Annotated in this window: 113 protein-coding genes (1 of these 113 only partly in view); 54 read left to right on the forward strand and 59 right to left on the reverse strand. The window is 69.6% G+C overall.

Annotated elements, in window-relative coordinates:
* The first annotated feature begins 280 nt into the window (after positions 1-280).
* Together ACQG07_RS15970 and ACQG07_RS15975 are read left to right on the forward strand one after the other, a co-directional pair.
* Positions 281-1729, forward strand: coding sequence for a GH1 family beta-glucosidase (locus ACQG07_RS15970; protein WP_426738786.1), 1449 nt, complete (start codon positions 281-283; stop codon positions 1727-1729).
* Between the two features lie 137 nt (positions 1730-1866).
* Positions 1867-2880, forward strand: coding sequence for a LacI family DNA-binding transcriptional regulator (locus ACQG07_RS15975; RefSeq protein WP_159876110.1), 1014 nt, complete (start codon positions 1867-1869; stop codon positions 2878-2880).
* 78 nt (positions 2881-2958) lie between these two features.
* Here the strand turns inward: ACQG07_RS15975 and ACQG07_RS15980 are convergent, their stop codons facing one another.
* A complete protein-coding gene (locus ACQG07_RS15980; RefSeq protein WP_079706442.1) occupies positions 2959-3825 on the reverse strand; it encodes a DNA-methyltransferase in 867 nt (288 codons plus the stop codon).
* A 70-nt stretch (positions 3826-3895) separates the two neighbouring features.
* Here ACQG07_RS15980 and ACQG07_RS15985 point away from each other — a divergent pair, with 70 nt between their 5' ends.
* The 3 genes from ACQG07_RS15985 (at position 3896) to ACQG07_RS15995 (ending at position 5805) form a co-directional block, all read left to right on the forward strand.
* Positions 3896-4189, forward strand: coding sequence for a GNAT family N-acetyltransferase (locus tag ACQG07_RS15985; protein ID WP_426738787.1), 294 nt, complete (start codon positions 3896-3898; stop codon positions 4187-4189).
* A 153-nt stretch (positions 4190-4342) separates the two neighbouring features.
* Positions 4343-5263, forward strand: coding sequence for a polyphosphate kinase 2 (gene ppk2 / locus ACQG07_RS15990; protein WP_124767589.1), 921 nt, complete (start codon positions 4343-4345; stop codon positions 5261-5263).
* Between the two features lie 41 nt (positions 5264-5304).
* Entirely contained in the window at positions 5305-5805 is a 501-nt protein-coding gene (locus tag ACQG07_RS15995) for a hypothetical protein (protein ID WP_079706439.1), read from the forward strand.
* A 72-nt stretch (positions 5806-5877) separates the two neighbouring features.
* Here the strand turns inward: ACQG07_RS15995 and ACQG07_RS16000 are convergent, their stop codons facing one another.
* The 4 genes from ACQG07_RS16000 to ACQG07_RS16015 all read right to left on the reverse strand — a co-directional run bounded on the left by ACQG07_RS16000 (position 5878) and on the right by ACQG07_RS16015 (position 10077).
* A complete protein-coding gene (locus ACQG07_RS16000) occupies positions 5878-6423 on the reverse strand; it encodes a HEAT repeat domain-containing protein (RefSeq protein ID WP_192006272.1) in 546 nt (181 codons plus the stop codon).
* Between the two features lie 91 nt (positions 6424-6514).
* Positions 6515-7564 carry a lipoate--protein ligase family protein gene (locus tag ACQG07_RS16005; RefSeq protein WP_079706437.1) on the reverse strand — a complete coding sequence of 350 codons (1050 nt, stop codon included), beginning with the start codon at positions 7562-7564 and terminating at the stop codon, positions 6515-6517.
* Positions 7565-7621: 57 nt separating this feature from the next.
* Positions 7622-9040 carry an NAD(P)/FAD-dependent oxidoreductase gene (locus ACQG07_RS16010; RefSeq protein WP_426738788.1) on the reverse strand — a complete coding sequence of 473 codons (1419 nt, stop codon included), beginning with the start codon at positions 9038-9040 and terminating at the stop codon, positions 7622-7624.
* 152 nt (positions 9041-9192) lie between these two features.
* The gene (locus tag ACQG07_RS16015) at positions 9193-10077 is read right to left on the reverse strand and encodes an alpha/beta hydrolase (RefSeq protein WP_161578678.1); all 885 of its coding nucleotides are present in this window, start codon (positions 10075-10077) and stop codon (positions 9193-9195) included.
* Between the two features lie 309 nt (positions 10078-10386).
* Between ACQG07_RS16015 and ACQG07_RS16020 the strand changes: the two genes are divergently transcribed.
* The 3 genes from ACQG07_RS16020 (at position 10387) to ACQG07_RS16030 (ending at position 13433) form a co-directional block, all read left to right on the forward strand.
* Positions 10387-11445, forward strand: a complete 1059-nt coding sequence (locus ACQG07_RS16020) for a magnesium and cobalt transport protein CorA (RefSeq protein WP_064295772.1) — start codon at positions 10387-10389, stop codon at positions 11443-11445.
* Between the two features lie 114 nt (positions 11446-11559).
* Complete coding sequence (locus ACQG07_RS16025) at positions 11560-12012, forward strand: MarR family winged helix-turn-helix transcriptional regulator (protein WP_229939713.1); 453 nt, start codon at positions 11560-11562, stop codon at positions 12010-12012.
* A gap of 5 nt (positions 12013-12017) precedes the next feature.
* Positions 12018-13433 carry an MFS transporter gene (locus tag ACQG07_RS16030; RefSeq protein WP_426738789.1) on the forward strand — a complete coding sequence of 472 codons (1416 nt, stop codon included), beginning with the start codon at positions 12018-12020 and terminating at the stop codon, positions 13431-13433.
* A gap of 115 nt (positions 13434-13548) precedes the next feature.
* On the opposite strand, the gene ACQG07_RS16035 is transcribed toward ACQG07_RS16030, so the two are convergent.
* Positions 13549-14478, reverse strand: coding sequence for a methyltransferase family protein (locus ACQG07_RS16035; RefSeq protein WP_426738790.1), 930 nt, complete (start codon positions 14476-14478; stop codon positions 13549-13551).
* A 28-nt stretch (positions 14479-14506) separates the two neighbouring features.
* Positions 14507-14887 carry a DUF3054 domain-containing protein gene (locus ACQG07_RS16040; protein WP_426738791.1) on the reverse strand — a complete coding sequence of 127 codons (381 nt, stop codon included), beginning with the start codon at positions 14885-14887 and terminating at the stop codon, positions 14507-14509.
* A 127-nt stretch (positions 14888-15014) separates the two neighbouring features.
* Here ACQG07_RS16040 and ACQG07_RS16045 point away from each other — a divergent pair, with 127 nt between their 5' ends.
* A complete protein-coding gene (locus ACQG07_RS16045; protein ID WP_192019139.1) occupies positions 15015-15308 on the forward strand; it encodes a DUF4287 domain-containing protein in 294 nt (97 codons plus the stop codon).
* 199 nt (positions 15309-15507) lie between these two features.
* Here ACQG07_RS16045 and ACQG07_RS16050 read toward each other — a convergent pair whose 3' ends face one another.
* From ACQG07_RS16050 to ACQG07_RS16070, 5 genes are all read right to left on the reverse strand, one after another.
* The gene (locus ACQG07_RS16050; protein WP_162852303.1) at positions 15508-16320 is read right to left on the reverse strand and encodes a CPBP family intramembrane glutamic endopeptidase; all 813 of its coding nucleotides are present in this window, start codon (positions 16318-16320) and stop codon (positions 15508-15510) included.
* Positions 16321-16540: 220 nt separating this feature from the next.
* Positions 16541-17386: a transglutaminase family protein gene (locus ACQG07_RS16055; protein ID WP_079706431.1), complete on the reverse strand. Its 846-nt coding sequence runs from the start codon at positions 17384-17386 to the stop codon at positions 16541-16543.
* Positions 17383-18312 carry an alpha-E domain-containing protein gene (locus ACQG07_RS16060; RefSeq protein ID WP_064295753.1) on the reverse strand — a complete coding sequence of 310 codons (930 nt, stop codon included), beginning with the start codon at positions 18310-18312 and terminating at the stop codon, positions 17383-17385. Before ACQG07_RS16060 ends, ACQG07_RS16055 begins: the two co-directional genes overlap by 4 nt.
* Entirely contained in the window at positions 18306-20015 is a 1710-nt protein-coding gene (locus ACQG07_RS16065) for a circularly permuted type 2 ATP-grasp protein (protein ID WP_124767596.1), read from the reverse strand. Before ACQG07_RS16065 ends, ACQG07_RS16060 begins: the two co-directional genes overlap by 7 nt.
* Positions 20016-20198: 183 nt before the next feature.
* A complete protein-coding gene (locus ACQG07_RS16070; protein ID WP_426738792.1) occupies positions 20199-21140 on the reverse strand; it encodes an aldo/keto reductase in 942 nt (313 codons plus the stop codon).
* A 158-nt stretch (positions 21141-21298) separates the two neighbouring features.
* Between ACQG07_RS16070 and ACQG07_RS16075 the strand changes: the two genes are divergently transcribed.
* The 3 genes from ACQG07_RS16075 to ACQG07_RS16085 all read left to right on the forward strand — a co-directional run bounded on the left by ACQG07_RS16075 (position 21299) and on the right by ACQG07_RS16085 (position 23214).
* Positions 21299-21739, forward strand: a complete 441-nt coding sequence (locus ACQG07_RS16075; protein ID WP_426738793.1) for a GNAT family N-acetyltransferase — start codon at positions 21299-21301, stop codon at positions 21737-21739.
* A gap of 90 nt (positions 21740-21829) precedes the next feature.
* Complete coding sequence (locus ACQG07_RS16080; protein WP_191941981.1) at positions 21830-22261, forward strand: hypothetical protein; 432 nt, start codon at positions 21830-21832, stop codon at positions 22259-22261.
* A gap of 29 nt (positions 22262-22290) precedes the next feature.
* Positions 22291-23214, forward strand: coding sequence for an SMP-30/gluconolactonase/LRE family protein (locus tag ACQG07_RS16085; RefSeq protein WP_426738794.1), 924 nt, complete (start codon positions 22291-22293; stop codon positions 23212-23214).
* Between the two features lie 44 nt (positions 23215-23258).
* Here the strand turns inward: ACQG07_RS16085 and ACQG07_RS16090 are convergent, their stop codons facing one another.
* Both ACQG07_RS16090 and ACQG07_RS16095 read right to left on the reverse strand, forming a co-directional pair.
* Positions 23259-24515, reverse strand: coding sequence for an NAD(P)/FAD-dependent oxidoreductase (locus tag ACQG07_RS16090; RefSeq protein ID WP_426738795.1), 1257 nt, complete (start codon positions 24513-24515; stop codon positions 23259-23261).
* A gap of 14 nt (positions 24516-24529) precedes the next feature.
* The gene (locus ACQG07_RS16095; RefSeq protein ID WP_426738796.1) at positions 24530-24835 is read right to left on the reverse strand and encodes a DUF3072 domain-containing protein; all 306 of its coding nucleotides are present in this window, start codon (positions 24833-24835) and stop codon (positions 24530-24532) included.
* A 136-nt stretch (positions 24836-24971) separates the two neighbouring features.
* Between ACQG07_RS16095 and ACQG07_RS16100 the strand changes: the two genes are divergently transcribed.
* Complete coding sequence (locus tag ACQG07_RS16100) at positions 24972-25688, forward strand: NADPH-dependent F420 reductase (protein WP_194602867.1); 717 nt, start codon at positions 24972-24974, stop codon at positions 25686-25688.
* Here the strand turns inward: ACQG07_RS16100 and ACQG07_RS16105 are convergent.
* Positions 25685-26470 (reverse strand): alpha/beta fold hydrolase, encoded by a 786-nt coding sequence (locus ACQG07_RS16105; RefSeq protein WP_426738797.1) that lies wholly within the window; start codon positions 26468-26470, stop codon positions 25685-25687. The two genes, ACQG07_RS16100 and ACQG07_RS16105, sit on opposite strands and share 4 nt — an antisense overlap.
* Before the next feature lie 73 nt (positions 26471-26543).
* Between ACQG07_RS16105 and ACQG07_RS16110 the strand changes: the two genes are divergently transcribed.
* The 5 genes from ACQG07_RS16110 (at position 26544) to ACQG07_RS16130 (ending at position 31227) form a co-directional block, all read left to right on the forward strand.
* Entirely contained in the window at positions 26544-27242 is a 699-nt protein-coding gene (locus tag ACQG07_RS16110) for a helix-turn-helix transcriptional regulator (protein ID WP_426738798.1), read from the forward strand.
* Positions 27243-27294: 52 nt separating this feature from the next.
* A complete protein-coding gene (locus ACQG07_RS16115; RefSeq protein ID WP_426738799.1) occupies positions 27295-28308 on the forward strand; it encodes an LLM class flavin-dependent oxidoreductase in 1014 nt (337 codons plus the stop codon).
* A 555-nt stretch (positions 28309-28863) separates the two neighbouring features.
* Entirely contained in the window at positions 28864-29628 is a 765-nt protein-coding gene (locus ACQG07_RS16120; protein WP_426738800.1) for a hypothetical protein, read from the forward strand.
* Complete coding sequence (locus ACQG07_RS16125) at positions 29625-30662, forward strand: hypothetical protein (RefSeq protein WP_426738801.1); 1038 nt, start codon at positions 29625-29627, stop codon at positions 30660-30662. Before ACQG07_RS16120 ends, ACQG07_RS16125 begins: the two co-directional genes overlap by 4 nt.
* Before the next feature lie 223 nt (positions 30663-30885).
* Complete coding sequence (locus ACQG07_RS16130) at positions 30886-31227, forward strand: flavin-dependent oxidoreductase (protein WP_426738802.1); 342 nt, start codon at positions 30886-30888, stop codon at positions 31225-31227.
* Positions 31228-31365: 138 nt separating this feature from the next.
* Here ACQG07_RS16130 and ACQG07_RS16135 read toward each other — a convergent pair whose 3' ends face one another.
* A complete protein-coding gene (locus ACQG07_RS16135) occupies positions 31366-33561 on the reverse strand; it encodes an AAA family ATPase (protein ID WP_426738803.1) in 2196 nt (731 codons plus the stop codon).
* Positions 33562-33987: 426 nt separating this feature from the next.
* Between ACQG07_RS16135 and ACQG07_RS16140 the strand changes: the two genes are divergently transcribed.
* Together ACQG07_RS16140 and ACQG07_RS16145 are read left to right on the forward strand one after the other, a co-directional pair.
* A complete protein-coding gene (locus ACQG07_RS16140; RefSeq protein WP_086475247.1) occupies positions 33988-34239 on the forward strand; it encodes a type II toxin-antitoxin system Phd/YefM family antitoxin in 252 nt (83 codons plus the stop codon).
* On the forward strand, positions 34236-34496 hold the full coding sequence (locus ACQG07_RS16145) for a Txe/YoeB family addiction module toxin (protein WP_426738804.1): 261 nt from the start codon (positions 34236-34238) through the stop codon (positions 34494-34496). The genes ACQG07_RS16140 and ACQG07_RS16145 overlap by 4 nt, the downstream gene beginning before the upstream one ends.
* Here the strand turns inward: ACQG07_RS16145 and ACQG07_RS16150 are convergent.
* Both ACQG07_RS16150 and ACQG07_RS16155 read right to left on the reverse strand, forming a co-directional pair.
* Complete coding sequence (locus ACQG07_RS16150; protein WP_426738805.1) at positions 34490-34723, reverse strand: hypothetical protein; 234 nt, start codon at positions 34721-34723, stop codon at positions 34490-34492. The two genes, ACQG07_RS16145 and ACQG07_RS16150, sit on opposite strands and share 7 nt — an antisense overlap.
* A complete protein-coding gene (locus ACQG07_RS16155; RefSeq protein WP_426738806.1) occupies positions 34723-35616 on the reverse strand; it encodes an SDR family oxidoreductase in 894 nt (297 codons plus the stop codon). Before ACQG07_RS16155 ends, ACQG07_RS16150 begins: the two co-directional genes overlap by 1 nt.
* A gap of 77 nt (positions 35617-35693) precedes the next feature.
* On the opposite strand from ACQG07_RS16155, the gene ACQG07_RS16160 reads away from it, so the two are divergent.
* Positions 35694-36254, forward strand: a complete 561-nt coding sequence (locus tag ACQG07_RS16160) for a TetR family transcriptional regulator (RefSeq protein WP_191941998.1) — start codon at positions 35694-35696, stop codon at positions 36252-36254.
* Positions 36255-36274: 20 nt separating this feature from the next.
* Here the strand turns inward: ACQG07_RS16160 and ACQG07_RS16165 are convergent, their stop codons facing one another.
* A complete protein-coding gene (locus ACQG07_RS16165; RefSeq protein WP_426738807.1) occupies positions 36275-36628 on the reverse strand; it encodes a DUF952 domain-containing protein in 354 nt (117 codons plus the stop codon).
* 44 nt (positions 36629-36672) lie between these two features.
* Between ACQG07_RS16165 and ACQG07_RS16170 the strand changes: the two genes are divergently transcribed.
* A complete protein-coding gene (locus ACQG07_RS16170; RefSeq protein ID WP_426738808.1) occupies positions 36673-37269 on the forward strand; it encodes a TetR/AcrR family transcriptional regulator in 597 nt (198 codons plus the stop codon).
* Here the strand turns inward: ACQG07_RS16170 and ACQG07_RS16175 are convergent.
* Positions 37253-38599 (reverse strand): carboxylesterase family protein, encoded by a 1347-nt coding sequence (locus ACQG07_RS16175; RefSeq protein WP_426738809.1) that lies wholly within the window; start codon positions 38597-38599, stop codon positions 37253-37255. The two genes, ACQG07_RS16170 and ACQG07_RS16175, sit on opposite strands and share 17 nt — an antisense overlap.
* A 92-nt stretch (positions 38600-38691) precedes the next feature.
* Positions 38692-39612, reverse strand: a complete 921-nt coding sequence (locus ACQG07_RS16180; RefSeq protein WP_137244178.1) for a C40 family peptidase — start codon at positions 39610-39612, stop codon at positions 38692-38694.
* A gap of 262 nt (positions 39613-39874) precedes the next feature.
* On the opposite strand from ACQG07_RS16180, the gene ACQG07_RS16185 reads away from it, so the two are divergent.
* Both ACQG07_RS16185 and ACQG07_RS16190 read left to right on the forward strand, forming a co-directional pair.
* A complete protein-coding gene (locus tag ACQG07_RS16185) occupies positions 39875-40201 on the forward strand; it encodes a FitA-like ribbon-helix-helix domain-containing protein (protein ID WP_426738810.1) in 327 nt (108 codons plus the stop codon).
* A complete protein-coding gene (locus tag ACQG07_RS16190; protein ID WP_426738811.1) occupies positions 40198-40629 on the forward strand; it encodes a type II toxin-antitoxin system VapC family toxin in 432 nt (143 codons plus the stop codon). Before ACQG07_RS16185 ends, ACQG07_RS16190 begins: the two co-directional genes overlap by 4 nt.
* Before the next feature lie 18 nt (positions 40630-40647).
* Here the strand turns inward: ACQG07_RS16190 and ACQG07_RS16195 are convergent, their stop codons facing one another.
* From ACQG07_RS16195 to ACQG07_RS16205, 3 genes are all read right to left on the reverse strand, one after another.
* Complete coding sequence (locus tag ACQG07_RS16195) at positions 40648-41679, reverse strand: substrate-binding domain-containing protein (RefSeq protein ID WP_192006500.1); 1032 nt, start codon at positions 41677-41679, stop codon at positions 40648-40650.
* A 369-nt stretch (positions 41680-42048) separates the two neighbouring features.
* The gene (locus ACQG07_RS16200) at positions 42049-43482 is read right to left on the reverse strand and encodes a sensor histidine kinase (protein WP_426738812.1); all 1434 of its coding nucleotides are present in this window, start codon (positions 43480-43482) and stop codon (positions 42049-42051) included.
* A 4-nt stretch (positions 43483-43486) separates the two neighbouring features.
* On the reverse strand, positions 43487-44191 hold the full coding sequence (locus tag ACQG07_RS16205) for a response regulator transcription factor (RefSeq protein WP_079706411.1): 705 nt from the start codon (positions 44189-44191) through the stop codon (positions 43487-43489).
* 197 nt (positions 44192-44388) lie between these two features.
* Here ACQG07_RS16205 and ACQG07_RS16210 point away from each other — a divergent pair, with 197 nt between their 5' ends.
* From ACQG07_RS16210 to rhaS, 4 genes are all read left to right on the forward strand, one after another.
* Entirely contained in the window at positions 44389-45942 is a 1554-nt protein-coding gene (locus ACQG07_RS16210) for a sugar ABC transporter ATP-binding protein (protein WP_426738813.1), read from the forward strand.
* Entirely contained in the window at positions 45939-46991 is a 1053-nt protein-coding gene (locus ACQG07_RS16215; RefSeq protein WP_426738814.1) for an ABC transporter permease, read from the forward strand. The genes ACQG07_RS16210 and ACQG07_RS16215 overlap by 4 nt, the downstream gene beginning before the upstream one ends.
* The gene (locus ACQG07_RS16220) at positions 46984-48084 is read left to right on the forward strand and encodes an ABC transporter permease (protein WP_426738815.1); all 1101 of its coding nucleotides are present in this window, start codon (positions 46984-46986) and stop codon (positions 48082-48084) included. The genes ACQG07_RS16215 and ACQG07_RS16220 overlap by 8 nt, the downstream gene beginning before the upstream one ends.
* A 70-nt stretch (positions 48085-48154) precedes the next feature.
* On the forward strand, positions 48155-49216 hold the full coding sequence (rhaS, locus tag ACQG07_RS16225; RefSeq protein ID WP_274500157.1) for a rhamnose ABC transporter substrate-binding protein: 1062 nt from the start codon (positions 48155-48157) through the stop codon (positions 49214-49216).
* A 90-nt stretch (positions 49217-49306) separates the two neighbouring features.
* Here the strand turns inward: rhaS and ACQG07_RS16230 are convergent, their stop codons facing one another.
* A complete protein-coding gene (locus ACQG07_RS16230) occupies positions 49307-49735 on the reverse strand; it encodes a PLD nuclease N-terminal domain-containing protein (protein ID WP_124767614.1) in 429 nt (142 codons plus the stop codon).
* 48 nt (positions 49736-49783) lie between these two features.
* Here ACQG07_RS16230 and ACQG07_RS16235 point away from each other — a divergent pair, with 48 nt between their 5' ends.
* The 3 genes from ACQG07_RS16235 (at position 49784) to ACQG07_RS16245 (ending at position 53420) form a co-directional block, all read left to right on the forward strand.
* Positions 49784-50713, forward strand: coding sequence for an aldo/keto reductase (locus ACQG07_RS16235; protein ID WP_426738816.1), 930 nt, complete (start codon positions 49784-49786; stop codon positions 50711-50713).
* A gap of 130 nt (positions 50714-50843) precedes the next feature.
* A complete protein-coding gene (locus ACQG07_RS16240; RefSeq protein ID WP_426738817.1) occupies positions 50844-51878 on the forward strand; it encodes a LacI family DNA-binding transcriptional regulator in 1035 nt (344 codons plus the stop codon).
* A 99-nt stretch (positions 51879-51977) separates the two neighbouring features.
* Complete coding sequence (locus ACQG07_RS16245; RefSeq protein WP_426738818.1) at positions 51978-53420, forward strand: arabinose isomerase; 1443 nt, start codon at positions 51978-51980, stop codon at positions 53418-53420.
* A 67-nt stretch (positions 53421-53487) separates the two neighbouring features.
* Here the strand turns inward: ACQG07_RS16245 and ACQG07_RS16250 are convergent, their stop codons facing one another.
* Positions 53488-54096, reverse strand: a complete 609-nt coding sequence (locus tag ACQG07_RS16250; RefSeq protein WP_426738819.1) for a DNA alkylation repair protein — start codon at positions 54094-54096, stop codon at positions 53488-53490.
* A 39-nt stretch (positions 54097-54135) separates the two neighbouring features.
* Here ACQG07_RS16250 and ACQG07_RS16255 point away from each other — a divergent pair, with 39 nt between their 5' ends.
* Positions 54136-55005 (forward strand): NAD-dependent epimerase/dehydratase family protein, encoded by an 870-nt coding sequence (locus ACQG07_RS16255; protein WP_426738820.1) that lies wholly within the window; start codon positions 54136-54138, stop codon positions 55003-55005.
* An 18-nt stretch (positions 55006-55023) separates the two neighbouring features.
* On the opposite strand, the gene ACQG07_RS16260 is transcribed toward ACQG07_RS16255, so the two are convergent.
* Positions 55024-56316 carry an MFS transporter gene (locus ACQG07_RS16260; RefSeq protein WP_426738821.1) on the reverse strand — a complete coding sequence of 431 codons (1293 nt, stop codon included), beginning with the start codon at positions 56314-56316 and terminating at the stop codon, positions 55024-55026.
* Positions 56317-56532: 216 nt separating this feature from the next.
* On the opposite strand from ACQG07_RS16260, the gene ACQG07_RS16265 reads away from it, so the two are divergent.
* Together ACQG07_RS16265 and rhaI are read left to right on the forward strand one after the other, a co-directional pair.
* A complete protein-coding gene (locus ACQG07_RS16265; RefSeq protein ID WP_426738822.1) occupies positions 56533-56892 on the forward strand; it encodes an L-rhamnose mutarotase in 360 nt (119 codons plus the stop codon).
* An 82-nt stretch (positions 56893-56974) separates the two neighbouring features.
* Positions 56975-58141, forward strand: a complete 1167-nt coding sequence (rhaI, locus tag ACQG07_RS16270) for an L-rhamnose isomerase (RefSeq protein ID WP_426738823.1) — start codon at positions 56975-56977, stop codon at positions 58139-58141.
* 163 nt (positions 58142-58304) lie between these two features.
* Here rhaI and ACQG07_RS16275 read toward each other — a convergent pair whose 3' ends face one another.
* Entirely contained in the window at positions 58305-59138 is an 834-nt protein-coding gene (locus tag ACQG07_RS16275; RefSeq protein ID WP_274500148.1) for an alpha/beta fold hydrolase, read from the reverse strand.
* Between the two features lie 148 nt (positions 59139-59286).
* On the opposite strand from ACQG07_RS16275, the gene ACQG07_RS16280 reads away from it, so the two are divergent.
* From ACQG07_RS16280 to ACQG07_RS16315, 8 genes are all read left to right on the forward strand, one after another.
* The gene (locus ACQG07_RS16280; protein ID WP_426738888.1) at positions 59287-59877 is read left to right on the forward strand and encodes a TetR/AcrR family transcriptional regulator; all 591 of its coding nucleotides are present in this window, start codon (positions 59287-59289) and stop codon (positions 59875-59877) included.
* A gap of 199 nt (positions 59878-60076) precedes the next feature.
* Complete coding sequence (locus ACQG07_RS16285; protein WP_426738824.1) at positions 60077-60835, forward strand: DeoR/GlpR family DNA-binding transcription regulator; 759 nt, start codon at positions 60077-60079, stop codon at positions 60833-60835.
* 178 nt (positions 60836-61013) lie between these two features.
* Positions 61014-63053, forward strand: coding sequence for a bifunctional aldolase/short-chain dehydrogenase (locus tag ACQG07_RS16290; RefSeq protein WP_426738825.1), 2040 nt, complete (start codon positions 61014-61016; stop codon positions 63051-63053).
* Complete coding sequence (locus ACQG07_RS16295; protein WP_426738826.1) at positions 63050-64513, forward strand: rhamnulokinase; 1464 nt, start codon at positions 63050-63052, stop codon at positions 64511-64513. Before ACQG07_RS16290 ends, ACQG07_RS16295 begins: the two co-directional genes overlap by 4 nt.
* 9 nt (positions 64514-64522) lie before the next feature.
* Positions 64523-65455: a 2-hydroxyacid dehydrogenase gene (locus ACQG07_RS16300; protein WP_124767626.1), complete on the forward strand. Its 933-nt coding sequence runs from the start codon at positions 64523-64525 to the stop codon at positions 65453-65455.
* Positions 65456-65576: 121 nt separating this feature from the next.
* Complete coding sequence (locus tag ACQG07_RS16305; RefSeq protein ID WP_192006351.1) at positions 65577-66413, forward strand: FadR/GntR family transcriptional regulator; 837 nt, start codon at positions 65577-65579, stop codon at positions 66411-66413.
* Positions 66406-67746 (forward strand): alpha-hydroxy acid oxidase, encoded by a 1341-nt coding sequence (locus ACQG07_RS16310; RefSeq protein WP_426738827.1) that lies wholly within the window; start codon positions 66406-66408, stop codon positions 67744-67746. The genes ACQG07_RS16305 and ACQG07_RS16310 overlap by 8 nt, the downstream gene beginning before the upstream one ends.
* Positions 67747-67887: 141 nt before the next feature.
* Positions 67888-68556 (forward strand): NAD(P)-dependent oxidoreductase, encoded by a 669-nt coding sequence (locus ACQG07_RS16315; RefSeq protein ID WP_426738828.1) that lies wholly within the window; start codon positions 67888-67890, stop codon positions 68554-68556.
* Positions 68557-68587: 31 nt separating this feature from the next.
* Here the strand turns inward: ACQG07_RS16315 and ACQG07_RS16320 are convergent, their stop codons facing one another.
* The 3 genes from ACQG07_RS16320 to ddaH form a co-directional block, all read right to left on the reverse strand.
* Positions 68588-69346 (reverse strand): polyprenol monophosphomannose synthase, encoded by a 759-nt coding sequence (locus ACQG07_RS16320; RefSeq protein WP_138945531.1) that lies wholly within the window; start codon positions 69344-69346, stop codon positions 68588-68590.
* 114 nt (positions 69347-69460) lie between these two features.
* Positions 69461-69694, reverse strand: coding sequence for a hypothetical protein (locus ACQG07_RS16325; protein WP_079706387.1), 234 nt, complete (start codon positions 69692-69694; stop codon positions 69461-69463).
* 131 nt (positions 69695-69825) lie between these two features.
* Positions 69826-70707: a dimethylargininase gene (gene ddaH, locus ACQG07_RS16330; protein WP_338000155.1), complete on the reverse strand. Its 882-nt coding sequence runs from the start codon at positions 70705-70707 to the stop codon at positions 69826-69828.
* 162 nt (positions 70708-70869) lie between these two features.
* Between ddaH and ACQG07_RS16335 the strand changes: the two genes are divergently transcribed.
* The gene (locus ACQG07_RS16335) at positions 70870-71307 is read left to right on the forward strand and encodes an Lrp/AsnC family transcriptional regulator (protein ID WP_079706386.1); all 438 of its coding nucleotides are present in this window, start codon (positions 70870-70872) and stop codon (positions 71305-71307) included.
* A 90-nt stretch (positions 71308-71397) separates the two neighbouring features.
* Positions 71398-71748: a GntR family transcriptional regulator gene (locus ACQG07_RS16340; RefSeq protein WP_426738829.1), complete on the forward strand. Its 351-nt coding sequence runs from the start codon at positions 71398-71400 to the stop codon at positions 71746-71748.
* Between the two features lie 10 nt (positions 71749-71758).
* Here the strand turns inward: ACQG07_RS16340 and ACQG07_RS16345 are convergent, their stop codons facing one another.
* Positions 71759-75520 carry a proline dehydrogenase family protein gene (locus ACQG07_RS16345; RefSeq protein ID WP_426738830.1) on the reverse strand — a complete coding sequence of 1254 codons (3762 nt, stop codon included), beginning with the start codon at positions 75518-75520 and terminating at the stop codon, positions 71759-71761.
* Between the two features lie 123 nt (positions 75521-75643).
* Between ACQG07_RS16345 and ACQG07_RS16350 the strand changes: the two genes are divergently transcribed.
* Positions 75644-77425 carry a phytoene desaturase family protein gene (locus ACQG07_RS16350; protein ID WP_426738831.1) on the forward strand — a complete coding sequence of 594 codons (1782 nt, stop codon included), beginning with the start codon at positions 75644-75646 and terminating at the stop codon, positions 77423-77425.
* A gap of 29 nt (positions 77426-77454) precedes the next feature.
* Here the strand turns inward: ACQG07_RS16350 and ACQG07_RS16355 are convergent, their stop codons facing one another.
* The 8 genes from ACQG07_RS16355 to ACQG07_RS16390 all read right to left on the reverse strand — a co-directional run bounded on the left by ACQG07_RS16355 (position 77455) and on the right by ACQG07_RS16390 (position 87431).
* Positions 77455-78450 (reverse strand): DNA-3-methyladenine glycosylase family protein, encoded by a 996-nt coding sequence (locus tag ACQG07_RS16355; RefSeq protein ID WP_426738832.1) that lies wholly within the window; start codon positions 78448-78450, stop codon positions 77455-77457.
* Between the two features lie 88 nt (positions 78451-78538).
* Positions 78539-80488 carry a hypothetical protein gene (locus tag ACQG07_RS16360; RefSeq protein WP_426738833.1) on the reverse strand — a complete coding sequence of 650 codons (1950 nt, stop codon included), beginning with the start codon at positions 80486-80488 and terminating at the stop codon, positions 78539-78541.
* A gap of 148 nt (positions 80489-80636) precedes the next feature.
* Positions 80637-81188 carry an acyl-CoA thioesterase gene (locus ACQG07_RS16365; protein WP_236555286.1) on the reverse strand — a complete coding sequence of 184 codons (552 nt, stop codon included), beginning with the start codon at positions 81186-81188 and terminating at the stop codon, positions 80637-80639.
* Positions 81189-81312: 124 nt separating this feature from the next.
* Entirely contained in the window at positions 81313-81747 is a 435-nt protein-coding gene (locus tag ACQG07_RS16370; protein ID WP_159876197.1) for a hypothetical protein, read from the reverse strand.
* Positions 81748-81832: 85 nt separating this feature from the next.
* Positions 81833-83659 carry a hypothetical protein gene (locus tag ACQG07_RS16375; protein ID WP_426738834.1) on the reverse strand — a complete coding sequence of 609 codons (1827 nt, stop codon included), beginning with the start codon at positions 83657-83659 and terminating at the stop codon, positions 81833-81835.
* Between the two features lie 68 nt (positions 83660-83727).
* Positions 83728-84852, reverse strand: coding sequence for a bifunctional 2-methylcitrate synthase/citrate synthase (locus ACQG07_RS16380; protein ID WP_426738835.1), 1125 nt, complete (start codon positions 84850-84852; stop codon positions 83728-83730).
* A gap of 124 nt (positions 84853-84976) precedes the next feature.
* On the reverse strand, positions 84977-85876 hold the full coding sequence (gene prpB, locus ACQG07_RS16385) for a methylisocitrate lyase (protein ID WP_426738836.1): 900 nt from the start codon (positions 85874-85876) through the stop codon (positions 84977-84979).
* Positions 85877-85907: 31 nt separating this feature from the next.
* The gene (locus ACQG07_RS16390) at positions 85908-87431 is read right to left on the reverse strand and encodes an MmgE/PrpD family protein (protein WP_426738837.1); all 1524 of its coding nucleotides are present in this window, start codon (positions 87429-87431) and stop codon (positions 85908-85910) included.
* Positions 87432-87701: 270 nt separating this feature from the next.
* Between ACQG07_RS16390 and ACQG07_RS16395 the strand changes: the two genes are divergently transcribed.
* Entirely contained in the window at positions 87702-88163 is a 462-nt protein-coding gene (locus ACQG07_RS16395) for a hypothetical protein (RefSeq protein ID WP_274500133.1), read from the forward strand.
* 85 nt (positions 88164-88248) lie between these two features.
* On the opposite strand, the gene ACQG07_RS16400 is transcribed toward ACQG07_RS16395, so the two are convergent.
* The 5 genes from ACQG07_RS16400 to ACQG07_RS16420 all read right to left on the reverse strand — a co-directional run bounded on the left by ACQG07_RS16400 (position 88249) and on the right by ACQG07_RS16420 (position 92398).
* Positions 88249-88581 (reverse strand): helix-turn-helix domain-containing protein, encoded by a 333-nt coding sequence (locus tag ACQG07_RS16400; protein ID WP_426738838.1) that lies wholly within the window; start codon positions 88579-88581, stop codon positions 88249-88251.
* Between the two features lie 118 nt (positions 88582-88699).
* Positions 88700-89524 carry an SDR family oxidoreductase gene (locus ACQG07_RS16405; protein WP_064294896.1) on the reverse strand — a complete coding sequence of 275 codons (825 nt, stop codon included), beginning with the start codon at positions 89522-89524 and terminating at the stop codon, positions 88700-88702.
* The gene (locus ACQG07_RS16410) at positions 89521-90354 is read right to left on the reverse strand and encodes an enoyl-CoA hydratase/isomerase family protein (protein ID WP_426738839.1); all 834 of its coding nucleotides are present in this window, start codon (positions 90352-90354) and stop codon (positions 89521-89523) included. Before ACQG07_RS16410 ends, ACQG07_RS16405 begins: the two co-directional genes overlap by 4 nt.
* 49 nt (positions 90355-90403) lie before the next feature.
* Positions 90404-91183 carry an SDR family NAD(P)-dependent oxidoreductase gene (locus tag ACQG07_RS16415; RefSeq protein ID WP_426738840.1) on the reverse strand — a complete coding sequence of 260 codons (780 nt, stop codon included), beginning with the start codon at positions 91181-91183 and terminating at the stop codon, positions 90404-90406.
* A gap of 33 nt (positions 91184-91216) precedes the next feature.
* Positions 91217-92398: a thiolase family protein gene (locus ACQG07_RS16420; protein ID WP_426738841.1), complete on the reverse strand. Its 1182-nt coding sequence runs from the start codon at positions 92396-92398 to the stop codon at positions 91217-91219.
* A gap of 150 nt (positions 92399-92548) precedes the next feature.
* Here ACQG07_RS16420 and ACQG07_RS16425 point away from each other — a divergent pair, with 150 nt between their 5' ends.
* The 6 genes from ACQG07_RS16425 (at position 92549) to ACQG07_RS16450 (ending at position 98176) form a co-directional block, all read left to right on the forward strand.
* The gene (locus ACQG07_RS16425) at positions 92549-93532 is read left to right on the forward strand and encodes a rhodanese-related sulfurtransferase (RefSeq protein WP_426738842.1); all 984 of its coding nucleotides are present in this window, start codon (positions 92549-92551) and stop codon (positions 93530-93532) included.
* A 12-nt stretch (positions 93533-93544) separates the two neighbouring features.
* Positions 93545-94018 carry an SRPBCC family protein gene (locus tag ACQG07_RS16430; RefSeq protein ID WP_426738843.1) on the forward strand — a complete coding sequence of 158 codons (474 nt, stop codon included), beginning with the start codon at positions 93545-93547 and terminating at the stop codon, positions 94016-94018.
* 144 nt (positions 94019-94162) lie between these two features.
* Positions 94163-95116, forward strand: coding sequence for an L-lactate dehydrogenase (locus ACQG07_RS16435; RefSeq protein ID WP_426738845.1), 954 nt, complete (start codon positions 94163-94165; stop codon positions 95114-95116).
* A gap of 214 nt (positions 95117-95330) precedes the next feature.
* Positions 95331-96236, forward strand: coding sequence for an ATP-binding cassette domain-containing protein (locus ACQG07_RS16440; protein WP_086475196.1), 906 nt, complete (start codon positions 95331-95333; stop codon positions 96234-96236).
* Positions 96233-97057: an ABC transporter permease gene (locus ACQG07_RS16445; RefSeq protein ID WP_426738846.1), complete on the forward strand. Its 825-nt coding sequence runs from the start codon at positions 96233-96235 to the stop codon at positions 97055-97057. Before ACQG07_RS16440 ends, ACQG07_RS16445 begins: the two co-directional genes overlap by 4 nt.
* A gap of 102 nt (positions 97058-97159) precedes the next feature.
* Positions 97160-98176, forward strand: a complete 1017-nt coding sequence (locus ACQG07_RS16450) for an MDR family oxidoreductase (protein WP_426738847.1) — start codon at positions 97160-97162, stop codon at positions 98174-98176.
* Between the two features lie 269 nt (positions 98177-98445).
* Here the strand turns inward: ACQG07_RS16450 and ACQG07_RS16455 are convergent, their stop codons facing one another.
* The 9 genes from ACQG07_RS16455 to hemQ all read right to left on the reverse strand — a co-directional run bounded on the left by ACQG07_RS16455 (position 98446) and on the right by hemQ (position 106126).
* Positions 98446-98736 (reverse strand): hypothetical protein, encoded by a 291-nt coding sequence (locus tag ACQG07_RS16455; RefSeq protein WP_064294905.1) that lies wholly within the window; start codon positions 98734-98736, stop codon positions 98446-98448.
* A gap of 111 nt (positions 98737-98847) precedes the next feature.
* On the reverse strand, positions 98848-99258 hold the full coding sequence (locus ACQG07_RS16460; RefSeq protein WP_138945552.1) for a DUF4190 domain-containing protein: 411 nt from the start codon (positions 99256-99258) through the stop codon (positions 98848-98850).
* A gap of 193 nt (positions 99259-99451) precedes the next feature.
* Positions 99452-99799, reverse strand: a complete 348-nt coding sequence (locus tag ACQG07_RS16465; RefSeq protein ID WP_064294907.1) for a hypothetical protein — start codon at positions 99797-99799, stop codon at positions 99452-99454.
* Positions 99800-99907: 108 nt separating this feature from the next.
* Positions 99908-101323, reverse strand: a complete 1416-nt coding sequence (gene hemL / locus ACQG07_RS16470) for a glutamate-1-semialdehyde 2,1-aminomutase (RefSeq protein ID WP_426738848.1) — start codon at positions 101321-101323, stop codon at positions 99908-99910.
* Entirely contained in the window at positions 101320-102327 is a 1008-nt protein-coding gene (gene hemB / locus ACQG07_RS16475; RefSeq protein WP_426738849.1) for a porphobilinogen synthase, read from the reverse strand. The genes hemL and hemB overlap by 4 nt, the downstream gene beginning before the upstream one ends.
* Before the next feature lie 61 nt (positions 102328-102388).
* Entirely contained in the window at positions 102389-103213 is an 825-nt protein-coding gene (locus ACQG07_RS16480; protein ID WP_426738850.1) for a uroporphyrinogen-III synthase, read from the reverse strand.
* Positions 103210-104157, reverse strand: a complete 948-nt coding sequence (gene hemC, locus ACQG07_RS16485; RefSeq protein ID WP_426738851.1) for a hydroxymethylbilane synthase — start codon at positions 104155-104157, stop codon at positions 103210-103212. The genes ACQG07_RS16480 and hemC overlap by 4 nt, the downstream gene beginning before the upstream one ends.
* Positions 104154-105404, reverse strand: coding sequence for a ferrochelatase (locus ACQG07_RS16490; RefSeq protein WP_124767651.1), 1251 nt, complete (start codon positions 105402-105404; stop codon positions 104154-104156). Before ACQG07_RS16490 ends, hemC begins: the two co-directional genes overlap by 4 nt.
* Positions 105404-106126, reverse strand: a complete 723-nt coding sequence (gene hemQ / locus ACQG07_RS16495) for a hydrogen peroxide-dependent heme synthase (protein ID WP_064294913.1) — start codon at positions 106124-106126, stop codon at positions 105404-105406. The genes ACQG07_RS16490 and hemQ overlap by 1 nt, the downstream gene beginning before the upstream one ends.
* Before the next feature lie 91 nt (positions 106127-106217).
* Between hemQ and ACQG07_RS16500 the strand changes: the two genes are divergently transcribed.
* A complete protein-coding gene (locus tag ACQG07_RS16500) occupies positions 106218-106679 on the forward strand; it encodes a GNAT family N-acetyltransferase (protein WP_426738852.1) in 462 nt (153 codons plus the stop codon).
* A 16-nt stretch (positions 106680-106695) separates the two neighbouring features.
* Here the strand turns inward: ACQG07_RS16500 and ACQG07_RS16505 are convergent, their stop codons facing one another.
* The 5 genes from ACQG07_RS16505 to hemE all read right to left on the reverse strand — a co-directional run bounded on the left by ACQG07_RS16505 (position 106696) and on the right by hemE (position 110588).
* Positions 106696-106947 carry a DUF3618 domain-containing protein gene (locus ACQG07_RS16505; RefSeq protein ID WP_079003603.1) on the reverse strand — a complete coding sequence of 84 codons (252 nt, stop codon included), beginning with the start codon at positions 106945-106947 and terminating at the stop codon, positions 106696-106698.
* The gene (locus tag ACQG07_RS16510) at positions 106937-107359 is read right to left on the reverse strand and encodes a phage holin family protein (RefSeq protein WP_064294953.1); all 423 of its coding nucleotides are present in this window, start codon (positions 107357-107359) and stop codon (positions 106937-106939) included. Before ACQG07_RS16510 ends, ACQG07_RS16505 begins: the two co-directional genes overlap by 11 nt.
* A gap of 17 nt (positions 107360-107376) precedes the next feature.
* On the reverse strand, positions 107377-107823 hold the full coding sequence (locus ACQG07_RS16515) for a hypothetical protein (protein WP_079706357.1): 447 nt from the start codon (positions 107821-107823) through the stop codon (positions 107377-107379).
* Positions 107824-107955: 132 nt separating this feature from the next.
* Positions 107956-109500, reverse strand: coding sequence for a protoporphyrinogen/coproporphyrinogen oxidase (locus ACQG07_RS16520; RefSeq protein WP_426738853.1), 1545 nt, complete (start codon positions 109498-109500; stop codon positions 107956-107958).
* Positions 109497-110588, reverse strand: coding sequence for a uroporphyrinogen decarboxylase (gene hemE / locus ACQG07_RS16525; RefSeq protein ID WP_426738854.1), 1092 nt, complete (start codon positions 110586-110588; stop codon positions 109497-109499). The genes ACQG07_RS16520 and hemE overlap by 4 nt, the downstream gene beginning before the upstream one ends.
* Positions 110589-110702: 114 nt before the next feature.
* Here hemE and ACQG07_RS16530 point away from each other — a divergent pair, with 114 nt between their 5' ends.
* On the forward strand, positions 110703-111564 hold the 5' portion of the coding sequence (locus ACQG07_RS16530) for a glutamyl-tRNA reductase (RefSeq protein ID WP_426738855.1). Its footprint extends 599 nt past the window's final position; the window shows 862 of its 1461 coding nt (coding positions 1-862); its start codon is at positions 110703-110705; its stop codon lies beyond the right edge, outside the window.

A 111564-nucleotide genomic window follows, 5' to 3' on the forward strand; every position in this document is an offset into this window, starting at 1 on the left:
CCCCCCCCCCCCCCCCCCCCCCCCCCCCCCCCCCCCCCCCCCCCCCCCCCCCCCCCCCCCCCCCCCCCCCCCCCCCCCCCCCCCCCCCCCCCCCCCCCCCCCCCCCCAATTTTCAAGCAGAAGACGGAATACGAGATCTTGTCTTAAGTCTCGTGGGCTCGGAGATGTGTATAAGAGACAGCACCGCGCTGGCGCCACACCCCACCCACACACCAGACCAGCATGAGAGCGCTCTCAGCAGGCGATAGCATGGGCGTGCACCCAGCCACGAGGAGCTTCGATGACGCACGCCCCCCAGCCCACCACCCGTCCGGCCCTGATCCTGCCGCCGTTCCTCTGGGGTTCCGCCACCGCGGCCGCCCAGGTCGAGGGAGCAGCGCACGAGGACGGCAAGGAGGACTCCATCTGGGACGCCTTCGCCCGGGTGCCCGGCGCGATCGCCAACGGTGACGACCTCGAGGTCGCCGTCGACCACTACCACCGCACCGCCGGCGACGTCGCGATCATGTCCGAGCTGGGCCTCGACGCCTACCGCTTCTCCACGAGCTGGGCGCGCATCAAGCCGGGCGACCGCGACGTCAACCCCGCCGGCCTCGACTTCTACAGCTGTCTCGTCGACCAACTCCTCGACGCCGGCATCCTCCCCTGGCTCACCCTGTACCACTGGGACCTCCCGCAGGCGCTCGAGGAGCAGGGCGGCTGGACGAACCGCGACACCGCCCTGCGCTTCGTCGACTACGCCGAGGCCACCTACGAGGCGCTCGGCGACCGCGTCCAGCACTGGACGACCTTCAACGAACCGTTCTGCTCCTCCCTGCTCGGCTACGCCGTCGGCGTGCACGCACCCGGCCGCCGCGACGAGGCCGCCGCGCTCGCCGCCATCCACCACCAGCACCTCGCTCACGGCCTCGCCGCCACGCGCCTCCGCGAGCTCGGTGCCGAGCAGATCGGCATCACCCTCAACCTCACGAACGCGATCCCAGCGGACCCCACCGACCCGGCCGACGTCGACGCCGCCCGCCGCGTCGACGGGATCATGAACCGCATCTTCCTCGAACCGATCGTCCTCGGTGCGTACCCGGCCGACGTCGCCCACGACCTCGAGGGCCTCGGCCTCGACACGCTCGTCCACGACGGCGACCTCGAGACCATCTCCGCCCCGATCGACTTCCTCGGCGTCAACCACTACCACGACGACCTCGTGTCGGGTCACCCCGACGACTCCGGCGCCGACGGCGGCCACTCGGGCGCGACCGAGCGCGAGGCCGGTTCGCCCTGGCTCGCCTCGCCCGACATCTCCTTCCCGAGCCGCGGACTCCCGCGCACCGCGATGGACTGGGAGGTGCACCCCGCCGGCCTCCGCACCCTGCTCGTCCGGCTCGGCCGCGAGTACCCGACGCTGCCGCCGCTGTACGTGACCGAGAACGGTGCGGCCTACGACGACGTCGTCGCAGAGGACGGCCGCATCCACGACGTCGACCGCGACGCCTTCATCCAGGACCACATCGACCAGGTGGAACTCGCGATCGCCGACGGTGCCGACGTGCGCGGCTACTTCGTCTGGTCGCTGCTCGACAACTTCGAATGGGCGTACGGCTACGACAAGCGGTTCGGCATCGTGCGGGTCGATTACGACACGCAGGAGCGCACGATCAAGGACAGCGGACTCGCCTACGCGCGCCGCATCGCCGCCTCGCGTGTGGTGCCCGCCGTGGCGGAGCTTCCCTGACGCAGGAACACTCCGGCGTGTCGCGATCGAGGGGACGCGACACGCCGGTCACCTCCTGAGGAGCGGCACCGGCCACGGATGTCCAGACGCCCGGCGATACACTGCACTCGACACGCTCACCCGCTCGGAAGGGGACGATGATGCAGTCCGGTCAAGGAGCCCCCACGCTCGAGATGGTCGCGGCCCGCGCGGGCGTCTCCCGCGCGACCGTGTCGCGGGTCGTGAACGGCTCACCGAAGGTCACGGCCGAGGTCGTCGCCGTCGTGAACGAGGCCATCGCCGCACTCGACTACGTCCCGAACCGCGCCGCCCGGTCCCTGGCCTCCCGCCGAACCCAGGTCATCGCGCTCGTCGTCCCGGAGTCGACCGCCCGGGTGTTCTCGGACCCGTTCTTCGCGTCGGTCGTGCAGGGCGTCGCGCTCGAACTGGCGGAGACCGACTACACGCTCAACCTCCTCATCGCGAGTGAGGCGAACTCCGAGAAGACCCGTCGCTACCTGCTCGGCGGCAACGTCGACGGCGCGCTCGTCGTGTCGCACCACAGTGGCGACCACTCGTACACCCGACTCGGCCGGGAGCTCCCGATCGTGTTCGGCGGTCGCCCCATGGGTGCCGACGTCGTCGACAGCACGTACGTCGACGTCGACAACGTCGAGGGCGCGAGGACCGCGGCCCGCCACCTCATCGAGGCCGGCCGGACGCGGATCGCGACGATCGCGGGCCGTCAGGACATGCCGGGTGGGGTCGACCGACTCGCGGGGTGGCGTGCGGAGCTCGAGCTCGCGGGTCTTCCACACGACCTCGTCGAGGTGGGCGACTTCTCCCCGGCCGACGGCGCTGCCGCGATGCGGCGTCTCCTCGCGCGCGGCGTACCCATCGACGGGCTCTTCGCCGCGAACGACCAGATGGCCGCCGGCGCGTACTCCGTCATCCGCGAGGCCGGCCTGACGATCCCCGGCGACATCGCCGTCGTGGGCTACGACGACGACCGCTACGGCGAGACCGCCGCGCCGCCGCTCACGACGATCGCGCAGTCGCCCGTCGACCTCGGCGCCGAGATGGCGAGGGTGCTGGTCCGTCGCCTCGCGGGCGAGCCGGTCGAGCGCGTCACGATGATGCCGACCCGCCTCGTTCCGCGCGCCTCCGTCTGACCCTCCCCGCCAGCCCGCGAACTGTCACCAGACGACAGTCCCGGGCGCAGCGACTGTGCTGAACTGACAGTTCGCGGGCTAGGAGAGGCGGGCGCGGATGATCTCGAGCGCCTGCGGGTTCTCGTCGACGAGGACGTAACGACGGCCGAGCGCCTTCGCGACCGCCCCCGTCGTGCCGCTGCCGGCGAAGAAGTCGAGCACCCAGTCGCCCTCGCGGGAGGACGCCTGGACGATACGACGCAGGATGCCCTCCGGCTTCTGGGTCGGGTACCCGGTCTTCTCGCGACCGGTCGGGGAGACGATCGTGTGCCACCAGACGTCGGTGGGCAGCTTGCCGCGCGCAGCCTTCTCCGCGGTGACGAGCCCGGGCGCCATGTAGGGCTCGCGATCGACGGTCGCGTTGTCGAAGTGGTACCCCTTCGGGTCCTTCACGTAGACGAGGATCGTGTCGTGCTTCGTCGGCCAGCGGCTCTGAGCCTTCGCGCCGTAGTCGTAGGCCCAGATGATCTCGTTGAGGAAGCACTCCCGGCCGAAGAGGGCGTCGAGGAGCACCTTCGCGTAGTGCGCCTCGCGGTAGTCGAGGTGGAGGTAGAGGGTGCCGTCGGCGGCCAGGACACGCCAGGCCTCGACGAGGCGCGGCTCGAGGAAGCCCCAGTAGTCGTCGAAGGCGTCGTCGAAGCGTCGGAGGTCGCCGCGGATGCGCTCGTACGCCTGCCCTTTGAAGCCGGCGAAACGGTTCACCCCCGTCTCGGCCGTCCGCACCGAGGTCGAGGAGTGGCGACGCTGCACGCGGCCGGTGTTGAACGGCGGGTCGAGATAGATGAGCGTGAACGACTCGTCGGGCAGCTGCGCCACGACGTCGAGGTTGTCGCCCTCGAGGACGAGGTCGGGGCCGTCCGGGGTCCATCGCAGCGGCACTTCATCGGCTGCTGCGGCGAGGGACATGTGCCTATTCTGGCAGCCAGCAGCCCGCACACCCGGGAAGGAACGATCGGCCCCGCGCGTTGTACCGCGTATGACCACGGAGTTCACCAACGAGACCGATGCCCAGCGCTACACCATGCACGTCGACGGCCAGCTGGTGAGCGTCGTCGACTACCGGATCTCGGGCGACTCGATCTCGTTCCCCCGCACCTTCACGACGCCGCCCTTCCGCGGCAAGGGGTACGCGGGTGACCTCGTCGCCTACGCGGTCGACGACGTCGAGCAGCACAGCAAGCGGCGCATCGTGCCGATGTGCTGGTACGTGGGCGAGTGGTTCGACGCGCACCCCGAGCGTCAGGACCTCCTCACCCGCTCAGCCGGCTAGCCACCGTTCACAACTCAGGGTCACCCCGGCGCGTCTCGATCGGAGGCCCGTCCTCGGCGCTGACACGCCGGACGCGTCCTGAGTTGTGAACCGCCACCAGCGCGTCACCCCCCGGCCACCTGACGGTTACGCGCGGGGACTAGCGTCCCGACCATGCAGCAGCTCGTCTCGCACTACGCCCCGCCGCCCGCGCTCGACCAGGTCGACGGCTACCAGGTGGTCGACGTCGACGACGACGACCCCATCCTGCTCGACGCCTCCGGCAGCCACATCGACACGTGGCGCGAGGGCTACCCGTACGCCGAGCGCATGTCGCGAGAGCAGTACGAGAGCGACAAGCGACTGCTCCAGATCGAGCTGCTGAAGCTGCAGAACTGGATCAAGGCGAACGACCGTCGGCTGGTCGTCGTGTTCGAGGGACGCGACGCGGCCGGCAAGGGCGGCACGATCAAGCGCTTCACCGAGCACCTCAACCCGCGCGGCGCCCGCGTCGTCGCGCTCGAGAAGCCCACCACCCGCGAGTCCACGCAGTGGTACTTCCAGCGCTACGTCCAGCACCTGCCGGCCGCCGGCGAGATCGTGCTGTTCGACCGGTCCTGGTACAACCGCGCGGGCGTCGAACGCGTGATGGGGTTCTGCACTCCGGCGCAGTACGACGAGTTCATGCGCCAGGCCCCGCTGTTCGAGCAGATGCTCGTCGGCGATGGCGTCGACCTCGTGAAGTTCTGGTTCTCCGTCTCCGCCGACGAGCAGCGCACGCGCTTCGCGATCCGCCAGGTCGATCCGGTCCGGCAGTGGAAGCTCTCCCCGATGGACCTCGCCTCACTCGACAAGTGGGGCGACTACACCCGCGCGAAGGAGGCGATGCTCGAGGCGACGGACACGGCCGACGCGCCGTGGACGATCGTCAAGAGCAACGACAAGAAGCGCGCCAGGGTCGAGGCGATGCGGCATGTGCTGCACCGCTTCGACTACGACAACAAGGACCACGAGGTCGTCGGCACGCCCGACACCAACATCGTCGGGCCAGCGGCCTCGGTCTACGAACGCGGCGAGCGCAACCTCGGCGACTGAACCGGGGACGCCGGGCCGCAGCGCCCGCTATCCTCTGGATCATGCAGCCGAAACCGTCACCGTTGCGACGCCTCACCTCGTCGAGCGCGATCTACGGCACCGTGGTCTACGCCGGCCTCGTCGGCGCGTCGAGCGTGTACGAGGAGGACGACGTCGAGCAGGTGCTCATCACGAGTGCGCTGACCCTCATCGTGTTCTGGCTCGCGCACGTCTACTCGGCCGCCCTCGCGCACCACGGTGACGACCGACACGAGGCGTTGGTGACGCTCGGCGCGTCGATCAGGCACGGGTTCCAGGAGTCGTCCGGGATGCTCCTGTCCGCCGTCCTTCCGACGATCCCGCTCGTGTTCGGCGTCGCCGGCGTGCTCAGCCATGAGCACGCCGTGATCCTGGCGTTGCAGGTGTCGACGCTGATGCTCTTCGTACTCGGGTGCGCGGCGTTCGTGGTGCGCGGGTCACGCTGGTGGTGGTGTCTCCTCGGCGGCGTCGCGACGGCCCTGTTCGGGATCGTGATCATCCTGCTCGAGGCCGGCACCCACTAGTCCGGTCCGCGACGGGTCCCGAATGGCTGGTGTCGAGCGTCCGGGACCCACCGTTCGAGCCCCTTCGCGAGCTCAGCGGCGGGCGGCGAGTGCTTTCGCGGACTGCTGCGCGGCGCGACGGACCTCGCGGTCGGGGTCGCGGAGGAGCGCCTCGAGGAGCGGCTTGGCGTCCTCACCACCGACGACGGCGAGCGCCCGGGCTCCGGCAGCGCGCACACGGGCGTGGTCGTCGCTCAGCAGTGGTGCGATCGCGGCGACGTCGCCGATGCGGCGTTCGGCGCAGACGCGCGCGGCCATCTCGCGGACGCGCCAGGCCTGGTTGCCGAGTGCTCCGATGACGGGCGCGGTCGCCGAGTCGTCCCACACGTGCAGCAGGGCGCGGGTGCCCCAGAGCTCGGGCCAGTACAGCGCGGGCGCTCCGCCGAGGATGCCCTCGGCGTGGTGTCCGCCGACGACGCGGAGGAAGTCCTCACCCTCGTAGCGACCGGCGAGGAGGGACACGCAGCGTTCGACGACCCGGGTCTCGCTCTCGGCGGCCACCGCGTCGGCGAGCCGCTGCTCGAGGGAGGCCTGCGTGGCGGGGGTCGACGGGTCGGGTGTCTCGTTCTGCGCTGTCATCGTCCCCCCACCCTAGCCCGCGAGCTGTCACCAACGGTGGGTGATGCAGCCGCACACCCGCCACTGGTGACAGTTCGCGGGCTGCGGCAGGCTACGGGACGCGGGTGAGCCAGGCGTCGGTGGCGAACTTGTCGGTGACGAGCTGCTCGGCGGCGGCGCGCTCGGCATCCGTGACGTGGCCGGGGGTCGCGCCGGTGATCTCGACGAAGGTGTCCTTCATGCGATCGATGATCTCGGCCCGCGAGAGCCCGGTCTGGCTGCGGAGCGGGTCGACGCGTTTGGCGGCCGAGGTGGTGCCCTTGTCGCTGAGCTTCTCGCGCCCGATGCGGAGCACCTGCGTCATGAGCTCGCCGTCCATGTCGTAGCTCATCGTGACGTGGTGCAGCACGGCGCCGTTCCCGAGCCGCTTCTGCGCGGCACCGCCGATCTTGCCCGACGGGCTCGTGATGTCGTTGAGCGGCTGGTACGTCGCCTCGATGCCGAGCGAGCGCAGGGCGACGAGCACCCAGTCGTCGAGGTAGGCGTAGGAGTCGGCGAACGTCATGCCGTTCACGAGCTCGGCCGGGACGTAGAGCGAGTAGGTGATGATGCCACCGCGCTGCATCATCATCGCGCCACCGCCGGAGACGCGGCGGACGACCTCGAAGCCGTTCGCCTTCGCGTTGTCGAGGTCGACCTCGTTCTTGAGCGACTGGAAGCTGCCGATGACGACCGCCGACTGGTCCCACTCCCAGATGCGGAGCGTCGGACCGCGGCGGCCCTCGCCGACCTCGTTCGTCAGGACCTCGTCGAGCGCGAGGTGGAGTTGCGGCGACACCGAGCCCTCGTGGATGAGCTGCCAGTCGTAGTCGCCCCAGCCCGTCGCCTTCGCGAGGGAGCGGCGAATGGCCGTCGCGACCGCCTCGGGCGTGAACCCGAGGAGCACGGCGTCCTCCGGCAGGGCGCCGCGGATGGCGGCGGCGAGACCTGCGGCGTCGGTCGTGGCCGGCAGGCCCGTGACCGCGCGGTCGATCAGCGCGAGCGCGTCGTCGGGTTCGAGGAAGAAGTCACCGGCGAGGCGGAAGTCCGCGATGCGGTCGTCGACCACCTCGAGATCGACGACGACGAGCTTGCCACCCGGGACCTTGTACTCACCATGCATGCCCCCAGCCTATTCCTGGACGGCGTCCGGATTCCCCGGAAGGGGCGTCGAACCAGGTCAGGAGTCGAAGCCGATACCGAAGCGGTCCATGACCTTCAGGAGGAGGCCGTCGCGGCCATCGTTCGCGTCGGAACGGGCGACCGCGCGGCGGACGGTCTGGATCGCGGGGTTCGCGATGGGCTCCGGCGGGATGGGGATCGGTTTGGACCGGACCATCTTCAGGCGGGTCAGCTCGGTCGACTCACCACTCAGGAGATCGAGCATGACCTTCGCCCCGAAGCGCGTCGCGCCGACCCCGAGCCCGGTGAACCCGGCGCTGTAGGCGACGCGCCCGCCGAGTGCCGTGCCCTGGAACGCCGAGAGCCGCGAACACATGTCGATCATGCCGCCCCACGCGTGGGTGAACCGGACGTCGAGTTGCGGGTAGGTCGTGAAGAAGTGGTCGGCGAGGGTCTCGAACGTCTCGCGGCGCTGATCGTGCTCCGGTCGGATCCTGCCACCCCGGTGGTAGACCGCGTCGAAGCCGCCGTAGAGGATGCGGTCGTCGGCTGACCGGCGGGAGTAGTGGAACTCACGACTCGAATCGGCGATGCCGAAGCGGTCGGTCCACCCGATGCTCTCGAGCTGCTCCGGGGAGAGCGGCTCGGTCATGAGCACGTAGTCGTACACGGGGATCGTCAGGAGCTCCGTGCGCTTGAGGAGCGACGGGAAGCCGTTGGTGGCGAGCGCGACCTGCCGAGCCTGTACCCCGCCCTGCTTCGTGGTCACCGCGACGCCGTCGCCCGAGCGCCGCAGCCGGGTCGCCGGGGTGTGCTCGAAGACCCGCACGCCGAGCTCGATGCACGCGCGCTTCAGACCCCAGGCGAGCTTCGCCGGGTGGACGAGCGCGGTGCTCTTCCACTCCCGCTGACCAGCCAGGTACACCGGCGAATGCACGAGTGCCTGGACAGCCTCGCGATCGAGGAACACACCGTCCCCCGACACCTCGCGCAGCGCGTCCACCTGGTGCGGCTCGGTCGCGACGGTGAGCACACCCGTGTGCTCGAACTCGGCGTCGATCCCGAGGCGGTCGAGCGTGGCGACGAACTCGTCGAAGTTCTCGTCCGCCAGGCGATCGAGCTCCGGCAGTTCGTCGGCGAAGTGGCGCTCGCCGTTGTCGACGCCGTGGGTGAGGCTCTCCTCGAAGAAGCCGCCGTTCCGGCCACTCGCCGCCCAGCCGACCTCCTTGCCCTCGATGAGCACGACGTCACGCGAGGGGTCGGCCTCCTTGGCGATGAGCGCCGTCCAGAGTCCGGAATAGCCGCCACCGACGACCAGGAGATCCGCCGTGACCTGGCCGACGAGTCGAGGCTCCGGCGACGGCCGATCAGGGCTGTCGAGCCAGTACGGGACCGTGCTCGCTCCCGCGAGCGACAGCGTGATGCGCTCCGCCGAGTTCCGTCTGCGGTGGCTGTAGGTGGGTCCGTCCGAGGTCACCGGGTCTCCTCTGCGTCGAGTGTGGGTGCCGCGACTGTACCCCGCGGCCTCTGAGCTTGTCACCGGGTGGTGGCGTTCGCTGCCCGTCGACAGGCTCAGGGACCGGAGCGGGCGCTCACGGACCGGGGCGGGCGCTGCCGGGCCGGGGCGGCTCAGGTGCGCTTGTCGAGCCACTCCACGACGTCGCGCTCGACGTCCTCGCGGTTCAGCTCGTTGAAGATTTCGTGCCGCGCCTCGGGGTAGATGACGAGCGTCACGTCCGTCAGCTTCGACCGCTTCACGTACGCGTCGCGGAGGAGGGTCAGGCCACGGACACCACCGAGGGAGTCGTCGGATCCGCCGAGGATGAGCACCGGAACCGCGCGCGGCAGACGCTTCGGCGGGCGACCGAGGAAGGCGAACGCCTGGATCGGGTTCCACACCGGGGTGACGCCGATGTCGAAGTTGCGCTCGTCGGCGGCGAATGCGGCCCAGGCGGCCGGGTCGCGGTTGAGCCACTCGAGACCGGTCTTCCCGGTCTTCCGCCAGCGCTTGTTGAGGTCACCGGCGTTGATGACGCCGGGCATCGCGAGCGAGGTGCCCGAGAGGATGAGGAGCTCGTACAGATCGTGTTCGGCGACGACCTTCTGCGCCATGAGCGAGCCCCAGCTGTGCCCGAGCAACGCGAGCCGCGACTCGGGGAAGCGGGTCCGCAGGTACCGGCCGACGGCGGCGACGGAGTCGATCGCACCCCGGGTCGTCCGAGGGCCGAGCTTGCCGAGGCCGAGGTGCTCGAGCCCCGTGCGACCGTGGCCGCGGTGGTCGTCGGCCGCGACCGTGTACCCCGCGTCGTTGAGCCGTGCGGCGAGGCGCCCGTAGCGGAGGGCGTGCTCCCCCGCTCCATGCGCGATGTGCACGACGGCCCGGGGGTTCGGCACCTCCCACAGGTAGACGTAGACCGTGACGCCGTCGTCGTCGACGATCGTCTCGGTCGCATACGGTCGCGGCTCGACGGGGCGGTTCGCGTCGTCGACGGGTGGCGGGGTCTGCTCGCTCATCCCGCCAGCGTAGGCCCTCGGCCCGGCGGCGTGGCGAGTCCGTTTGCAGTTCCCGGAGGGCAGGCGTACGGTGAACGAGGCCCGAACGGCGGGCCGGCAGGTTTCGACGGAAGCGAGGTGAGCGGCCATGGCTGGTGACAGTATCCGCGCCATCGCATCGACGAACCGCCTCGCCTCCCTCACCCGGTAGGCGCTGCCACCGCCGGTGCCGAGGCGCCCTCACTCACACCTCCCCGGGTGCGATCCACCGCGATCACCTGCACCCGCGCGGCCGCCGCACGTTCCCGTCGATCGATGGACGGAGACCTCATGGCACTCATCGACAACGGCATCTACGTGACCGGACGGCGCTCGGCGAGCCCGCGATCGCTCGACGCGACGTACGAGCTCCTCAACGAACAGCGGGGCATGGCCTGGATCGGTCTGTACCGCCCGGAACCGTCGGAGATCCGCTCCGTCGCTCAGGAGTTCGACCTGCATCCGCTCGCCGTCGAGGACGCCCTGAAGGGCCATCAGCGGGCGAAGCTCGAACGCTACGGCGACACGCTGTTCGTCGTCCTGCGTCCGGCACGCTACCTGGACGAGGAGGAGCGGGTCGAGTTCGGCGAGGTGCACCTGTTCGTCGGACCCGGGTTCGTCGTCACGGTCCGCCACGCGGAGAAGCCCGACCTCGGCCAGGTCCGGCGGCGACTCGAAGCCCGGCCCGACATCCTCGCGCTCGGCCCCGACGCCGTCCTGCACGCCGTGCTCGACCAGGTCGTCGACGGCTACGGTCCCGTCGTCGCGGGGCTCGAGAACGACATCGACGAGATCGAGGACGAGCTCTTCGGCGACGCTGCGGACGTCTCGCGTCGCATCTACGAGCTGCTGCGTCAGGTCATCGCGTTCCAGCGCGCGACCACGCCCCTGCGGGCCATGCTCCACGGCCTGCTGCAGGGCGCCGACAAGTACGGTCTCGACGAGGAGCTGCGCAACGGCTTCCGCGACGTGCTCGACCACACCCTCCGGATCGCGGAGCGCGTCGACTCCTTCCGTCACCTGCTCCGGAACGCGCTGACCGTGCACGCGACGCTCATGACGCAGCAGCAGAACGAGGAGATGCGACGCCTCTCGGAGGCGAGCCTCGCGCAGAACGAGGAGTCGCGTCGGATGAGCGAGACGGCGCTGGCGCAGAACGAGGAGATCAAGCGGATCTCCTCGTGGGCGGCGATCCTCTTCGCCCCGACACTCATCGGCACCGTCTACGGCATGAACTTCGACGACATGCCGGAGCTCCACTGGCAGTTCGGCTACCCGGTCGCGATCGGAGCGATGCTCGTCCTCTCCGGCACTCTCTACGCGATCTTCCGAGCGCGTCGCTGGCTCTGACCGCACCCCAGCCCGCGAACTGTCACCGACGGTCAGTCCTGCACCCCGTGCACTGTCGGTTGGTGACAGTTCGCGGGTTTACTTAGGGTGGCTAATTTGCTAGGCTAACGAATCGTGGCAAGCGGAGCAGCGACGAAGACCAGGGCCCTGACGATCGCCGAGCAGGCGTCCGAACTCCGGATGGGCACCTTCCGGCTCGCGAGACGACTGCGCGGGGAGAAGTCGGTCGACGACCTCAGTGATCCGCAGTTCTCCGTCCTCGGAGGGCTCTACAAAGAGGGCTCCGCAACCCTGCGGGCACTGGCCGAACGCGACCGCGTGTCCGCGCCATCCATGAATCGCACCGTCAACTGCCTCGAAGAGGCCGGGTACGTCACCCGAGAAACCGACGCGGCCGACCGCCGGAAGGTCACCATCGCCCTCACCGAAGCGGGCCACACCACCGTCACCGAGACCGTCCGGAAACGCGACGCGTGGATCACCCAGCAGCTGCGCGCGCTCACCCCGGACGAACGCGACACCCTCGCCCGCGCAGCCGAGATCATGAGGAGACTCGCCACCCAGTGAGTGCAATGTTCCGTTCCCTGTCCAGCGTCAACTACCGCATCTGGTTCATCGGCGCCCTTGTGTCGAACGTCGGCGCCTGGATGCAGGCCACCACCCAGAACTGGGTCGTGCTGACCGACCTCACCGACAACGACGCCGTGGCCGTCGGCGCCACCATGGCCCTGCAATTCGGACCGCAGCTCGTCCTCGTGCCGATCACCGGTCTCATCGCCGACCGCTTCGACAAGCGGAAGATCCTCATCCTCACCCAGTCGAGCCTCATGCTCCTGGCCGCAGCGCTCGGCGCCCTGCTCATCTTCGGTCACGCCGAGCTGTGGCACATGTACCTCTTCGCGCTGGCCCTCGGCATCATCAACGCCGTCGACGGCCCGGCCCGGCAGACCTTCGTCTCCGAGCTCGTCGACGAGCACAACATGTCGAACGCCGTCGCGCTCAACTCGGCGTCCTTCAACGCGGCGCGCATGGTCGGCCCCGCCATCGCCGGTCTCCTCATCGTCGCGATCGGCTCCGGGTGGGTGTTCGTCGTGAACGCCTTCACGTTCCTCGGCGTCATCGGCGCCCTGTTGGCACTCCGCACCGGCAAGCTCCGTCGCGCGCCGCGCCCACCTCGGGCTCGAGGACAGTTCGTCGAGGGCTTCCGCTACGTCCGCGGGCGGCCGGACCTCATGGTCATCTTCGTGATCGTGTTCATCATGGGCGCGTTCGGCATGAACTTCCCGATCTTCGCCTCGACCATGGCCGTCGAGTTCGGCAAGGGAGCTGGCGAGTACGGCATCCTCTCGTCGGTGCTCGCGATCGGTTCCCTGACCGGGGCACTCCTCGCGGCGCGGCGGGCGAAGGCCCAGATGCGGATGATCGTCGGCGCGGCCGGGCTCTTCGGGGTCGCTGCACTCACGGCCGCGTTCATGCCGAGCTACTGGTCGTTCGCCGCCGTGCTGATCCTCGTCGGCTTCTCGACGGTAACGCTCCTGACCACCGCGAACGGACTCGTGCAGACGAGCACCGAGGCGGCCGTCCGTGGCCGGGTGATGGCGCTGTACATGGCGATCCTCATGGGTGGCACCCCGATCGGCGCGCCCATCGTCGGGTGGGTGGCGAACACCTTCGGGCCGCGCTGGGCGCTCGGCCTGGGCGCACTCGCCGGCTTCGCCGCCTGCGCCACCGGCCTGGCCTACGGGGTGTTCCGTCATCACCTCCGCCTGCGCGTGGCGCCCGACTCCCGCTGGCGCCTGCAGTTCACCCACGACGGCGTCGTCTCCCCGGTCACGCCGGAGGACTTCTCGGAGCAGATCGCGCTCACCTCGCCGATCCCGCTGCCGAAGCCGAAGTCGCGCGCGAAGGCGCCCGAGCCGCGTTCGGAGTCGCGTCCCAAATCGTCGCCGGTCGACGAGTCGACGACCCTCACCGGCTCCCGCCGCTAGGCGGGCCTCCGCTCCGACCCGCTCGGCGTTCACAACTCCTGCATCCTGCGACCGCCGGGGCTCCCGGGCGGGCGGGGCGGCGGGTGACGCGGCCGGTCGTCGCAGGCAGCAGGAGTTACGAACGAGCCGCAACCGGACGGAGGCTCGGGACCCAGCACCGCAGGTCCTCGCGATAGCGGCGGTACGGCTCGCCGAAGCGCGCCTCGAGGTCGGCCTCTTCGACCGGCCGGACCAGGACGTTCCAGACGACGGCACCGAAGACTGCGTACACGACCACGATCCAGGACGACAGCAGGAGTCCGACGCCGACACCTTGGACGATACTGCCGACGGCCATCGGATTGCGGACGAAGCGATACGGCCCGGCGATGACGAGTCGGTTCGGCATCGCGGCGGGCAGCGGCGTCCCACCCCCGGTCGTCGCCATCGCGGCTGCGGACCAGAGCCCGACGACGCTCCCGAGCGCCAAGACGACGATGCCGGCGATGACGGCGAACTGCTCCGCACCCGGCGGCAGGGCGACCGCGACCCGCCATCGCAGCTCGAAGAACCGCAGGACGGCGGGGATCACCGCGAGGAAGACGCCCCAGAACGCGACGATCTCGACGGCGGTCCTCACGAGTTGCGAACCGGTCGACGCCGATGCATCGGCTGGGCGGAACGCGAACGGCCCGATGGCGATCCATGCTCTCGGGATCCCGCCGGTGAGGACGAGCGCGAGTGCCGTGACCGAGCCGACCGCGGCGCCGACCATCAGCAGGGCGCCGATCCCCGCCTCCTGGGTCACGGCCGCGAAGATCCCCAGTGACACGGTGACCAGCAGCGTCCATCCGGTCGCGAGGATCGCCGCCCATCGGATGGCGCATGCGGCGAGCGCCGAGGCGACGACGAAGAGCGGGACGTCGAGCACGGCCATGACGACGGGGTCGAGGCTGCCGAGCGTCGCCGCACGGACGGGCGGGACGAGGAACACCGACACCCACCATGCTGCGCCGGCGAGGGCCTGCACGACGAAGTACCAGCGCCCCCAGCGCTCGGCGCTCATGCGATCGTCGGTGGCGGTGTCGGCGGCGTCATCGACGTCGGCGGGCGATGAGCCACGCGACGAGGCGCCAACCCAGGAGGAGTGCGGCGAGGACCAGGACGGTCACGATGACGAAGCTGAGTTGGACGCCCTGGCCGGAGACCGCGCGCAGCACCATCCCGACGACGACGGTCGACACCCAGACGACGACGCCGGCCCAGCGGACGGAGCGGGCCTCGCGCTGACCGAGGACGAGCGCAAGGACGTGTCCGACGAGGAGCCCGACGGCGAACGGCCACAGGGTCACGAGGAGTCCGAGGATGCCTTCGCCGTGGCTGGCGCGGCCGATGAGGACGAACACGATGACGGCGAGGAGGTCGATGCCGACGGTCGCGGCGAATCCGGCGGGGGTCCTGCTGGGGCGATCCATCCCCTCACCCTATTGGCGTCGCCGCCGCCCACCCTGGAGGGAGGCCGCATGGCGCGCTGCGGGGCCTGTCGCTCGGTGCCCTCGCTGGCTACGATGGCGCTGACACCCGATCGACGAAGGAGCCGTCATGTCGTTCCAGGCCTATCTCGATGCCGCCGAGGCGAAGACCGGTAAGACCCCGCGCGAGCTCGTCGACGAGGCGCACGCCCGCGGCTTCGACGCGTCGACCAAGGCCGGCGAGATCCTCGAGTGGCTGAAGACGGACTACGAGCTCGGCCGGGGTCATGGGATGGCGCTCGTCCACGTCATCAAGAACGGTCCGACGATCAGCGAGAAGCACGTCGGCACCGACGGGGTGCACCGCGACGAGTCGACCGAACTCTGGCTCGACGGAGCGGCGACGAAGCCCGCCGCCCCCTGACTCCCGTCCGGGTTGCTGCCAGCGCGGTGTGCTCGTGTGAGCGCGGGTCTGTGGCGTGAGCGCGCCCCTCTGGAGACCCGCGGTCACCCGCCAGACCCGCGCTGAAGCCTGAACACCGCCGCTCGCGTCAGCGCTCCGCGCTGGGCCCGGGACACCGACATTCGCGTCAGCGCACCGCGCGGGCGGGCGGACACATCGCTCAGTACCAGAAGATCGGGATCCAGTCGCGATGGTGGGCGTGGACGATCGCGAGGAAGACGATCGCGTCGAAGAGCAGGTGCACCGCGAGGATGTAGCCGAGCGACCGCGTCTTCGAGAACAGGTACCCCTGGAGGAGCGCGAACGGGAACGTCAGGAGCGGACCCCACGAGCGGTAACCGAGTTCCCACAGGAACGAGACGAAGATGACGGCCTGCAGCAGGTTCGCCTGCCAGACCGGGAAGTGCCGTCGCAGCAGGGCGAAGCAGGTGCAGATGAAGAACAGTTCATCCCACGTGCCGACCGCGTTGACGCCGACGAAGAACCGGCCGAGTTCCCCGGCGTCGCTGATCACCGGCCAGTTCTCGTAGGCGCCGGATCGGATGAAGTAGAACGGCAGGATCGCCCAACCGAGGAGCGGGACGGCGAAGAGGTAGGCGATCTCGCCCTTCGTCTTCTTCTCGCGACTCCGCCAGGGGAACGTGATCGCCTTCCGCCGGTACACGAAGCGGTCGATGAGGAACGGGGCACCGACCGCCAGCAGCAGCACGGTGCCGATCCGGAAGAAGCTCGGCCAGGAGACGTCCGCCTCCACGGACGTGGTCGAGACGATCCCGATGCCGATCGCGATGAGGAACAGGTCCTTCGCGAGGTCGCGGTCGATGAGGATCGCGGTCACGAGCGCGGCGACGAGGAGCGGGTAGCCGGCGAGCGGCTGCATCAGGCCGAACAGACAGAACGCCGACGCCGCCAGCAATACCGCGGGGATCAGCTTCATCGGGCGGCGGGCCGGGACGATCATCTCGGTCTGCATGCCGATGATCCTACGGGTGTCGCCTCTACGGACTCGTGCCAACGCGGTGCGCTGACGTGAACCCGCTCGAATCTGCCCCAGCGCGGTGCGCTGACGTGAGAACGCCTGATCGGGCGTGACCGCGGGCCGCACGCGCGGGCGCGACCCTCCGGAGACCCGCGCTCACGCGCATGACCCGCGCTCGCGTCAGCGCACCGCGCTGGCAGCAGCACCAGTCGGGTCAGGCCTCTCGGGTGATCTCGACCTTCACGAAGAGCTTCGAGCGGTAGGGGCCCGCGTACACACCACGGAGTGGGGAGACGTCACCGTAGTCACGACCCCGCCCGATGAGGACGTGACGCTCGCCCACGTCGACCATGTTGGTCGGGTCGAATCCACGCCAGTCACCGCAGAACCACTCGACCCACGCGTGCGACTCCCCCGTCACCGTCTCGCCGATCGCCGCATGCGGCTTCGGGTGCAGGTACCCCGACACGTAGCGGGCCGGGATCCCCACCGAGCGCAGCGCTCCGAGGACGATGTGCGTGATGTCCTGACAGACGCCCTTGCGGTTCGCCCACGCCTCGGCAGCGGTCGAGTACACACTCGTGACGCCCTGCACGTAGTCCATCTGCTCGCCGATCTCCCGACTGATGGCCATCGCGGCCTCGCACGGGCTCTCGTAGCGGTCGGCGATGGTCCGGGCGAGCTCGACGAGATCGTCCGGCGGGGTCGTGCGGCGGGTCTGTTCCAGGTGCTCCACCCGCGTCACAGCGGCCTGGGTCGCGATGTCGAGCTGCTCCCAGCCGGTCGGGTGCGGCTCGTGCTTGCGCGGCCGGACCTCGACGAGGCTCGTCGCCGTGAGCGAGAGCTCCTCGTGCGGCGTCAGCACCTCGAACGCCGAGACCTTCATGCCCCAGTAGTCGGTGTACGTCGACTGCGACGCCCCCGGCTGGATGTCGATGTGCGAGTACAGGACGTACTGGTCCTCGGTCGTCACCGGCAGCATGCGCGCCTCGTTGTACGAGGCGTTGACCTTGCCGCCGTAGGAGAAGCCCGTGCTGTGCTTGATGTGGAGCCGGGTCATGAGTTCTCTCCGATCCATGCGGGCACCGCATGAGTGGGGAAGTAGCGTTCGCGGATCGCCTCCGACACCTGGCTGGTGACGTTCTGCACGGCGTCCATCCGACCGGGGAGGTCGACGAGCGTGTCCTGGATGGGCCGGTACTCGAGGTCGCTGCGGATCTGACCGAGCAGGCGCTGGGCGGAATCAACCGTCCCGACGCGGCCTCGGCGCGGTTCGAGGTCGCGCATGCACTCCTCGGCCCGGCTGATGGAGAACATGACCGACCGGGGGAAGAGCTGGTCGAGCAGGAGGAACTCGGCCGCGTTCTTCGCGCTCGGCATGCCGCGGTACGTGCGCAGGTAGGCCTCGTAGGCGCCGCAGGAGCGGAGGATCGTCGTCCAGGACGGACCGCTCGCCTCGGTGAGCGACCGCGTCGCCAGGAGTCGGGCCGTCATGTCGGCGCGTTCGAGGCTGCGACCGAGGGTGAAGAAGCGCCAGGCGTCGTCACGACTCGTGGCGGAGTCGACGATGCCGACGGCGAGGGCCGAACGCTCGCGCACCCACCCGAAGAACTCGTGCACCTTGTCGCTCGCGACGCGACGCGGCATCCGGGCACGGGTCGTGTTGAGGCACTCCCAGAGCTCGGTCGACACGATCTCGCGGGCGCGCCGGGCGTTCTCGCGGGCGGCGCCGAGCGAGTAGGCGATCGACGCCGGGTGCGTGCGGTCGACGGCGAGCTGCGCGAGGACGTCCTGGCGGGTGAGCTCCTGGTCGGCGGGCGCGTCGCTGCCCATGACGGACAGCAGCGACCGGCAGGCGGTGTCCTCGTCGATCCACGGGTCCTCGAGCAGCAGCTGCAGGTGGACGTCGAGGATGCGCGCGGTGCCGTCACTGCGTTCGATGTAGCGGCCGATCCAGAAGAGGCTCTCGGCGATGCGGCTCAGCATGATGCGTCCTCCTGCGTCGACCCGTCGGCAGCGGGCTCGGAGAGCGTCTGCTGCTGTTGCTCCTGCTGGTCCTGGTTGCCGGCCGGACGGTCCTGGGGCGAGTGCTCCGGGGTCGTGCCGTGGTCGTAGATGATCGGGATCGACGTCGTCTCGGTCGTGGCCTGCTCGGCGACGAGACCCTGGATGTCGTGCGAGGACGCCTCGGGCGCCGCGTTGGGGTCGAACGGACGTCCGACGACCCAGGTGTCCTTCGAGCCGCCGCCCTGGCTGGAGTTCACGACCAGCTGCCCCTCCGGGAGGGCGACGCGCGTCAGGCCGCCGGGCAGCACCCAGACGTCGTTGCCGTCGTTCACCGCGAACGGTCGCAGGTCGGCGTGACGGGGACGCATGCCGTCCTCGACGAGCGTCGGGATGGTGGAGAGCATGACGACCGGCTGCGCGATCCAGCCGCGCGGGTCCTCCTGCAGCTTCGTCTTGAGGGTCGCGAGCTCCTCCTTCGACGCGTCCGGACCCACGACGAGGCCCTTGCCGCCGGAGCCGTCGACGGGCTTGATGACGAGCTCGTCCAGGCGGTCGAGCACTTCCTCGAGGGCGAGCGGGTCCTCGAGACGCCAGGTGTCGACGTTCGGGAGGATCGCGTCCTCGGCGAGGTAGTACTTGATGAGGTCGGGCAGATACGTGTAGACGAGCTTGTCGTCGGCGACACCGTTCCCGACCGCGTTCGCGATGGTCACGTTGCCGAGGCGCGCGGCGAGCATGAGCCCGGGCGAACCGAGCATGGAGTCGGCGCGGAACGACAGCGGGTCGAGGAACTCGTCGTCGACACGGCGGTAGATGACGTCGACGCGCGTGGGCCCGGCGGTCGTGCGCATGAAGACCTTGCCGCCGGAGCAGAAGAGGTCGCGGCCCTCGACGAGCTCGACGCCCATGAGCCGCGCGAGCAGCGTGTGCTCGAAGTACGCGGAGTTGTACACGCCGGGGGTGAGCACGACGACGTTCGGGTCCTCGACGCCGGGCGGGGCCGACGCACGCAGCGCCTGCAGAAGCTTGTTGGGGTAGTCGCCGACCGGACGGACGCGCATCGAGACGAACAGCTCGGGGAGCGTCTGCGCCATCACACGACGGTTGGAGATGACGTAGCTGACGCCGGACGGGACCCGGACGTTGTCCTCGAGGACACGCATCTGACCGTGCTCGTCGCGGATGAGGTCGATACCGGAGACCTGGATGCGGACGCCGTTCGCCGCCTGGATCCCGTAGGCCTGCCGGTGGAAGTGCGACGACGAGGAGATGAGCTTCGCGGGGATGACGCCGTCGCGTACGGCGAGCTGCGGGCCGTAGACGTCGGCGAGGAAGGCCTCGAGCGCCTTGACACGCTGCTTGATGCCGGCCTCGACCTGCGTCCACTCCTGCTGCTCGATCACCCGCGGGACCGCGTCGAGCGGGAACGGACGCTCCTCGCCGGCGAAGTCGAAGGTCACGCCCTGCGCGAGGTAGGAGCTGGCGAGGGCGTCGGTGCGGCCTCGGAGCTCCTCCTGGGTCATCCGTGCGAGGGAGCTGTAGATCTCCTGATACGCCCGCCTGGCGGTCGCACCACCTGCGTGTTCCGCCGCCTCGCCGAACATCTCGTCGAAGGCGGGAACGCCGCCCGGAGTCTTGCGCGGGGCGAGCGTGCCGCCATAGCCGTTGAACAGGTCACCCATGGGCCGACTCTACCGGGACACATGTTGCCGGGGTGTTTCGGAGCGCGGAGAGGACGCCCCACCTGCCACCGCCCCCCGGCCACCGAGCTTGTCGAGGTGCGCCCTTCGACAAGCTCAGGGACCGAAGGAGGTCGCTCAGGGACCGAAGGAGGTCGCTCAGGGACCGGCGGGGTGAAGCGAGCCCTACGCGACCGAGGCGGCGGTGAGGGCGGCCAGCTCGTCGACGGAGAGCTCGAGCGTCGCGGAGGCGAGGAGGTCGGGCAGCTGCTCGACCGTGCGGGCACTCGCGATGGGAGCGGCGACGGTCGGCTGCGAGCGGAGCCACGCGAGCGAGACCGTCGCGACCGAGACGCCGTGGGCGGCGGCGACCTCGTCGAGGACCGGCAGGAGCGCGGCGTGGTCGGCCAGGTAGGCCTGGGCTCCCTCGGCGCGGACGCTGTCGACGCTCGACCCCTCGCGGTACTTGCCCGTCAGGAAGCCCTTAGCGAGCGAGAAGTACGGCAGCACCGCGAGCTGCTCGCGCTCGGCGATCGTGCGCAGCTCACCCTCGAAGTCGCGCTCGACGAGGTTGTAGTGGGGCTGGAGGGCGATCGGGCGGTGGAGCCCCTTGGCCTCGACGATCTCGAACCACTCGGCGATGCGCGCTGCGGAGTAGTTGGAGATGCCGAGGTGGCGGACCTTGCCGGCGTCGACGAGCGACGACAGCGCGGTCACCGTCTCCTCCAACGGCACGGACTCGTCGTCGAAGTGCGCGTAGTAGAGGTCGATGTGGTCGGTGCGGAGGCGCTCTAGTGAGGCGTCGGCGGCCTTCAGGATGTTGTCGGCCGCGAGCCCCTGGAAGTCGGGGTGCTGGCTGACCTTCGTCGCGATGACGAGCTCGTCGCGGTTGCCGCGGAGTTCCTGCCACTCGCCGATGAGTCGCTCGGAGTCACCGCCGGTGTTGCCGGGTACCCACGCGGAGTAACCGTCGGCGGTGTCGATGAAGTTACCGCCACCCGCGACGTAGGCGTCGAGGATGTCGAACGAGGTCTGCCGGTCGGCGGTCCAACCGAACACGTTGCCGCCGAGGTTCAGCGGGAAGACGGACAGGTCGGACGTTCCGAGGGTGGTGCGGGCGTGAGTCATCTGATGATCCTCCAGAGGTTCGGTGCATCGCTGGTACTTCTCCTCACGCTAAGCCCGCAGACGGCTCGACTATTCCGTCGTGTCGCCCGATGACGAGCGGGCCGCCGAGGCCGGACTGGCTCTCCACGGCCCGGCAACGACCGTCCTACAGTGGGCCGATGGGCTACCGCATCGACGACTCGAAGGACCGCATCGACCGCGACATGGTCTGGGGCGCGTTGCGAGCCGTCTACTGGGCCAAGTGGCGCAGCCGAACCGACGTCGAGGCGCAGATCGACGACGCCTGGCGGGTTGTTGGTGCCTATGACGACGAGACCGGTGAGCAGGTCGGCTTCGCACGAGCGGTGTCCGACGGCGTCGGCTTCGCCTACCTCGCCGACGTGGTGGTCCTCGAGGCCCACCGCGGCCACGGACTGGGCAAGCGGATCGTGCAGGCGATGATCGACGACGGTCCCGGCGCGCACTTCCGGTGGACACTCTTCACGAGCGACGCGCACGGCCTCTACGAGCAGTTCGGGTTCACCGATCCCGGCCCGACGGCGCTCGTCCGTCCAGCCGCGCAGCTGCCCGTCCACCCGAGCCAGGCGCCGACCGCCTGAGATGCGGAGACGCGTCGCGCGACGGTGACTCGAGGACGAATCGATGCACCTCACCGCAGGCCTCCAGCCGCGACGGGCTAGCGTTGACGTATGTGGATCTCCGACGACGGCCGGTACAACATCGTCGACGTGCCCGCGGAGGCGTATCCGGGGCGCGCCTATCTGCTCGAACTCGTCGCCGGTCTCGAACCCGACGAACTCCAGACGCTCGTGACCCGCATGCAGGCGTTCGACGACGCGATGATCGACCGACTCGAGGTCCTCGTCGACGACGACGCCCCCGAGGTCGCACCGGATCCGGAACGTGAGGCACCGTACGTCGACGAGATGATCCCGCGACGCGTCCTCGACTCGATCGACTGGGACGCGATCCTCACGCCACCGTTCCGGATCGAGGCGATCGACGTCGCCGGCGACCGCTGGCGAATGGACGCGTGGGCCTTCCTGGAGTCGATCGTCGAGCCGCCCGTCACCCGACCGAGCGCCCGCAACCTCGGCTCCTCCCCCATCGACCAGGCGTAGACCGGCTCCTGCCGAATAGGCTGGGCGTCATGACCGACGACGACGTCACCATGACCGATCCTTCACCGCTGCTCGCCGAAGGAGCCGTACTCGAGCACCTGTACACGGGCGCGATCTGGAGCGAAGGGCCCGCGTGGATCGCGGAGACCGGCCGCGTGCGCTGGAGCGACATCCCGAACGACCGCATCCTCGAGTTCGACACCGCGACCGGTGAGACGGCCGTGTTCCGCGACGGCGCCGAGTACACGAACGGCCGCACGATCGACCGCGAGGGACGGGTCGTGCAGTGCAGTCACGGGCGCCGCGCGGTCGAGATCGAGGGGCCCGACGGCCCGATCACGCTCGTCGACCACTGGTCCGGCGGCCGCTTCAACTCCCCGAACGACGTCGTCGTGCACTCCGACGGCTCGATCTGGTTCACCGACCCTCCGTACGGCATCGACGCCAGCGGACGTGAGGGGCACCCGGGTGAGCAGGAGTACGACGGCTGCTACGTCTTCCGGTTCGAGCCGGACACCGGAGCGATCGAGCAGGTGATCACCGCTCTCGTCCACCCGAACGGGCTCGCGTTCTCGCCTGACGAGTCGATCCTGTACGTGTCGGACACCGGTGACGGCGCACTCCGCATCGCGGCGTACGACGTCGCGGAGGACGGCGTCTCGGTCGTCTTCGGTGACACCCCGGGACGCACCTTCGCGAGCACCGCGGTTCCCGCGTCCGACGGCTTCCGGATCGACGTCGACGGCAACGTCTGGTCGTCGGCGGGTGACGGCGTCGAGGTGTTCGACCCGTTCGGCGCGACCATCCTGCGCATCCCGGTCCCGGAGCGCACCGCGAACGTCTGCTTCGGCGACCCCGACGGCCGCACCCTCTACATCACGGCCAGCACGTCCCTCTACCGAATCCGAACCGCCACCCGCCAAAGCCCGCGAACTGTCACTCCAGCACAGTGACGGGGCGCTGGACTAGCGGTTGGTGACAGTTCGCGAGCTGGAGCTCACGCCCGACCCTGCAGAATGAGGTTCCAGTACACCCAGGGCAGGACGTAGCGGTCGGCGATGAACGTGAACCGACGCTCCTTCGCGAGTCCGTTCCAGAACGGGATCGAGGGCTTCGGGCGGTAGCGGTCGTCGAACTCGGCGAACACCACCGTCCCGCGGGAGACCGTGAACGGGCACACCGAGTAGCCGTTGTAGACCGTGCTCGGCTCCTGACCGGACCGCACGGCGACGAGGTTCTTCGCGAGGGTCTTCGTCTGTTGCCGGAGAGCTCCGCCGGACTTCGAACTCATCACCGCGGCGGCGTCTCCGAGCGCCCAGACGTCGGGGAAGCGCGGATGCCGCAGGGTCAGCGAGTCGACCTCGACGAACCCACCCGGATTTCCCGGGTCGGCGAGCGCCGTGGCCGCGAGCCAGTCGGGCGCGGACTGCGGCGGCACGGCGTGGAGGACGTCGTAGGGGATCTCCTCCCGGAGTCCGCCCGTCACGCCGTCCTGCCCGCGGTCCGGGCCGTCCTGCGGGTCGGTCTGCGCGATGGTCACCGCGCTCCGCTCCGGATCCACCGCGACGAGCTCGCGCGAGAACCGCACGTCGATGCCGTACTCGGCGACCTTGCGGTTGAGTTCGGCGTCGATCATCGGCATGCCGAACATCGTGGGTGTGGGCACGACCAGCACCACACGGATGTCGTCGAGGACGCCCGTCTGCCGCCAGTAGTCGCACGCGAGGTACATCGGCTTCTGCGCGGCACCCGAGCAACTCGCGGGGCCGGCGGGCTGCGTGAACACGACGGTGCCGGAGCGGACCGACCGGAGCACGCGCGAGGCCTTCTGCGCGTACTCGAAGGTGTAGTTGGAGATCCCGACCGGCGACGCCATCGCCTCCGTCAGACCGGGCACGGCGTCCCAGTCCTGCTGGATGCCCGGAGCGACGATGAGCTGGTCGTACTCGACGGCGGTGCCGGATTCCAGCGTCACCGTCTTCGCGACCGGGTCGATGGACTGGACCCGGTCCTGGATCCAGGTCACGCCCTTCGGCGTCACGGCGTGCTGTGGCCTCGTGGCGACCGACGCGGACGCGGTCCCGCCCGCGACGTGCGAGAACATCGGCTGGTACCGGTGGTGCTCCCGCGGTTCGATGACCGCGACGTCGTCGACGCCGTATCGCCGGAGCCTCCCGGCGACGGAGAGACCGGCGTTGCCGCCACCGATGACGACCACCTCGTGATGGAGCGGTGCCGTCCTGGGATCGGTCACGGTGGCGGCGGCGCTCAGGATCCGGACTGACCGCGACCGGTGGCGTTCTGCAGCCGGTCGATGTGTTCGGAGGCCTGCGCCTTCGTCAGGTCGGCGGGGAGCTCCTCGCCTGCCTCACGGGCCAGGGTGTCGAGGTAGCTGCGCTGCGGGCCGGTCATCGGCTCGTCGCCGGTGACCCAGTCCTCGGGGTCCTTGCTCGCGCTCGTCGAGCTGTCGTCGCCTCGTGCTCCGAGGGTCTCCTCGGTGGCGCCGATCATCTCGGGTGCACCGGAGGTCGTGGCGTCAGGGGTCGTTGCATCGGTCTGTTCTGCGTCAGTCATGCGGCAACGGTACGTCGAGCGGGCGATCGGGCAGGAGGGGTTGCGCGGCCCGAGCGATCGGTGTCGGAATAGCGACGGACGACCCCCGGTTGACCCAGGCGACCGCGTGCGGCCGCACCGTCCACGAAGGAGACCCATGTCCGACACCGCTTCCGGAACCGACCGATCCGCCGACGAGCCGACTCCGTCGCAGGGCATCACCATCGGCATCCTCGGCGCCGGCAAGGTCGGCACGGTCCTGGCACGACTCGCGGTCGCCGCCGGATACCGGGTGCTCATCAGCGGATCGCGCGACGCCGCCCGGATCGCCCTGACGATCGACGTCCTCGCGCCGGGTGCCGTCGCCACGACCGCCGCCGAGGCGGCGGCCCAGGCCGACCTCGTCATCCTCGCGCTGCCCCTCGGCAAGCACCGGTCGGTGCCCGTCGACGAGCTGCGCGGCAAGCTCGTCATCGACGCCATGAACTACTGGTGGGAGGTCGACGGACATCGAGACGACCTCAGCGCGCCGGAGACCTCGACGAGCGAGCTGGTCGCCGCCTTCCTGCCGGAGTCACGGGTCGTGAAGGCGTTCAACCACATGGGGTACCACGACCTCGACGGGGAACCGCGTCCGGCCGGCACGCCGGGCCGCAAGGGCATCGCGATCGCCGGCGACGCCCCCGCGGACCGGGCAGCCGTCTCGGCCGTGGTGGACGCCCTCGGGTTCGACCCCGTCGAGATCGGACCGCTGCGCGCGGGCGTCGTCCTCGAACCCGGACACGAGCTCTTCGGGGCGAACATCGGTGCCGACGAGATCCGCGAGGTCGCCGAGGTGCGGGCGTTGGCCGAAGCCGAGGCGGGCGTCCGCTAGGCGACGCGGCGGGTTCCAGCGTCGGATCGGTCTCGACCGTTCGGTCGCGGGGTGAGCGCCGCTGAGCGGATCACCTCCGCGAGCTCGCCGGCACGGCTCCACATCGGCCAGTGACCTGTCGAGAGGTCGACGACCTCGACGGTCGCGAGCCCCGCGACCTCGGCGAACATGGGGTGTCCGCCTCGGGCCAGGTCCAGCACCTGCGCGCCGGGGATCGAGCAGCACACCAGGGTGGTCGGGACGGCGGCGCGGGCGTCGTTGGTCAGCTCGACAGCCTGTCGGAGGACGGGCGCCGGCTCGGGGACCGCGCGGGCGCGGAACCGGTCGAGGACCTCGGCGCTCAAGCCGTCGAGGCTCGCCTGCTGCGCGAGGACGTCGAACGCCGGGAGCGGAAGCTCGTCGACGTCGTCCGGCAGGTCCGGCGCGAAGACGGTTCCTGGCGCCACCGGACCTGAGTCGACCCACACCACCCGGCGGACGAGCTCCGGACGCCGGTCGAGGAGCAGGGTGACGGGAGCGTTGGCGCCGCTGTGCGCGACGATGACGGCCGGGTGGTCCGCGGAGACGTCCCGCCGGGCGAGTACCTCCGTGATCGCGGCCACTTGGTCGTCGAGGGTCCTGCTGGACCGGTCGGGATCGGCGCCGTCGAGGCCGGGCAGGGTGATCGCGACGGTGCGCGAACGGTCGGGGTCGAGATGGTCGATGACGTCGTCCCAGGCCCAGGCGCCCAGCCAGTGGCCGGCGATGAGGACGATGGTCGGGGTGCCGTTCTGTGTGTTCATGGCTCCAGCCTGAAGCGCGCTCCAGGCAGGTGTGTGTCACTATTTCTGTCATGAATCTCGAACTCGTGAGCCGATGAAGCGGGCGGAGCGACTCCACGCCCTGTCCGAGGCACTGCGTCGGGGTGGATCGCGAGGGATCTCGGCGGAGCGGCTGGCGAGGGACTTCGGCGTCTCCGTGCGCACCGTGAAGCGGGATCTCCAGGCACTCGAGCGCAGCGGCGCGCCCATCTGGTCACGCCCGGGACCAGGCGGCGGATACGGGTTGGCCGTCGGGGCGACACTGCCACCGGTCAGCCTGTCCCCGGTGCAGGCGGTGGCGCTCATGTCGGCGGTGTCCGCGGCACCCGACGCCCCGTACGCGGATCTGGCCGCCGCCGGAGTGCAGAAGATCCTGGACGTCCTCGACCCCAGGACCCGCGCACGAGCCGACGCGCTGGCCGGTCGCATCTGGGTCGATGTACCCCCGACCGCTTCGCGCGTCGTCCGATCGGCACTCGAGGAGGCGATGGCCGAGCAGCGGGTCGTCCGCATCCGGTACACCTCGCGGGCCGGGAGCGCGACCACGCGCGACGTCGAGCCCGTGCTGTTCGCCTCGACGAACGGTCAGTGGTACCTCGTCGGATGGTGTCGGATGCGCGACGCCATGCGGTGGTTCACCGTGGCGCGCATCGAGCGAGCCAGCGTGACGTCGGCGAACTGCAGCGGCCACACGGTGGAGGAGGTCGGCGAGCCGCCGGTGACTGCGATGCCGGTCCACGGCCGGGGACGGTGACCTGCGATCCATTCAGAGGAATAGAACCACCTCGCGCGACGCTGTAGTCAGCGTGAAGAAGATCGGGTTCCTGTCCTTCGGACACTGGCAAGACGTTCCGGGCTCGAGCGTGCGCACCGGGCGTGACGCACTGCTGCAGAGCATCGACCTCGCGGTCGCGGCGGAGGAGGTCGGTGTCGACGGCGCGTACGTGCGCGTGCACCACTTCGCCCGACAGCTCGCGTCGCCGTTCCCGCTCCTGGCGGCGATGGCTGCGAAGACCTCGACGATCGAACTCGGCACGGGTGTCATCGACATGCGCTACGAGAACCCGCTCTACATGGCCGAGGAGGCGGCGGCTACCGACCTCATCAGCGACGGCCGACTGCAGCTCGGCGTGAGCCGGGGATCACCCGAGACGGCGCTCCGCGGGTCGGAGTCGTTCGGCTACGTGCCGGGCGACGACGAGACCGACGCGGACATCGCCCGCTCGCACACCGAGGTGTTCCGTGCGGCCATCGCCGGTGCGGGTGTGGCGCGTGCCAACCCGCAGATGACGGGGACCAACGGACTGCTCGCGATCCAGCCGCAGTCGCCGGAGCTCGGCGAGCGCATCTGGTGGGGCGCCGGCTCGCGGTCCACGGCGGTGTGGACGGCGGAGCAGGGCATGAACCTCATGTCGTCGACGCTCCTCACCGAGGACACCGGCGTGCCGTTCGACGAACTGCAGGCCGAGCAGATCCAGATGTTCCGCGACGCCTGGACCGAAGCCGATCACGAGTGGCAGCCTCGCGTCTCCGTGAGCCGCAGCATCCTGCCGCTCATCGACGACGAGACGCGCCGCTACTTCGGGCTGCGCGCCCAGGCCGACTCGAAGGACCAGGTCGGGCACCTCGACGGCGGACTCGCGCGCTTCGGTCGCAGCTTCATCGGCGAGCCCGACGTCATCGCCGCCGAACTCGCGAAGGACGCAGCCGTGCAGGCCGCCGACACCGTCCTCGTCACCGTCCCGAACCAGCTCGGCGTCGCTTTCAACGCGCGCATCCTGGAGTCGATCGTCAAGGACATCAAGCCCGCGATGGTCTAACAGCCCGCCGCACCAGACAGGATCGGCAGAGTCGCCGCAGATCAGAGGCCTATTTGTGGAGCGCGCCACTTCTGCATGTAGCCCCACCCGATTGCGATTGAGCCGGCGCAACGATCCCGACACAGAAAGCCCGATGCGCACATGTCGCGCATTCCTACACCAGCGGCACTACTATGTCGCCATGAGGACTCAACTCGGTAGTGCAGTACTGGCAATTTCGGTCGGCGCTATCGTCTGGGCGATCACAACCTCGCTGGGTCTTCTCGAAACACCATGGTCCATCATGGTAGCCGTGCTGATCGGACTCCTCGTAGGAACAGTGGGTTACGTAATCCTTCGACGCCGTGAGCCTGCGCACCGACGCGTGGCCTCGGGAATTCGTGCCAAGCGAAACGTTACTGTCGAAGATGTACAGACCAGTAGCAGCATGATGGGGCGGGCATCATCCGATGTCGCGTCAGACATCCATTCGGGGGGGGACGTCAACGTGCGCAGAGTTCGAGATGAGCAGAGTTGAGATCCTTCCACCTCAACTGGTCTGCCGAGATAGAGTGCGTGCGCACCTTTCTCAAAACTGGCGGAGTGTTACACATACGAGGCGACGAAGACTGCCTGCCGGGAAAGTTTATCGATGTGATCGTCGCAACAGCAGAAGATTTGCCCGCTGCCTTCACACCCTCCGTGCTCGACCCAAATAATCAGGTCACCGCGAGCCCACTCGCAGCATTTCGCGCGATCTTGAAGACGGTGGGCGGAAGCAAACCATTGTCCGCACCCCGACAAAATCTGTCCCTGTCGGTTGCCAGCGATATCCGTGCCTTCTTTGGCTCGGTAAATATCGACAATGTGCACGTGAATCTGGGGAGCGTAAACGAAGCAGAAGAACTTAGCTCACTCATCGACCTACTAAACCGAGAAATTGAGCTGGGAAGACGGTTTGATGACCTGCTTGTCATCTTCCGCAACTGCGATCAGATGGAAGAATCTCTGCGTCGCGCTTTCTACTACACCATTTGGGAACCATCGATATCGCATATGGTCCGGCTCGGTGCCAGAGTGGTCTTTCAGTATAAGCCAGTAGGCTTCAATACGAACAGTAGCTCCCTGCCAACCATGGCAACCAGCTCGATAAACCTACCATCCGAGCTTGACGGCGTCGTCGATGAATTTGCCGCGGTTGCGCTAGATTTCGCTTGGGAAAGAGATTTGCGGGACGCTCAGATACTTGCGAATGCTATTCTCGATACACATCCGACTGTGAGAGAAGTATACGACGCAATGGCGAGGCTGGACCTGCGTGAGCGGAGCACTGTCGAGTGAATGACATCGACTTGGCTCGCCGTCCGGAGGTGGTTCTTCTCGCAGCCGCTAACGCCCACACAAAATCCTCGGCATTGCATACCCTTGCAAAATTTGGCTACAGCGAGAGCATTTTGACGTCGCTGGAAATGTTCGGTCTCCTCAGCCAGAGCTCTGGCGAATGGCAATTCGAACCGCGGCTCCGCCGACGCGTGCTCGCTGATAAAGGTCGCGATGAGGACCTCTGGCTCCAAGCCAACCTGCACTACCTCGCTCTATCCCTCTCCAACCAACCAGGCTTGCCCACCTATTTATCATCTGGGCCCGGATTCGCATATCATTCCACCGAAATCGACCCCGGCGTCGGTGCACATGAATACCGCGAAGTTGCGGAAATTGAATCCCTGGCTGCGAATCTGCAGGGCCTCCGCCTAGCTGATGAGCAAGCCGATCGGGGGCTAATTGGCAAAAATTCTCCCGACTTGCAGTTCTTACGCGCGATGACTTATTATCGTTCTCAAAGACAGCCGGAAGCCGTTAAGCTTTTCCGCTCATTCATAAAGGATGATGATGGTTCGCGAGAGATCGCGATTGCGCAACACCTAGTCGCCCACTGGGAATGCCATCACGGTTCAGGTAACGGAGTCGACGAATTACCTCGCCTCTTCCGACAGAGCCTGGCCAACGGCGTGAAGCGTGGCGATAACTGGCATCAGGCCCACGTAAAACATTCGATGGCATTGTGCCTTATCAAGCAACGTCCGAAGGACGCCGAAAAAGCTGTAGCCTTGCTCCGGTCGAGCCTCGAACTCCTGGAGGGCTATGGAGACGACTGGGGACGCGCCAAGGTACTTCATTCGTTAGGACAGGTCCTGACCGGCCGACCGGAGTCTTATAGCGAAGCAAAACAGTCCCTGGAGGAGAGTCGTAATATCGGATCCTCGCTAGGATACATGAGGCACGTTCGGCAGGTGGACCTTTCCCTGCAGGAGCTCAGCGCGAAACGCCCCAGCGAGTCGACCCGCAGACGACTTGCGCGCAAGAGGCGCAGGTAGCCCCTGCAGTTCGTCGTATTCGCTCGATATAGTCCAGAGTCGTACCGGTGAGAACCCGCGGAGCCCTTCGGGCGGGCGCGTAATTAGGTACTACCCATTGATGTGACGTTGTCTCCTCTCTGGCTTGATGGGCTGGTCCCGCGTCGTCGGCAGCCTCGGTCGGCCATCTACGCGGAAGCCTCCAGTGTGGTGATCGCGGGCTCTGATTCTGGCGCCTTATCAAGTGTTCCGGGACGCGAGGGCTGAGGCCGGTGACGACTGGCAGCCGCGGGTCTGGGTGAGCCGCAGCGTGCTGCCCCTCATCGACGATGAGACGCGGCGCTACTTCGGGCTGCGTGCCCAGGTCGACTCGAAGAACCAGTTCGGACACCTCGACGGCGGACTCGCGCGCTTCGGCCGCAGCTTCATCTGCGAGCCCGACGTCATCGCCGTCGAACTCGCGGCGGACGCCGCCGTCCAGGCCGCCGACACCGTCCTGGTCACCGTCCCGAACCAGCTGGGCGTCGAGTTCAACGCTCGCATCCTCGAAGCGATCGTGATGGACATAGCACCGAGCCTGAACTAGAGGTCCGACACAGCCTCCTTCATAGGCGGAGGCGCGTCCACAGCGCGACTCTCCGCTGCGCTGCAACGCACGGTTAAGCGAACGCTCTCATCCGAGAGACGGCAGCCTGCCGGGTCGAAGAACCGAGACAGACCGCGGCTACGCTGCCGGTGAATCGAGCCCGGCGATCGACGAGTAGAGATCTCGGAGCGAACCGTCTGACATATCAATGATCGGTTCGTACATGAACGAGTTGATGTGTAGGTTCTCCGGGGTCATGAGCAACACCGATCGCAAGAGCGCGAGCTCGACGGAGGTGCCAAGTCCTCGCTGATCGAAGAGCTTGAAGAGCTCCCAGTTCTGGTTCCTAGTAATCGCATTGGTGGACGCAGGGTCGTTGATCTGCCCCAACATGTACGACTCGGAGCGAAGGCGAACCGCTATGGAGAGAACGATCTTATTGGCGAAGTTCACTCCCTCGTCTGCCTCGAGACATGCATCGGCCTCGCGGTAAATCATGTCGACCACTGACTCGCTTGGATCAGCCCACGACCGGTCTGGCAAACCTGCCAGAGCACTCTTGAAGATGGTGTCTAGCTCACCTTGCGTGATGGAAGCAGTGTCGGTCTTCCGGTGGAGCAAAGAGGTCAGCTTCAGGTAGTCCTCGTCATCGGTGCCCCGGCTGTACTCGATGAGGTTTCGAACGAAGGGTATACAGGCAATCCGCTTCATCCCATCGCTGAAAATCTCCTTCTTGAAGTCGAGCGTGAATGGGTTCTTGATGGTGTTGCCCTTCATCTCACTGAGCTTCACCCGGTCTGGGCTCTTCTCAGCCATGAAACAGTGCCCCCAACCAACGACGCCTCGGCCATAGATCGTCCTGAGGAAGTCGAAATTGTGAGTGAGGATCAGAAGCCGGAAGTTCTCTTCTTGCTCCATTTCCTGCAGGTAGTAGATGATTGCGTACTTGTTTTTGTAGTCGAAGGAGTCAGCGATGTCATCGATGACGAAGAGTGCCAGCTCACCGGTGCCGCGCCGAGCCTCTACTTCGAACAGGATGTTCAGGATGTACAGAGCCTTCTTCTCGCCGGTGCTCAGCACTTGGAGCAAGTGTTCCCGGTCGACGCGGGATGACCCGCCACCGTCCTTGAACTCGAAATCCAGCGTCAGGAAAGGCTCTTGAGCAAGCATCACCTTCTCCCGATTCCGAGGAACGAGCGTGAACGGAACGGAGAACCGCGTGTTGAAAAGCTCGATCACCTCCTCCCAGCGCGTTCGCTCGGCCGCTGCCTGCTTCAGGATCGCTTTGCGCCGCTCCTCAGATGACTTGTGACTAGCCACCGCCTCTGAGAAGAGCTGTTCCGACACCTTCAGGTACGAGACCCAGAGCTTCTCTTTGAACAGCTCGACGTTCTGGAACTGGGCAAGGAGCTCAGGCCGATCGGAAACCAGCTTGAAGAAGTCGCGAGTGGCCTGATTGGCATTCAGGGCCTTCTCCAGCGCCCCAAGTCGCTTTGTCAGCTCATCGTCGTCCGAGATCCGCTGCTTCTCCTCGGCGATCAGGGCCGTTAGCTCCTTCTCGCTCGAAACCTCTCGTGGACTCTCGTCGCCCGAGAGGAGTAGCGCGTGCTTGGCCTTAAAGTATCCCTGGCTGACCAGGCTCCTACTCACCGTTTCGGCGTTGTAGTAGGTGAATGATGCCCGACTGAAGAAGATCGAGCGATCCAGCAACTCGTTGAGCCGGGTGACATAGTCGCTGAGCGAATCTCGAAGTGCGGGGTCGGCCAATACCTTCTCGACGCTGGCGTTGAAGAGCGTGTCGTAGGGGAGGTCGGCGAACGGCGTGTCTTCCAGCTGCTCGACCTCATAGCTGACCCGGGCCAAGGCGCCGAAGAAGTTGTCGTCTTGCTTCGTGAAGACCTGTGACACGAGCATTGCGACATCTTGCTTTGTCCGAGCAGTCTTCTTCAGCTCCTTGGTCAGCGCGAGCTCAAGCTTCATCAGCTCTTTGTTGATGACTTCGAACTCGGTGCGAAGCGGCGCGTTGACGAGGAGTGTCGAAGCGAACTCGTCCGGTGCGTACTGCTCGTCGTAAGCCAGGAAGACGGCAACGCTCGAAGGGTCTGGCTGTGCCCCGTCCTCATCGACGATCTTGCGGACCGTCTCACGATCCGTGAAGACATGATCGGCTGAGTCTTTCCCTCGAGAGAAGTCAAGAAAGGTACGGGCGAAGCTCGACTTCATCGTCCCGTTCGGCGCGTAGATGGCCACGGCTCGCTTCCGGTCAAACGGGAGCACCGCATCGAGCTCTCGAACCCCGTGGCAGTTGCGAAGCTCGATGTGAAGAGTCTGCATGACTGGAGCCTAGCGAGGGACCTGCCTCCGGAGCGAGGGACCTGCCTCCGGAGCGACGATCCGGGAGGCAGATCAGCCAGAATCAGGGTCGTAATCGACCGCAGCGCCGAACGCGTCTGATTTCCTTCTCGAGCTCATTTTCGTGCACATGTTCAGAGGCGATCGTTCAGGATGTCGCGCCTAGTCTGGGCTGGAAGCCCAACACAGCCGGGACAGCCCTAGGAGACACGATCCAAGATTGTTCCCCTCTCGCCCATCTGTCGATATGTACATCAGTAGACACGCTTTAATCAGCTGGGCGTCGACCTCAACGCGCGCATCCTGGAGTCGATCGTCAAGGACATCAAGCCGGCGCTCGGGTAGGCCAAGAAGGCCAACGGTGAACTGGAGTGGTACGCTTTCCTGTACCACTCCAGGAGGCTCTTCATGTCAGCGATCACCGCGACCGACGCACGCAAAAACTTGTTCGGTCTCATCCAGCAGGTGAACGACGACCACGTCCCGGTCGAGGTCGTGTCGAAGCGGGGAAACGCGGTCCTCGTCTCGAAGGACGATTACGACGCCATGGTCGAGACGGCGTACCTGCTCCGCAACGCCAAGGGCGCCGAGCGACTCCTCGCCTCGATCGAACGCGCTCGGAACGGCGAGTTCGAGACCCACAAGCTGCTCGACGCGTGACCCGGCAGCTGGCCTTCGACCGCAGCGGCTGGGACGACTACACCTCCTGGCAGAGCCAAGACCGCAAGACACTCAAGCGGATCAATCTACTCATCCAGGACGTCCTCCGGGATCCGTTCATCGGCATCGGGAAGCCCGAGCCGTTGAAGCACATCCTCTCAGGAGCCTGGTCCCGACGGATCGACGACGCGAACCGACTCGTGTACCTGGTGACCGACACCCACATCGTCATCCTGCAAGCGCGCGACCACTACTGACGATCGGCGCCGGTCCCGCCCGCGCGCAGCCACGGCCCGAAGGCGCGCACGAGGAGCGGCATCACGACGAAGGTGAGCAGCGAGACGAGCGTCACCGACAGGATGAGCGTCACCACCGGGATCGGCAGGCCGAGGATGAGTGGCCCGAGCGCCAACAGCAGCAGCGTGATGAGCGGGTACACCCCGAGCCAGGTGACGACCGCCATCTTCCAACGGGGCGGCGGCATCATGCTGTGTACGCCCCGGCGGCGATGTCCTCGACCAGCGTCGGGCCGGTGGGACCCCATCCGTACGCGGCGCGGGTCGCCGCGCTGGACGCCGTCATCTCGGCTCCGAAGAAGCGCCCGATGAAGCCGAAGTGACCCGCCGCGTCATCCGGGTCGATCGACGTCGTCGGGAGGCCGAGCACCTCACCGATCGCCTCGGCGATCCGGCGCGCCTGCACGCCTTCCTCTCCGACGGCGTGCACTCGGGCTCCCGCAGGAGCCTGCTCGAGCGCGAGTCGCACGAGCCGGGCCGCATCGCTGCGGTGCACGGCGGCCCAAGAGTTCGAGCCGTCGCCGATGTATCCGGAGACACCCGTGCGCTGCGCGGCCGCGACGATCTGTGCGATGAACCCGTGGTCGTGGTGGCCGTGCACGGTCGGAGCGAAGCGGAGAGCGATGCTCCGGACCCCGCGATCCTGGTAGTCGAACGCGAGGTTCTCACTTCCACCGCGCATCGACTCCGGCCCGACGGCCGGGTGCGGATCGGTCTCGAGTACCGGCCGGTCTGCGTCGGGTCGGAACAGTCCTGAAGCGAGGCCGAGTGTCTTCCCGGACCCGACCAGCGCTTCGGCAAGCGTCTCGACCGCCGTACGCTCAGCGCGGTTCGACTCCGCAGGGTTCGACCAGTCGTGCTTGTTCGCGAAATGGAGCGTCGCCTCGGACTCCACGGCTCCGCGACGGAGCGACGCGAGGTCGTCGAGATCACCGCGGAGGACGACCGCCCCCTTCGCTTCGAGGGAAGCCGCGGAGGCGTTGCTGCGGGCGAGGCCGAGCACCTCGTGACCCGCCGCGAGCAACTCATCGACGGCGGCGCTCCCGATCCAGCCGCTTGCTCCGGTAACGAAAACACGCATGGCGTGCCCCTTTCATGTCAGTGAATGACATCACTCTAGCACCTGATGTCAGCCACTGTCATCGCTAAGATGGATCCATGGCTCGTTGGCAAGCGGATACCGAGGGGCGGCTCAAGCTGGCCGCCATCGAACTCTTCGGGACGCATGGATTCGAGGCCGTCACGGTGAGCGACATCGCCGCAGCCGTCGGTGTCACCGAGCGCACCTTCTTCCGCTACTTCACCGACAAGCGCGAGGTGCTGTTCACGAACCAGGACGACTATCAGGCGCGGTTCCTGGACGCCCTCCTCGCATCCGAAGCCACGGCGCCGATGACACTCGTCGAGGCCGCACTCCACGGGGGCGCGGCGTTCTTCGCGGACGAACGGCGCCCGTGGTCCCGCGCACGCCAGCGGATCGTCGACTCCAGCGCAGCACTGATGGAACGCGAGTCGCTCAAGCGCAGCTCGCTCACCGACGCCCTCACGACCGCACTCATCGCAAAGGGCGTCGCCCCCGTACCCGCAGCACTCGCAGCGCAGAGCGGTTCCGCTGCCTTCCACCTGGCCTTCGCCGCCTGGATCGCCGACGACGAGACGAGATCGTTCACCGAACTGCTCGACGACGTCCTCGCCGACCTCCGCGCCCTCCTCGGCTGACCACGCGCGGCGCCTGAAGGTTAGGGCAACGTCTGCGGCGGCTGCCAGGCACCCGAGCCGTCTCGCTCCAGCGGCAGCTCGGTGACGACGGCCGGCCCGGCGGTCGGGAGGGGTGCGAGCACGCGCGGTTCCGGTTCCAGAACCACCTCGATGCCGGACGCCTGCAGCTCCTCCACATCGAGCACGATGAGCACGAGCGGCAGCTGGAGCGACCCGTAGACCCGCTCGAGCACCTCGGGCAGTCGGTCGGCGGTCGTCGCGTGGACGAAGCCGGCGTCGACGAACGGTACGGCTCGAGTCGACACCTCGTACTCGCCGAACGGCCGACTGGCCTCCCAATCGTCGACGATCGCGACATGCAGGATCTTCGTCATCTCCACCCTCTCCCTTTAATGAGACGTTACCGTATCATTAGAGCATGGAATCGAGACGTGGTCGCCCGACGGCAGCCGAACGTGACCGACGGCGCGACGCGATCCTCGACGCCGCCATCCGCCGGTTCACCGAGCACGGGTACGGCGGGACGACGATCGAGGCGATCGCCGCCGACGCGGGCGTGACGAAGCGGACGATCTACGCCTGGTTCGGCGATCTCGCCGGCATGCTGACGGCGGCGGTCGAACGGCAGCACGGGTATCTCCTCGCGGCCGACGAGCCAGGCTCCGAAGCCGAACCCCTCGAGGACGCGGCGACACGACTCGTCATCGCGCTGCACTCGGACGTCTCGATCGCGCTGCACCGGCTCGTGATCGCGGAGTCTCCGCGCTTCCCCGAGGTCGCCGCCGGCTTCTACGCCGCCGGCCCGGCCCGCTCGATCGCGTTCCTCGCCGACCACGTCGGCGAGCGGGCGGAACAGCTCTACACCCTGCTCCTCGGCGAACCGCATCGACGCAGGCTGCTCAGCTTGTCCGCTGCGCCGACGCCGACCGAAGCACGAGCGCACGCCCGCGCGTGCTTGGCGCTGGTCGCCGACGAAGAGTCCACGCACCCGGCCACGCTCAGCGGTCGAGCGTGACCACGTCACTCAAGCCCGCGGTCGCGTCTGCGGCCAGAACCCCGTCACGCGCGAAATCGGCCCACATCTGACGCAGGAAGCGGCCACGACGGTCGACCTCGGCCCACGTCGCCGAGCCGATGAGCGCCGTCCGGCTCCACGACCGTTCGGTGCCGAGGAGCAGGGGCAGGTCCGTCACGTGCGACGCCCCGTAGGGACTGCCGGGCGGCGCCCAGCTGAGCTCGTACCGCGTGGCCCGACCGCCGGACGCCCGATGGCGTTCGACGAACTTCCGGGCGTCGCGCGTATAGGTCACGTGCGTCGTCGCGCCGACGAGCGCCCGCCGGATCGGATCACCGACGAGCGGCATCGAGGTCATGCGGGCGAAGGCCGGGATGAGCGGCACGTACAGCCGCGTCTCCTCCGTCGTCGAGCCGATGAGGACGTCGATGCGCGAGGCGGCTTCCCGCCAGGCAGCGTCGCGGTCGGCCTCCGCCGGGAGCGGTGCGTGACCGTATTGAGTGCCGAACGCCATGCCTCCGCGAAGTCCGAACCGTCGCGCCGCCCGCTCCACCTGCTCTTCGAGCGCGAGCAACTCGACCACCGGGGTGTCCCGCGTCGGGCTGCCGGCCGCCCGCATCATCGCGTTCGCCATCTTCGCCCGCCCACTGCTGATGCCGAGCGGCGCGCTCTGGACGATGGCGCGCTGGAAGAGCCCCGCGGTGCCGTCGCTGATCATGAGGTGCGCGATCGCATCGCCGCCCGCTGACTGCCCGAAGAGCGTGACCGACCCCGGGTCGCCGCCGAACGCAGCGATGTGCTCGTGGACCCACCGGAGCGCGAGGACGAGGTCCAGCAGGCCGAGGTTCGCCGTCAGCGTCTCGCCGTCACCGAGGAAGCCGAGGATCCCGAGCCGGTACGTGACCGACACCACGATGACCCGCTGCTCGACGACCAGGCTGATCGGATCGTAGACGTCGAGGTCGCCAGCACCCGTGACGTAGGCCCCGCCGTGGATCCACACCATCACCGGCAGCGACTCGTCCGGGCGCATGTCGGCAGGGACCGTGATCGAGAGCGCCTGGCAGTCCTCCGAGTCGACCATCCCCTCGCCAGCACCCTCGAGAACGGCCTCGAGCACCCGGGAGGAACGCTGCGGTGAGGCCGGCGCCCGCTCGAAGGCCCGGAACGGCACCGGATCGCCGTCGGCGCCGACGGGAAGACCGGTCGGCACCGGCACCTCGAAGCGTCCCGCGCGGGCGTACGGGATGCCGCGAGCCCGAACCACCGCGCCGTCGACCCGACCGAGGATCGTGCCGAGGGAGGTCTCGAAGCTGCGTGTGTCGCTCATCGCTCCACGGTATCCGCCGCTCCGGTTGAGTTGCCCGGAACCGTGCATATTTACGGTGAAAACGCACCGTTCCGGGCGACTCAGCGCTCGGTCTACGGGATGCGGATGTAGACCGGGTCGCCCCAGATCGACAGACGGTGCTGGACGTAGCGACCCCAGTCGGGAGAGTCGTACATGCCGCCCGCGCCGTCGTAGATCGCGATGTGACCTTCCGGCCAGTAGAGCAGGTCACCGGCGACGGCCTCCGACGCCGAGATCTGCACGCCCGACGCGGCCTGCGCACCGGCGCCGCGAGGCAGGGACACACCGAACGCCGCGAAGACATACTGCACGTAGCCGTCGCAGGCGAAGCTGTCGGACGGGTCGTTGCCGTTGCCGTAGGGGACGACGCCGACGAACTGCGCCGCGTAAGCGAGGATCGCCTCGCCGGATCGGGCGACGGCTGGAGCCGCGTAGGTGCGTCCCGCCGAAGCCGACGCGGACGACGAGGAGGCGGCGGATGCACTCGCGGCCGCCTCGGCAGCAGCAGCTGCAGCGGCGGCCGAGGCGGCGTCGACCTCCTCCTGGCTGGTTGCGCCGTAGCCGTCGCGCACGAAGGGCACATCGGCTGCGGTCGACGGCACGGAGTACGACACCGACTGCATCGTCGCTGCAGACGGGATCGCGCCACCGGTCGCCGCATCGACGTCGACGCCCGCAGCGGCCGCCGGCAGCGACACCGACACGAAGAGCCCGGTGGCGAGCGTCATCACGCCGAACGTGGCGAACGGCTTGGCGCGCTTCGCGAACGAGCTCTTGGCGCGTGGGGCCGAGGGCCGCTTGGTGGGCACGAGGTCGACGTGACGTCGCTCCTCCTCGGCGGAGGCGGTCCAGCTGGCGTCCTCGAGTCGAGCCGCGCGACGGGCGGCTCGTGGGCTGAGGGCCACGTGGCGGCCGCCGGTCCGGGCGGGGGTTACGGCGGGAGTGTTCGGGTCGCGGCGCTCGAGGGCGCGCGCAGGGGTGGTGCTGGTCATGTACGGGGTACCGTCCTGGGTCTCGGTCGCGTCGGGGGCGCGCTCGGTTCATGCTCGGTGGGTGCAGCATCGCCTCGGCGGAGCCGCCCCTCGATGACCGCGGTCGACCGGTTGCCCGATCCGAGGGAGGCGAAACGGCCACCCTACGTGGACGTCCCTGAGAGGATCCTCCGCTTGGCGCAGCCTGTGGAGGACCGATGAAGCCCGAATCGCCGATTTGCTAGCATTGTGCTAGCAATTCCTTCCCATGAGAGGTGACGACATGCCCACGGTGACCGTCCGAAATCTCGATGAGGACACGAAACGCGGTCTGCAACAGCTCGGCGCCTTGCACGGACGATCGATGGAGGCGGAGATCCGGGCGATCCTCGCTGCGGCCGTCAGGACGACGACGGCTGAGGATCTCCGCGCCGCCTCGGCCGCCGACAGCGACCGACCGGGGCTGGCGGAGCGTATCCATCAGCGCTTCGTCGACCTCCACCTCGACGGTGAACTCGTCATCGAACTGCCCGACCGCACCACGACCACCCGACCGAATCCGTTCGACGATGCCGCGAGCGCCGACGCGGACGACCCGGCCCCGAGGTGATCATCCTCGACACGAACGTCGTCTCCGAACTGTTCAGGCCACGGCCCGACCCCACGGTTGCCCGGTGGCTCGACCGGCAGGACGAGGCCGACCTCCACCTCACCGCGATGACCGCTGCCGAGCTCCTCGAAGGAGCCCTGCGCCTCCCTGCAGGCGCTCGCCGATCGGCGCTCGTCGGGGCCGTGGCGACCGTACTCGACGCCGACTTCGCAGGACGCGTCCTCCCCTTCTCTGCGGAAGCCGCGCTCGACTACGCGGAGCTCATGACGACGCGACGCCGCTCCGGCAACCCCATCGGACCTCAGGATGCGATCATCGCGGCCATCGCGAGATCCTCCGACGCCGCTCTCGCGACGCGGAACACGCGCGACTTCGTCGGTGTCGGCCTCCACCTCATCGACCCGTGGGTCCCCGACCACCTGGCATGACGCAGGACGACACCGGACTCAGGACGGGTCGACGCCGACCGTCGACTGCCGGACGACGAGTTCCGGCTGGAAGACGATCTGCTCGGGCACGCGTCGAGCGCCCGCGTCCGCCTCACGGAGCAGGAGCTCGACGGCGGTGTGGCCGATGAGTGCGCTCGGCTGACGGATCGACGACAGCGGGACGACCGCCGCCGACGCGAAGTCGATGTCGTCGTATCCGATCAGGGCGATGTCGTCCGGCACGCGCACCGAACCGAGCATGCTGAACGCCTGCAGGACCCCCATCGCGAGGAGGTCGTTGGCCGCGAACACCGCGTCGGGCCAGTCGTCACGAGGACGGTTCCGAATGGTCTCGCCCGCGGAACGGCCCTGCAGCACCGTCAACGCGGTGGTCTCCACGACCTCGAGGGTGACCTCGGCACCACCGGCCGCGGCTGCATCGACCGCCTGACGCGCACCGGCGAGCCGGTCGACGACCTGCCGGAGCGAGGACGGACCACCCACGACCGCGATACGACGCCGACCGAGTCCGATGAGGTGCTCGACCGCGAGCCGCCCGCCCGCGACGTCGTCGACGGCGACCGATGAGAAGCTCGTGTCATCGGTCTGCCGATCGACGAGGACCGTCGGCGTCCCGCGGTCGCGCAGCCGGCTGAGCCGGTTGAGGTCGTCGCCGAGCGGAGTGATGAGGACGCCGGCGACCCGCTGCTCCTCGAAGAGGTCGAGGTAGGCGCGCTCGCGGTCGATGCTCTCGTCGCTGTTTCCGAGCAGGACCGACCACCCCTCCGCATCGGCCCGGTCCTCGGCACCGCGGGCGACGTCGGTGAAGAACGGGTTGCCGACGTCGAGCACGACGAGGCCGACACTGCGGCTGCGACCGGCCCGGAGCTGGCGGGCCGCGTCGTTCCGCACGAAGCCGAGCTCGTCGATCGCCGCGTGGACGCGGTCGACGGTGACGGGCGAGACCTTCTCGGGGCGGTTCAGCACGTTGGAGACGGTCCCGACCGAGACGCCGGCTCTCGCCGCGACGTCCTTCACGCTCGCGCTCACGGCTCCCCTTCGCCTGTCGGACCCGCCAGGCGACGCCGGACGGGCTGGCTCATTGTTGCACGCAGCGCCTTCGCGCGCCCGTGCAGCCCGCTGTCACCCGCCCGCCGCCGTCCCCAACTCAGGACTCCCCCGGCGCGCCGCACCCACCCCAACCCGACACACCTGGCGAGTCCTGAGAACGGGTCACCCGCCCGCCGCCGTCCCCAACTCAGGACTCCCCCGGCGCGCCGCACCCACCCCAACCCGACACACCGGGCGAGTCCTGAGAACGGGTCACCCGCCCGCCGCCGTCCCCAACTCAGGAGTTCCCGGGCGCGGCGCCCCGCCCGCCCCCGACACACCGGGCGACTCCTGAGAACGGGGCGACGATCAGGCGGGATCGACCGGCAGGGCCGACGCGGTGGGCAGGGTGACGACGACCTCGAGACCGTGGCCGGGTCGGTTGTGCAGCACGATCGCCCCACCCGCGTTGCGCGCGATGGCGGCGACGATCGCGAGCCCGAGCCCGGAACCGTGCCCGGAGGACCGCGTCGCATCCGACCGGCTGAACCGCTCGAGCGCCCGCGGTTCGAAGGCCGGGTCGAGTCCTCCGGCGTTGTCCGACACCCGGAGCGTGAGCTGACCGCCGTCGTCGTCGAGCATGACCGACACCCGGCGCGGAGCGCCCCCGCGCTCGGTGAAGGCCTGCAGCGCGTTCCCCGCGAGGTTGTCGACGACCCGACCGACATCGTCGGCGCGCACGGCGTACACCGCCGCACCCTCCCCCGGCCCGCTCTCAGCGATCGCGCTCACGTATTCGACCTCGATCCCGGCCAGCGCGTCGTCCGAGGCGACCCGGAACCGCGCGCGCTCGACCGCCTCGAGCACGTCGGCCTCCAACCTGGCCGCGCTCGTCCGCTCCTCCGGCGTCGCCGCCTCGATGCGGGACAGCTCGAGCAGCGAGGTGACGAGCGCCGACAGCCGCGTCGCACTGCGCTCCGCCCCCTCGATGTCGGCGAGCAGTTGCTCACGCGACGAGTCCTCGAGGCGCGCGAGTTCGAGCTGGGTGCGGAGGATCGCGAGCGGCGTGCGGAGCTCGTGACTCGCGTCGGACACGAGCTGTCGTTCGCGGTCCGCCGAGGCCCGCAGCCGCTCGATCAGGTCGTTGAGGGTGATCGCGAGCTGCGCGATCTCGTCGTCCGCACGGCCGACCGGCAGCACCTCGTCCGTCGACCGCTCGCTGAGGCTCTGCGCACTCACCCGGAGCCGCGTGACGGGCCGGAGCGACACCGTCGTCAGGATCCACCCGCCGGCCGCGACACCGAGGACGAGGAGCGCGAAGGACCCGACGAGCAGGAGGCGCATCTGGACGAGGACGGTCGTCTCCTCGGCCTCGTCGCGTCCGGCGATGACGTACCAGGTGTCGCCACCGACGGTCACGGGCTGTGACAACAGGATGTAGGCGGCTGAACCGGCGTCGACGGTGGTGACCTCCCGCGTCGCGGCGAGCGCCGGGAGTTGCGCGGCGAGCGTCGTCGGCAGGCTGAAGACCGGGATGGAGCCGTCGGGGGCGATGACCGCGATACGGGTGCCGAGGCCGGGCCCCTGGAGCGGGTCGTCGGGTCTCGCCTGCAGCGCGAACACGTATTGTGCGCCGTCACTGCGGAGCGCCTGGACGGTGCCGTCGCGGACGATGCGCTCCAGCTGGGCGTTGATCGCGTGCCCGGCGAAGAGCGATACGACGACGGCGATGAGCAGACTGCCCCCGGCGATCCGCGTGCGGATGCCGTGGTGCCGCGTCGAGCGACGACGGTCCGACGACACGCCCTCAGCTCCCTGCGGCGACGAGCGAGAACCCCACGCCGCGGCTCGTCACGATGCGGACGCCCGCCTCCGCCAGGTCGAGTTTGCGACGGAGGCGGCTGATGTACTGGTCGACGACGTTCGGGTCGATGTTGTCGAAGGTCTCCCAGACCTCCCGCAGCATGGCCGCCCGGGAGACGACGACGCCCGGATCGGTCGCGAGCACCCGGAGGACGTCGAACTCGGTCCCGCTCAGCGGCACGTCGTGGTCGCCGACGCGTGCCCGGTGCCGGTGCAGGTCGAGCGTCAGGCCACCGACGTCCAAGCGGGGCTGTACGGTGAGCGCGTCCCGACGCCGGACCGCGCGGATCCGGGCGGCGAGCTCGGCGAAGGCGAACGGCTTGATCATGTAGTCGTCGGCTCCGGCGTCGAGCCCGCGGACCCGGTCGTCCACGGCGTCGCGCGCCGTGAGCAGGATCACCGCGAGCGTCGGGTCGAGGCCTTTGAGCTCGCGGCAGACGGCGAATCCGGAGAGCCCGGGGAGCATGACGTCGACGACCGCGACCTGGAAGCCCGCGTCGCCACCGGACACCGGCGCGATCGCCTGCCGCGCGAGGTCCAGCGCGGTCGGGCCGTCGAACGCCGTCGTCACGTCGTGGCCGTCCGACCCGAGACCGCGGGACAGGAGGCCAGCCATCTCGCGTTCGTCATCGACGACGAGGATCCGCACGGTCGTCCTCCTTCGCCATCGAGCATCCACAGCCTAGGCGAGCCGACCGGGGCGCCGTTTCTGAAGGTCCTGTCAGGAACGACCGCTTCGCCTTGCCGCCCGCGATCCGGCGGCCATACAGTGCAGGTGCTCCCGACCCTGAATCGATTCACATCCCGCCGGGAGCGAGCCCCTCACCGTGGAGGAACGGACCCTCAATGACGATCGACCATCCAGCGCAACCGGCGCGCACCGAACCTGCCGGGCGCAGCGCCCAGCCGGCGCTCTCCCTCATCGGAGCCGCCAAGACCTTCGGCCCCGTCGTCGCCCTGGCCGACGGCACCATCCAGATCGAGGCCGGCGAGATCCACGCGCTCGTCGGCGAGAACGGCGCCGGGAAGTCCACGCTCGTGAAGATCCTCGCCGGGCTCTACACCCCAGATGCCGGCGACTTCACCCTCGCCGGGAAGCCCGTCGCCTTCCGCAGCGTCGCCGACAGCAAGGCCGCGGGCATCTCCGTGATCTACCAGGAGCCGACCCTGTTCCCCGACCTCACCGTCGCCGAGAACATCTTCATCGGCCGCCAGCCGAAGAACGGCCTCGGACTCATCAGCACTGGCGCCATGCGGAAGGCCGCCCGCGCCCTGTTCGACCGCCTCGGCGTCCAGATCGACCCCGACCGCGTCGCCGAGGGCCTGTCGATCGCCGACCAGCAGATCATCGAGATCGCGAAGGCCATCTCGCTCGACGCCAAGGTCCTCATCATGGACGAACCGACCGCCGCGCTCTCCGGCGTCGAGGTCGACCGCCTCTTCCAGGTCGCCCGCTCCCTGCGCGACGCGGGCGCCGGCATCATGTTCATCTCCCACCGCTTCGAGGAGGTCTTCGCGCTGTGCGACCGCATCACGGTCATGCGCGACGGCCGCTACATCGCCACGCACGTCACGAACGATACCTCCGTCGACGCGATCGTCCGGCAGATGGTCGGTCGCGACATCGCCGCCCTCTTCCCCAAGCAGGACGCGGAGATCGGCGACGCGGTCCTCACCGTGGACGGGCTGTCGCGCGCCGGCGTCTTCTCCGACATCTCGTTCACGGTGCGCTCGGGTGAGATCGTCGCCCTCGCGGGACTCGTCGGCGCCGGGCGCACCGAGGTCGCCCGCGCCGTCTTCGGCATCGACCCCTACGACACCGGACGCGTCACGCTCGACGGCAAGCCGGTGAAGGCCGGCGACCCGCAGGCCGCGATCGACGCCGGCATGGGTTTCGTCCCGGAGGACCGTCGCAAGCAGGGGCTCGTGATGGACCTGTCGGTCGCCCGCAACGCGACCCTCACCCTCCGCCACCGGCTCGCGCGGTTCGGGATCATCTCCGGCCGCCGCGAACGCGAGGCGGCCGAGGAGTGGTCGGCCCGCCTCCAGGTGAAGACCGGCTCGCAGGAGTACGCGGTCTCCACCCTCTCCGGCGGCAACCAGCAGAAGGTCGTCCTCGCGAAGTGGCTCGCCACCGAGCCGACCTTCCTTATCGTCGACGAGCCCACCCGCGGCATCGACGTCGGCACGAAGAGCGAGGTGCACCGCCTCATCTCCGAACTCGCCGGCCGCGGCATCGCGATCCTCATGATCTCCTCCGAACTGCCCGAGGTCCTCGGCATGGCCGACCGCGTCCTCGTCATGCACGAGGGCCGAATCACCGCCGAGCTCACCCGCGAAGAAGCGACCCCGGAGACCGTGATGCACGCGGCCACCGGTTCCCTGGAAGGCGCACGATGACCGACACCACCACCAAGCCGGGAGGCGGCCGCCCCGTCACCGTCGCGACCGAGCGCACGACGAACCCGATCACGTCGATCGTGCGACTCCGGGAGCTCCCGGTCACCGTCGCCCTCGTCGTGCTCGTGCTCGTGACTTACCTCGCGAACCCGCTGTTCCTGTCGGCACAGGGGGTGAAGGACCTCCTCCTCAACGCGACGATCATGATCATCCTCGCCGTCGGTCAGGCGCTCGTCATCATCACCCGCAACGTCGACCTGTCCGTCGGCTCGATCCTGGGGCTCGTGGCCTTCGCGACCGGCACGATGTTCGCGACGATGCCGCAGCTGCCGATCATCGCGGTGTTCGCCATCGCCATGCTGCTCGGTGCGGTGCTCGGCGCGATCAACGGTGCGCTCGTCACGATCGCGAAGGTCCCCGCCCTCGTCATCACCCTGGGCACGCTCTACATCTACCGAGGCCTGAACAACGCGTGGGCCGGTGGCACACAGTACTTCGCGGACGACCGACCCGACGCGTTCGGGAACCTGTCCGTCGACACCGTCCTCGGCTTCCCGGTCATCACCCTCATCGCGATCCTCGTCGTGGTCGTCGTCGCCGTCTACATGGCCGGCGCCCGTTCCGGCCGCGACCTCTACGCGATCGGGTCGGACCCCGACGCCGCGAAGCTGTTCGGCATCCCGGTCGGCCGCCGCGTCTTCCTCGCCTTCCTGGCGAACGGCCTGCTCGCCGGACTCGCCGGTGTGCTCTACGCCTCGCGCTTCAACTCGGTCGGCGCGACCACCGGGTCCGGTATGGAGCTCGACGTCGTCGCGGCGGCCGTGGTCGGTGGTGTCGCGATCTTCGGCGGCAGCGGCTCGGTCGCCGGGGCCGCGATCGGCGCGATCCTCCTCACCACCATCACGAGCGCCCTCACCGCCCTGCGCGTCGACAAGTTCTGGCAACAGGCGATCGTGGGCATCCTCATCCTGGCCGCGATCATCATCGACCGCGTCGCCAGCCTCCGTACGGCCAAGAAACTGCGAATGAGCGAGGCACGCGATGTCTGATCTGAAGACCCCGGCAGCCCCGAAGGCTCCGTTCACCAAGGGCTCCGGCCCGCTCGGCACCGACACCACCGGCGTGCTCGTGGCCGAACCGAAGGGCCGCACCGGTGCCTCGCGCATCCTCCTCGGTCGCGACGCGATCATGATCTACGCGCTGCTCGTCGTCGTCATCGGCGCCTGCCTGCTCATCCCGCGGTTCGCCTCCCCCGTCACCGTGGGCTTCCTCCTCCTCGACGTCATACCGATCCTCCTCATCGCGATGCCGATGACGCTCGTCATCATCACGGGCGAGATCGACCTGTCCGTCGCAAGCACCGCGGGCCTCACCAGCGGGGTCATCGGTGTGCTGTGGGCCGGCGGCGGGATGGACATCGGGGTCGTCCTCCTCATCGGGCTGCTCGTCGGAGTCGTCGCCGGCGCGTTCAACGGCTTCCTCATCGCGGTGGTCGGACTCCCGTCGCTCGCGGTGACGATCGGCACGCTCGCGCTGTTCCGCGGCCTCGCGCTCGTCGTCATCGGCGACAACGCGGTCGCCAACTTCCCGCCCGAGCTCACCGCGTTCTTCACGTCGAAGATCGGCTCGACCGGCATCCCCGTGGTCATGGTCGGGGTCCTCGTCGTCGTGCTCGCCTTCGGGGTCGTCCTGCACCTGACCCCCTTCGGCCGCGGGCTGTACGCGCTCGGGTACAGCACGGAGGCCGCGAGCTTCGTCGGCATCAAGGTCGCCCGCTCGAAGTTCTGGCTCTACGTCGCGACCGGCGGTGTCTCCGCCCTCGCGGGGGTGTTCTGGACGCTCCGCTACTCGAGCGCCCGCAGCGACAACGCCTCCGGGCTCGAACTCGCCGTCATCGCGGCCGTGCTCCTCGGCGGCGTCTCGATCTTCGGCGGCAAGGGGTCCATCCCGGGTGTCGTCGCGGGTGTGCTGCTCATCGGCACCATCAACTACGCGCTCCGACTCGGCCGCGTCTCCGACGTCGTCCTCATCATCGTGACCGGGACCCTGCTGATCGCCTCGGTGGTCGGCCCCAGTATCTTCGAATCCGTCAAGCAGTGGAACCACCACCGACGGATCCGACGCAGCCTGCCCCAGCACTGATCTCCCGATCGGCGCAGCCCTCGGGGCACCCCACGCCACAGCACCAGGCGTATCCAGAAAGGAACAGACAATGCAGTCGATTCGAAACCGCGCAGCAGGCCGTTCGGCCCGTCGCGCAGCGGCCCTCATCGCCGCAGCAGCCTCCCTCGCCCTCATCGCGACGGGGTGCGCCACCGGCGACTCCGCCGGATCAGGTGGTGGCGGCGGTGCCGCGGAGAGCATCACCTTCATCCCCAAGCAGCTCAACAACCCGTACACGGACGTCGTGCTCGGCGGCGGCAAGGACGGCGCGAAGGCGGCCGGCTTCAGCGCCACCGAGGTCGTCGGCCCGCTCGAGGCGAGCGCGTCCAGCCAGGTGTCGTTCATCAACGCCGAGACCCAGGCCGGCACGAACGTCATCGTCATCGCGGCGAACGACCCCGACGCCGTCTGCCCCGCCCTCAAGGAGGCCCGTGACGGCGGCGCGAAGATCGTCGCGTTCGACTCCGACACCAGCAAGGACTGCCGCGACGTCTTCATCTCCCAGGTCGTCGCCAAGGACGTCGCCCTGATCCAGACGAAGCTCATCTCGGAGCAGATCGGCGGCTCGGGCGAGATCGCGATCCTCTCGGCCACGGCCAACGCGACGAACCAGAACGAGTGGATCAAGTACATGGAGGAGGAGCTCGCCTCCAACCCGGACTACAAGGACATCAAGCTCGTCGCCAAGGTCTACGGTGACGACGACGACACGAAGTCGTTCCAGGAGGCCCAGGGTCTGCTCCAGGCGCACCCGAACCTCAAGGGCATCATCTCGCCCACGACGGTCGGCATCGCCGCGACCGCCCGCTACCTCTCCACCTCGGAGTACAAGGGCAAGGTCGCACTGACCGGCCTCGGCCTCCCGAACGAGATGCGTCCGTTCGTGAAGGACGGCACCGTCACCGCGTTCGCGCTGTGGGACCCGGCTCAGCTCGGCTACGTCGCAGCGTTCGCCGGCAAGGCACTGGCGGAGGGCACGATCACCGGCAAGGAGGGCGACACCTTCGATGCCGGCGACCTCGGTGAGCGCGAGGTCGGCGCCGACGGCACCGTCATCGTCGGCCCGCCGACCACCTTCGACGCGTCGAACATCGACAAGTACGACTTCTAGGAGTCACCCAGTCACACCCGACTGCCCTGTCTCAGGAACTCCTCGGCGTGCCGCGACCACACCCGGTCGACGCGCCGACGGACTCCTGAGTCAGGGCAGTTTGTCGTCGGCGTCAGGATCGGCGCGCTTCATCTCCAGCTCGAGCTTGCGGATACGCTCGGCGTCCTCGGCGGCCTGGATCTCGCGCTCGAGGGCGGCGAGCTGCTCCTCCGTGCTGCTGACGGCGCGGTCGGGCTGCGACGGCGAGGGCGTCGCGGTCGACGAGGACCCTCGACCCGAACCCCACGAGCCGGACGTCCGCGACTGCTTCCGGCCCCGGCGTTCGGGGAGCTTGATCCGGCTCGTCGACCAGTCCTTGCCGAGCAGGAACCACAGGGCGACGCCGATGAGCGGGATGAAGACGATGAGCAGCACCCACACGATCTTGGGCAGGTTGCGCACGACGGGCTCGGGCTGCCCCACCACGTCGATGAGCGCGATGATCGTGAGGACGATGAGCAGCAACGACAACACGAACATGTCGTCAATCCTAGGCAGACCACCGGCGGGTTCGGCCAGGATGGTCGGATGAAGACCATCCCCCTGCCCCAGACCGACCTGACCGCGTCCAGCATCGTCCTCGGCCTCATGCGGATCGAGGCCCTCGACGACGAGGCCATCCGCACCCTGTTCCACACCGCACGAGACGCCGGCGTCACCGTGTTCGACCACGCCGACATCTACGGCTCGGAGCGTCACGGGTGCGAGCGTCGCTTCGGCGACGCCGTCACCCTCACCGCCGCCGAGCGCGAGCAGGTGCTCATCCAGTCGAAGGTCGGCATCCGCAAGGGCTTCTTCGACTTCTCGGAAGGGCACATCCTCCGCACCGTCGACGAGTCCCTCGCCGCCCTGAAGACGGACTACCTCGACCTCCTGCTCCTGCACCGCCCCGACAGCCTCGTCGAGCCGGAGGAGGTCGCGTCGGCGTTCGACACCCTGCAGGCCGCAGGCAAGGTCCGGAACTTCGGCGTCTCGAACCACACGCCGGCGCAGGTCGAGCTGCTGAAGGGCTCCGTCGAGCAGCCGCTCATCGTCAACCAGGTGCAGCTGAGCATCACCCACGCCCCGATCATCGCGTCGGGCGTCGCCGCGAACATGGCCGGCCTCGACCAGTCGATCGACCGCGACAACGGGATGCTCGACTACAGCCGCCTGACCGGCATGACCCTGCAGGCGTGGTCGCCGTTCCAGGCCGGCTTCTTCACGGGCGTCTTCATCGGCGACCGCGAGCACTACGCGGAGCTGAACGACGTGCTCGACGAGCTCGCAGCCGCACACGGCGTGACGCCCTCCGGCATCGCGACCGCGTGGATCACCCGTCACCCCGCGAACATCCAGGTCGTGCTCGGCACCACCAAGCCGTCGCGCGTCCAGGAAGCTGCCGCAGGTTCCGACGTGACGCTGTCGCGCGAGGAGTGGTACCGCCTCTTCACCGCCGCGGGCCACACCCTCCCGTAGCGGTCGCCTCCGTCCCGTTCTCAGGACTTCCGCGGCGTGTCGGGTGGAGATCGCCCCACCACGCCGAAGGAGTCCTGAGAACGGGACGAGGGTCGCGCCGGGTACGCTCGGAGTGGAAGCGGAGGGCAGCATGGCGAAGCACGACATCGGGTTCGCCGCCGTCGCCAGACTCGCCGGCGTCTCGAACGCGACCGTCTCCAACACGCTCAACCGCCCCGAGATCGTCGCCCCCGCCACCCGCGACCGCGTCCTCGCCGCGATCGAGGAACTCGACTTCGTCCCCAACCGTGCCGCCGCCACCCTGCGGCAGGGCACGAACCGGCTCATCGGTCTCGTCATCCCCGACATCGCGAACCCGTTCTACTCGGCGATCGCCCGTGGGGTCACCGAGGCCGCGGCCGAACACGGCTACACGGTCGCGCTCTGCGTGAGCCATGACGACCCGGACCTCGAACTCCGACACTTCGAGATGCTCGCCGAGCACCGGGCGGCCGGTGCGCTCGTCGCTCCGCTGACCGCCGACGCCTCCCGACTGGCCCAGCTACGACGGGTCGGTAGCCGCCTCGTGCTCATGGACCGCACCGCCCCCGAGGGCACCGGCTGCTCCGTCGCGATCGACGACGTGCACGGCGGAGAGCTGGCGGTCGCCCACCTGCTCGCCAGTCCCACCCCGGCGTCCGACGGGTCGATCGTGCTCGTGAACGGCGACCTGGCGATCCCGCAGTGCGCCGACCGACGCGAGGGTGCCCGGAACGCGTTCATCGCGGCCGGTCTCGACCCCGACGACCTCCGCGAGGTCACCGTGGACGAGATGACCGTCGACGCGGGGCGCATCGCCGGTCGTCGGATCGCTGGGCAGACACCGCGTCCGACCGGTGTGTTCTGCACAAACGACCAGCTCGCGCTCGGCGTCATCAGGGGGCTGAACGACGGTGGTTTGGCGGTGCCCGACGAGGTGTCCGTGGTCGGTTACGGCGATCTCGCGCTCGCGGCCGACGGGCGGGTGCCGCTCACCACGGTCGAGCAGCCGAAGGACGAACTCGGGCGCGTGGCCGTCGAGATCCTCCTGGCCGAGCTGGGCACCGACCGCGCGGCGCACGAGCACGTCACCCGGACGCTCGAGCCGCATCTCGTCGTCCGCGAGTCCGCTCCCCTGCCGGCCTGAGCAGCGGCGAGGCTGGACGCGGCGGTGACGCCCGGGTACAGTCGTCAGCAGTATTTAATCGATTAAATACCCCGTACCCGCACCCACCAAGGATCGACGATGACCCACACTGCAGCAGCCGTCCACCCGCTCCTCACCCCGAAGGCACGGCGGAAGCCCCGCATCGGCCTCGTCGCCGGCGGCCTCGGCACCTACTGGCCGCAGTTCCCGGAGTTGCTCCCCCAGCTCCAGGCGTCGGCCCGGTACGTCTCGGAACGCTTCCAGCAGATGGACGCCGAGGTCGTCGACGTCGGCTTCATCTCGGACGCGCAGGAGGGCGACGCCGCGGCGGAACAGCTCCGACAGGGCGACTGCGACCTCATCGTCCTGTTCCTCACCACCTACCTCACCTCCTCGATGGTCCTGCCGATCGCCCAGCGCGCGAACACCCCGGTCCTCGTCATCGACCTGCAGCCGACCGAGCGGATGGACCACGCGAGCTTCGACACCGGTGCCTGGCTCGCCTACTGCGGGCAGTGCCCGGTACCCGAGGTCGGCAACGTCTTCCGTCGGGCGGGCATCCCGTTCCGCTCGGTGTCGGGCTGGCTGCGTCAGGAGTCGGCGTGGGACCGGATCTCGCAGTGGATCCGGGCGGCGCACGTCCGCGCAGCCATCCGCCACGCCCGCCACGGCCTCATGGGGCACGTCTACCCCGGCATGCTCGACGTCTCCACCGACCTCACCCTGCTGCCGACCACCTTCGGTTCGCACGTCGAGGTCCTGGAGTTCGACGACCTCCGCGTCCTCGTCGACGAGGTGACCGACGCCGAGGTCGCCGACCGCATGGCCCTCGCCCGGGAGATCTTCACCCTCGACGACACGGTGGTCGAGGACGACTTCGCGTGGGGAGCGAAGGTGTCGGTCGGGCTCGACCGGCTCGTCGACGAGTTCGCGCTCGACAGCCTCGCCTACTACCACCGCGGTCGCGACGGCGAACAGCACGAGCGACTCGGCGCCGGCATGATCCTCGGCGCGTCCCTCCTCACCGCTCGCGGCATCCCCACGACCGGCGAGTACGAGCTGCGGACCACGGTCGCACAGCTCGCGACCCAGGTCGTCGGCGCCGGTGGGTCGTTCTGCGAGATCCAGGCGCTGGACTTCGAGGACGAGGTCGTCGAGATGGGGCACGACGGTCCGGCGCACCTCGCCGTCAGCTCCCGCGACCCGCTGCTGCGCGGCCTCGGGGTCTATCACGGCAAGCGCGGCTGGGGTGTGAGCGTCGAGTTCGACGTGCGGCACGGGCCGGTCACGCTGCTCGGGTTGGGGCAGGACCGCGACGGCTCGCTCGCCTTCGTCGCGTCGGAGGGCGAGGTCGTCCCCGGCCCGCTGCTCGCGATCGGCAACACGACGAGCCGTGTCGACTTCGGGCGTGACCCGGGTGTCTGGGTGGACGAGTGGAGCGCGACCGGTATCGGTCACCACTGGTCGCTGTCGCTCGGACACCGGGCGGCGGACTACCGGGCTGCGGCGAGCCTGCTGGGGATCGACTTCCGCCAGGTATGAGGCGCCGTCGGCCCCTGAGCCCAACCCGGTCCCTGAGCCTGTCGAAGGGCAGTCGCGACCGGACGGATCAGAGCACGGCGCGAAGACGCTCCACAGCGGGCTCGACGACGGCGATCGGCGCCGGCCGCTGCAACCCGTCCAGGGCGACGGCGAGCCGACGGGTGGCACGATCGACATCGCCACCACCCGCACCGAGCTCGCGGATCGGGGCGAGTAGTGCCGCCCGTCGCAACCAGGGCTCGCCCTGCATCCACCGGTCGAGGACGGTCTCGGCCTTGGCTCGGGCCGTCCCGTCGAGGCGTTCCAGGAGCGGTCCGATGACGTCGGTGGCCAGCGGGTCGGCGAGCTGGGGAACCCGACCGGCGCGGACGAAGCCTTCGATCCTCGTCAGGTCGGTGTGCCTGAGTACCGCGACGCTCGACTGCAGGAGGACGATCGCGGCGAGCCGACGCTCGAAGACCGGCACGGCCCACAGCTCCGAGGCGAGGGCTGCCAGCTCGTCGTGCTCCAGTCCGCGGAACTTCCGGAGGGCGTCGCGCACCGTGCCGCGCACGGCCCCGACGGAGGAACCGTAGGACCGGAGCCCGTCGCCGAGCCGCTCGGCGACGTCCGCTGCGCGGTAGCCGTCGCCCTCGTATTGGAGCGCCGCGTCGATGAACTCCCCCGCAGCACTCATCCCACCATTCTCACCCCTGGCGCCGGGTACGGTGGAGCGATGACCGTCGTGATCGTGGGACTCGGACAGCTCGGCTCGGACGTCGCCGGGAGGCTCCTGGCCCGAGGCGAGAACGTCGTCGGCGTGAAGCGCACGGCGCCCGAGTCGAACCCGATCCCTGAGCCGAACCCGGCGCGCGAGTCGGTCAAGGGGCGCTTCACCCTCCAGCTCCGCGACCTCACGACCTCCGCCCCCGATCTCCCTGTGGACACGACGGCGATCGTGGTGGCCCTTGCGCCCCGGGCACGCTCGGTCGAGGCCTATGACGCCCTCTACCGCGACGGTGTCGGACATCTCGTGAGCGCGGTCGCCGCACTCCCCGGCACCCCGCCTCGCATCCTGTTCGTGTCGTCGACCGCGGTGTGGGGCGAGGACGGCGGGGAGACGATCGACGACACCACGCCGGCCGTCCCGACCACCGGCACCGCACGCGCGCTGCTCGCCGCGGAGGAGGCCGTCCTCGCCGCCGTGCCCGAGGCGAGCGCCATCCGCTTCGGCGGCCTCTACGGTCCGACGTCCACGATGTTCGTCGACCAGGTCCGCGACGGCCGTGTCACCCGGCCCTCCGGCTGGACCAATCGCATCCACCGCGACGACGCCGCGGGCGTGATCGTGCACCTGCTCGACCTGTCGGCGGCATCAATCCCGCCGGTCGTGGCGGGCATCGACGAGGAGCCGGTCCTGCTGTCGACGGTGGCCGACTTCCTCGCCGATCGACTCGGCGTCGCTCCCCCGGCGCTCGACGACGCCGGTCGCACGCCGGAAGAGCCGCACCGCGGCAAGCGCATCATGGCAGCCGTCCTCCGCGACACCGGATTCACCTACCGTTACCCCACCTACCGCGAGGGCTACTCGGCGCAGCTCCCCTGATCGGACGACCGGAGCGGATCACGGCTGCTTCGTCACCTCGGCCATCGCCCGCCGCCCGGACGGTACGAGCACGGCGACGGCGAGCACCACGAAGGTGAGCACGCCGGCGACGACGAGGAGCACTTCGACGGACACGACGTCGGCGAGCGGTCCGAACACGATCATCCCGAGCGGCATCGACACTGCCATGACGATGCCGACGAACCCGAACACGCGACCCTGCCGCTCCGGTTGGACGCGCTCCTGCAGCAGCGTCATCGACGTCGTCGAGAAGAACGGCACCGCGATCCCGAGCAGGAACATGAAGCCGAAGAAGACCCAGAGGTTGGTCGAGAGTCCGAGCCCGATGGACAGCGCCCCGAACACCACCGAGGACCCGACGATGAGGAGCACGCGGTTCTTGGTGCCGCCCCAGATCGCGATGATCGCTCCGCCGCCGACCATGCCGACGCTGAAGGCGAGTTCGTTCACGGTGAGCATCCACACCTCGTCGCCGAAGGAGCGGGCGATCATGAGCGGCGTGAGGTAGGACGGCGCGACGATCAGCAGGAACACGATCGCGAAGAGGATGAGCAGCCAGCGCACGAAGCCGTGGTGCCAGACGTAGCGCACGCCCTCGGTGAGGTCGGCGAAGTAGCCGGGGCGCTCGCCCGACCGCACGAGCGTCCGCACCGGTACGAGCAGCAGCAGACCGATCCCGACCGCGGCCGTGACGACGTCGACGAAGAAGATCGCGACGAGCGACGCACTCGCGTACAGCGCGCCGGCCGCAGCCGGGGCGACGAGCATCATGGCCGACTGGATGGAGCCGTTGATGCCGTTGACCCGCATGAGCTTGTCGGTCGGCGTGATCTGCGGGATGAGCGCGGAGACGGCCGGCATCTGGATGCCCGCGCCGACCGAGCGGATCGCGAGCGTGAGGAAGATGAGCCAGAGGTCGGCGGCGCCGTTGATGAGGAAGATCGCGAGCGCGAGGGTCGTGATGGCGATCGAGCCGTCGGCCGCGATGATGAGCAGTTTGCGGTTCATGCGGTCGGCCCACACCCCGCCGAAGATCGACACGATCGCCTGCGGCAGGAACCCCGCGACGGCGGCGAACGCGAGCACGACACCGGACTTCATCTCGAGCGTGAGGTGCCACATGATCGCGTACTGCACGAGCATCGAGCCGAACAGCGAGACCGTCTGGCCGGACAGGAACACCGCGACGTCGCGACGCCAGCGCGGGCTCTCCGATGCGACGGTCGTCTCCTCCGAACCGTCGGAACCGTCGATCGTGGGTGCATCGGGTGGCGCGTCATCGGCAGCCATGGGTCCACGCTAGGGAGTTCGCTCCGAGGTGTCCAGGGGTGATCGGCGCGGACGACGGGCGCGCCCTGACCGTCGAACGGTCGATGCACCCTGTCCAGACCTTCAGACATCCGGGCAGTCGGTCCGTTGACCCGCGGCCGATCGCCCGGATACGCTGCTTGCGATCCTCTGAATCGATTCAGAGTATCCGTGAACCGAACCGAAAGGTACGCCTCGATGACGAGTGCCCGACCCCTGCACCGCGTGTGCTTCCAGCTCCAGGTCAAACCCGAACGCCTCGCGGAGTACCGCGACCGACATGCCGCCGTCTGGCCGGACATGCTGCAGGCCCTCGCCGACACCGGCTGGCACAACTACTCCCTCTTCGTCCGCGACGACGGCCTCCTCATCGGGTACTTCGAGACGGAATCGCTCGAGGCGGCCCAGGCCGGCATGGCCGAGACCGAGGTCAACGCGCGCTGGCAGGCGGAGATGGGTGAGTTCTTCGTCGATCTCGACCTCCCGCCGGACCAGGGCTTCCTCCAGCTCGCCGAGGTGTTCCACCTCGAAGATCAGCTCGCCGCCCTCCGCGAGTAGCGACGTTGAAACGATTCACGTATGCTGCAACCAGCGCCGTGAGCGCGCCCCAGACCACCGGAACACGCACAGAGAAGTGACCATGACCAGTTTCGACACCATCACCCCGCTGCTCGAGAAGCAGGCCATCGAACTCCCCTCCTGGGCGTTCGGCAACTCCGGCACCCGCTTCAAGGTGTTCACGACGCCCGGCACCCCGCGGACGCCGGAGGAGAAGATCGCCGACGCCGCCAAGGTGCACGAGTTCACGGCCCTCGCGCCGAAGGTCGCACTCCACATCCCGTGGGACCTCGTGGACGACTTCAGCGCACTCCGTCGCTACGCCGAGGACCACGGCGTCGCGCTCGGCACGATCAACTCGAACACCTTCCAGGATGAGGACTACAAGTTCGGCAGCCTGACCCACAGCAACCCGGCGATCCGTCAGAAGGCGATCGACCACCACTTCGCCTGCATCGACGTCATGCACGCGACCGGCTCGCAGGACCTCAAGATCTGGCTCGCCGACGGCAGTAACTACCCGGGCCAGCAGGACATCCGCGGCAGGCAGGACCGCCTGGCCGACTCGCTCCAGCAGATCTACGCCCGCCTCGGCGAGGAGCAGCGACTCGTGCTCGAGTACAAGTTCTTCGAGCCGGCGTTCTATCACACCGATGTCCCCGACTGGGGAACGTCCTACGCCCAGGTGGCCCAGCTCGGCGACCAGGCCCTCGTCTGCCTCGACACCGGCCACCACGCGCCTGGCACGAACATCGAGTTCATCGTCGCCCAGCTCCTGCGCCTCGGGAAACTCGGCTCGTTCGACTTCAACTCGCGCTTCTACGCCGACGACGACCTCATCGTCGGTGCAGCCGACCCGTTCCAGCTGTTCCGGATCCTCTACGAGGTCGTCCGCGGCGGCGGCCTCGACGACGACTCGCCGGTCGCGTTCATGCTCGACCAGTGCCACAACGTGGAGGACAAGATCCCCGGTCAGATCCGCTCGGTGCTGAACGTGCAGGAGATGACCGCGCGCGCACTGCTCGTCGACCGCGGCGCACTGACCGCGGCACAGGAGGCCGGTGACGTCCTCGGCGCGAACGGCATCCTCATGGACGCGTTCTACACCGACGTCCGCGGACCGCTCGCCGCCTGGCGCGAGAGCCGCGGTCTGTCGGCCGACCCGTTCAGCGCCTACCTGGCCTCGGGCTACCAGCAGCAGATCGCCGAGGAGCGCGTCGGCGGGACCCAGGCGAGCTGGGGCGCGTAGGCACACCCGAGCACGAGGAAGCCCCGCGACCATCCCGGTCGCGGGGCTTCCTCCACATCCGGACGTTCACAACTCAGGACGCGCGCGGCGTGTCACCCCGGGCGCGCCGGCCGAGTTCGCCGACGCGCCGGAACGGACCTGAATTGCGAACCGACAGAGCCGACTACTTCGCGAGGAAGGCGAGCAGCTGCTCGTTGACCTCCCGGTAGTGGGTCCAGAGCATGCCGTGCGGCGCGCCCTCGATCTCGACGTACTCGGCGGAGGGCAGCGCCTTGGCGAACACGCGACCGGTGGAGTCGATCGGCAGGACGCGGTCGCCGGTGCCGTGCACGATGAGCGACGGGACGTCGATCTTCGCGACGTCGGCCCGGAAGTCGGTCAGCCAGGTCGGCTGCGCAGCGACCGAGGCGTACGGCGACGCGTTGTAGGCGAGCTGCGTGTTTGCCCGCAGCGCCTCCTCGCTCAGGCGCGAGCCGAGGTTCTCGTCCGTGTTGAAGAAGTTCTCGAAGAAGCTCGTGAAGAACGCGTAGCGGTCGTCGGTGACGGCCTCGAGGAGCCCGTCGAACACGTCCTGCGGGACACCCGTCGGGTTGTCGTCGGTCTGCAGCAGGTAGGGCTCGAGCGATCCGAGGAAGACGGCCTTCGCGACGCGCTCCGAGCCGTAGGTGCCGAGGTAGCGACCGACCTCGCCGGTGCCCATCGAGAAGCCGACGAGGACCGCGTCGTGGAGGTCGAGCCCGTCGACGACGGCCTTGAGGTCGGCGGCGAAGGTGTCGTAGTCGTAGCCCTCGGTGGGCTTGGAGGACTTGCCGAAGCCGCGGCGGTCGTAGGTGATGACGCGGTAGCCGGCGTCGAGGAGCGCCGCGGTCTGCTTCTCCCACGAGGAGCCGTCGAGGGGGTAGCCGTGGATGAGGACGACGGGCTGGCCGCTGCCGTGATCCTCGACGTAGAGCTCCACGGAGGTGCTGTTCTCGGTTCCGACGGTGATGAACGACATGGTTCGATTCCTTTCGTCTTCGGCGTCCGGACTCGTCGCCCGGTTCCACGCCCCGATTTGAGAACGATCGTTCTCTTCGGTGTCCATCAGCATAGGGAACGATCGTTCTCAATGCAAGTACACTGATGGAATGACCAGCGAACAGACGATGACGATCGCGTCGCGGAGCCCGGCGGCCGCACCCTCGACACCGGCCTCCGTGCGCGACATCATCGTCGACGCCGCCGACCGCCTGTACTACGCGAAGGGCATCCAGTCCGTCGGCATGGACGAACTGCGTTCGGCGGCCGGCGTGTCGTTGAAGCGCCTGTACTCGGCGTTCCCGAGCAAGGAGGACATCGTCCTCGCGGTCATGGAGCGCCGACACGAGCTCTGGACCTCCGGCGTCAGCGCGCTCGTGGACGACGCCGAGACGCCCCGCGACCGACTCCTCGCGATCTACGACTACCTGGCCGGCTGGTTCAGTGACGACTCGTTCCGCGGCTGCGGGTTCATCAACGCCTTCGGGGAGCTCGGGGGCGTCTCGCCGGCGGTCGCCACCATCACCCGCGAACACAAGGCGTCCTTCCAGGACTACGTCGCCGGCCTCGTCGCCGACGCCGGCGCTCCGGCATCGCTCGCCCCCCAGCTCGCGATCCTCGCCGAGGGCGCCCAGACCACCGCCGCCATCACCGGCTCCCCCGAGGCCGCGTTGCACGCTCGTCGCGCCGCCGAGACGCTCATCGACGCCGCCTCCTGAATCACCCGTGCGCTCGTGATGCACGGCGGTCCGTAACTCAGGACGCTCGCGGCGCGCCGCGCACGCCACGCCGCGTCGCTCGACCGACGCGCGGGGGTGCTCCTGAGTTGTGAACCAGACCGATGTCCTCCCCTCGCTGTGACATCCTGTTGAGACGGACACGAACGGACACGTCCGACACCGATGGACAGGGGGCGGCATGGCCACGACCGGCACGCTCGGCGCCGAGGAACGACGGACCCGACTGACGGCGATCCTCGAACGCGACGGCAGCATCCGCCTCGACGACGCAGCTGCGGAGCTCGACGTGTCCTCGATGACCGTGCGACGCGACCTCGCCGACCTCGAGCAGCTCGGCCTGGTACGGCGCGTCCGGGGTGGCGCCATCCCGACCCTGCGACCGAGGACCTTCACCGAACGGTCCGCGACGGGTGTCCGCGAGAAGGGCGCCATCGTCGAGAAGCTCCGGTCGCTCATCCCGACGGACGGCGCGATCGCGATCGACGCCTCCAGCACGGCCGGCGGCATCAGTCGACTGCTCGGCGAGTCGACCCTCACGGTGGCGACCAACTCCTACCCGAACTTCCTCCTCGCCGGCGCGAACCGCGAGGTCACCGCGATCCTCGTCGGCGGCCAAGCCGAGTCGCGGACCGACAGCTTCATCGGCCCCATCGCCTGCCAAGCGGCGTCGTCGGTGCTCTACCGGCGCTTCTTCCTGTCGGCCGCCGCCATCGACCCGACCGTCGGCAGCTCGGAGGTCACCCTCGAAGAAGCGCAGGTCAAGCGGGCGTTCGCCCGCGCCTCCGACGAGACGATCCTCGTCGCCGCGTCCTCGAAGCTGGGACAGCGCGCGATGGCGGTCGGCTTCGCCCTGGCGGACATCGACCTCCTCGTCACGGAACTCGACCCCGCCGACCCTGCGCTCGACGCCTACCGCGACGCCGTCGAACTCCTCTGAGCACCAGGCCCCGCACGTCCCGTTCTCAGGAGTCACCGCGCGCGTCGCTCAGCGCCGACCGCAACGCGCCGAGGTTCTCCTGAGATCGGGACATCCGCCATTGCGACATCTGTGACTTCTTGTCATACTTAACACGATTGAACACCGGGCACGGACGTGCCCCGACGAAGGAGTGCGAATGTCCGTGAACCCAACCGCTGCCGAGCTCATCGCCCGCAGCAACCGCCTCGGGAGCGACCCGAAGAACACCAACTACGCCGGCGGCAACACCTCGGCCAAGGGCACCGAGATCGACCCCGTCACGGGCGAGCCGGTCGAGCTCCTCTGGGTCAAGGGCTCCGGCGGCGACCTCGGCACGCTGAAGCCCGAGGGTCTCGCGGTCCTCCGCATCGACCGCATGCGCGCCCTCCAGGACGTCTACCCCGGCCTCGACCGCGAGGACGAGATGGTCGCCGCCTTCGACTACACCCTGCACGGCAAGGGTGGCGCGGCCCCGTCGATCGACACCGCCATGCACGGCCTCGTCGACGCGGCCCACGTCGACCACCTGCACCCCGACTCCGGCATCGCCATCGCGACCGCCGCCGACGGCCCCGAACTCACCGCGAAGATCTTCGGCGACAAGGTCGTGTGGGTCCCGTGGCGTCGCCCCGGCTTCCAGCTCGGCCTCGACATCGCTGCCATCAAGGCCGACAACCCGCAGGCGATCGGCACCATCCTCGGCGGGCACGGCATCACCGCCTGGGGCGACACCTCCGACGAGGCCGAGGCGAACTCGCTGTGGATCATCGACACCGCGGCCGCCTACATCGAGACGAACTCCCGCCCCGAGCCCTTCGGTCCGCCGCTCGACGGCTACGCAGCCCTGCCCGAGGCCGAGCGTCGTGCGAAGGCGGCGGCCCTCGCGCCCACCATCCGCGGGCTCGCCTCCGCCGACCGCCCCGTCGTCGGCCACTTCACCGACAGCCCCGAGGTCCTCGACTTCCTGGCCTCGGCGGAGCACCCGCGTCTCACCGCACTGGGCACGAGCTGCCCCGACCACTTCCTCCGCACCAAGGTGAAGCCACTCACGGTCGACCTGCCCGCCACGGCGAGCGTCGAGGAGGTCATCGAGCGCCTCGGCACCCTGCACGAGGCCTACCGCGAGGACTACCAGGCCTACTACGACCGCCACGCCACGGCCGACAGCCCGGCGATCCGCGGCGCCGACCCCCTCATCGTCCTCGTCCCCGGCGTCGGCATGTTCAGCTTCGGCAAGGACAAGCAGACCGCCCGCGTCGCCGGCGAGTTCTACGTCAACGCCATCAACGTCATGCGCGGGGCCGAGGGACTCTCCACGTACGCGCCGATCGACGAGGCCGAGAAGTTCGCGATCGAGTACTGGGCACTCGAGGAGGCGAAGCTGCAACGGATGCCGAAGCCGAAGCCGCTCGCGACCCGGATCGCGCTCGTCACCGGTGCCGCATCCGGCATCGGCAAGGCCATCGCCACGCGTCTCGTCGCGGAGGGCGCGGTCGTCGCGATCGCCGACCTCTCGCTGGAGAAGGCGCAGGCGGCGGCGGCCGAGCTCGGCAACACCGACGTCGCCATCGGGATCGCCGCCGACGTCTCGAACAAAGCCGCTGTCCAAGCCGCGATCGACGAGACCGTCATCGCTTTCGGTGGACTCGACCTCGTCGTCAACAACGCGGGCCTCTCGCTGTCGAAGTCGCTCCTCGAGACCACCGAGGCCGATTGGGACCTCCAGCACAACGTCATGGCGAAGGGCTCGTTCCTCGTCTCGAAGGCCGCCGCACGCGTGCTCATCGACCAGAAGCTGGGCGGCGACATCGTCTACATCTCGTCGAAGAACTCCGTGTTCGCGGGCCCGAACAACATCGCCTACTCCGCGACGAAGGCCGACCAGGCCCACCAGGTCCGCCTGCTCGCGGCAGAGCTCGGCGAGTACGGTGTGAAGGTGAACGGCATCAACCCCGACGGCGTCGTCCGCGGCTCCGGCATCTTCGCCTCGGGCTGGGGCGCGAACCGCGCGAAGACGTACGGCATCGACGAGCAGGACCTCGGCAAGTTCTACGCGCAGCGCACCATCCTCAAGCGCGAGGTCGTCCCCGAGAACGTCGCGAACGCGGTCTTCGCGATCTGCACGAGCGACTTCAGCCACACGACCGGACTGCACATCCCCGTCGACGCGGGCGTGGCCGCAGCCTTCCTGCGATGAGTGCGGCAGGCCGGAGCGGCACCGTCGCGGCGGTCGACCTCGGGGCCACGAGCGGGCGGGTCATGCTCGGCCACGTCGGCCCCGGCGAGCTGCGCCTCGTGCCGGTCGCCCGGTTCCCGAACACGCCCGTCCGCACGCCGGACGGCCTGCACTGGAACATCCTCGAGCTGTACCGCTCGATCATCGCGGGGCTGTCGGGCGCAGCGAAGCAGGAGCCACACCTCGCGAGCATCGGCATCGACTCGTGGGCGGTCGACTACGGCCTCCTCCGGCAGGGGCGCCTCCTCGGCGCACCGTTCCACTACCGCGACGAACGGACGGCGGCAGGCGTCGAGGCGGTCCACGGAACGGTCCCCTTCGCCGACCTCTACCGCGTGAACGGCCTGCAGTTCCTGCCGTTCAACACCGTCTACCAGCTCGCGACCGAGCGCGACGCCGGCATGCTCGACGTCGCCGACACCGCGCTCCTGGTGCCCGACCTCATCGCGCACTGGCTGACCGGTGCCCGCGTCGCCGAGGCCACCAACGCGTCGACCACCGGCCTCGTCCGCGCCGGCGAACCGACCAGGTGGGACGCCGGACTCCTCACCCGACTCGGCATCCCGGCGGCCGTCCTCCCGCCCATCGTCCAGCCGGGCGATCGCATCGGGACGCTCCTCGAAGCGGTCGCCGCCGAGGTCGGCCTGCCCTCGTCCACACCCGTCACCGCCATCGGTTCACACGACACGGCCTCAGCGGTCGTCGCCGTCCCGATGACGACCCCGGACGCCGCCTACATCTCGTGCGGCACCTGGGGACTCGTCGGCGTCGAGCTCGAACGCCCGGTCCTCACCGAGGCGGGTCGAGCGGCGAACTTCACGAACGAGGGCGGCGTCGACGGACGCACCCGCTTCCTGCACAACGTGATGGGACTCTGGCTCCTGAGCGAATCGGTGCGCACCTGGGAGCGCGGTGGCGAGACGATCGACCTGCCCGGGCTCATCGCCCAGGCCGCCGCGGTCGACGCACCCGTCTCGGTGTTCGATGCGAACGACCCCCGGTTCCTCGCCCCCGGCGACCTGCCGGCGCGCATCGCCGAGTTCCTCATCGAGTACGGGCGGGCGGTCCCGCAGTCCCGTGCCGAGTTCGTCCGGTGCATCATCGAGAGCCTGGCGCAGGCGTTCGCGGATGCGGTCCACACGGCCTCCGAGCTGTCCGGGGTCCAGGTGCGCGCGATCCACGTCGTCGGCGGCGGATCGCAGAACACGCTCCTGTGCCAGCTGACGGCCGACCGAGCGGGGATCCCCGTCATCGCCGGCCCGGTCGAAGCGACGGCGTTGGGGAACGTCCTCGTCCAGGCCAGGGCGGTGGGGATCATCGACGGCGACCTCGAGACCCTGCGCGCCCTCGTCGCCCGTTCCTTCGAGCCGACCCACTACGAGCCGCGCAAGCCTGCCGGCTCCACGTCCGTCAGCCGGTAGCGTCGCAGCATGACCGCTTCTCCACTCATCGTCAGCCTGCCCGCCGACCTGCGCGAGGAGGTGCTGTCGCAAGGCCCCCTCCCCGAGGGCGTCGAGTTCGTCGAATGGGATCTGCGCACCGAACCGCCGGTCGAGCACATCGACCTCGTCGTGCCCGTCTACCTCGGCTCGAACAAGCCGCTCGCGAACGTCGCCGCGGTGACGCCGAAGCTCGTCCAGGTGCAGTCGATCGGCTACGACGGCCTCGCGGACCTCCTCCCGGCCGGCATCACCCTCGCCAACGCGGCGACCGTGCACGAGGCCTCGACCGCGGAGCTCACGGTGGGACTCATCCTCGCCTCGCAGCGGGGCATCCCAGACTTCGTGCGCGCCGAGCGGACGGGCGAGTGGCTGCAGAGCCAGCGCCCGAGCCTCGCCGACCGCCGCGTGCTCCTCATCGGGTACGGCGGGGTCGGTGCGGCCATCGAGGAGCGGCTGCTCCCGTTCGAGGTCGAGGTCACCCGGGTCGCGTCGAGCGCGCGGGAGGACGAGCGGGGGCCGATCCACGGTATCGACGAACTGCCCGGACTCCTGCCGCACGCTGAGATCGTCATCGTCGTCGTCCCGCTCACCGACGGCACCCGCGGCTTGATCGGAGACGACTTCCTGGCGGCTCTGCCCGACGACGCCCTCGTCGTGAACGTCGCCCGCGGCCCGGTCGCCGACACCGACGCACTCGTGGAGCACGCGACGAGCGGTCGCATCCGACTCGCGCTCGACGTGACCGACCCTGAACCGCTGCCCGCCGACCACCCGCTCTGGTCTTTGCCGAACGTGCTCGTCTCCCCGCACATCGGGGGCGCGACGAGCGCCATGCTGCCGCGGATGGCGCGTCTCCTGCGTCGACAGATCGAACACCTGTTGGCCGACGAGGAGCCGGAGAACATCGTCCTCCGCACCTGAGACGGGCGTCGACGTCCGTCGATGTCCCAGCGCAGAAAAATCTGTGGTTGGGGCTCGCGTTGAATCGGTTCAAGAGGTAGGGTTTGTGGTCTGACCACACCGCAGTGTCGAAGGAGGATCGATGAACGCACCAGCGACGGCCGCGCCGGCAGCGGCCACGGCGACGCAGCCCGCCACCGCAGCGGCGGAGCCCAGGGCCTGGGAGGTCGTGCTCGCCCGCATCGAGTCGGACCTCCTCAGCGGTGTCCTCACCCCCGGCGACCGCCTGCCCGGCGAACGTCAGCTCGCGATCGACCTCGGCGTCGGTCGGTCCAGTGTCCGCGAGGCGATCCGCGTCCTCGAGGTCCTGGGGCTCATCCGCACCCACACGGGATCCGGCCCCACCGCCGGCGCGATCATCGTCGCCACGCCGTCCGGTGGCATGGCCACCCTCATGCGGCTCCAGGTCGCCGCGCAGGGCTTCGCCGTCCAGGACGTGGTCGACACCAGGCTCGTGATCGAGACCGCGGTCGTCCACAGTCTGGCGTCGCGTGCCGAAGCGGCCGTCCCCGATCTCACGCACCCCGAGTCCCTGCTCGACGCGATGGACCAGCCCACCCTCACGGAGGCCGAGTTCCTCGCCCTCGACGCGCAGTTCCACCTGTCGCTCGCCGAGGCGGAGGGCAACCAGGTCCTCGTCGCCACGATGTCGGGCCTCCGCGACTCCATCGAGCGCTACGTCCTGGCCGGTGTCCCACAACTGGCGTCGTGGTCAGCCACCGCCGACCGCCTGCGCGCCGAGCACCGGGGCATCGTGGAGGCGATCCGCCACGCCGACGCCGAGCTGGCCCGCCAGTCCGTCCGCTCCCACATCACCAACTACTACCAGGCTCGCGAACTGTCAGAAGACGACAGTCCGCACCCCTCGACACCCACCTCAAGCGACAGTTCGCGGAAAGAAGAGACAGACCATGGTTGAACGCCGCATCCCCAAGCCCCACGACCTCCTGCCGCTCATGCAGTTCAAGAAGCCGGAGTTCAACGCCCGTCGGCGACGCCTGGCGGCCGCCACCACCATCAGCGACCTGCGCACGATCGCCAAAAAGGTCACGCCGACGGCGCCCTTCGACTACACCGACGGCGCCGCCGAGGGCGAGATCTCGCTGGCCCGGGCACGCCAGGCGTTCCAGGACATCGAGTTCCACCCGGCCGTCCTGAAGAACGTCGCGAACGTCGACACCGGCTGGGACGTCCTCGGCGAGCGCGTCGCGTTCCCCTTCGGCATCGCTCCCACCGGCTTCACCCGCATGATGCAGACCGAGGGCGAGCGCGCGGGAGCCTCCGCCGCAGCGGCCGCGGGCATCCCCTTCACCCTGTCGACCATGGGCACGACCTCGATCGAGGACGTCAAGGCGGCGGCACCCGGTGGCCGCAACTGGTTCCAGCTCTACATGTGGAGCGAGCGCGAGCGGTCGATGGCGCTCGTCGACCGCGCGGCAGCAGCCGGCTACGACACCCTCGTCGTGACGGTCGACACCCCCGTCGGCGGCGCCCGCCTGCGCGACGTCCGCAACGGCATGACGATCCCGCCATCGCTCACCCCGAAGACCATCGTGGACGCGCTCCCCCGCCCGGCATGGTGGATCAACTTCCTCACCACGGAGCCGTTGGCCTTCGCGAGCCTCGACCGCTGGTCGGGAACCGTCGCGGCGCTCATCGACACGATGTTCGACCCGACCGTCGGTCCTGACGAGGTCAAGTACATCCGCGAGCAGTGGAAGGGCAAGCTCATCGTCAAGGGCGTCCAGTCGGTCGCCGATGCGAAGCTCGCCGTCGACCTCGGTGCGGACGCCGTCCAGCTCTCCAACCACGGCGGCCGCCAGCTCGACCGCGCGCCGATCCCGTTCCACCTCCTGCCGAGCGTCGTGCGCGAGGTGGGCAAGGACGCCGAGGTGCACCTCGACACCGGCATCATGAACGGCGCCGACATCGTGGCGTCCGTCGCGCTCGGTGCGCGCTTCACCTTCATCGGCCGCGCGTACCTCTACGGGCTCATGGCCGGCGGGCGCGAGGGCGTCGACCGCGCGATCCAGATCCTCTCGGGCGAGATCGTGCGCACGATGAAGCTGCTGGGTGTCGCGTCGCTCGAGGAGCTGCAGCCGCACCACGTGACCCAGCTGTCGCGGTACACGACGCTGCAGCCGATGCCGGAGCAGTCGTCACTGAGCGCCGGCCGGCCGGCCACCGCGAAGCCCGCGGCACCGACCGCTCGGAAGGCTCCGGCCCGGAAGCCGGCGGCCGCGAAGGCCTGACCTCCCGACCGAACGCGGTCACCGCCGCACTCCACGGGTTGTCCCCGATGTCCTCTATCGCTCCTTCGGGAACGATGGAACCGTCCCGACGGTCGCAGCACTTGCGCCGTCGGGCCGGTGTTCGACGATCTGGAGGCGACGGTGGCACAGCTCCTCGTGATCGGTGGGAGCGGCCGCACCGGGCGACTCATCATCAGCGAGGCTCTCCGCAGCGGCCACTCGGTCACCGCGCTCGTCCGAGACCCCGCCGCCGTCGTCCCCGGCGACCGCCTGACGGTCGTCCAGGGGTCTCCCCTGCGGAGCGAGGACGTCGAAGAGGCCATGCGTGGCGTGCAGGCCGTGATCATCGCCCTCAGCAACATCGGTTCGTCCGACTGGCCGTGGGCACGCCAGGTCAGCCCTCCCGACCTCATCTCGAACGCCGTCCGGGTCGCGACGGATGCGATGCGCTCGCGTGGCCTCCGTCGAATCGTCCTCCTCTCCGCGCTCGGTGCCGGCGAGTCGGTCCGAAGCGTCCCCGCCGGCCTGCGGTGGGCGACGCACTTCCTCCGACTCGGCACCGTCTACGCCGATCACGAGCAGGCGGACGCGTTCCTCCGCCGCTCGGAGCTCGACTGGACCATCGTGCACCCGACCGTGCTCTCCGCCAGCGACGCCCGACGCCCGGTCGTGTCGTCACCGCCGGGAAGCTGGCCGAGCTCGCTCCGGATCCCTCGCTGCGACGTCGCCGCGTTCCTCGTCGACGCGGTCGACGACGAGGACCTCATCGGCTCGACTCCGGTCATCTCCTCGGGGCCGCGCCGCAGCTGATGGGGCGCCCGCCGACGGGCGCCGCCTCGAATCAGGAGCCGGCGGCCGCCCGTGACGCTGCAGGACGACGCCCGATGATGCGGTCCGTCAGTTCGCAGACGCCCCACCAGGTGACGCGGAGCATGGCTTCGACGACGATGCCGCTCGTCATCTTGGAGGCCCCGAGCGTCCGCTCGGTGAAGGTGATCGGCACTTCGACGATCCGCAGACCGGCGCGGTTCGCGTGCCAGAGCATGTCGACCTGGAAGCCGTAGCCGTGGCTGTGGACCTCGTCGAGCTGCAGTCGCCGCAGTGCGTCAGCGCTGAACACACGGTAGCCGCCGGTCACGTCGCGGGCGGGGAGCCGGAGCGCGAACCGGGCGTAGGCACTGCCGACCCGCGAGATGGCCTCGCGATGCTTGGGCCAGTTGACGACGGTGCCGCCCGGGACCCAGCGCGACCCGAGGACGACGTCCGCCTCCGCGGTGGCCGCGAGGAGCGCCGGCAACTGCTCGGGGGCATGGGATCCGTCGGCGTCCATCTCGACCACGTTGCCGAATCCGCGCCCGAGTGCCCAGGCGAAGCCGGCCTTGTAGGCGGCGCCGAGCCCTTCCTTGCCGGTGCGATGCAACACGTGCACCGCGTCGTCCTCGGCGGCGAGCCGGTCGGCGATCGCTCCGGTGCCGTCGGGTGAGTTGTCGTCGACCACGAGCACCTCGACGGATGGTGCGGCGACACGGACGCGCGCGACGATCCTCTCCAGGTTCTCGCGTTCGTTGTAGGTGGGAATAATGACCACCGTGGAATCCATGTGCCGTCCTCGTGTCTGCTCAGCCAGCGTAGCGCGCTGAACAGGACCGTATCGGCGGCCTCCGACCGGACGGCCGGACGCTCAGGAAACGGTCGGCGAACGTCCGGCTGGGGGTCAGTTGTTGCTGGCGAAGTGCGCCGGGATGAAGATGGCGAGCGCGATCATGAGGATGCCACCCATGAACCAGACGGCCTGCAGGACGTCCGTGCGGAACGCCTCGCCGAACGCCCACATGCCGCCGGCGAACAGGGCGAAGGCGATCACGACCCAGAACCCCGTCGCATCGCTCAGGGTGCCGGAGCGCCCTGCGTTGGCGCGTTCGTGGTCACGTCGTTCTCCGGCGTCCATGGGTGCCCTTCCTCAGTTTCAAGCGGTCAGTGCAGGTATACGCCGCCCCACTGGCACCCGCAACCCCTCGACACCGGCCCCGGTGCCTGAGCCCGCACCGCTCCGATCCGGTCCCTGAGCTTGTCGAAGGGCTACCCGCGCAGCTCCAGCGTGCAGCACTTCACGCCGCCACCGCCGAGGAGCAGCTCGGACAGGTCGACGCCGATCGGCCTGTAGCCGCGCTCGCCCAGTTGACGCTCGAACCCGACGGCGCGGGCGGCGATGACGACCTCGCGACCGTTCGAGATCGAGTTGAGGCCGAGGACGGCTGCGTCCTCGGTGCTCACGTGGATCGCGTCGGGGTAGCGCTGCTCGAGGATGCGGTTGCTCGCCTCGTCGAACGCGGTCGGCAGGTAGGCGATGTTCGCGGGTGAGCCGTCGGCGGGAGCCACCGGGTCGAGCACGGCGATCGCGGTGTCGAGGTGGTAGAAACTCGGGTTCACGAGGTTCAGGGTCACGACCTCGCGGTCGAAGATCCGACGCACCTCGTCGTGGCTGCGGGGATCGGTGCGGAACCCGGTCCCGGCGAGGATGGTGTCGCCGACGAGCATGATGTCGCCCTCACCCTCGTTCACGAACTCGGGGCGCTCGACGCGGAACCCGTTCGCCTCGAACCAGTCCATGTAGGCCGGCCCCTCGGGGATGCGCTCCTCGTAGGTGAACTTCGCCCCGTAGGCGATGCCGTCGAGGGTGAAGCCGCCGTTCGCCGCGAACACCATGTCCGGCAGGCCGTCGAGCGGGTCGATGAGGTCGATCCGGTGGCCGAGATCGAGGTAGGCCTGGTGCAGCTGTTCCCACTGCGACACCGCGAGCGAGGTGTCGGTCGGGTCATCCGGGTTCATCCAGGGGTTGATCCGGTAGCTGACGGTGAAGCGGTCCGGCCGGCACATGAGGTACCGACGCCGGTTCGCGACGCGGGTGCCGGTCGCGGCGTCCTGCGTGGTGGGGGTGGGGTGGTTGAGCGTCGACGACACGTCGGCCTCCAAACGAGCGAGGGTCGGCGGACGAGGTCCAGGGGCCCGGGGGCACGCCACGTTCATCATCGCATGCGATTCGCAGCGTTTTCACGGAGTTTGGCGCAGGAATGCTGCGAAGTGGCAGCTTTTCACGCAATGATTGCGCTTACACTGAGTCTCATGGACAACCTCGACCGCGGCATCATCGACCTGCTCCGACAGAACTCACGCGCCGGCTACGGCGACATCGGCACGGTCGTGGGCTTGTCGGCCTCAGCGGTGAAGCGCCGCGTCGACCGCCTCGTCGCCGACGGGGTCATCCAGTCGTTCACGATCCAGGTCGACCCCACGGTCGACGGCATGCAGACAGAAGCCTACGTCGAACTCTTCTGCCGCGGCACCGTGTCCCCCAACGAGCTGCTGCGGATCCTGTCGGGCGTCCCGGAGGTCGTCGACGCCGGCACCGTCACCGGGAGCGCCGACGCCATCGTGCACATGCGGGCCAGGAACATCCCAGCCCTCGAGGACGCCCTGGAGAAGGTGCGGATCGCGCCGAACGTCGACCACACCCGCAGTGCGATCGTCCTCACCCGCCTCATCCACCGCCACATCGACTGACCCCTCCCCCCGGCCCGCGAACTGTCACCAACGCACAGTGCGGCTCGTTTGAAGTCGCCATTCGTGACCGTTCGCGGGCAGGATGGGCGGATGGAGTGGACGATTCAGGCGGGGACCAGTGTGTTCGAGCAGCTGCGGACGCAGGTGATCGAGGCCGTCCGCGACGGACGACTGGCGACCGGGGCGAAGCTCCCGACGGTGCGCGGGCTGGCCGACGAGCTGGGGATCGCGCCGAACACCGTCGCCAAGGCGTACCGGCTGCTCGAGACCGACGGGGTCATCGAGACCCGGGGACGCGCGGGGACGTTCGTGTCAGCGCACGGCGACGCGATCGACCGGCAGGCGCAGCTGGCAGCGGCGGCCTACGCTGACCGCATCCGAGACCTCGGTGTCTCGCCGAAGGACGCCGTGGCGCTCGTGGAGGCCGCGCTCCGCGCCTGAGCCGCCGGGCTCAGATGACGCTCTGGGACCAGGGGTCGGGGTTGCCGAACCGGTGCGCCGTGATCGAGATCGCTTGTTCGCGGAGGAAGGGCAGCAGCTCCACCCGTCCGGCCTGCGTGACCGGTCCCGCCCAGATCGCGATCTCGGGGTCGCCGCCGAGCGCCTCTGCGAGTCGCTTCGCGAGCGGCTCAGGCTCGGAGGCCTCCGTTCCGGGTTCCGCCTCCGCGACCGTCTCGGGACGCGGACCGACGATCCGTACCCGGGTCGCGACCGGCGGCTCCTGGCCCAGCTCGCCCGTGTCGATCGACCCGCGGGCCGCCATCCGGGTCAGCCACTGCTCGTCGGTCTCCAGCGAGACGGGGATGCTCAGCTCGGACAACCAGTCGCGGACCTCGCGCGGCAGCCGCCCACCGAGGCTGACGGTGAACCGCGACCGCGACCGCACCGCGGCGATGAGGACCCGCAGCGCATCGCCCAGGTCGGCCCCCGAGGCGACGCGTACCGCGACCGGAACCGGCCGGTAGCGCAGGAGGTTCCGTTCCACGCCGAGCTGCGAGACGTCTTTCACCTCGCCGAACTCGTTCCCCCACGCGATCGCGTCGCTGAGCGCCGACCGTCGCAGCACGTCGAAGGCCTCGTAGGTGAGCGACGGCTGGGCCGCCTCGATGAGCTTCACGATGCGGGTGTCGAGCCCACGGAGGTGCAGGCTGCGGCTCGCTGATCCCGGATCCGGTCGCCACTCGCCGAGCCCGAACAGGTAGTTGGGGCCGCCGGCCTTCGTGCCGGTCCCGACCGACGAGCGCTTCCACCCGCCGAAGGGCTGGCGCTGCACGATCGCACCGGTGATGCCCCGGTTGACGTACAGGTTGCCCGCCTCGACGGTGTCGAGCCATTCCCCGAGATCGACCGGGTCGAGGGTGTGCAGGCCCGCAGTCAGTCCGTAGGGGGTCGCGTTCTGCAGGGCGATCGCCTCGGTGAGGTTCGCGGCCTGCATAATGCCGAGGACCGGTCCGAAGTACTCGGTCACGTGGAAGGGCGAGCCCGGCTGGACACCGGTGCGCACCCCCGGCGACCAGAGGCGCTCGCTCGGCTGGCCGAAGTTGACCGAGGAGTCGTCGAGCAGTTTCGGCTCGACGAGCCACTTCTCGCCGAGGCGCAGCTCGGTGAGCCCGGCGAGGAGCTTCTCCCCCGCCGGCTCGACGATCGGCCCCATCTGCGTCCGCGCATCGGACGGCCAGCCGACCCGGAGCGAGCGGACGGCGTCCTCGAGCTGTCGCAGGAAGCGGTCGGACCGTGCCACCGAACCGACGAGGATCACGAGCGACGCGGCCGAGCACTTCTGCCCCGCGTGCCCGAAGGCGCTCTTCACGATGTCGGCGACGGCGAGGTCGAGGTCGGCACTGGGCGTGACGATGATCGCGTTCTTCCCGCTCGTCTCCGCCAGCAGCGGCAGGTCGGCACGCCACCCACGGAACAGCTGCGCCGTTTCGAAGGAGCCGGTCAGGATCACCCGGTCGACGGCCGGATGGGACACGAGCCGACGTCCGAGGTCGCCCTCCGCCACATCGGCGAGCACGAGGAGGTCGCGCGGCACCCCGGCGTCCCACAGTGCCTCGACGACCGCGGCTGCGCACCGCTTCGCCTGTGGAGCGGGCTTGATGATCACGCCGCTGCCGGCGGCGAGCGCCGCGAGGACGCCTCCGGCCGGGATGGCGACGGGGAAGTTCCAGGGCGGCGTCACGACCGTGAGCGCGGAGGGGACGAAGCTCGCGCCGTGCACACTCTCGAGCAGGGGCGCGTTGGCCGCGTAGTAGTGCGCGAAGTCGACGGCCTCGCTCACCTCGGGATCGGCCTCGGCGATCGTCTTGCCGGTCTCGCTCGCCATGACCTCGATGAGGTCTGCCCGACGGGAGGCGAGGACCCGAGCTGCAGCGTGCAGGACGGCGGCCCGTTCGGCGGCGGGGCGGGCTCCCCATCGCTCACCGGCGGCGCGGACCATCGTGATCGTGCGTTCGAGGACGCGTGGGTCGTCGATGGCCGCGGCCGCGACCGCTGCGCCACCGAGGGTCGACTGCGGGACGCGCGCCAGGATCGACGCTCCCCACACCCGGTTCGCCGCGAGCGAGGGGTCGGTGTCGGCGGCGTTCTCGAAGCCCGGGGCGCCGTCGACGACACCACCGCGCTCCGAACGGGAGAAGACCGCCGTCTCGACGTACGCCGAGGACGGATCGGCGTGGAAGCGGTCCTCGCCACCGCTCGATCCGCGTTCCAGCCCGAGGACCTGCTGCGTGAGTCCCGCGTCGGGCGCCTGTGCGGGATCGCGGAAGCGGTCGTCCCCGTCGTTGTCAGGCAGCGGTGCCTCCGGGCCCTCCGCGGCGCGGTCCTGCCTCCGGTTGGGGGTGGGCACCTGCCCGGCGGTCTCTCCGAGGGCGTCGACCGACGCGAGGAACCGGCGTCGCTCGCGCGCGAACAGGGTCGGCTTCTCGGCGAGCTCGAACACCGCCGACATGAAGTTCTCCTCGCTGGCGTTCTCCTCCAGACGGCGGACGAGGTAGGAGATCGCGACGTCGAACTCCTTCGGGTTCACGACGGGCGTGTACAGCAGCACCGTCCCGACGTCCCGCTTGATGGCTTCGACCTGACCGGTCGCCATCCCCAGCAGCATCTCGAAGTCCACCCGCTCGCGGACACCGCGGTCGCCCGCGAGGAGCCATGCGTAGGCGATGTCGAAGAGGTTGTGCCCGGCGACCCCGACCCGCACGACGTCCGTGTGCGCCGGCGTGAGCGCCCAGTCGAGCACGCGCTTGTAGTTGGTGTCGGTCTCGCGCTTCGATCCGGTCGTCGCGAGCGGCCAGCCGTGGATCGCCGCGTCGACCCGCTCCATCGCGAGGTTCGCGCCTTTCACCAGCCGCACCTTGATGGGCGCGCCACCGGCGGCCACGCGCTGCTTCGACCAGGCGGTGAGCTGCATCATCGCCTCGAGGGCGTCGGACAGGTAGGCCTGGATGACGATGCCGGCCTGGTACTGCAGCAGCTGCGGCTGGTCGAGGAGTCGGGTGAAGACCGCGATGGTGAGGTCGAGGTCGCGGTACTCCTCCATGTCGAGGTTGATGAAGGTGCCGGTCGCGAGCCCCTCCTCGTAGAGCGGCGTGAGGCGACGGACGATGCGGTCGACGACCTGCTCGAACGACCACATGGAGAGTTGGCTGGCGATCGACGAGACCTTGATGGACACGTAGTCGACGTCGGGGCGCTGCAGGAGCTCGCGGGTGCCGGCGAGCCGCTTGGCCGCCTCACCCTCGCCGAGGACGGCCTCCCCGAGGAGGTTCAGGTTGAGTCGGGAACCGTCGGCGCGCAGCTTCGCGATCGCATTGCCGAGCTCACGAGGACGGCTGTCGACGATGAGGTGCCCGACCATGCCCCGGAGGACGCGGCGTGCGGCGGGGACGACGACCCAGGGCAGGACCGGGCCGACCAGACCGCCCGTGCGGACGGCGGCCTGCTCGTACCAGGGCAGGAACCGCGGCGTCCGACCGGCGAGGGCGGCGAGGGCGTTCCCGGCGACGAGCGGGTCCTCCGGGCGCATGACGCCGTCGACGAACCCGACGGTGAATTCGAGACCGTTGGGATCGCGCAGCACGCCGGCGAGCCGCTCGGCGGCGGGATCGGTCGGAGCTTCCGCCCCTTCGTCGACCCATTTCGACGCGAGGGCGATCGCGCGATCCGCGAGTCCGACCGGTTCGGTGGGACCCTCGTTCGCAACGTTCGCCATGCTGCTCAGCCTATGCTCCGATCCGCCGATCCCAGTTGAGGCTCGCGAGTACACGCCCGGCGGCCCAGCACCCTCCCCCGGTCACTGAGCCTGTCGAAGTGCGCCTGCGAATAGGGTGTGGTCATGCACTCCGTCGAGCAGTACGACGCCGTCATCGTCGGCGGCGGTCACAACGGCCTCACCGCCGCCGCCTACCTCGCACGCGCGGGCAAGCGCGTCCTCCTCCTCGAGCGCCTCGACCATACGGGTGGAGCAGCCGTCTCGGAACGTCCGTTCCCCGGCGTGGAAGCACGTCTGTCCCGGTACTCGTACCTCGTCAGCCTGCTGCCCCAGCAGATCATCGACGACCTCGGGCTCGACGTCCGGCTCGTCCGGCGCCGCTTCTCCTCGTACACGCCCGACCCCGACAACCCGGGCACGGGGCTCCTGATCGACAACCGTGACGACGACGCCACCGTCGCGTCGTTCGCGTCGATCGGGTATCCGGAGGACGCCGCGGGCATCGCCGAACTGCACCGTCGGATCGGTCACCTGGCCTCGGTGCTCTGGCCGACGGTGCTCGAGCCGCTCCGCAGCCGTTCCGATGCGCGTGACGCGGCGATCGCCGCCGCCGCGGACCTCGGGGTGCCGGCCGCGGAGGTCGCGTCGATCTGGTCAGCGGTGTTCGATGAGCCGATCGGCCGTGCCATCGAGGACGCCGCGCGTTCCGACCTCGTCCGCGGTGTCGTCTTCACGGATGCGCTCATCGGCACCTTCGCCCGCGCCGACGACCCGACCTTGCAGCAGAACATCTGCTTCCTCTACCACCTGATCGGCGGCGGGACCGGCGACTGGGACGTCCCGGTCGGCGGCATGGGCGCGGTCACGGACGCGCTGCGCCGCGCGGCCGAGGAGGCCGGCGCCGAGATCCGGACGCTCGCCGAGGTGACGTCCATCCAGCCGGAGCACGGGCTCGTCGCCTACGTGGACCTCGCCGCGGAAGCGGAGCTCGAGGCGACCGAACCGATGGCGACGCTGGACCGGTTCCGGCCTCGTCCCGGGGTCGTCGTCCGCGGCGAGTGGATCCTGTCGGGTGCGGCTCCGGCGGTGCTGGAGCGCCTCCTCGACCCGGCGGCGGAGCAACGGGCGGCCGCGGCCGCGTACGCCGCGTGGTCGGCAGCGCGGGGGACGCCGGTGCAGTGGAGTGATGCCGACGCGATCCTCGGCACGGCGCCAGCGCCGGAGGACGGTGTCCCGCATCCCGAGGGCGCCCAGGTGAAGGTGAACCTGTTGCTGCGGCGGCTCCCCGAGCTCCTCGACCCGGCCGTCGATCCGTCGGCGGCGTTCGGCGGCACCTTCCACATCAACGAGGGCTGGGCGCAGCTGGAGCACGCCTACCTCGAGGCGGAGGCCGGCCGGATCCCCGACCCGCTACCCTGCGAGATCTACTGCCACACGCTGAGCGACCCCAGCATCCTCTCGCCGGAGCTGCAGGCCTCGGGGGCGCAGACGCTCACCGTGTTCGGGCTCCATGTGCCGCATCGGCTCGCGGTCGCTGCGGATGCGATCCCCGGCGGCCACGACGCCTTCCGCGACGCACTGCAGGCCGCGGTACTGCGATCGTTGGACTCGGTGATCGCGGAACCCATCGAGGACCTGCTGCTGCTCGACGCCGAGGGGCGGCCCTGCATCGAGACGCGGACGACGCTCGACCTCGAGCGCTCGCTGGCGATGCCGGGCGGGAACATCTTCCACGGCCCGCTGTCGTGGCCGTTCCTCGAGGACGACGCCCCACGGACGACAGAGCGGTGGGGGGTCGCGACGGCGCACCCGCGCGTCCTGCTCTGCGGCGCCGGGGCCCGACGCGGTGGCGCGGTCAGCGGACTCGGAGGGCACAACGCCGCGATGGCCGTCCTGCACGCCTGACCTGCACGCCGCAGAACGCGTCGCCGCGCTCAGTGGTGGCGGTGGTCCTGGATGGTGATCTTCGGGCCACGACGTGGCTTGTGGATGCCACTCCGGCCGATGAGCCGCAGCACCCGCTGCCGGTGACCAGCCCAAGGAGCGAGCAGCTCGAGCATGCCGTCGTCGTCCACGGGTGAGCCGGTGAGCGTCTGACCCACCGAGGCCGCGAGGTGGTAGTCGCCGACACTCACGGCGTCGGGATCGCCGTGAGCTCGGAGCGTCACCTCGGCGGCCGTCCACACGCCGATGCCCGGCAGGCTCTGGAGGCGCCGCGACGCGTCGTCGGGGTGCTCGTCGAGCGTCCGCTCGATCGCGGAGGCGAGTCGTGATGACCGCACGACCGTCTCCGAGCGCTGCGGCCCGACACCCGCCGTATGCCACTCCCAGCTCGGGATCATCCGCCAGGTCTCGGCGGACGGCGCGACGACCATGCCCTCCGGTGCTGGACCGGGGGCGGCATCGCCATGTCGGCGCACGAGCAACCGCCACGCACGCCACGCTTCGAGTGCGGTCACCTTCTGCTCGAGGATCGACGGCACGAGCATCTCGAACACGAGCCGGTTGCGGCTCAACCGCAGTCCCGGGTTCCGCCGGGACACCTCGGTGAGGAGCGGACTCCGGCTCACGTCGAGTTCCGACCAGTCGTCGTCCCGACCGAGCAGCTCCGGCACTCCGGCGATCATCCACTCGGCGCCCGGACCCCAGGCGGCCGCCTCGACCTCGCCGTCGCGGACCGTCGAGACGTACAGGGTCGCGCCGCCCTGTGGGGTGCGTGCCGTCAGCCAGACCCCGCCAGGCGTGCGGCGGTAGCAGGGGCCGTCGCCTCCCCGGGCGATGAGGCGCAGGGTGCTGTGGACGTCGAGTGGACCGCTCGGGCGGTACACCGTCCGCATCGGTTCCGCCTCGCGCGGCACCGGTCCGGTCGACTGCAGCGCGGCCTCGACGGACGACAGCGATGGAGCGGCGAACGATGTGGAGGCGGGCATGGTGGTCACCCTACGTGGTGACCACCGACATCCGGCGACGCCGACGACGGTCGAGGATCGCGAAGACGCCCCGACCGCCGCCGATCCGCTATCGCACCAGGCGGAAGTCATACCCGGCCTGATCGATGAACGTTCCGTTCACGCGTTGCTCGACGCGTCCGCCCTGGTAGCGGCCCGGGAGGTAGTCCCGACTCCATTCGACGGTCCACGAGCCCGAGGAATCGGCCTTCGTCGTCCCGAGTCGGGTGCCCCAGGCGCCGATGATCTCGATGTCGGCCAGCGGTGTCGCCGTGCCGGTGAACACCGGCCGCGTACCGGTGAGGGTGTCGCCGATCCTCGGCGAGGTCACCCTGAGGACGGATGCGACGGTGAAGTCGTAGACGGAGCGGTGCGTCTCGACACCGCCGACGATCTGTCGGACGGTGCCACCGGCGTACCGGGCGGGGAGCAGCGACTTGTTCCAGGTGATCGTCCAACGCCCACTCGCAGCCACGGCCTCGGTGGTGCCGACGAGATCGCCCCAGGCGCTCCAGATCTCGAGCCTCGCGCCAGGCTGTGCCGTGCCGCTGAACTCGGGCACCGACGAGGAGATGACACCACCGTTCGCGGGCGATTCCAGGACGAGCGGAGCGACGACGGCGCGGGCTGCCACGGTGAAGTCGTACGGCGCACGGGACTGCTCGACACCGTGGATCTCCTGGCGCACGGAGCCGCCGCTGTACCGACCCGGGGTCAGGCTCTTGTTGATCGGTGCCGCCCAACGATGGTCGTCTCCGACCTCGGCTGCAGCGATCTCCGTACCCCAGGCACCGATCACCCGGATGGTCGCGCCCGGCTCTCCACGACCGCTGAACACCGGGTCTGCGGTCTCGACGGTCTCCCCGATGGCGGGCGAGAGCAGGGTGACGTCCTCGACCGGGCCCGGCTCGGGCGCGGGCTCCCGATAGGTGAACCGGAGCGGTGCCGTGGTGCGCTGTTCCCCGAAGACCTGCGTCGCGGTCGCGGTGTACGCGCGCGGCTCGAGCGTCCGGAGTGACTGCTGACTCCAGGCGCCGGTGTCATCCACCTCGACGTCGACCAGTGTCACACCCGTCGCGTCCTCGAGGACGGTCACCCGCGCGCCCGGTTCTCCGAGACCGGAGAACACCGGACGCGGATCGTCCACCGTGGCATCGAGTGCGGGCGTTCGGACCGTCACCGCTGTGACGACGCGGTAGGTCAGCGACCAGTTCGCGGTCGAGTCGTCAGAGCGTTGACGAACCGTGCCGGACTGCGCTCCGGGCGCGAGATCGCGGGTCGGACGGGCAGACCAGGTGCCCGCTGCGGTGACGGTCGCCGTGGCGAGTGGTCCGCCGGACGAATCGAGGACCTCGACGACCGCATCAGGCGTGCCTCGCCCGCTGAACACGGGACGTGGCTCCCGGACGACGGAACCGGGCGTCGGCGCTTCGAGGGTGACCGGGATGGCGACAGGGACGGGATCGAGTCCCTCCGGGGTGACCCGGTCGGCATCCACGACCGAGCCGAAGCCGCCCACGGCCAGCCTGCCGTCGAACTGACGGAGGAAGCCACCTGCTCCGCCGTTCGAGACGAGGCCGTATCCGCTGACACGGTCGTTCGCGAACTCCTCCCAGCCCCATTGCTGCGCGGTCGAGCCGGTGCAGACCGCCGGGTACACGTACTTGTAGGCCTGCGAGGGATCAGGCTGGAGGCACCTCGTGACGCCTCCGACCGTGGTCGTGACCGGACCGGACGCGTCCACCGACGGGAACGTCCAGCGGCCGGATGCGGCGAGCGCCTGGTCGAGCGTGGCGTGCAGCGTCACTCTGGCCGGGTTCAGGACGTCCGTCGAGCCACCGACCGCGAAGAAGGCGTCCGAGCCGGAGGGGAACGCCTGGCCGACGAACCTGCCCTCGACCGAGGACACCGCCGGCGTCGTGTTAAGCGCCGGCCCGGCGGCTCGGGCGGCCGGACCGGTGAGCAGACTCACCGTCATGCCGAGCAGACTCACGAAGGCGATGGGGATGGGGAGTTTCATGGGCGATGGGCGACCTTTCGCAAGGGTGCGCCCGAGACGGCCCGAGGGAGGGCCGTCCGGACGCACCGGCGGAGCGTTCGCGAACGAACGCGGTCAGCCTACAAGTATTCCAGTTGCTTAATCCAGTATGTCGACCGACTCTTCCGGTTCACCAGTCGCTCGGAGCCGACGCCTTCGTGGGCGGCAGGGCGACATCCCTCGCCCACTGCGCCTGCCACGCAGGGAGGTCGGTTGGAGCCGGGCCGGTGAGCTCGATGAGCTCCGAGAGCGCCACCACGCCGCCCGAGCGCTTGAGGAACCGACCTCGCACGAGGGCCTGGGTGTAGATCTCCCCGCCCACGACCACCCGGTGTTCGATGAACACACCCTTGTCGTCATAGCCCGTGACCCGGGTCTCGACGGCGAAACGCTGCCAGGGCTGCAGCGACTTCCGGAAGGTGATGCTCTCGCTCGACACCACCGGGTACCAGCCCAGGTGCTTGAAGCGATCCCAGAGTCCGTTCCGGATCAGGAGGTCGAACCGGCCGAGGTCGAAGATCGACAGGTAGACACCGTTGTTCATGTGGCCGAGGACGTCGAGGTCGGTCGGCAGCACGCGCAACCGGATCCGACCGACGTCCCAGGTCTCGAGGCGCTCGCCTCGGCGGGCTCGACGGCGGGACTGCAGGAACATGGCGATGGTGCGGAAGATGAGGTGCACGGATGTGACCGTATCCCGCCGGCGCGGCGTCGTACACCATGGTTGTCCCGACTCGACAACACCCGGGTCCTGGGACGCCTGGCGACGTGTGGCGTCCGACACACCTGGACCGGATCGCCGACGGTCAGTCAGCGGCGACGCTGTTGCCCTCCCCACTGTCGGTGACCACCGGCGCCGACGAGGTCGCGACCTTGTTGCCGTTGGCTCCCTCGACGAACGTGACGTTGTCGACGGTCGAGACGTTCACGAGGGTGATGGAGCTGTTGAACGAGAGGTTCACGACGGCTCCCGTCACGGTCACGATGCTGTTGGAGGCCTCCACGACGACGTTCTCGCAGTCGCCGTCGACGGTCACGTTCGAGCTGTCGTCGACAATGGTCGCCGTGCCGTCGACGCACTCACCGGTGACGTCGGGGATCGTGTACTCGGAACCGGTGGTGGACTCGGCGGCGACCGTCGGTGACGCGCTCGTCGTCGACGTCGCATCCGCGTCGGTGCATCCGGCGAGGGCGATGACGACGAGGCCCGCGGCGGCGAGGAGGGTGGGTTGCTTGGGCATGGGTGCTCCTTCGGAGGCTCGGTAGGGGGAGGCAGGAGCCGCCGGCCCGGTGCAGTGACGCCGGGCCGGCGGCTCGATGGTCAGCTCACTGGGTGAGGGTGAAGTCGTACCCGGACGAGGCGATGACCTTGCCGGCGACGGTCTCGGTCACGGTGCCGCCGAAGTACCGCGCCGGGAGATAGTCACGCGGCCAGGTGATGGTCCACTCCCCGGTCCGTGGGTCGGCGATCGCGGAGCCGAGGTCGGTGCCCCACGCGCCCGTGATCTGCACCCGCGCCCCCGGGTTCGCCGCACCGGTGAACACCGGCCTGGTGCCGGTGAGGGTGTCGCCGACTCTCGGCGAGGTGACGACGAGTCGGGGCTGGACGATCGTGAAGTCGTACACGAAGGTGTGCGTCGGCACCCCGTCCACGAACTGCTTCACGGTGCCTCCGGCATACCGGCTCGGCAGGAGGCTCTTGTTCCAGGTGATCGACCAAGCACCGCTCGCGTCGACCTGATCGACGACCCCGAGGACATCGCCCCACGCGCCACGGATCTCGACGCGCGACCCCGGTTCGCCGGTCCCACGGAACACTGGGGTCGTCTCAGTGATCGTCTCGCCGCGCCTCGGCGACTCGACCACCAGAGGGGCGATCGGCTCGTCCGGTGCCCGGACGATGTTCGCCGTGAAGTCGGCGATCGTGATGCGGGAGGAACCGTAGGTGACCTTGCCGCCCGTGGCCTCGCCGACGGGAGCGTCGTCGTTCGCCCGCAGCGTGAACCTCAGCGTGGTCGTGCCGACCGGCAAGACACCCCCGATGCCCAACGCGTCGAGCGTGAAGGCCGGGTGGTCGACCGCAGTGATCCGCGTGTACACCGGGTGGTAGACGTCGATACGCTGACCACCGGCATCGGCGTTGAACGTCGCCGCCACCTCCACGGACTGACCGGGGGCGAGCGTCGGCGTGGGGATCGAGGCGCCGGGCGCGAGCGGCGACGGGACCGTGAAGTCGAAACGCACCTGGGCATCCGACCCGGTCCCGCTCTGGGTCGCGGTTCCCGTGTAGCGGCCGGGCTCGAGCTGGATCGACGGAACCGACCAGGACGTGGAGTCCAGGGGGACGTTCGTGCTCGCGAGCAGGGCCTGCGCGTCGGTGCGGATCGAGATGGACGATCCGGGCTGCCCGATACCGCTGAACGTGGGGGTCGGCGTGTCCACCGTGGCGCCGATCGCCGGGGTCCGCAGTTCGAACGGCTCGATCGGGGCCAGCTGCGACTCCACGACGACATCGGTGAGCGCGTCCATCGTGAGCTCGACGAAGGTGTCGTTGTCCGTCCCGCCCAAGGAGTACGGACTCGACACCGGGTACAGGGCGTAGCCGGCCACCCACGTGTTCGAGACGTACCGCCACTCGAAGTCCTGCGACGGGGAACCGGTGCACGTCCGGGCTGCGACGAGCGCGCGGGAGCCGTCGCCGGCGGGCGTCAGGCAGAGCGTCGAGGACGTTCCTGTGCCGGTGATCGGCCCGGCCGCACCGACGGCAGGGAGGGAATACGTCCCCGCGAGCGACGCTGCTCCGCCCACCGAGGACGAGTACAGCCGCTGGACGTTGCGACCCGACTCCGGCGAGGAGAGCCCGACGTACGCCGAGGATCCGCTGGAACGGTTCTGCAGGACGAGCTTGCCGATCACGCGAGACGAGCCGGCAGCGGGGGCCACGGCGTCCGACGCACCGGGGGCATCCCCGGTGCCGAACGCGTCACCGGGTGCGTCGTCGTGCTCCTGCTGGTCCGCGATGGACCCGACGGGCGGAGCAGCGGATGCCGGACCCGGGAGTCCCACCGCGGTGAGCAGGATGGTCGCGGCGGCCAGGGCCGAGAGCGTGGAGCGCCGGAGTGGGGAGCGCGGAGCACGGATCAGAGCAGTCACGAGGACCGAGGCTACTCATCTGGAATATCGCCGTGGGGGCTGTCGCCGAATCTGTGGAGAACTCGTCCTCAGTCGGTCGGCACGTGCCGCTCGTCTGGCCCGACGTACTCGGACAGCGGACGGATGAGCGCGTTCGACGCCAGCTGCTCGGCGATGTGCGCCGTCCACCCGACGATCCGAGCGGCGACGAACAGGGGCGTGAACGTGACCGTGTCGAACCCGATCAGGTTGTACGCCGGGCCCGAGGGGTAGTCCAGGTTCGGCTTGATGTTCTTCCGCGCGACCATGTCCGCTTCGAGCGTCGTGTACAGCTCGAGGATCTCGGGCTTGCCGTAGTGCTCGGCGAGCCGCTCGAGCGCCTTGAGCATCGTCGGCACGCGCGAGTCGCCGTTCTTGTAGACCCGGTGTCCGAAGCCCATGATCTTGCGCTTCTCGGCGAGCGCCGCGTCGAGCCAGGCGCTGGCCTGGTCAGCCGTCCCGATCTCGTCGAAGACGTGCATGACGGCCTCGTTCGCCCCACCGTGCAGGGCGCCCTTGAGCGCGCCGATCGCACCGGTGACCGCCGAGTACAGGTCGCTGAGGGTCGAGGTGATGACCCGGGCGGTGAACGTCGACGCGTTGAAGGAGTGCTCCGCGTAGAGGATCATCGAGACGTCGAACGCCTCGACGACGACCGGATCGGCCTCTTCGCCGAAGGTCATGAAGAGGAAGTTCGCGCTGTAGCCGAGGTCGTCGCGCGGCGGGACGAGCTCGAGGCCGTGGCGGCGGCGCTGGTCGTAGGCGACGATCGCCGGCAGCTTCGCGTACAGGCTCGCGGCCTTCACCGCGTTGGCCTCGGGGGTGTTGGTCTCGGCGGTCGGGTCGTTCGCGCCGATCACGCTGACGGCCGTGCGGAGGGCGTCCATCGGGTGGCTCTCGGTCGGGAGGAGGTCGATGGCCGCCTTGACGTTGTCGTCCAGCGCGCGCTGGCCCCGCTCCGACGCCGTGAACTCCGCGAGTTCGGCGTCCGTGGGCAGTTCACCGTTCCAGAGCAGGTACGCGACCTGCTCGAAGCTGCAGTGCTCGGCGAGTTCCTGGACCGGATACCCGCGGTAGAGCAGGGAGTTCGTCTCCGGGTTCACCTTCGAGACGCTCGTCACGTCGACGACGACGCCGGCGAGACCCTTCTTGATGTCGCTGGTCGCTTCGGTCATGCGTTGCTCCTTTGCGTACTGCCTGCGCGCGTCCTCCGCGCGTCGGTCGAGCTTGGCACCCGGCTCGCCCCTCGACAAGCTCGGGGAGCGGAGACTCAGGCGGTGTTCACCGGTGCGGGGACGCCTACCGGTCGATGGTGAAGTTGAAGACCGAGGTGTCGAAGCGGTTGTAGCCCTCGTAGTCGATCAGTTCGTAGAGGTCGGCACGGTGCTGCATCTCACCGAGCTTGCTCGTGAGCGAGCCCTCGTCGTTCAGCGTGTCGAGCGCGCGACCGGCGGCGCCCATCGCGATGCGGAGGAGCGACACCGGCCAGATGACGAGGTTCACGCCCACATCGGCGAGCTGCTGAGTCGTGAACAGCTCGCTCTTGCCGAACTCCGTCATGTTGGCGAGGATCGGCACGTCGACCGCGTCGCGGACGGCGGCGAACTCCTCGAGCGACCGCATCGCCTCGGGGAAGATCGCGTCGGCTCCGGCGTCGACGAGCTGCTTGGCCCGGTCGATCGCGGCGTCGAGCCCGTCGACGGCGGCGATGTCGGTGCGCGCCATGATGAGCAGGTTCGGGTCTCGCCGGGCGTCCACGGCGGCACGGATCCGGCCGAGCGCAGTGGAGGTGTCGACGACCTGCTTGCCGTCGAGGTGGCCGCAGCGCTTCGGGTTGACCTGGTCCTCGATGTGGAGCCCGGCGAGCCCGGCGTCCTCGATCTCCTGGACGGTGCGTGCGACGTTCATCGGCTCCCCGAAGCCGGTGTCGGCGTCGACGATCGCGGGCAGCTCGGTCATCCGGGCGATCTGCTTGGCGCGACCGGCGACCTCGGTGAGGGTCGTCAGTCCGATGTCGGGCAGCCCGAGGTCGGCGGAGAGCACCGCGCCGGAGATGTAGACGCCGTCGAAGCCCTTCTGTTCGATGAGCCTCGCCGAGAGCGGGTTGAACGCGCCCGGGAAGCGCAGCAGCTCACCGGTGGCGAGTCGCTCGCGGAACAGCCGGCGCTTCTCGGTCGGCGTGGTCTCGCTGTACAGCATCAGCGCAGTCCCTTCTGGAGGTCGGCCGGCATCAGAACAGGCCGGTCGGGTGGGGTGCCGAGGCGAGGACCCCGGAGGCGGCCTGGATGCTCATCTGCTTGACCTCGTCGGCGTCGAGTTCCGGGAGGCGTTCGGCGAGCGCGAGGAAACGCTCGATCTCCTCCGGGTCGAGGACGTCGGCGGCGAGCGTGCGGAACTTGTGGACGTAGTCGGCGCGCGCGAACGGCCGGGCGCCGAGCGGGTGGGCGTCGGCGACGGCGATCTCGTCGACGATGGTCGACCCGTCCGTGAGCGTGATCTCGATGCGCCCGCCGAACGCCTGTTCCGCCGGGTCCAGCGAGTGGTAGCGGCGCGTCCACTCAGCGTCCTCCGCCGTCGAGATCCGGTGCCACAGCTCGACGGTGTCGGCGCGGGTGGCGCGCTCGGGACGGTAGGAGTCGACGTGGTGCCACGCGCCGTCCTGCAGCGCCACCGCGACGATGTAGGGGATGGAGTGGTCGAGCGTCTCGCGCGACGCAGTCGGGTCGTACTTCTGCGGGTCGTTCGCGCCGGAGCCGATGACGTAGTGCGTGTGGTGCGAGGTGTGGAGGACGATGCGGTCCACGGCTCCGGGGGCGAGGACTTCCGGGTGCTCGTGGTGCAGCTTGCGGGCGAGGTCGATCCACGCCTGCGCCTGGTACTCCGCCGAGTGCTCCTTCGTGAAGGAGTCGAGGATCGCGAGCTTCGGCTCACCGGCGCCGGGCAACGGGACGTCGTACGAGGCGTCGGGGCCGTCGAGCAGCCAGGCGACCACGCCGTCCTCGCCCTCGTAGATCGGCGACGGGCTGGTCTCGCCGCGCATCGCCCGGTCGACGGCCTCGACCGCCATCTTGCCGGCGAACGCAGGAGCGTGCGCCTTCCAGGTGGAGATCTCGCCCTTGCGCGACTGGCGGGTGGCCGTCGTGGTGTGGAGTGCCTGGCCGATCGCCTGGTGGATGGTGGCCTGATCGAGGCCGAGCATCGTGCCGATGCCGGCCGCGGCGCTCGGGCCGAGGTGTGCGACGTGGTCGATCTTGTGTCGGTGCAGGCTGATCGCCTTCGCGAGGTCGATCTGGATCTCGTAGCCGGTCGCGATCCCGCGGACGAGGTCGGCGCCCGTGCAGCCGACGTGCTGGGCCACCGCGACGATGGGCGGGATGTTGTCGCCCGGGTGCGAGTACTCGGCGGCGAGGAAGGTGTCGTGGAAGTCGAGCTCGCGCACGGCGACCCCGTTGGCCCAGGCCGCCCATTCCGGGGAGACGCGGCGGGCGAGGTCGGGCCCGAACACGGTGGCACCGTCGCCGCCGGTGCTGACGGGGTGGCTGAGCGCCTGGGCGCGAGCCGAGGAGACGGGCCGGCGCGTGAGCGAGGCGGCTGCGACGGCGGCGTTGTCGATCACGCGGTTGATGATCATGTCGACGACCTCGGGCGTCACCTCCACCGGATCGGTCGCGACGCGGGCGAGCTGCCAGGCGAGCTGTCCTTCGCGGGCGAGGTTCTCGTCACTGCGGTGGACGCGCAAGTGGTGCTGGATCACGGGTGTTCCTTTCGGGTGCGGCCCGTCCGAGTGTGCTGCGGGGCGTCGCGTCCTCCAGCCTACGCCCGCGGGTCCGTGGCGCCGCAGCAGGAGAACCGCCCGGGAACAGGACATTTCGTGTGGAACGGGCCTGCTGTCGCGCTGTTCTCCTGGCACCGTGGAATACCAGCTTCGTTCTCCGCATCCACCCAGCCCGCGTACACCGCGCATACGGCGGCCACGGACAGAGTGACACGCGTACCGACCCCTCACGAACCGAAGGAGACGACCGTGCCGATGCACACCCCTGGGGCACCGCAGACCCCGCACCTGTTCGGCGACGTGATCCGAGCCGAGGCGCTCCACTACACCGAACTGTTCGCGGAGAAGCCGTTCGTGCCGGCCCTGCTGCTCTACTGCTCGAACGGTGCGTACCGCATCCTGTCGCCGGGCGAGGACCACCCCGGCAGTTACGTCGCCGAAGGGCCGCTGTCCGCGGAGCGGGTGCGCGTGAACTTCATCTCGTGGCCGTCCGAGGACTGGAACCGGAACGTCGCCTTCCACGTCCTCGACTTCGACCGGACGACCGGAGAGTTCACCCAGCGACTGCGGCTCCCGGGCGATCCCGAGCCGAAGCACCAGGCCGGCCGCCACACCGAGGTCACCGACCTCGGTGCCTGGGACGCGGACACGACGTGGGAGACGGCCGAGCCGCTCCTCCACGAGACCTTCGAGGCACTCGCCCGCGGCTGACGGAGCGAGCGGTGGGCCGAGCGAGCGGCTGGCCGACACCGGACGGGACGAACCAGCGCGTCCGGACGATCGCCGACGGTCGGGGTCAGGCGGCGAGCAGCTGCGGGTCGGCAGCGGGGCGCAGCGGGGTGATCGTCGCGTCGGCGAGCGCGTCTTCGCCGAGGGGCAGCTCGACGAAGATCGGAGCCGCCGCGGTCTCGAAGCGGTCGGCGATGTCGAACATGAGCGCGTCGAGGCGGGTGCGGAGGGCGTCGGCGATGGTCACGACCACCTCGGAGGAGGCGTCCTTCCGGCCGCGTTCGATCTCCGACAGGTAGGGCGTCGAGACGGCTGCGGCGGTCGCGACGTCCTGCAGGGTGCGCCCCTGTTCGAGTCGACGCGTGCGCAGGGCCGCGCCGAGGGCTTCGCGGTACAGCATGGCGACTCCTTCCGGCTGCGGGCGCGGGCTCCGTGACCGCGTGCTCTCACTGTAGGCGCGGCTCGGCCAGGCTCGGGGAGCCCGCGTTCTGCCGTCAGCGGACAGGGCGAGCCGTCCGCTACAGGAAGATGTCGGGGTAGAGCTCCGACTCGTCGACGCCCGGTGAGTACTTCGCGAGGTCCGTGACCCCGGCCTCCGCGAGGACGTCCTCCACGATGAGCGACCGACCCGTGAGCTCACGCGCCGACGCCGTCAGGACCTCGTAGGCCGCGTCGGCGTAGATCTCCGGGGTGCGACTCTTCGCCAGGAGCGCCTCGCCGCCGAGGATGTTGCCGACCGCCGCCGTCTTGATCGTCGTCTTCGGCCAGAGCGTGTTCGCGGCGATGCCGTCGCGTCCGAACTCGGCCGCGAGACCGAGCGTCACCATCGACATCCCGTACTTCGCGAGCGTGTAGCCGGTGTGTGCGCCGAGCCACTTCGGGTCGAGGTTGAGCGGTGGTGACAGCGACAGGATGTGCGGGTTCTCCGCGTCCTTCAGCATGGGGATGGCCGCCCGCGACAGCATGAACGTGCCACGCACGTTCACGTCCTGCATGAGGTCGTACCGCTTCGCATCGAGGTCGAGGGTCCGCGCAAGGCTGATGACGCTCGCGTTGTTGACGACGATGTCGATGCCGCCGAACTCACCGGCCGTCTCGAACACGGCCCGGGTGATGTCGTCGTCGTTCCGGACGTCGCCGAGGATCGGGAGCGCCTGCCCACCGGCCTCGCGGATCGCGTCCGCTGCGGTGTGGATCGTCCCCTCGAGGCGGGGATCGGGGGTGTCGGTCTTGGCGAGGATCGCGACGTTCGCACCGTCGCGGGCGGCACGCAGGGCGATCGCGAGGCCGATGCCGCGGCTGCCGCCCGACATGAGGATGGTCTTGCCGGCGAGGGTGGTCATGCGGTGGGCTCCTTCGGGGTGGTGGTGGTCGACGCGGCGGCGCGCTTCGCCGACGCGGCGGCGAACGCCGCGACGCGCGCGACCGACTCGGGTGTCTCGATCGCCGCGCCGATCGTCCGGGCTTCGTCGTCGAGGGCGTCCTGGTAGCCGCGGCCGACGCTCTCGCGCAGCAGCCGCCGCGCCTGACCGAACGCGGCCGTGGCTCCGGCCAACCAGAACGCGGCCACCTCGCGTGCACGGGCGTCGAGCTGCTCGGCGGGGACCACCTCGGTCACGAGCCCCCAGTCGAGCGCCTCCTCGGCGCTCAGCATCCGCGGGCCGAGCGTGAGCTCGAGCGCCCGACGCATCCCGACCGCCTCGGGCAGCAGGGTGCTCACGCCGCAGTCCGGAGTGAGGCCGATGTCGGCGTACTTGCTGACGAACTTCGCCCGGTCGGAGGCGATGATCACGTCGGCGACGAGCATGAACCCCAGTCCGCCGCCCGCGACAGCCCCCTGGACGGCGGCGACGATCGGCTTCGCGACCGACTGCAGGGTCCGGTGGCCCTCGTGGATGATGTCGGCGAGTTCGGTGACGAAGGCGCCCGTCGATCCTGCGCTGCCGTCACCCATCCGCGACATCGCGAGGACGTCGCCGCCCGCGCAGAACGCCGGTCCGTTGGCGTCGAACAGGACCGCCCGGACGTCGTCGCGCTCCGCGATCTCAAGGGCGAGGTCGCGCCACCGTCTGGCCGCACGGTCGTCGATCGCGTTGAGGCTCGCGGGCCGGTTGAGCGTGAGGTGCGCGAGGCCGTCGCTCACCTCGAAGAGGATGGTGTCGTCGCTGGTCACGGAGTGGCTCCCTGGTCGGTGGATGGGTTCGTCGGCATCGGAGAGCCGGTCATTTCGGCGCCATCCGGATCGCGCCGTCGAGGCGGATCGTCTCACCGTTGAGGTAGCCGTTCTCGACGATGTGCAGCGCGAGTGCGGCGTACTCGTCGGGGCGGCCGAGGCGGGCCGGGTACGGCACCTGGTGCCCGAGCGACTCCTGCGCCGCCTCGGGCAGTCCGGCGAGCATGGGCGTCTCCATGATGCCGGGTGCGATCGTCACGACCCGGATCCCGAAGCGCGCCAGCTCGCGGGCGATCGGCAGCGTCATCGAGTGCACCGCACCCTTGGACGCGGCGTAGGCGGGCTGGCCGACCTGTCCGTCGAAGGCGGCGACGGATGCGGTGTTGATGATGACGCCGCGGTCTCCGGCGCCGTCGACGGGATCACCGTCCGGATCGTTGTGCTGCATCGCGTCGGCCGTGAGCCGGATGACGTTGAAGGTGCCGAGGACGTTGACGCGGAGGACTCGCTCGAACGCGCCGAGGTCCGCCGGACCGTCGCGGCCGAGCACCTTCGCCGGTGGTGCGATGCCGGCGCAGTTCACGACGACCCGCAGCGGGCCACGCGACACCGCCGCTGCGACCGCCGCCTGCACCTGCTCACCGTCGGTGACGTCGGCGGGCACGAAGGTCGCGAACCCGCCGAGCTCCTCGGCCCGCTCCGCCCCGGGTGAACCGGGGAGGTCGACGAGCACGACGCGCGCACCGGCACCGGCCAGCCGCGTCGCGGTCGCGAATCCGAGTCCCGAGGCGCCGCCGGTGACGATCGCCGAACTGCCGGTCACATCCATGTGCTGGTTCCCTTCACGTGGTGGGCGCGCCCATCAGAGGCGCTCGATGATCGTCGCGTTGGCCATACCGCCGCCCTCGCACATCGTCTGCAGCCCGTAGCGGCCGCCGGTCGCCTCGAGCTGGCCGAGGAGGGTGGCGAGGAGCTTCGTCCCGGAGGCGCCGAGCGGGTGCCCGAGGGCGATCGCCCCACCCCGCGGATTGAGCCGGTCGTCGCCCACCCCGAATTCGCGTTGCCACGCGAGCGGGACGGACGCGAACGCCTCGTTGACCTCGAACGCGTCGATGTCGTCGATACCGAGCCCGCTGCGCTCCAGGATGCGGCGGGTGGCGGGGAGGATGCCGGTGAGCATCTCGATCGGGTCGCTCCCGACCGCGGCGAAGGAGACGAAGCGCGCACGCGGCGTCAGCCCCAGCTCGAGCGCCCGGACCTCGCTCATGATGAGCGCGGCGGAGGCGCCGTCGGTGAGCGGTGAGGCGTTCCCCGGGGTGATCCGCCAGGCGATCTCGGGGAAGCGCGCCGCGAGCCGCTCGTCGCGGAAGACGGCGGGGAGTCCGGCGAGCGCCTCGGGGGTCGTCCCGGCACGGACCGTCTCGTCGGTCGTGACGACGGAACCGTCGGGGAGGGTGACGGCGACGACCTCGCCGTCGAACCCGCCGGACGCCCAGGTCGCGGCGGCGCGCTCGTGGGAGCGGGCGGCGAAGGCGTCGAGCTCCTCGCGGCTGAGGTTCCAGCGGGCGGCGATGAGTTCGGCGGAGACACCCTGGCCGACGAGGCCATCGGGGAAGCGGGCTCGGAGGGCGGAGCCGAAGGGGTCTGCCCCCTGCACGTTGGAGCCCATCGGCGCCCGACTCATCGATTCGACACCGCAGGCGATGACGACGTCGTTGCCGGCCGACATGACGCTCTGCGCGGCGAAGGTGGTGGCCTGCTGGCTGGAGCCGCACTGCCGGTCGATGGTGGTGCCGGGCGTCTCCTGCGGGAGGCCTGCGGCGAGCGCCGCGTTCCGCGCGATGTTCTGCCCCTGCTCGCCGGACTGGGTGACGCAGCCGGCGTAGACGTCCTCGACGACCGCGGGATCGATGCCGGTCCGCTCCACGAGCGCACGGATCGTGCCGGCGAGGAGGTCCGTCGGGTGCACGGCGTTCAGCGCACCGCCCGGTTTGCCCCGGCCGGACGGCGTCCGGATCGCGTCGACGATCACTGCAGTGCGCATAGCCATCTCCTTCGAGGTCTGCGTCCACCCTAGGCCTGGCGCCTGCGCCGACGGCGGCGGTTGTGGCCCTTCGACAAGCGAGGGGCCGGAACGTCCGTGTCCGCTGGACCGGCCCGACGATCCGCGGTCGGCGCCACGTACGATTGAGCGGTGGCCGACCCGAAGATCATCCTGTACTACGCGTTCGCTCCCCTGGCGGACCCGGAGGCGATCCGGCTGTGGCAGCGCGACCTCTGCGAGTCACTCGGTCTCCGTGGTCGCATCCTCATCTCGAAGGACGGCATCAACGGCACCGTCGGCGGCGAGCTCGACGCCTGCAAGCTCTACGTCCGGAAGACGAAGGAGCACCCCGCGTTCCATGACCTCGACGTGAAGTGGAGCGACGGCTCGGGCTTCGACGAGGACGACCGCGTGCGCACGGCCAGGCACCGTCCCGCGCCCTGGCGTCGGAGCAGCGACTTCCCGAAGCTCAGCGTGAAGGTGCGCGAGGAGATCGTGTCCTTCGGCGCCCCCGGTGAGCTCGTGGTGGACGAGCACGGCGTCACCGGCGGCGGGGTGCACCTGCAGCCGACGGAACTGCACGAGCTCGTCGCGGAGCGCGGCGACGACGTCGTGTTCTTCGACGGCCGGAACGCCTTCGAGGCCGAGATCGGGCGGTTCGCCGGTGCGGTCGTGCCCGACGTCGCGACCACCCGGGACTTCGTCGCCGAACTCGACAGCGGGAAGTACGACCACCTCAAGGACAAGCCGGTCGTCACCTACTGCACGGGCGGCATCCGCTGCGAGGTGCTCTCGGGACTCATGCGCTCTCGCGGCTTCGGCGAGGTGTACCAGCTCGACGGCGGCATCGTCCGGTACGGCGAGCAGTTCGGCGACGACGGCCTGTGGGAGGGATCCCTGTACGTGTTCGACAAGCGGGGCTCGCTCGAGTTCAGCGATCACGCGGCCGTCATCGGGCACTGTGTCGTCTGCGACACGTCGACGAAGCACCTGCAGAACTGCGCGGACCCCTCCTGTAAGACGCAGTTGGTCGTGTGCGAGGCGCACGCGGACGGGCCCGACGGCGGCCCGCGATGCGCCGTGCACACCGGCGCCGACGTCTCCACCGATGCTCGCACCGGCCGGCCCGCCTGATCCGCCACCGTCATGACCGCCCACTTCCGCCTCCGCACCGAGCTCGCCGGGACGATGCAGCAGGCCTTCGACCTCTCGCGGTCGATCGACGCCCACCTCGGCTCGATGGCGGACACCGGTGAACGGGCGGTCGGCGGCGTGACCTCCGGGCTGATCGGCCTCGGTGAGACCGTCACCTGGCGGGCGAGGCACTTCGGTGTGCCGTGGACGATGACGAGTCGGATCACCGCGTTCGAGGAACCCCACCGGTTCACCGATGAACAGCTGTCCGGTCCGTTCCGGACGTTCCGCCACGTCCACCTCTTCGAACCGCTCGAGCGCCCGATGGGGACGGCGCGGACCATCATGCTCGACGACGTCACGTTCTCGGCGCCGTTCGGTCCGCTCGGCGTCGTGGCCGAACACGTCGCGCTCACCCGGCACCTGCGACGGCTCATCGAGTCGCGGAACCGGTGGTTGGCTGAGGCACTTCGACAAGCTCAGTGACCGATAGGTGCGGCTCAGTGACCGGAGGGTGCGGCGGTCCGGTCACTGAGCCTGTCGAAGGGCGAATACCTCGACATCGAGACAACCCGACACCTGTCGTGCCGCGCCCTGACCGCGCACATCCGCCCCTGCCAAGATGGAGCCATGGGTGCTCGCACGAAGTCGAAACTGGCCATCATCGGGGCGGGGAGCGTCGGTTCGTCCCTCGCCTACGCCTCGCTCATCCGCGGCAGCGCCCGGCGGGTGGCGCTCTACGACATCGACGGCAAGCGGGCCTCGGCCGAGGTCCTCGACCTCGCCCATGGGACGCAGTTCACCGGGTCGAGCAGCATCACGGGCGGTGACGACATCTCGGTCGTCGCCGATGCGGACGTCGTCGTGATCACGGCCGGCGCGAAGCAGGAACCCGGCCAGACCCGACTCGACCTCGCTGGCACGAACATCCGTATCCTCGAGCGGCTGCTCCCGAAACTCGTCGAGCACGCACCGGACGCCGTCTACATGCTCGTCACGAACCCGTGCGACGTCCTCACCGTCGCCGCCCAGCAGATCACGGGGCTGCCGCGCGAACGCGTCTTCTCCTCCGGCACCGTCCTCGACACCTCCAGGCTGCGCTGGTTGCTCGCTGAGCGCGCGGGTGTCGCGACCTCGGCGGTGCACGCACTCATCGTCGGCGAGCACGGCGACAGCGAACTGCCGCTGTGGTCGCAGGCGACCATCGGTCCCGTCCCGATCCTCGACTGGGAGCTGCCCGACGGCTCGCGCTTCACGGAGCAGCAGCTCGACGAGATCGCGACCGACGTCCGGACGGCCGCCTATCGCGTCATCGAGGGCAAGGGCGCGACGAACTACGCCATCGGGCTGTCGGGTGCTCGCATCGTCGAGGCCATCCTCGGCGACGAGCACGCGATCCTGCCGGTGAGCACCGTGCTCGGCGGGTACCACGGCGTCAGCGGGGTCGCCCTGTCGGTGCCGAGCATCGTCGACCGTTCGGGCGTGCGCTCGGTGGTCGAGGTCGCGATGTCGCCCCGCGAGGAACAGCAGTTCGCCGACTCGGCCGCTGCCGTCCGGGCGTCGCTCGACTCGCTCGGGCTGTAGCAGCCGACCTCCTCCTCGACTCCGCCGTCCCTGTCTCACGAGAGGTGCGGCGCGCCGCCCCGATGCGCGCCGGCCACGCCGGGCATCTCCTGAGACGCGGCCACCGGCGCCTTCACCGGGATCTCCCCCGAGCGGCCGATGCGCAACCGGTGTCGGCCCCGATAGCGTTGCAGGACGAGGCGCGGATCCGGCCGCGCCCCTGGGGAGGCACCGGATGACCGCTGGCGTGACGATCGAGTTCGATGGACTCTCGAAATCCTTCGGGGCGGTGCAGGCGGTCGACGACTTGACGTTCCACGTGGAACCGGGCAAGGTCACCGGCTTCCTCGGCCCGAACGGCGCCGGGAAGACGACGACCCTGCGCATGCTGCTCGGCCTCGTGCAACCGACGTCGGGGAGGGCGACCTTCGGCGGTGTCCCCTACGCCAAGCTGCCGGTCCCGGCAGCGACCGTCGGAGCGGCTCTCGAGGCGGCGAGCTTCGTCCCCGGCCGCACCGCCCGGAACCATCTGCGCGTGCACGCCTCGGCAGCGCGTCTGCCGGCGAGCCGGGTGGACGTCGTGCTCGCGCAGGTCGGCCTGCTCGAGGTCGCAGACCGACGCGTCGCCGGGTACTCGCTCGGCATGCGACAACGGCTCGGCCTCGCGACCGCGCTCCTCGGCGACCCCGGTGTGCTCGTCCTCGACGAACCGATCAACGGGCTCGACCCCGAGGGGATCAAGTGGATCCGCGGCTTCCTCACCGCACTCGCGGCCGAGGGTCGGACCGTCCTCATCAGCTCGCACCTGCTCAGCGAGGTGCAGCAGTCCGTCGACGAGGTCGTGATCATCGCGAAGGGACGGCTTGCGCACGTGGGCACGCTCGCGAGCCTCGACGCCGCCGACACCCTGCGCGTCGTCGTGAACTCCCCGGAGCACGAGCGGCTCGCCACGGCGCTGACCGCCGCGGGGTACACCTTCGACCAGGCCCGCGCGGGGCTCGTCGTGCACGATGTGGAGGCGATCGACATCGGCCGGGTCGCGCTCGCCGCCGGCATTCCGCTCAGTGCGTTGTCGCGGCATCGATCAGGGCTCGAGGATTCGTTCCTCGCGCTCGTCAGCGGTGGGGAGGACCACGCATGACCTCACTACTGGCAGCCATCCGCTCCGAGTTCCTCAAGGTGTTCACCACCCGCGTGTGGTGGGGCCTCGCGCTCATCCTGTTCGTGTACGTCGGGTTCGCCGCGGCCGGGGCGGCGCTCCTCTTCGCCAACATCCCGGGCGCGGCCGAGTCCAGCGGGGCCGGGGCGCAAGCGACGAGCGGGATACTCACCCAACCCGGTCTCATCTACGGCTTCGCGACGAGCATCGGGTACGTCTTCCCCGTGCTGCTCGGTGCGCTCGCCACGACCGGCGAGTTCCGGCATCAGAGCCTGACGCCGACGTTCCTCGCGAACCCGAACCGCGGCCACGTCCTCGTCGGCAAGGTCCTCGCACTGACCGGGGTCGGCGCGCTGTACGGCGTGATCGCGCTGGTCGCGTCCGTCGGTCTCGGCGGCGGCGCCCTGGCCATCAGCGGCATCGATCCGATGCTGACCGACCCCGACACCTGGGCACTCATCGGCCGTGCGGTGCTGGCGATGGCCCTGTGGGGTGCGATCGGCGTCGGTCTCGGGGCGGTGCTGCCGAGCCAGGTGGGCGCGATCATCGTCGTGCTGGCCTTCACGCAGTTCGTCGAGCCGCTGCTGCGCCTGGCCTCCTCATTCTCCGAGGTCACCGCGTCCATCGGCCGGTTCCTGCCGGGTGCTGCGACGGACGCCCTCGTCGGACCGAGCTTCTACTCGATGATGTCCGCTCAGCAGGACGCGCTGACCTGGTGGCAGGGCGGACTCGTCCTCCTCGGCATCGGGGTCGTCGTCGCGCTCATCGGCTACGCCACGACCTGGCGCCGCGACGTCACCTAGGCACGGCGGGCGCGACGGCTCAAGCCAGCCAGCCTCTCGCCGGCGAGGCGTAGGCTCGACGGACAGCCACCGACCGGTCACCGCACCGGAGACAGGAGCACCATGGGCCGCGCATACCTCGTCGAGCAGGTCGAGCACGAGGGTGGCAAACCCACCCGGACGGTCGACCTCCGCGACCTCCCCGACGCCTCGCTGCCCGACGCCGCCGTCACCGTCGACGTCGAGTACTCGAGCATCAACTACAAGGACGCCCTCGTCCTCACCGGGAAGCCGGGCGTGGTGCGGTCGTTCCCGATGGTCGCGGGCATCGACCTCGTGGGCGTCGTCGCGGCGTCGAGTGATCCCGCGTGGAGCGCCGGCGACCGCGTGGCCCTGTTCGGCGACGGCCTGAGCGAGACCCGGTACGGCGGGCTGTCCGAACGTGCGAAGGTGCGGTCCGACGCGCTCGTCCGCGTCCCCGACCACGTCTCGAGCGCACAGGCCGCCGCGATCGGCACCGCCGGGTACACCGCGGCCCTCGCCGTGCTCGCGCTCGAGCACGGCAGCACGACGTCCGGTGCCGTCCGCGTCGGCGGGCTCCCCGTGCTCGTCACGGGAGCGGGTGGTGGCGTCGGGAGCATCGCGATCGCGCTGCTGGCCGCCGCCGGCTTCGAGGTCACCGCCTCGACCGGGCGGGTCGACGAGCTGGGTGACGCCCTGCGGCGGCTCGGAGCGACGTCGATCGTCGACCGTGCCGAGTTCGCCGAGGCCGGCCGGCCACTCGGCAGCCAGCGCTGGGCGGGAGCCGTCGACTCCGTCGGCGGTCAGACGCTCGCGACGGTCCTGTCGCAGGTCGAGTACGGCGGGACGGTCGCCGCCTGTGGGCTCGCCGGCGGGTCCGACCTCCCGACGTCGGTCATGCCGTTCATCCTCCGCGGGATCACGCTCGCGGGCGTGAACTCCGTCGAGGCACCGCTCCCCCTGCGGCAGGCCGCCTGGGAGCGCGTGACCACCGCGCTCGACCTCGACGTGCTCGACACCCTGACCGAGACGGTCTCCCTCACCGAGGCGACGGATGCGGCGGAGCGGGTCCTCGCAGGCTCCGTCCACGGCCGGATCGTCGTCGACGTCCGCGCCTGATCGGGCCCAAGGAACAGGCCCAGCCGTCCCCAACTCAGGAGAATCGCGGCGCGGCGCACTCCCACCCGAGCGACACACCGGCCGACTCCTGAGACAGGGACACTACCGAACCGGCACGACCGAACTCAGGAGAGTTGCGGCGCGGCGCACGCCCACCCGGGCGACACACCCGCCGACTCCTGAGACAGGGACACCGCCCAGCGCTCCAGGAACGCGACAGCGGCCGGTGCCCGAAGGCGACCGGCCGCTGCCGACGGGACTGCTGAGACTCAGTAGCCGGCGGTCGACATGACCGAGCCGAGCGCGACGGCGTAGAAGATGCCGCCGATGATGCCGAGCACGACGAGGATGATGCCGATGATGACACCGATCTTCGCGAGCTGGTTCGGGTAGCCGGCGTCCTTCGACTGCTTCTGCGCGACGAGGCTGATGATCAGGCCGACGAGCGGCACGACGATCGCGAGGATGAGGCCGACGAGGCCGAGCGTCTTGCCCGGGTAGTCGGCGGGCAGGGCGCCGCCCGGCTGCTGCGGGGCGTTGTACTGAGGTGCGTTGGTCATGATGGTTCCTCTCGAGGATGGTAGATGCGCCACGGGCGCGAGCCAACAGTAGTGGGTTAGATACCCGACAGGCGATGGGGACAACTCCCCAATCGCCCAGATGTCACCGGGCTACGGGCAGGTGATGGTGGTCGTGCCGTCGGTGTGGACACCGCTCCCGAGGGAGGCGCACGCCTCGTTGAACGCCGCAGCACCGATCGCGATACCCGCGATGGTCGCGATGATCGCGATGACGATGAAGACGATCGACAGGATGAGGCCGACCTTCGCCAGCGTGTTCTTGACACCCGCGTTCTTCGACTGCACCAGGGCGACGATGCTGAGGATGAGGCCGATCGGCGGGGCGAGGAACGCGAGGATCAGGCCGACGATGCCGAGCGTCTTGCCGGCGGTCGCGTCGCCGGAGGGAGCTGCGCCGCCGGAGTACGCGGGAGCCGCGCCGTACTGGTCCTTCGGGGGCTGCGGCGCCTGGGGAGCCTGCGGCGGCTGGCCGGGGTATTCACCGGGAGGAGGAGTCGACATGGCTGTGGTCCTTTCGAACAGGCGGATCTACGGAGGTTCGAGCGGGCCCAGAATACCGGTCAGACGTCGTTTTGTGCCCTGTTCGAGGCAAATGATTGCGCACGGCCCTGATCAGCGCCAGGATGCGCGGCGCACCGCGTCCTCGACGACGATCCGGATCCGGCGGGGACCGCCGTGCGTCCGGCAGCTCGTCCTAGTGCAGGTCGAGGGCGGCGATGAGCTCGGCGCTGCGACGGGTCGTGATGATAAGCCGCGAGTACTCCGCGTCTTCGAGATCGATGACGACCGACGGTTTGGTGCCCTTGATCACCAGGAAGTCCATACCACCGTGGAACTTCCACTGGCCGATGGCGAGCGTCAACGGGATCGCGGTGCCCGGCGCACGGATGCCCCGGACCCAGATCCACGGGTCGTCGGTGATGGTGGCGGAACGGATGCTCGACCGTGGCACGACGACGTTGCTCCGACGCAGCGAGAGCGCCTTGTCGTACGCGGACAGCTCGATCTCCAGTCGGTCGGGGTGCAGACGCAAGGAGGCCATGCCTCTAGTCTGCCAACCCCCACCGACGTTCGCGTTGCCGGAAGTTCACAAAGCGGTAACGCATGGTCTGTGCAGCGTCCGACGTCGCCTGCGGAGCGACCGTCCGACTCAGCGGATGGCCGCCGCAGCCGCACGGGCCGCTGCGGGCAGGGCGTCGACGATACGCCCGATCGCCTCGTCGTCGTGCGCCGCGGAGACGAACCAGGCCTCGTACACGCTCGGCGGGAGCGACACCCCCGCGTCGAGCATGCGGTGGAAGAAGGCCGGGTAGCGGAAGGCGTCCTGCCGCAGGACCGCGGCGTAGTCGGTCGGTGCGGTCTCGCTGAAGGCGAAGGAGAACAGGTTCCCGGCGCGTTGCACGGTGTGCGCGACCCCGGCCTCCGTGAGCGCGTTCGAGGTCGCCTCGGACACGATCGCGGCCGCCGCGTCGACCCGACGGTAGACGTCCTGGTCGGCGAGGCGCAGCGTCTCGATGCCGGCGGCGAGGGCCACCGGGTTCCCCGAGAGCGTCCCGGCCTGGTAGACCGGGCCGGTCGGTGCGAGCAGGTCCATGAGCTCGGCGCGCCCACCCAGCGCAGCGAGGGGCATGCCGCCGCCGATGACCTTGCCGAAGGTGAAGAGGTCGGGCTGGTACACGCCGACGGGGATGCTGATGGCACCGGTCGAGTTCGCGACGGCGTGGTTGCCGGCCTCCCAGGCCTCGGCACCCGGGACGGGCTCCGTGCCGGGCGCGACGGCGGCGAGTCCGCGGTTGTCGAGCCCCCACCAACCGGCGGAGGAGACGCGGAACCCGGTGAGCACCTCGTCGATGATGACCAGCGCGCCGTACTCGTGCGCGAGCTTCACGACGCTCGCGTTGAACCCGGGAGCCGGCGGGACGACACCCATGTTGGCGGAGGCCGCCTCCATGATGATCGCGGCGATGTCCTGGCCACGCTCGGCGAAGACCTCGCGGAGTGCCGACCGGTCGTTGTACGGGACGACGATCGTCTGGGCGGCCGTCTCGGGAGTGACCCCGGCGGACCCCGGCAGGGCGAGGGTCGCGACGCCCGACCCCGCTTCGGCGAGCAGGCCGTCGGAGTGGCCGTGGTAGTGCCCGGCGAACTTCACGATGAGGCTGCGACCGGTGGCACCGCGCGCGAGGCGGATGGCCGTCATGGTCGCCTCGGTGCCGGTGGAGACCATGCGCAGCTTCTCGATCGGCGCGACGCCGGACGCCTGGACGCGCTCCTTGACGAGCTCCGCGAGCTCGGTCTCGGCCGGGGTGGACGCGCCGAAGGAGAGGCCACGGGCCGCAGCGGCCTGCACGGCCTCGACGACCTGCGGGTGCGCGTGTCCGAGGAGCGCGGGGCCCCACGCGCTCACGAGGTCGACGTACTGCACGCCCTCGGAGTCGGTGATGTAGGGGCCGGTCGCGGACACCATGAACCGCGGCGTGCCGCCGACGGAGCGGAAGGCACGGACGGGCGAGTTCACCCCACCGGGGATCGACCGCTGGGCTCTGGCGAATGCTGCGTCGTTCATCGGGTTCCTCCTGCACGCAGACCGCGCGCCTCATCCAACCAACCGGCGAGTTCGACGGCCCAGTAGCTCAGGACGGCCTCGGCTCCGGCGCGCTTGATGGACAGCACCGACTCCTCGATCGCGCGTCGGCGGTCGATCCAGCCCTGCCGGGCGGCGGCCTCGATCATCGCGTACTCGCCGGACACCTGGTACGCCCAGACCGGGATCGACACCGTGTCCGTCACGTCGGCCAGGACGTCGAGGAAGCTCCCTGCGGGCTTCACCATGACGATGTCGGCGCCCTCTGCCTCGTCGATGAGCGCCTCGCGCAGACCCTCACGACGGTTGGCGGGGTCGAGCTGGTAGGTGCGGCGATCGCCCTGCAGCTGCGAGTCGACGGCCTCGCGGAAGGGGCCATAGAGCGCGGATGCGAACTTCGCCGAGTAGGCGAGGATGATCGTGTCGTCGAACCCGGCGGCGTCGAGCGTCTCGCGGACGGCGGCGACCTGGCCGTCCATCATGCCCGAGAGGCCGAGGAGGGCCGAGCCGGACTCGGCCTGGGCCAGCGCCATGTCGCGGTAGCGGTCGAGCGTGCGGTCGTTGTCGACGCGCCCGCGGTCGTCGAGGACACCGCAGTGTCCGTGATCGGTGAACTCGTCGAGGCAGAGGTCGGTCTGCACGACCAGGGCGTCGCCCACCTCGGCGACGAGCGCGCGGGTCGCGACGTTGAGGATGCCGTCGGGGTCGGTCGCGCCGGAACCCACGGCGTCGCGCTCGGCCGGGACACCGAAGAGCATGACCCCACCGACGCCGGCCGCGGCAGCCTCAGCCGCGGCCCGCTTGGCGCTGTCGACGGTGTGCTGTCGGACACCCGGCATCGAGGAGATCTCGACCGGCTCGGAGACGCCCTCCCGCACGAACATGGGGAGCACCAGCTCCGCCGGGTCGAGTCGCGTCTCGCTGACGAGGCGACGGATGGCCGGCTGCTGCCGGAGACGACGGGGACGGGTCTCGGGAATGCTCACCCGTCCAGCCTACGCGCCGCTGCCGACGCGCCCTCCCGGTTCGCGCAGGGCGTGAAGCCGGTCAGCGGATCCCGTCGCCGGCGTCCTCGTCGCGGTTCCGGCTGAGCGCCACGGACACGATCGCCTCGATCAGCGAGTCGACCGTCTGCTGCTCCGCCACGACGTCGACCCGGAGCCCGTAGCCTCGGGCGTCACGAGCCGTGCGGGGTCCGATCGCCGCGATGACGGTGCTCTCGGGGATCTCGGGGAACTGCGAACGGACCTGCTCCGCCACGCTGCCCGAGGTGACGAGGATGGCACGCACCCGGCCGCTGGCGACGTCGGCGACGATCTTCTCTGCCACCGGGACACCGACCGTGCGGTAGGCCACGACGGACTGGACGTCGTGTCCGGCGGCGATCAGGCCCTCCGTGAGGAGCGGCTTGGCGATGGCCGAGCGGAGCGTGAGGATGCGCTTCGGGTGCGGTTCGAGCGCCGTGAGCTCCTGCACCATGCCCTTGGCGGAGTTGTCCTTCGCCGGCACGAGGTCGACGCTGTAGCCGACGGCCGTGAGCGCGGCAGCGGTCGTCTCGCCGACGGCAGCGACCCTCGTCGTCTCGGGGATCCGGATCCGCTGCGAGGACAGCACGTCGACCGTGGTCGCGCTCGTCACGGTCAGCCAGTCGAACTCACCCGCCTCGAGCGCCGTGAGCGCGGCCCCGAGGGTCTCCGGGTCGTCGGTGCTGGCGAAGTTGATCATCGGGGCGACGACGGGCGACCCGCCTTTGCCACGGACCGTCCCGGCGACCGAGTCGCCCCACGGACCGCCGCGCGGCACGAGGACGCGCCACCCGCCGAGCGGCTTGGTGGCGGTGGGAACGGTGTTCGACTTCGTCCAGTCCTTCACGCAGCGCCTCCCAGCGGGGCGAGGTCGGCTGCGCCGGCCTCGATGAGCTCGTCTGCGAGCGAGACACCGAGTGCGTCGGCCGCCTGGAGCAGCTCGCGTCCGTGTCCGTCGCCGGAGAAGCCCTCCGCGCGGCTCTCCAGATGGATCATCTCGGTGCCGTCGAGCGAGTAGACGGCGGCCTGCAGGACGAGGTCTTCGTCGTCGAGCCAGGCTGCCGCGCCGACGGGGGCAGAACAACCGGCCTCGAGCCGACGGAGCACTGCCCGTTCCGCCGTGGCCTGCCAGCGGCTCGGCGCGTGGTCGAGCAACGCGATGGAACCGGCGATGGACGATTCGTCGTCGTCGAGGCACTCGATCGCGAGCGCCCCCTGCCCCGGCGCGGTCGGCCAGGTGTCGAGGTCGAAGAGCCCGGTCACGGCGTCGAGGCGTCCGAGGCGGGTGAGACCGGCGGCCGCGAGGACGACGGCGTCGAGGTCGTCGTCGATGCGGCGCAGGCGGGTGTCGATGTTGCCGCGGATGTCGACGACCTCGAGGTCGGGCCGGATGCGCTTCAGCTGCGCGATCCGACGCGGTGAGCCGGTGCCGATCCTGGCACCCTGCGGCAGGTCGTCGAGCGAGCGGTCGTCGGAGGCGCACAGGGCGTCGCGCGGATCCTCACGCATGGGCATGGCGGCGATCGTGAAGCCCTCGGCCGGAGCCGTCGGCAGGTCTTTCAAGGAGTGCACGACGAGATCGCACGCGCCGTCGAGCAGGGCGTCGCGGAGCGCGTTGACGAACACACCCGTCCCGCCGATGGTGGCGAGCGACTCGCGACTCGTGTCGCCCTGCGTCGTGACGGTGACGATCTCGACGTCCTCACCGGTGGCCGCCGTGAGGGCGTCGGCCACATGACCGGTCTGCGCCAGCGCCAGGGCGCTGCCGCGGGTTCCGATGCGAAGGGTCATGGGGCGATCCCCGAGAACGCCGGTTTGAAGCCCAGCCGGGCGTTCTCGCAGCACCCGGGGCGGCAGACGTCGTACCAGGGGCCGAGGTCGGTCATGTGCGGTCGTTCCTCGACGGGCGTGCCGTCGCGGCGCTCGAGGACGAGGTCGACGAGTCCCTTGACGTAGGCGGCGGCGGTGCCAGGCGTCGGGACGCGGACGGCGGCCAGGCCGTGCTCGCCGGCCGTCTCGATGGCCTCGTTGTCGAGGTCCCACATGACCTCCATGTGGTCGCTCACGAAGCCGAGCGGCACGATGACGATCGCCTTGCGGCCGGCGGCGGGCAGCTCGGCGATCGCGTCGTTGATGTCGGGCTCGAGCCACGGCATGCTCGGCGGGCCGGAGCGCGACTGGTAGACGAGCTGCCACGGCACCGAGACGCCGCTGCCGACCGCGCCACCGAGGACACCGGCCTCACGGAGCTGGTCGATGGCGTTCGCCATGACGACCTCGGCCACCGCGAGGTGCTGGGCTTCGTACGCGCCGTGGTCGCCGAAGCCGCGGAAGTCGGGGCCGGAGCGCGCGGCGTCACCGGTGGGGATCGAGTGCGTCGCGAAGAGCACCTCGATCTCCGTCTCGGCGGAGAGCTCGGGCTGTTCGCGCAGGTACTCGGCGATCGCGTCACGGACACCGTCGATGAACGGGGTCACGAAGCCGGGGTGGTCGAAGAACTGACGCACCTTGTCGATCTGGATCTCGCCCTGGAGGTTCGTCTCGTCGACGGCGATCGCGAAGTCCTCGCGGTACTGCCGACAGCTCGAGTACGAGGAGTAGGCGCTCGTGGCGATCGCGATGAGCTTCGTGAAGCCGCGCTCGTGTGCCTCGGTCAGCGCGTCGCGCAGGTACGGGTCCCAGTTGCGGTTGCCCCAGAGGACCGGGAGGTCGATGCCACGTGAGGCGAGTTCGAGCTCCAGGGCCGCCTTGAGCGCACGGTTCTGGTCGTTGATCGGGCTGACGCCGCCGAAGTGGCGGTAGTGGTGCGCGACCTCTTCGAGACGCTCCTCGGGGATCCCACGCCCGCGCGTGACGTTGCGGAGGAACGGGATGACGTCGTCCTGGCCCTCAGGCCCGCCGAAACCGGCGAGGAGGATGGCGTCGTAGTCCGTCGGCTCGGAGACGTGCTCAGGACCGGCCGCTGCAGCGTCGGTCGCGCCGCGGACGATGCGCTCGGGGGCCTCGGCTCCGGTGCTCCCCAGGTTCATGGCGGCCATCAGCGCACCACCTCCAATGCCTCGGCGGGCGTGATACGGCGGCCCGTGAAGAACGGCACCTCTTCGCGCACGTGGCGGCGCGCTTCGGTGTTGCGCAGGTCGCGCATGAGGTCGACGAGTTCGACGACGTCGTCGGCCTCGAGCGGCAGGAGCCACTCGTAGTCGCCGAGGGCGAAGGAGGCGACGGTGTTGGCGAGCACACCCGTGAACGCCGCGCCCTGACGGCCGTGCTCGGCGAGCATCTTGCGACGCTCCTCCTCCGGCAGGAGGTACCACTCGTAGCTGCGCACGAAGGGGTACAGGCAGAGCCAACCCTTCGGCTCGATGCCGCGGAGGAACCCGGGGACGTGCTGCCGGTTGAACTCGGCGTCGCGGTGGACGCCCATGGCGTTCCAGGTGGGCGCCAGCGAACCGAGGATGGCGGTGCGCCGCAGCTCCCGGAGGCCGGCCTGCAGGCCCTCGGCGGTGTCGCCGTGGAGCCACAGCATGAGGTCGGCGTCGGCGCGGAGGCCGGAGACGTCGTAGATGCCGCGCAGGGTCACGCCCTGGGCTTCGACGAGCGCGATGGATGCTTCGAGTTCGGAGACATGCTCTTCGCCGAGCGGCAGCGCACTCGCCGGCTCGCGGCGCAGGACAGCCCAGAGGGTGAATCCTGAGGGGCCAGTCGGGGTGGCTGAGTCGGTCGGGTGGTGCGATGCCTCGGCAGAGGCCGGGTGAGTCATAGTCCTATCCTCACCCAGTTCGGTCGATTGGGCAAAAGGGGCAGGTCACGATTGACACCGAGCCCAGCCTCACCGCCGATACAGTCGGGTGATGATCAGCGAGCAGCCTCCCGTCGAGTACCACGTCGCCAGAGCGGCCGAGATGGATCCGGTGACGCTCTACCGCGTGCTGAAGATCCGCGTCGACGTCTTCGTCGTCGAGCAGACGGCGCTCTTCGCCGATCTCGACGGACGCGACATCGAGGACGGCACCCTCATCGCCTGGGCGCAGGAGGGCGACGAGGTACTCGCGACGATCCGGATCCTGACCGAGGCCGAGCACACGGAGATCGGACGCGTGGCCACCGCGTTCACCGCCCGCGGGCGGGGTCTCGCCGCGGAACTGATCCGTCGCGCCGTGGCCGACCACGGGCATCGGGAACTCCGCATGGGCGCCCAGAAACGCCTCGCCGACTGGTACGGCCGGTTCGGATTCGAGATCAGCGGCCCCGACTACGTCGAGGACGACATCGTGCACGTTCCGATGACGCGCGTGGCCACCCCGAGGGACTGACCGGCGGCGGGACGCGTCAGCGCGCGATGGCGCGGACGATGCCCCACACGGCCAGCCCGGCCGCACCGGCGAGGCCCGCGACACCGGCGTAGAAGACCGCCGGGCGTTCGACCTTGACGGTCGCGATCTGCACGATGGCACGACGCTTGGCGCGGTGCACCTGCTTCGGGACGTTGAGCTTGTCCTCGATCGCGTTCAGCGTGGCGACGAGCTCGGCGCGAGCCTGCTCGGGCGAGGGCGTCGCCCCCGGGAACTGGTCAACGGTCATACTCGCCGAGTCCCTTCACTGCCTTGATGTCTTCCTTCACGTTGTCCATCGGGCTCGGGTCCTCGTTGATCTTCTTGAAGTACCGCAGCGCGATGAGCACGAGGACCGCCGCGACGAGGACGAAGAGCACGAAGACGCAGAGCGCCGCCAGCCACGAGGGCATGACGAGCGCGAGCGCGAGGATCAGCACGGCGACGAGCACGCCGACCGCGAAGAACAGGAACACCGCGGCACCGGCGACGAACGCCGCTCCGATGCCCGCGTACTTGCCCTTGTGGGCCAGCTGCGTCTTGAGGTTGGCGATCTCGGCCTTGACCAGGTTCGAGACGACCCCGGGCAGCTGGCCGACGAGGGTCAGGAGGGATTCGTCGCGCTTGTCGTAGCGCGGCTCCGAACGGTTGCGGTCACTCATGAACGGCATCGTCGGTGCTACTCGCCGCTCTTGGGCTTCGGTGCCGTCGTCTTGGGCGCGGCAGGCTTGCGCACTGCGGGCTTCGAGGCCGACGACGTCGAGGTGCCGGAGGCCGTGCGTGCGTCCTTGACCGTCTCGGACACGTCCTGGACGGTGTCCTCGGTCTTCGACTCAGCCTTGCGGTGCACTGAGCCTGTCGAAGTGTCGAGCTTCTGGCCAGGCGTCGAGCCCTGCTGGCTGACGACCTTCGCGACGGCGCTGACGCCGCTCCACAGAGCCGCGGGGACCTCGCTGATGCGTGCCTTGGCGAAGTCCTCGACCTTGCCGCGCTGCGCGCGCACCGGCTTCGCGTTCCACAGCTTGACCCACTGCGTCTTGATCTGCTCGTAGCGTTCGCGTCCGGCGCGGGTACCGAGCACGTAGCCCGTGAGCCCACCGACGACGAACATGACCTTGCCCTTCATGGCGCCTCCGTCTGTTCGAGTGGTGCTGTGATGCTGCATCCAACGGGACCAGCGTAGTCGGGTGTCACTCCGACGCCACCATCCGGTCGGGGGTTGACAGGAAAAGATGCCGGGTCGGGCATATGGGCGTGTCTACCGCTGCAGCGCCTGATGGCGGAGTCGTGCCGCCGCCTCGTGGGCGTCGGGCACCACCGAGGCGAGCCCCGTGCCCGACAACCAGGCACCCGTGACCGCGAGGTCGGGCACCTCGGCCACTGCTTCCCGGATGGCCGTCGAGCGTTCGCGCTGGCCGCGGGCGGCGGGCGGCTGCGTCCCCGTCCAGGAGATGCGGTGGAAGCCGCGGACGCTGCCCGGGTCGAGCTGGACGCCGAGCATCGCGGACGCGTCGTGCAACGCCGTCGAGAGCAGCTCCTCGTTGGTCAACGCGCTCGTCGCGTCGGCTTCGCCCTGACGACCGAAGGACAGGCGGACGACGTGGCGGTGCTCGCCCTGCGCCTTCGCGCGGTCGGCGAGCCAGGCCCACTTCGCCGTCGCATGGGTGAGCGCCTTGGCGTGGAGCGTCGAGCCGGGTGCGACGAGCAGCCCGGAGCCACGCGGTGCGGCGTCGAGTGCCGGTTCGTCGAGCACGATCGTCACGAGCTCGATCGGCGCCGGCAGGACCGGGTCGCCCGCGTCGTCGCCGGCGGCGGGGAGGTCGCGAAGCGCCGGCCCGACGTCGGCCAGCAGGTTGCGGGCCGGCTGCTCGGGCGTCGCGATGAGGACCAGATCGGCCTCGAGCACCCGGCCGTCGGTCAGGGCGACGTACCAGGGGGCCTTCGACGCGCCGGCGGCCGCGGGACGCTCGCTCATCCTTGGGAGGCCTGCGTCGCCGAGGCCGACACCCGGTCCGTCCACGTCGATGTCGAACGGGTTCCGGGAGATCGCCGTGACGGCGACGCCGGTGATGAGCGTCGACCCCCACCGCTCGAGTTCCGCGGTCAAGCCGTCGACGAGGACGGTCATGCCGCCGTCGAGGCCACCGACCGCGGCACCGGCGGGCGCGTTCTCCCGGAGAGCCGCGACGGCGAGGGACAGCGCCCCGGTGCGCGTCAGCGCGGCGTTCAGCCCGGGAGCCGCGCGATCGACGTCGAGGTCGTCTGGAGCGGCCGAGTAGACGCCCGAGGTGACCGGAGCGACGAGGAGATCGTGGACGGCCGCGCCCATGCGCTTCCGGACGAGCGCACCGAGGTTGTGCTCGGTGCCGATCGTGAGCGGCGGGCGGATGCGGTCGAGGTAGGCGCGCAGGGCACCCTTCCAGCCGATGACCCGACGGACGTCGTCGGCGAGGGGGTTCGTCGGGATGCCCAGCAGTCCCGCCTTGGGGAGCGGGACACTCCGCTGCGGCTGTCCGGGCTTGGCGACGTGCAACCAGGCCCCGGCCCGGTTGGGACGCACGACGCGGTCGGTCAGGCCCAGTTGCTCGATGAGCTCGGCGACCGAGCCACCGCGCGTCGCGAAGCTCTCGGCACCGACGTCGATGCGGAGACCCGCGACCTCGGCGGCCGCGAGCGCGCCACCGAACGACTCCTGCGCGTCGACGACCGTCACCGAGATGCCGACCTTGGCGCAGTCGACCGCGCCGACGAGTCCGGCCACACCACCGCCGATGACGACGAGACGCTTCGGCTCGAGACTCATGCGGGCTGCCAATCGTGGGCGAGGGCGACGATGCGGGTCAGGACGTCCGGGTCGGTCTCGGGCGGGACCCCGTGGCCGAGGTTGAGGACGTGCGACGGCGCCGCCGTCCCGCGCTGGAGGATGTCGAGGACGTGCGCCTCGAGGACCGGCCATGGGGCGGCGAGCAGTGCCGGGTCGATGTTGCCCTGCACGGGGACGGCGCCACCGAGACGTCGGATGCCCTCGTCGAGCGCCAGCCGGTAGTCGATCCCGACGACGTCGGCGCCGACCCGGTGCATCGCACCGAGCAGCTCGCCCGTCCCGACGCCGAAGTGCACCTTTGGGACGGGGAGGTCGGCGACGTGCGCGAGCGCGGCCCGGGAGGCCGGGGCGACATGACGCTCGTAGTCCTCGAGGGAGAGCGCCCCCGCCCACGAGTCGAAGAGCTGCGCGGCCGATGCACCGGCGAGGACCTGGGCGCGGAGGAAGCGACCGGTGACGTCCGCGCACCAGGCCATGAGCTTCGCCCACGACTCCGGGTCGGCGTGCATGAGGGTGCGGGCGGCGAGGTGGTCCTTCGACGGTCCGCCCTCGACGAGATAGGCGGCGAGCGTGAACGGTGCACCCGCGAAGCCGATGAGCGGCGTGCGGCCGTCGCCGATCCCCGCGAGCCCGGCGACGGTGAGCGCGACGCCCTCGCGGATCGGTGCAAGCGTGTCGTCGAGGACGGCCGGGTCGAGCGCGACGAGCGCGTCGACCTCGGCGGCCGTCCGAACCGCCGACCCCATGACAGGACCACGGCCCGGCACGATCTCGACCGCGACCCCGGCCTGCTTCAGCGGCACCACGATGTCGCTGAAGAAGATGGCCGCGTCCGTCCGGTGCCGTCGGATGGGCTGGAGGGTGATCTCGCTCGCCATCGCCGGGTCGAGGCAGGCGTCGAGCATGGCCGTCCCGATCCGCAACTCGCGGTACTCGGGCAACGACCGGCCGGCCTGACGCATGAACCAGACGGGCGTCCGCTCGGGACGGGTGCCGCGGTACGCGGTGATGAGCGGCGACGACTGGGTCACGCCGGTGACGAGCGGGTGTTCGGGTGGGAGACTCACCCCTCCATCCTCCCATCTCCGCCCTGAGAGGGAGGGGCGCGCGCGCGACCGGGTGAGGGTCACCTGGGTGGCTTCCCGGAGAGGCCGACGTGCCCGCTCGGGTAGACTCATCGGGTGCTCATGTGTGTGACGGCGAGCCATAAGAACGCCACCTTCGACCTCCTCGAACGACTCTCAGTCGGTGCCGAGGGCGTTGCCGCGCGCCTGGTCGAGCACCACGAGTGCGTCTCGGGTGCCGTCGTCGTGGCCACCTGCAACCGGTTCGAGGCGTACATCGACCTCGACGAGCCCGTCACCGCCGCTGCATCCGTCGCCTTCGAGGCCGCTGCGGAGGCCGTCAGCGAGACCACCGGCATCCCCGCCGAGCAGCTGCGGGAGGTGTTCGACCTCAGCGTCGGCACCGCGGCAGCCGAGCACCTCTTCGCCGTGTCGGCCGGACTCGAGTCCGTCGTCGTCGGTGAGGGTGAGATCGCCGGCCAGGTGCGGCGCTCCCTCGAGGCCGCTCGCGCCGGTGGCACCACCAGTTCCGAACTGGAGCGCCTGTTCCAGCGCGCGTCCCAGACCTCCCGTGGCATCAAGAACCGCACGCCGCTCGGGCGCGCCGGTCGCTCAATCGTGCGCCTCGCCCTCGACCTCGCGGAGAGCCGCATCGACGACTGGGCCACGCAGCGCGTGTTGCTCGTCGGCACCGGTGCGTACGCCGGCGCGAGCCTCGCCGCCCTCCGCGACCGCGGCGTCACCGACGTCCTCGTCTATTCGCCGTCCGGCCGCGCCGAGAAGTTCGCGCGCTCGCACGAGATCGGCTGGATCGGACACGACGACCTCGCCCGCACCACCGGCGAGGTCGACATCATCGTCACCTGCACCACCGCCGAGGGCCACGTGGTCGACGCCGAACTGCTCCGCGCGGGTCGCACGGCCGTCGCCACCGACCACCGTGCGCGAGCCGCGGCTGCCACGGACGCACCGACGCTCT

It is taken from the genome of Plantibacter sp. 2H11-2 (assembly GCF_050031945.1).
In the GTDB taxonomy this organism is placed as follows: Bacteria; Actinomycetota; Actinomycetes; order Actinomycetales; family Microbacteriaceae; genus Plantibacter; species Plantibacter auratus.

Coding starts and splice junctions, on each gene's coding strand:
- ACQG07_RS16515 (WP_079706357.1), bottom strand. CDS start 107,823: ATGAAGGGCAAGGTCATGTTCGTCGTCGGTGGGCTCACGGGCTACGTG.
- ACQG07_RS16275 (WP_274500148.1), bottom strand. CDS start 59,138: ATGTCGTTCATCACCGTCGGAACCGAGAACAGCACCTCCGTGGAGCTC.
- ACQG07_RS16175 (WP_426738809.1), bottom strand. CDS start 38,599: ATGAGCGACACACGCAGCTTCGAGACCTCCCTCGGCACGATCCTCGGT.
- ACQG07_RS16155 (WP_426738806.1), bottom strand. CDS start 35,616: ATGCGTGTTTTCGTTACCGGAGCAAGCGGCTGGATCGGGAGCGCCGCC.
- ACQG07_RS16020 (WP_064295772.1), top strand. CDS start 10,387: ATGGCACTCATCGACAACGGCATCTACGTGACCGGACGGCGCTCGGCG.
- ACQG07_RS16000 (WP_192006272.1), bottom strand. CDS start 6,423: ATGACAGCGCAGAACGAGACACCCGACCCGTCGACCCCCGCCACGCAG.
- ACQG07_RS16440 (WP_086475196.1), top strand. CDS start 95,331: ATGACCGCTGGCGTGACGATCGAGTTCGATGGACTCTCGAAATCCTTC.
- ACQG07_RS16085 (WP_426738794.1), top strand. CDS start 22,291: ATGACCGACGACGACGTCACCATGACCGATCCTTCACCGCTGCTCGCC.
- ACQG07_RS16360 (WP_426738833.1), bottom strand. CDS start 80,488: ATGAAACTCCCCATCCCCATCGCCTTCGTGAGTCTGCTCGGCATGACG.
- ACQG07_RS16185 (WP_426738810.1), top strand. CDS start 39,875: ATGCCCACGGTGACCGTCCGAAATCTCGATGAGGACACGAAACGCGGT.
- ACQG07_RS16060 (WP_064295753.1), bottom strand. CDS start 18,312: ATGCTGAGCCGCATCGCCGAGAGCCTCTTCTGGATCGGCCGCTACATC.
- ACQG07_RS16080 (WP_191941981.1), top strand. CDS start 21,830: ATGTGGATCTCCGACGACGGCCGGTACAACATCGTCGACGTGCCCGCG.
- ACQG07_RS16210 (WP_426738813.1), top strand. CDS start 44,389: ATGACGATCGACCATCCAGCGCAACCGGCGCGCACCGAACCTGCCGGG.
- hemC (WP_426738851.1), bottom strand. CDS start 104,157: ATGACCCTTCGCATCGGAACCCGCGGCAGCGCCCTGGCGCTGGCGCAG.
- ACQG07_RS16245 (WP_426738818.1), top strand. CDS start 51,978: ATGACCCACACTGCAGCAGCCGTCCACCCGCTCCTCACCCCGAAGGCA.
- ACQG07_RS16005 (WP_079706437.1), bottom strand. CDS start 7,564: ATGCATGGTGAGTACAAGGTCCCGGGTGGCAAGCTCGTCGTCGTCGAT.
- ACQG07_RS16510 (WP_064294953.1), bottom strand. CDS start 107,359: ATGAGTGACCGCAACCGTTCGGAGCCGCGCTACGACAAGCGCGACGAA.
- ACQG07_RS16170 (WP_426738808.1), top strand. CDS start 36,673: ATGGAATCGAGACGTGGTCGCCCGACGGCAGCCGAACGTGACCGACGG.
- ACQG07_RS16035 (WP_426738790.1), bottom strand. CDS start 14,478: ATGAGCGCCGAGCGCTGGGGGCGCTGGTACTTCGTCGTGCAGGCCCTC.
- ACQG07_RS16505 (WP_079003603.1), bottom strand. CDS start 106,947: ATGACCGTTGACCAGTTCCCGGGGGCGACGCCCTCGCCCGAGCAGGCT.
- ACQG07_RS16420 (WP_426738841.1), bottom strand. CDS start 92,398: ATGCGCACTGCAGTGATCGTCGACGCGATCCGGACGCCGTCCGGCCGG.
- ACQG07_RS15995 (WP_079706439.1), top strand. CDS start 5,305: ATGCAGCCGAAACCGTCACCGTTGCGACGCCTCACCTCGTCGAGCGCG.
- ACQG07_RS16445 (WP_426738846.1), top strand. CDS start 96,233: ATGACCTCACTACTGGCAGCCATCCGCTCCGAGTTCCTCAAGGTGTTC.
- ACQG07_RS16455 (WP_064294905.1), bottom strand. CDS start 98,736: ATGACCAACGCACCTCAGTACAACGCCCCGCAGCAGCCGGGCGGCGCC.
- ACQG07_RS16055 (WP_079706431.1), bottom strand. CDS start 17,386: ATGACCCGGCTCCACATCAAGCACAGCACGGGCTTCTCCTACGGCGGC.
- ACQG07_RS16045 (WP_192019139.1), top strand. CDS start 15,015: ATGTCGTTCCAGGCCTATCTCGATGCCGCCGAGGCGAAGACCGGTAAG.
- ACQG07_RS16250 (WP_426738819.1), bottom strand. CDS start 54,096: ATGAGTGCTGCGGGGGAGTTCATCGACGCGGCGCTCCAATACGAGGGC.
- ACQG07_RS15980 (WP_079706442.1), bottom strand. CDS start 3,825: ATGTCCCTCGCCGCAGCAGCCGATGAAGTGCCGCTGCGATGGACCCCG.
- ACQG07_RS16500 (WP_426738852.1), top strand. CDS start 106,218: ATGATCAGCGAGCAGCCTCCCGTCGAGTACCACGTCGCCAGAGCGGCC.
- ACQG07_RS16230 (WP_124767614.1), bottom strand. CDS start 49,735: ATGTTCGTGTTGTCGTTGCTGCTCATCGTCCTCACGATCATCGCGCTC.
- ACQG07_RS16325 (WP_079706387.1), bottom strand. CDS start 69,694: ATGGACGCCGGAGAACGACGTGACCACGAACGCGCCAACGCAGGGCGC.
- hemL (WP_426738848.1), bottom strand. CDS start 101,323: ATGAACGACGCAGCATTCGCCAGAGCCCAGCGGTCGATCCCCGGTGGG.
- ACQG07_RS16255 (WP_426738820.1), top strand. CDS start 54,136: ATGACCGTCGTGATCGTGGGACTCGGACAGCTCGGCTCGGACGTCGCC.
- ACQG07_RS16520 (WP_426738853.1), bottom strand. CDS start 109,500: ATGAGTCTCGAGCCGAAGCGTCTCGTCGTCATCGGCGGTGGTGTGGCC.
- ACQG07_RS16430 (WP_426738843.1), top strand. CDS start 93,545: ATGACCGCCCACTTCCGCCTCCGCACCGAGCTCGCCGGGACGATGCAG.
- ACQG07_RS16265 (WP_426738822.1), top strand. CDS start 56,533: ATGACGAGTGCCCGACCCCTGCACCGCGTGTGCTTCCAGCTCCAGGTC.
- ACQG07_RS16180 (WP_137244178.1), bottom strand. CDS start 39,612: ATGACCAGCACCACCCCTGCGCGCGCCCTCGAGCGCCGCGACCCGAAC.
- ACQG07_RS16110 (WP_426738798.1), top strand. CDS start 26,544: ATGAAGCGGGCGGAGCGACTCCACGCCCTGTCCGAGGCACTGCGTCGG.
- ACQG07_RS16290 (WP_426738825.1), top strand. CDS start 61,014: ATGTCCGTGAACCCAACCGCTGCCGAGCTCATCGCCCGCAGCAACCGC.
- ACQG07_RS16345 (WP_426738830.1), bottom strand. CDS start 75,520: ATGGCGAACGTTGCGAACGAGGGTCCCACCGAACCGGTCGGACTCGCG.
- ACQG07_RS16350 (WP_426738831.1), top strand. CDS start 75,644: ATGCACTCCGTCGAGCAGTACGACGCCGTCATCGTCGGCGGCGGTCAC.
- ACQG07_RS16040 (WP_426738791.1), bottom strand. CDS start 14,887: ATGGATCGCCCCAGCAGGACCCCCGCCGGATTCGCCGCGACCGTCGGC.
- ACQG07_RS16435 (WP_426738845.1), top strand. CDS start 94,163: ATGGGTGCTCGCACGAAGTCGAAACTGGCCATCATCGGGGCGGGGAGC.
- ACQG07_RS16235 (WP_426738816.1), top strand. CDS start 49,784: ATGAAGACCATCCCCCTGCCCCAGACCGACCTGACCGCGTCCAGCATC.
- ACQG07_RS16150 (WP_426738805.1), bottom strand. CDS start 34,723: ATGCCGCCGCCCCGTTGGAAGATGGCGGTCGTCACCTGGCTCGGGGTG.
- rhaI (WP_426738823.1), top strand. CDS start 56,975: ATGACCAGTTTCGACACCATCACCCCGCTGCTCGAGAAGCAGGCCATC.
- ACQG07_RS16280 (WP_426738888.1), top strand. CDS start 59,287: ATGACGATCGCGTCGCGGAGCCCGGCGGCCGCACCCTCGACACCGGCC.
- rhaS (WP_274500157.1), top strand. CDS start 48,155: ATGCAGTCGATTCGAAACCGCGCAGCAGGCCGTTCGGCCCGTCGCGCA.
- ACQG07_RS16335 (WP_079706386.1), top strand. CDS start 70,870: ATGGACAACCTCGACCGCGGCATCATCGACCTGCTCCGACAGAACTCA.
- ppk2 (WP_124767589.1), top strand. CDS start 4,343: ATGCAGCAGCTCGTCTCGCACTACGCCCCGCCGCCCGCGCTCGACCAG.
- ACQG07_RS16075 (WP_426738793.1), top strand. CDS start 21,299: ATGGGCTACCGCATCGACGACTCGAAGGACCGCATCGACCGCGACATG.
- hemQ (WP_064294913.1), bottom strand. CDS start 106,126: ATGACTCACCCGGCCTCTGCCGAGGCATCGCACCACCCGACCGACTCA.
- ACQG07_RS16030 (WP_426738789.1), top strand. CDS start 12,018: ATGTTCCGTTCCCTGTCCAGCGTCAACTACCGCATCTGGTTCATCGGC.
- ACQG07_RS16095 (WP_426738796.1), bottom strand. CDS start 24,835: ATGACTGACGCAGAACAGACCGATGCAACGACCCCTGACGCCACGACC.
- ACQG07_RS16415 (WP_426738840.1), bottom strand. CDS start 91,183: ATGGATGTGACCGGCAGTTCGGCGATCGTCACCGGCGGCGCCTCGGGA.
- ACQG07_RS16380 (WP_426738835.1), bottom strand. CDS start 84,852: ATGACCGAAGCGACCAGCGACATCAAGAAGGGTCTCGCCGGCGTCGTC.
- ACQG07_RS16370 (WP_159876197.1), bottom strand. CDS start 81,747: ATGCCCAAGCAACCCACCCTCCTCGCCGCCGCGGGCCTCGTCGTCATC.
- ACQG07_RS15985 (WP_426738787.1), top strand. CDS start 3,896: ATGACCACGGAGTTCACCAACGAGACCGATGCCCAGCGCTACACCATG.
- ACQG07_RS16310 (WP_426738827.1), top strand. CDS start 66,406: ATGGTTGAACGCCGCATCCCCAAGCCCCACGACCTCCTGCCGCTCATG.
- ACQG07_RS16105 (WP_426738797.1), bottom strand. CDS start 26,470: ATGAACACACAGAACGGCACCCCGACCATCGTCCTCATCGCCGGCCAC.
- ACQG07_RS16305 (WP_192006351.1), top strand. CDS start 65,577: ATGAACGCACCAGCGACGGCCGCGCCGGCAGCGGCCACGGCGACGCAG.
- ACQG07_RS16215 (WP_426738814.1), top strand. CDS start 45,939: ATGACCGACACCACCACCAAGCCGGGAGGCGGCCGCCCCGTCACCGTC.
- ACQG07_RS16450 (WP_426738847.1), top strand. CDS start 97,160: ATGGGCCGCGCATACCTCGTCGAGCAGGTCGAGCACGAGGGTGGCAAA.
- ACQG07_RS16165 (WP_426738807.1), bottom strand. CDS start 36,628: ATGACGAAGATCCTGCATGTCGCGATCGTCGACGATTGGGAGGCCAGT.
- ACQG07_RS16100 (WP_194602867.1), top strand. CDS start 24,972: ATGTCCGACACCGCTTCCGGAACCGACCGATCCGCCGACGAGCCGACT.
- ACQG07_RS16300 (WP_124767626.1), top strand. CDS start 64,523: ATGACCGCTTCTCCACTCATCGTCAGCCTGCCCGCCGACCTGCGCGAG.
- ACQG07_RS16460 (WP_138945552.1), bottom strand. CDS start 99,258: ATGTCGACTCCTCCTCCCGGTGAATACCCCGGCCAGCCGCCGCAGGCT.
- ACQG07_RS16400 (WP_426738838.1), bottom strand. CDS start 88,581: ATGCTGTACCGCGAAGCCCTCGGCGCGGCCCTGCGCACGCGTCGACTC.
- ACQG07_RS16295 (WP_426738826.1), top strand. CDS start 63,050: ATGAGTGCGGCAGGCCGGAGCGGCACCGTCGCGGCGGTCGACCTCGGG.
- ACQG07_RS16160 (WP_191941998.1), top strand. CDS start 35,694: ATGGCTCGTTGGCAAGCGGATACCGAGGGGCGGCTCAAGCTGGCCGCC.
- ACQG07_RS16340 (WP_426738829.1), top strand. CDS start 71,398: ATGGAGTGGACGATTCAGGCGGGGACCAGTGTGTTCGAGCAGCTGCGG.
- ACQG07_RS16140 (WP_086475247.1), top strand. CDS start 33,988: ATGTCAGCGATCACCGCGACCGACGCACGCAAAAACTTGTTCGGTCTC.
- ACQG07_RS16220 (WP_426738815.1), top strand. CDS start 46,984: ATGTCTGATCTGAAGACCCCGGCAGCCCCGAAGGCTCCGTTCACCAAG.
- ACQG07_RS16240 (WP_426738817.1), top strand. CDS start 50,844: ATGGCGAAGCACGACATCGGGTTCGCCGCCGTCGCCAGACTCGCCGGC.
- ACQG07_RS16065 (WP_124767596.1), bottom strand. CDS start 20,015: ATGGGTGACCTGTTCAACGGCTATGGCGGCACGCTCGCCCCGCGCAAG.
- ACQG07_RS16465 (WP_064294907.1), bottom strand. CDS start 99,799: ATGGCCTCCTTGCGTCTGCACCCCGACCGACTGGAGATCGAGCTGTCC.
- ACQG07_RS16490 (WP_124767651.1), bottom strand. CDS start 105,404: ATGGCCGCCATGAACCTGGGGAGCACCGGAGCCGAGGCCCCCGAGCGC.
- ACQG07_RS16405 (WP_064294896.1), bottom strand. CDS start 89,524: ATGACCACCCTCGCCGGCAAGACCATCCTCATGTCGGGCGGCAGCCGC.
- ACQG07_RS16070 (WP_426738792.1), bottom strand. CDS start 21,140: ATGACTCACGCCCGCACCACCCTCGGAACGTCCGACCTGTCCGTCTTC.
- ACQG07_RS15975 (WP_159876110.1), top strand. CDS start 1,867: ATGATGCAGTCCGGTCAAGGAGCCCCCACGCTCGAGATGGTCGCGGCC.
- ACQG07_RS16050 (WP_162852303.1), bottom strand. CDS start 16,320: ATGCAGACCGAGATGATCGTCCCGGCCCGCCGCCCGATGAAGCTGATC.
- ACQG07_RS16285 (WP_426738824.1), top strand. CDS start 60,077: ATGGCCACGACCGGCACGCTCGGCGCCGAGGAACGACGGACCCGACTG.
- ACQG07_RS16260 (WP_426738821.1), bottom strand. CDS start 56,316: ATGGCTGCCGATGACGCGCCACCCGATGCACCCACGATCGACGGTTCC.
- prpB (WP_426738836.1), bottom strand. CDS start 85,876: ATGCTGTACAGCGAGACCACGCCGACCGAGAAGCGCCGGCTGTTCCGC.
- ACQG07_RS16015 (WP_161578678.1), bottom strand. CDS start 10,077: ATGAGCGAGCAGACCCCGCCACCCGTCGACGACGCGAACCGCCCCGTC.
- ACQG07_RS15970 (WP_426738786.1), top strand. CDS start 281: ATGACGCACGCCCCCCAGCCCACCACCCGTCCGGCCCTGATCCTGCCG.
- ACQG07_RS16355 (WP_426738832.1), bottom strand. CDS start 78,450: ATGCCCGCCTCCACATCGTTCGCCGCTCCATCGCTGTCGTCCGTCGAG.
- ACQG07_RS16320 (WP_138945531.1), bottom strand. CDS start 69,346: ATGGATTCCACGGTGGTCATTATTCCCACCTACAACGAACGCGAGAAC.
- ACQG07_RS16135 (WP_426738803.1), bottom strand. CDS start 33,561: ATGCAGACTCTTCACATCGAGCTTCGCAACTGCCACGGGGTTCGAGAG.